The sequence below is a fragment of the Mixta sp. Marseille-Q2659 genome, from assembly GCF_940807255.1.
GTDB lineage: Bacteria > Pseudomonadota > Gammaproteobacteria > Enterobacterales > Enterobacteriaceae > Mixta.
Genome location: NZ_CALNWY010000010.1, coordinates 1 through 114152, shown reverse-complemented (window position 1 = coordinate 114152; position 114152 = coordinate 1). Strand labels below are relative to the sequence as shown.

At 53.8% G+C, this 114152-nt stretch carries 108 protein-coding genes, 5 tRNA genes and 8 pseudogenes (1 of these 121 running past the window's edge); 57 read left to right on the top strand and 64 right to left on the bottom strand.

All coding sequences use genetic code 11. The features are described 5' to 3' along the window. The 3 genes in view from plsX to yceD are tightly spaced (at most 26 nt apart) and all read right to left on the bottom strand, a layout consistent with a single transcriptional unit that may run on beyond the window. A protein-coding gene (gene plsX / locus P3C52_RS09845) for a phosphate acyltransferase PlsX (RefSeq protein ID WP_275554823.1) crosses the window boundary here: on the bottom strand, positions 1-42 show its 5' end (the start). The gene continues 993 nt to the left of window position 1, outside the view; only the first 42 of its 1035 coding nucleotides appear in the window; its start codon is at positions 40-42; the stop codon falls past the left edge of the window. 26 nt (positions 43-68) lie between these two features. Next, positions 69-239: a 50S ribosomal protein L32 gene (rpmF, locus tag P3C52_RS09840; RefSeq protein WP_038626789.1), complete on the bottom strand. Its 171-nt coding sequence runs from the start codon at positions 237-239 to the stop codon at positions 69-71. A gap of 14 nt (positions 240-253) precedes the next feature. Continuing rightward, on the bottom strand, positions 254-775 hold the full coding sequence (gene yceD / locus P3C52_RS09835; protein ID WP_275554822.1) for a 23S rRNA accumulation protein YceD: 522 nt from the start codon (positions 773-775) through the stop codon (positions 254-256). A 142-nt stretch (positions 776-917) separates the two neighbouring features. Here yceD and P3C52_RS09830 point away from each other — a divergent pair, with 142 nt between their 5' ends. Then, a complete protein-coding gene (locus P3C52_RS09830) occupies positions 918-1508 on the top strand; it encodes a nucleoside triphosphate pyrophosphatase (protein WP_275554821.1) in 591 nt (196 codons plus the stop codon). An 86-nt stretch (positions 1509-1594) separates the two neighbouring features. On the opposite strand, the gene rluC is transcribed toward P3C52_RS09830, so the two are convergent. Further along, entirely contained in the window at positions 1595-2563 is a 969-nt protein-coding gene (gene rluC / locus P3C52_RS09825) for a 23S rRNA pseudouridine(955/2504/2580) synthase RluC (protein ID WP_275554820.1), read from the bottom strand. Between the two features lie 572 nt (positions 2564-3135). Between rluC and rne the strand changes: the two genes are divergently transcribed. Further along, on the top strand, positions 3136-6129 hold the full coding sequence (gene rne / locus P3C52_RS09820; RefSeq protein ID WP_275554819.1) for a ribonuclease E: 2994 nt from the start codon (positions 3136-3138) through the stop codon (positions 6127-6129). Continuing rightward, positions 6102-6563 carry a hypothetical protein gene (locus P3C52_RS09815; RefSeq protein WP_343252012.1) on the top strand — a complete coding sequence of 154 codons (462 nt, stop codon included), beginning with the start codon at positions 6102-6104 and terminating at the stop codon, positions 6561-6563. Before rne ends, P3C52_RS09815 begins: the two co-directional genes overlap by 28 nt. A 498-nt stretch (positions 6564-7061) precedes the next feature. Here the strand turns inward: P3C52_RS09815 and flgL are convergent, their stop codons facing one another. From flgL to flgB, 11 genes are all read right to left on the bottom strand, one after another. Next, positions 7062-8027, bottom strand: coding sequence for a flagellar hook-associated protein FlgL (gene flgL / locus P3C52_RS09810; protein WP_275554818.1), 966 nt, complete (start codon positions 8025-8027; stop codon positions 7062-7064). A gap of 25 nt (positions 8028-8052) precedes the next feature. After that, entirely contained in the window at positions 8053-9693 is a 1641-nt protein-coding gene (gene flgK, locus P3C52_RS09805) for a flagellar hook-associated protein FlgK (protein WP_275554817.1), read from the bottom strand. 125 nt (positions 9694-9818) lie between these two features. Further along, entirely contained in the window at positions 9819-10787 is a 969-nt protein-coding gene (gene flgJ / locus P3C52_RS09800; protein ID WP_275554816.1) for a flagellar assembly peptidoglycan hydrolase FlgJ, read from the bottom strand. Further along, complete coding sequence (locus P3C52_RS09795) at positions 10787-11881, bottom strand: flagellar basal body P-ring protein FlgI (RefSeq protein WP_275554846.1); 1095 nt, start codon at positions 11879-11881, stop codon at positions 10787-10789. Before P3C52_RS09795 ends, flgJ begins: the two co-directional genes overlap by 1 nt. 24 nt (positions 11882-11905) lie before the next feature. Beyond that, positions 11906-12610, bottom strand: a complete 705-nt coding sequence (gene flgH, locus P3C52_RS09790) for a flagellar basal body L-ring protein FlgH (protein WP_275554815.1) — start codon at positions 12608-12610, stop codon at positions 11906-11908. 82 nt (positions 12611-12692) lie between these two features. Beyond that, positions 12693-13475, bottom strand: coding sequence for a flagellar basal-body rod protein FlgG (gene flgG, locus P3C52_RS09785; protein WP_275554814.1), 783 nt, complete (start codon positions 13473-13475; stop codon positions 12693-12695). A 17-nt stretch (positions 13476-13492) separates the two neighbouring features. Then, complete coding sequence (locus P3C52_RS09780; RefSeq protein ID WP_275554813.1) at positions 13493-14251, bottom strand: flagellar basal body rod protein FlgF; 759 nt, start codon at positions 14249-14251, stop codon at positions 13493-13495. Between the two features lie 21 nt (positions 14252-14272). Continuing rightward, on the bottom strand, positions 14273-15472 hold the full coding sequence (gene flgE / locus P3C52_RS09775) for a flagellar hook protein FlgE (RefSeq protein WP_275554812.1): 1200 nt from the start codon (positions 15470-15472) through the stop codon (positions 14273-14275). Positions 15473-15502: 30 nt separating this feature from the next. Next, complete coding sequence (gene flgD / locus P3C52_RS09770; protein ID WP_275554811.1) at positions 15503-16177, bottom strand: flagellar hook assembly protein FlgD; 675 nt, start codon at positions 16175-16177, stop codon at positions 15503-15505. A gap of 12 nt (positions 16178-16189) precedes the next feature. Beyond that, positions 16190-16594: a flagellar basal body rod protein FlgC gene (flgC, locus tag P3C52_RS09765; protein ID WP_275554810.1), complete on the bottom strand. Its 405-nt coding sequence runs from the start codon at positions 16592-16594 to the stop codon at positions 16190-16192. A gap of 3 nt (positions 16595-16597) precedes the next feature. Then, positions 16598-17011, bottom strand: coding sequence for a flagellar basal body rod protein FlgB (gene flgB / locus P3C52_RS09760; protein ID WP_275554809.1), 414 nt, complete (start codon positions 17009-17011; stop codon positions 16598-16600). A gap of 155 nt (positions 17012-17166) precedes the next feature. Here flgB and flgA point away from each other — a divergent pair, with 155 nt between their 5' ends. From flgA to flgN, 3 genes are all read left to right on the top strand, one after another. Next, a complete protein-coding gene (gene flgA, locus P3C52_RS09755; RefSeq protein WP_275554808.1) occupies positions 17167-17826 on the top strand; it encodes a flagellar basal body P-ring formation chaperone FlgA in 660 nt (219 codons plus the stop codon). Between the two features lie 103 nt (positions 17827-17929). After that, positions 17930-18229, top strand: a complete 300-nt coding sequence (flgM, locus tag P3C52_RS09750; protein WP_275554807.1) for a flagellar biosynthesis anti-sigma factor FlgM — start codon at positions 17930-17932, stop codon at positions 18227-18229. A 5-nt stretch (positions 18230-18234) separates the two neighbouring features. Continuing rightward, complete coding sequence (flgN, locus tag P3C52_RS09745; protein ID WP_275554806.1) at positions 18235-18666, top strand: flagellar export chaperone FlgN; 432 nt, start codon at positions 18235-18237, stop codon at positions 18664-18666. Positions 18667-19119: 453 nt separating this feature from the next. Here flgN and murJ read toward each other — a convergent pair. From murJ to rimJ, 3 genes and pseudogenes are all read right to left on the bottom strand, one after another. Next, positions 19120-20656, bottom strand: a pseudogene (murJ, locus tag P3C52_RS09740) (murein biosynthesis integral membrane protein MurJ). Positions 20657-20779: 123 nt separating this feature from the next. After that, complete coding sequence (locus P3C52_RS09735; RefSeq protein WP_275554805.1) at positions 20780-21700, bottom strand: Gfo/Idh/MocA family oxidoreductase; 921 nt, start codon at positions 21698-21700, stop codon at positions 20780-20782. A gap of 54 nt (positions 21701-21754) precedes the next feature. Further along, a complete protein-coding gene (rimJ, locus tag P3C52_RS09730) occupies positions 21755-22345 on the bottom strand; it encodes a ribosomal protein S5-alanine N-acetyltransferase (protein ID WP_275554804.1) in 591 nt (196 codons plus the stop codon). A gap of 292 nt (positions 22346-22637) precedes the next feature. On the opposite strand from rimJ, the gene mdtH reads away from it, so the two are divergent. The 8 genes from mdtH (at position 22638) to solA (ending at position 29037) form a co-directional block, all read left to right on the top strand. Further along, the gene (mdtH, locus tag P3C52_RS09725; protein WP_275554803.1) at positions 22638-23843 is read left to right on the top strand and encodes a multidrug efflux MFS transporter MdtH; all 1206 of its coding nucleotides are present in this window, start codon (positions 22638-22640) and stop codon (positions 23841-23843) included. Positions 23844-23954: 111 nt separating this feature from the next. Continuing rightward, positions 23955-24602 carry a glutaredoxin 2 gene (gene grxB / locus P3C52_RS09720; RefSeq protein ID WP_275554802.1) on the top strand — a complete coding sequence of 216 codons (648 nt, stop codon included), beginning with the start codon at positions 23955-23957 and terminating at the stop codon, positions 24600-24602. Positions 24603-24752: 150 nt separating this feature from the next. Continuing rightward, complete coding sequence (locus tag P3C52_RS09715; protein ID WP_275554801.1) at positions 24753-25316, top strand: lipoprotein; 564 nt, start codon at positions 24753-24755, stop codon at positions 25314-25316. A 189-nt stretch (positions 25317-25505) separates the two neighbouring features. Then, entirely contained in the window at positions 25506-26546 is a 1041-nt protein-coding gene (pyrC, locus tag P3C52_RS09710; protein ID WP_275554800.1) for a dihydroorotase, read from the top strand. 137 nt (positions 26547-26683) lie between these two features. Then, a complete protein-coding gene (gene dinI, locus P3C52_RS09705) occupies positions 26684-26929 on the top strand; it encodes a DNA damage-inducible protein I (RefSeq protein WP_275554799.1) in 246 nt (81 codons plus the stop codon). A 145-nt stretch (positions 26930-27074) separates the two neighbouring features. Next, the gene (locus P3C52_RS09700; RefSeq protein WP_275554798.1) at positions 27075-27350 is read left to right on the top strand and encodes a hypothetical protein; all 276 of its coding nucleotides are present in this window, start codon (positions 27075-27077) and stop codon (positions 27348-27350) included. A 217-nt stretch (positions 27351-27567) separates the two neighbouring features. Beyond that, positions 27568-27822 carry a biofilm formation regulator BssS gene (gene bssS, locus P3C52_RS09695; protein ID WP_084970930.1) on the top strand — a complete coding sequence of 85 codons (255 nt, stop codon included), beginning with the start codon at positions 27568-27570 and terminating at the stop codon, positions 27820-27822. Positions 27823-27921: 99 nt separating this feature from the next. Next, positions 27922-29037: an N-methyl-L-tryptophan oxidase gene (solA, locus tag P3C52_RS09690; RefSeq protein ID WP_275554797.1), complete on the top strand. Its 1116-nt coding sequence runs from the start codon at positions 27922-27924 to the stop codon at positions 29035-29037. 94 nt (positions 29038-29131) lie between these two features. Here solA and proP read toward each other — a convergent pair whose 3' ends face one another. Then, positions 29132-30595, bottom strand: a complete 1464-nt coding sequence (gene proP, locus P3C52_RS09685; RefSeq protein WP_275554796.1) for a glycine betaine/L-proline transporter ProP — start codon at positions 30593-30595, stop codon at positions 29132-29134. A 736-nt stretch (positions 30596-31331) separates the two neighbouring features. Between proP and P3C52_RS09680 the strand changes: the two genes are divergently transcribed. Beyond that, the gene (locus tag P3C52_RS09680; protein ID WP_275554795.1) at positions 31332-31907 is read left to right on the top strand and encodes a cytochrome b; all 576 of its coding nucleotides are present in this window, start codon (positions 31332-31334) and stop codon (positions 31905-31907) included. A gap of 4 nt (positions 31908-31911) precedes the next feature. After that, a complete protein-coding gene (locus tag P3C52_RS09675; protein ID WP_275554845.1) occupies positions 31912-32487 on the top strand; it encodes a YceI family protein in 576 nt (191 codons plus the stop codon). 203 nt (positions 32488-32690) lie between these two features. On the opposite strand, the gene P3C52_RS09670 is transcribed toward P3C52_RS09675, so the two are convergent. Beyond that, positions 32691-33749 carry a rhodanese-related sulfurtransferase gene (locus P3C52_RS09670; protein WP_275554794.1) on the bottom strand — a complete coding sequence of 353 codons (1059 nt, stop codon included), beginning with the start codon at positions 33747-33749 and terminating at the stop codon, positions 32691-32693. Positions 33750-33956: 207 nt separating this feature from the next. Here P3C52_RS09670 and P3C52_RS09665 point away from each other — a divergent pair, with 207 nt between their 5' ends. The 3 genes from P3C52_RS09665 to P3C52_RS09655 all read left to right on the top strand — a co-directional run bounded on the left by P3C52_RS09665 (position 33957) and on the right by P3C52_RS09655 (position 36666). Next, positions 33957-35051: an NADH:flavin oxidoreductase/NADH oxidase gene (locus tag P3C52_RS09665; protein WP_275554793.1), complete on the top strand. Its 1095-nt coding sequence runs from the start codon at positions 33957-33959 to the stop codon at positions 35049-35051. A gap of 145 nt (positions 35052-35196) precedes the next feature. Further along, positions 35197-36117, top strand: coding sequence for a Kdo(2)-lipid IV(A) acyltransferase (locus P3C52_RS09660; RefSeq protein WP_275554792.1), 921 nt, complete (start codon positions 35197-35199; stop codon positions 36115-36117). Between the two features lie 147 nt (positions 36118-36264). Further along, entirely contained in the window at positions 36265-36666 is a 402-nt protein-coding gene (locus P3C52_RS09655; protein WP_275554791.1) for a MysB family protein, read from the top strand. 8 nt (positions 36667-36674) lie between these two features. Here the strand turns inward: P3C52_RS09655 and P3C52_RS09650 are convergent, their stop codons facing one another. The 3 genes from P3C52_RS09650 to P3C52_RS09640 all read right to left on the bottom strand — a co-directional run bounded on the left by P3C52_RS09650 (position 36675) and on the right by P3C52_RS09640 (position 41133). Beyond that, entirely contained in the window at positions 36675-36914 is a 240-nt protein-coding gene (locus P3C52_RS09650; RefSeq protein ID WP_275554790.1) for a YceK/YidQ family lipoprotein, read from the bottom strand. A gap of 126 nt (positions 36915-37040) precedes the next feature. After that, positions 37041-39605, bottom strand: a complete 2565-nt coding sequence (gene mdoH, locus P3C52_RS09645; RefSeq protein ID WP_275554789.1) for a glucans biosynthesis glucosyltransferase MdoH — start codon at positions 39603-39605, stop codon at positions 37041-37043. Then, a complete protein-coding gene (locus P3C52_RS09640; protein WP_275554844.1) occupies positions 39598-41133 on the bottom strand; it encodes a glucan biosynthesis protein G in 1536 nt (511 codons plus the stop codon). Before P3C52_RS09640 ends, mdoH begins: the two co-directional genes overlap by 8 nt. A 269-nt stretch (positions 41134-41402) precedes the next feature. On the opposite strand from P3C52_RS09640, the gene mdoC reads away from it, so the two are divergent. Beyond that, complete coding sequence (gene mdoC / locus P3C52_RS09635; protein ID WP_275554788.1) at positions 41403-42527, top strand: glucans biosynthesis protein MdoC; 1125 nt, start codon at positions 41403-41405, stop codon at positions 42525-42527. A gap of 23 nt (positions 42528-42550) precedes the next feature. Here mdoC and P3C52_RS09630 read toward each other — a convergent pair whose 3' ends face one another. Then, a complete protein-coding gene (locus P3C52_RS09630) occupies positions 42551-44023 on the bottom strand; it encodes a phospholipase D family protein (protein WP_275554787.1) in 1473 nt (490 codons plus the stop codon). A 32-nt stretch (positions 44024-44055) separates the two neighbouring features. After that, on the bottom strand, positions 44056-44607 hold the full coding sequence (gene ymdB, locus P3C52_RS09625; protein WP_275554786.1) for an O-acetyl-ADP-ribose deacetylase: 552 nt from the start codon (positions 44605-44607) through the stop codon (positions 44056-44058). A gap of 107 nt (positions 44608-44714) precedes the next feature. On the opposite strand from ymdB, the gene P3C52_RS09620 reads away from it, so the two are divergent. Then, entirely contained in the window at positions 44715-45875 is a 1161-nt protein-coding gene (locus tag P3C52_RS09620; RefSeq protein WP_275554785.1) for a beta-glucosidase, read from the top strand. Here the strand turns inward: P3C52_RS09620 and P3C52_RS09615 are convergent. The 5 genes from P3C52_RS09615 to P3C52_RS09595 form a co-directional block, all read right to left on the bottom strand. Continuing rightward, on the bottom strand, positions 45872-46069 hold the full coding sequence (locus P3C52_RS09615; RefSeq protein ID WP_275554843.1) for a hypothetical protein: 198 nt from the start codon (positions 46067-46069) through the stop codon (positions 45872-45874). The genes P3C52_RS09620 and P3C52_RS09615 overlap by 4 nt on opposite strands. Positions 46070-46478: 409 nt before the next feature. Further along, positions 46479-47852: an efflux transporter outer membrane subunit gene (locus P3C52_RS09610; RefSeq protein WP_275554842.1), complete on the bottom strand. Its 1374-nt coding sequence runs from the start codon at positions 47850-47852 to the stop codon at positions 46479-46481. Then, positions 47852-48943, bottom strand: a complete 1092-nt coding sequence (locus P3C52_RS09605; protein ID WP_275554784.1) for an HlyD family secretion protein — start codon at positions 48941-48943, stop codon at positions 47852-47854. Before P3C52_RS09605 ends, P3C52_RS09610 begins: the two co-directional genes overlap by 1 nt. Beyond that, complete coding sequence (locus P3C52_RS09600; protein ID WP_275554783.1) at positions 48940-50625, bottom strand: MFS transporter; 1686 nt, start codon at positions 50623-50625, stop codon at positions 48940-48942. Before P3C52_RS09600 ends, P3C52_RS09605 begins: the two co-directional genes overlap by 4 nt. Position 50626: 1 nt before the next feature. Next, a complete protein-coding gene (locus tag P3C52_RS09595; protein WP_275554782.1) occupies positions 50627-51055 on the bottom strand; it encodes a MarR family transcriptional regulator in 429 nt (142 codons plus the stop codon). Between the two features lie 676 nt (positions 51056-51731). Here P3C52_RS09595 and P3C52_RS09590 point away from each other — a divergent pair. Both P3C52_RS09590 and P3C52_RS09585 read left to right on the top strand, forming a co-directional pair. Continuing rightward, on the top strand, positions 51732-51992 hold the full coding sequence (locus P3C52_RS09590) for a biofilm/acid-resistance regulator YmgB/AriR (RefSeq protein WP_275554781.1): 261 nt from the start codon (positions 51732-51734) through the stop codon (positions 51990-51992). Positions 51993-52190: 198 nt separating this feature from the next. Beyond that, positions 52191-53693 (top strand): SulP family inorganic anion transporter, encoded by a 1503-nt coding sequence (locus tag P3C52_RS09585; protein ID WP_275554780.1) that lies wholly within the window; start codon positions 52191-52193, stop codon positions 53691-53693. Between the two features lie 14 nt (positions 53694-53707). On the opposite strand, the gene P3C52_RS09580 is transcribed toward P3C52_RS09585, so the two are convergent. The 3 genes from P3C52_RS09580 to umuD all read right to left on the bottom strand — a co-directional run bounded on the left by P3C52_RS09580 (position 53708) and on the right by umuD (position 56329). Then, the gene (locus P3C52_RS09580) at positions 53708-54451 is read right to left on the bottom strand and encodes a YoaK family protein (RefSeq protein ID WP_275554779.1); all 744 of its coding nucleotides are present in this window, start codon (positions 54449-54451) and stop codon (positions 53708-53710) included. A 193-nt stretch (positions 54452-54644) separates the two neighbouring features. After that, positions 54645-55907: a translesion error-prone DNA polymerase V subunit UmuC gene (gene umuC, locus P3C52_RS09575; protein WP_275554778.1), complete on the bottom strand. Its 1263-nt coding sequence runs from the start codon at positions 55905-55907 to the stop codon at positions 54645-54647. Between the two features lie 2 nt (positions 55908-55909). Next, entirely contained in the window at positions 55910-56329 is a 420-nt protein-coding gene (gene umuD, locus P3C52_RS09570) for a translesion error-prone DNA polymerase V autoproteolytic subunit (protein ID WP_275554777.1), read from the bottom strand. A gap of 638 nt (positions 56330-56967) precedes the next feature. On the opposite strand from umuD, the pseudogene P3C52_RS09565 reads away from it, so the two are divergent. From P3C52_RS09565 to P3C52_RS09550, 4 genes and pseudogenes are all read left to right on the top strand, one after another. After that, positions 56968-57620: pseudogene (locus P3C52_RS09565) on the top strand (nucleoside recognition domain-containing protein). Then, a complete protein-coding gene (locus P3C52_RS09560; RefSeq protein ID WP_275554776.1) occupies positions 57617-58081 on the top strand; it encodes a YjiG family protein in 465 nt (154 codons plus the stop codon). The pseudogene P3C52_RS09565 and the gene P3C52_RS09560 overlap by 4 nt, the downstream one beginning before the upstream one ends. A gap of 9 nt (positions 58082-58090) precedes the next feature. Continuing rightward, positions 58091-59257, top strand: a complete 1167-nt coding sequence (gene iadA / locus P3C52_RS09555) for a beta-aspartyl-peptidase (protein ID WP_275554774.1) — start codon at positions 58091-58093, stop codon at positions 59255-59257. 288 nt (positions 59258-59545) lie between these two features. Then, positions 59546-59814, top strand: a pseudogene (locus P3C52_RS09550) (hypothetical protein); the annotation flags it as partial. Between the two features lie 6 nt (positions 59815-59820). Here the strand turns inward: P3C52_RS09550 and P3C52_RS09545 are convergent. From P3C52_RS09545 to uvrY, 6 genes are all read right to left on the bottom strand, one after another. Then, positions 59821-59907 (bottom strand) — tRNA-Leu (locus P3C52_RS09545). A gap of 11 nt (positions 59908-59918) precedes the next feature. Then, positions 59919-59992: transfer RNA gene (locus P3C52_RS09540), tRNA-Cys, on the bottom strand. 41 nt (positions 59993-60033) lie between these two features. Then, a tRNA-Gly gene (locus tag P3C52_RS09535) sits at positions 60034-60109 on the bottom strand. A gap of 149 nt (positions 60110-60258) precedes the next feature. Further along, positions 60259-60807 carry a CDP-diacylglycerol--glycerol-3-phosphate 3-phosphatidyltransferase gene (pgsA, locus tag P3C52_RS09530; protein ID WP_275554773.1) on the bottom strand — a complete coding sequence of 183 codons (549 nt, stop codon included), beginning with the start codon at positions 60805-60807 and terminating at the stop codon, positions 60259-60261. Positions 60808-60878: 71 nt separating this feature from the next. Beyond that, the gene (uvrC, locus tag P3C52_RS09525; RefSeq protein WP_275554772.1) at positions 60879-62711 is read right to left on the bottom strand and encodes an excinuclease ABC subunit UvrC; all 1833 of its coding nucleotides are present in this window, start codon (positions 62709-62711) and stop codon (positions 60879-60881) included. Further along, on the bottom strand, positions 62704-63363 hold the full coding sequence (gene uvrY / locus P3C52_RS09520; protein ID WP_275554771.1) for a UvrY/SirA/GacA family response regulator transcription factor: 660 nt from the start codon (positions 63361-63363) through the stop codon (positions 62704-62706). Before uvrY ends, uvrC begins: the two co-directional genes overlap by 8 nt. Before the next feature lie 481 nt (positions 63364-63844). Here uvrY and P3C52_RS09515 point away from each other — a divergent pair, with 481 nt between their 5' ends. Both P3C52_RS09515 and P3C52_RS09510 read left to right on the top strand, forming a co-directional pair. Beyond that, positions 63845-64069 carry a DUF2594 family protein gene (locus P3C52_RS09515; RefSeq protein ID WP_275554770.1) on the top strand — a complete coding sequence of 75 codons (225 nt, stop codon included), beginning with the start codon at positions 63845-63847 and terminating at the stop codon, positions 64067-64069. Positions 64070-64137: 68 nt separating this feature from the next. After that, positions 64138-64473: a GlpM family protein gene (locus P3C52_RS09510; RefSeq protein WP_275554769.1), complete on the top strand. Its 336-nt coding sequence runs from the start codon at positions 64138-64140 to the stop codon at positions 64471-64473. Here P3C52_RS09510 and P3C52_RS09505 read toward each other — a convergent pair. From P3C52_RS09505 to P3C52_RS09495, 3 genes are all read right to left on the bottom strand, one after another. Continuing rightward, positions 64470-65087, bottom strand: a complete 618-nt coding sequence (locus P3C52_RS09505; RefSeq protein ID WP_275554841.1) for an acyl-homoserine-lactone synthase — start codon at positions 65085-65087, stop codon at positions 64470-64472. The genes P3C52_RS09510 and P3C52_RS09505 overlap by 4 nt on opposite strands. Before the next feature lie 129 nt (positions 65088-65216). Beyond that, positions 65217-65939, bottom strand: a complete 723-nt coding sequence (gene sdiA / locus P3C52_RS09500; protein ID WP_275554768.1) for a transcriptional regulator SdiA — start codon at positions 65937-65939, stop codon at positions 65217-65219. A gap of 611 nt (positions 65940-66550) precedes the next feature. Next, positions 66551-67243 carry an extensin family protein gene (locus P3C52_RS09495; RefSeq protein ID WP_275554840.1) on the bottom strand — a complete coding sequence of 231 codons (693 nt, stop codon included), beginning with the start codon at positions 67241-67243 and terminating at the stop codon, positions 66551-66553. Positions 67244-67542: 299 nt separating this feature from the next. Between P3C52_RS09495 and cycA the strand changes: the two genes are divergently transcribed. Further along, positions 67543-68937: a D-serine/D-alanine/glycine transporter gene (gene cycA, locus P3C52_RS09490; RefSeq protein ID WP_275554767.1), complete on the top strand. Its 1395-nt coding sequence runs from the start codon at positions 67543-67545 to the stop codon at positions 68935-68937. Between the two features lie 135 nt (positions 68938-69072). Here cycA and rutR read toward each other — a convergent pair whose 3' ends face one another. Next, positions 69073-69699 carry an HTH-type transcriptional regulator RutR gene (gene rutR / locus P3C52_RS09485; RefSeq protein ID WP_275554766.1) on the bottom strand — a complete coding sequence of 209 codons (627 nt, stop codon included), beginning with the start codon at positions 69697-69699 and terminating at the stop codon, positions 69073-69075. Positions 69700-69868: 169 nt separating this feature from the next. Further along, positions 69869-70779 (bottom strand): annotated as a pseudogene (locus tag P3C52_RS09480) (DMT family transporter). A 287-nt stretch (positions 70780-71066) separates the two neighbouring features. On the opposite strand from P3C52_RS09480, the gene wrbA reads away from it, so the two are divergent. The 3 genes from wrbA to P3C52_RS09465 all read left to right on the top strand — a co-directional run bounded on the left by wrbA (position 71067) and on the right by P3C52_RS09465 (position 73367). Next, positions 71067-71666 carry an NAD(P)H:quinone oxidoreductase gene (wrbA, locus tag P3C52_RS09475; RefSeq protein ID WP_275554765.1) on the top strand — a complete coding sequence of 200 codons (600 nt, stop codon included), beginning with the start codon at positions 71067-71069 and terminating at the stop codon, positions 71664-71666. A gap of 24 nt (positions 71667-71690) precedes the next feature. Further along, complete coding sequence (locus P3C52_RS09470) at positions 71691-71921, top strand: YccJ family protein (RefSeq protein WP_275554764.1); 231 nt, start codon at positions 71691-71693, stop codon at positions 71919-71921. Between the two features lie 69 nt (positions 71922-71990). Next, entirely contained in the window at positions 71991-73367 is a 1377-nt protein-coding gene (locus P3C52_RS09465; RefSeq protein WP_275554763.1) for an NAD-dependent succinate-semialdehyde dehydrogenase, read from the top strand. 162 nt (positions 73368-73529) lie between these two features. On the opposite strand, the gene P3C52_RS09460 is transcribed toward P3C52_RS09465, so the two are convergent. Further along, positions 73530-73898, bottom strand: coding sequence for a hypothetical protein (locus P3C52_RS09460; RefSeq protein ID WP_275554762.1), 369 nt, complete (start codon positions 73896-73898; stop codon positions 73530-73532). Between the two features lie 306 nt (positions 73899-74204). On the opposite strand from P3C52_RS09460, the gene P3C52_RS09455 reads away from it, so the two are divergent. The 8 genes and pseudogenes from P3C52_RS09455 (at position 74205) to P3C52_RS09420 (ending at position 79735) form a co-directional block, all read left to right on the top strand. Continuing rightward, the gene (locus tag P3C52_RS09455) at positions 74205-74489 is read left to right on the top strand and encodes an SMR family transporter (protein ID WP_275554761.1); all 285 of its coding nucleotides are present in this window, start codon (positions 74205-74207) and stop codon (positions 74487-74489) included. A gap of 62 nt (positions 74490-74551) precedes the next feature. Beyond that, entirely contained in the window at positions 74552-74881 is a 330-nt protein-coding gene (locus P3C52_RS09450; RefSeq protein ID WP_275554759.1) for an SMR family transporter, read from the top strand. Between the two features lie 12 nt (positions 74882-74893). Further along, positions 74894-75571 (top strand): annotated as a pseudogene (locus tag P3C52_RS09445) (pyruvate formate lyase family protein); the annotation flags it as partial. Between the two features lie 74 nt (positions 75572-75645). Then, positions 75646-76008, top strand: coding sequence for a pyruvate formate lyase family protein (locus P3C52_RS09440; protein WP_275554758.1), 363 nt, complete (start codon positions 75646-75648; stop codon positions 76006-76008). A 2-nt stretch (positions 76009-76010) separates the two neighbouring features. Next, positions 76011-77270: a pyruvate formate lyase family protein gene (locus P3C52_RS09435; protein ID WP_343252013.1), complete on the top strand. Its 1260-nt coding sequence runs from the start codon at positions 76011-76013 to the stop codon at positions 77268-77270. After that, complete coding sequence (locus tag P3C52_RS09430; RefSeq protein WP_275554757.1) at positions 77233-78207, top strand: glycyl-radical enzyme activating protein; 975 nt, start codon at positions 77233-77235, stop codon at positions 78205-78207. Before P3C52_RS09435 ends, P3C52_RS09430 begins: the two co-directional genes overlap by 38 nt. Positions 78208-78488: 281 nt before the next feature. Further along, positions 78489-79259 (top strand): winged helix-turn-helix domain-containing protein, encoded by a 771-nt coding sequence (locus tag P3C52_RS09425; RefSeq protein ID WP_275554756.1) that lies wholly within the window; start codon positions 78489-78491, stop codon positions 79257-79259. Continuing rightward, positions 79256-79735 (top strand): hypothetical protein, encoded by a 480-nt coding sequence (locus tag P3C52_RS09420; RefSeq protein WP_275554755.1) that lies wholly within the window; start codon positions 79256-79258, stop codon positions 79733-79735. The genes P3C52_RS09425 and P3C52_RS09420 overlap by 4 nt, the downstream gene beginning before the upstream one ends. Positions 79736-79836: 101 nt before the next feature. Here the strand turns inward: P3C52_RS09420 and P3C52_RS09415 are convergent, their stop codons facing one another. The 6 genes from P3C52_RS09415 to P3C52_RS09390 form a co-directional block, all read right to left on the bottom strand. Then, on the bottom strand, positions 79837-80055 hold the full coding sequence (locus tag P3C52_RS09415; RefSeq protein ID WP_275554754.1) for a YgdI/YgdR family lipoprotein: 219 nt from the start codon (positions 80053-80055) through the stop codon (positions 79837-79839). 294 nt (positions 80056-80349) lie between these two features. Then, the gene (locus tag P3C52_RS09410; RefSeq protein WP_275554753.1) at positions 80350-81165 is read right to left on the bottom strand and encodes a PhzF family phenazine biosynthesis protein; all 816 of its coding nucleotides are present in this window, start codon (positions 81163-81165) and stop codon (positions 80350-80352) included. Then, positions 81155-81820 (bottom strand): PAS domain-containing protein, encoded by a 666-nt coding sequence (locus tag P3C52_RS09405; RefSeq protein ID WP_275554752.1) that lies wholly within the window; start codon positions 81818-81820, stop codon positions 81155-81157. The genes P3C52_RS09410 and P3C52_RS09405 overlap by 11 nt, the downstream gene beginning before the upstream one ends. Positions 81821-82114: 294 nt before the next feature. After that, positions 82115-83860, bottom strand: coding sequence for a bifunctional glucose-1-phosphatase/inositol phosphatase (gene agp, locus P3C52_RS09400; protein WP_275554751.1), 1746 nt, complete (start codon positions 83858-83860; stop codon positions 82115-82117). 326 nt (positions 83861-84186) lie between these two features. Then, positions 84187-84274 (bottom strand) — tRNA-Ser (locus P3C52_RS09395). Between the two features lie 203 nt (positions 84275-84477). Then, a tRNA-Ser gene (locus tag P3C52_RS09390) sits at positions 84478-84564 on the bottom strand. 219 nt (positions 84565-84783) lie between these two features. Between P3C52_RS09390 and yccA the strand changes: the two genes are divergently transcribed. Both yccA and tusE read left to right on the top strand, forming a co-directional pair. Then, complete coding sequence (gene yccA / locus P3C52_RS09385) at positions 84784-85443, top strand: FtsH protease modulator YccA (protein WP_275554750.1); 660 nt, start codon at positions 84784-84786, stop codon at positions 85441-85443. 110 nt (positions 85444-85553) lie between these two features. Next, a complete protein-coding gene (gene tusE / locus P3C52_RS09380) occupies positions 85554-85880 on the top strand; it encodes a sulfurtransferase TusE (protein ID WP_275554749.1) in 327 nt (108 codons plus the stop codon). A gap of 21 nt (positions 85881-85901) precedes the next feature. Here tusE and yccX read toward each other — a convergent pair whose 3' ends face one another. Next, positions 85902-86180, bottom strand: coding sequence for an acylphosphatase (gene yccX, locus P3C52_RS09375; RefSeq protein WP_275554748.1), 279 nt, complete (start codon positions 86178-86180; stop codon positions 85902-85904). Positions 86181-86267: 87 nt separating this feature from the next. On the opposite strand from yccX, the gene rlmI reads away from it, so the two are divergent. Continuing rightward, complete coding sequence (gene rlmI / locus P3C52_RS09370) at positions 86268-87458, top strand: 23S rRNA (cytosine(1962)-C(5))-methyltransferase RlmI (RefSeq protein ID WP_275554747.1); 1191 nt, start codon at positions 86268-86270, stop codon at positions 87456-87458. Between the two features lie 63 nt (positions 87459-87521). Beyond that, positions 87522-87839: a heat shock protein HspQ gene (hspQ, locus tag P3C52_RS09365; RefSeq protein WP_275554746.1), complete on the top strand. Its 318-nt coding sequence runs from the start codon at positions 87522-87524 to the stop codon at positions 87837-87839. A gap of 67 nt (positions 87840-87906) precedes the next feature. Here hspQ and P3C52_RS09360 read toward each other — a convergent pair whose 3' ends face one another. Next, positions 87907-88332, bottom strand: a complete 426-nt coding sequence (locus P3C52_RS09360) for a CoA-binding protein (protein ID WP_275554745.1) — start codon at positions 88330-88332, stop codon at positions 87907-87909. A gap of 188 nt (positions 88333-88520) precedes the next feature. On the opposite strand from P3C52_RS09360, the gene P3C52_RS09355 reads away from it, so the two are divergent. Further along, positions 88521-89171, top strand: coding sequence for a DUF2057 family protein (locus P3C52_RS09355; protein WP_275554744.1), 651 nt, complete (start codon positions 88521-88523; stop codon positions 89169-89171). 75 nt (positions 89172-89246) lie between these two features. Then, positions 89247-89705 (top strand): methylglyoxal synthase, encoded by a 459-nt coding sequence (locus P3C52_RS09350; protein WP_275554743.1) that lies wholly within the window; start codon positions 89247-89249, stop codon positions 89703-89705. A gap of 19 nt (positions 89706-89724) precedes the next feature. On the opposite strand, the gene helD is transcribed toward P3C52_RS09350, so the two are convergent. Beyond that, complete coding sequence (gene helD, locus P3C52_RS09345; protein ID WP_275554742.1) at positions 89725-91779, bottom strand: DNA helicase IV; 2055 nt, start codon at positions 91777-91779, stop codon at positions 89725-89727. A gap of 136 nt (positions 91780-91915) precedes the next feature. Here helD and P3C52_RS09340 point away from each other — a divergent pair, with 136 nt between their 5' ends. Together P3C52_RS09340 and yccS are read left to right on the top strand one after the other, a co-directional pair. Further along, positions 91916-92362 (top strand): YccF domain-containing protein, encoded by a 447-nt coding sequence (locus P3C52_RS09340; protein ID WP_275554741.1) that lies wholly within the window; start codon positions 91916-91918, stop codon positions 92360-92362. A gap of 12 nt (positions 92363-92374) precedes the next feature. Beyond that, positions 92375-94507, top strand: a complete 2133-nt coding sequence (gene yccS / locus P3C52_RS09335; RefSeq protein ID WP_275554740.1) for a YccS family putative transporter — start codon at positions 92375-92377, stop codon at positions 94505-94507. A gap of 98 nt (positions 94508-94605) precedes the next feature. Here yccS and P3C52_RS09330 read toward each other — a convergent pair. Beyond that, positions 94606-95136, bottom strand: a pseudogene (locus tag P3C52_RS09330) (TfoX/Sxy family protein); the annotation flags it as partial. Positions 95137-95345: 209 nt separating this feature from the next. Between P3C52_RS09330 and sulA the strand changes: the two are divergent. After that, positions 95346-95852 carry an SOS-induced cell division inhibitor SulA gene (gene sulA / locus P3C52_RS09325; RefSeq protein WP_275554739.1) on the top strand — a complete coding sequence of 169 codons (507 nt, stop codon included), beginning with the start codon at positions 95346-95348 and terminating at the stop codon, positions 95850-95852. A 349-nt stretch (positions 95853-96201) separates the two neighbouring features. Further along, positions 96202-97275, top strand: a complete 1074-nt coding sequence (gene ompA / locus P3C52_RS09320; RefSeq protein ID WP_275554738.1) for a porin OmpA — start codon at positions 96202-96204, stop codon at positions 97273-97275. Between the two features lie 78 nt (positions 97276-97353). On the opposite strand, the gene matP is transcribed toward ompA, so the two are convergent. After that, positions 97354-97815: a macrodomain Ter protein MatP gene (gene matP, locus P3C52_RS09315; RefSeq protein ID WP_275554737.1), complete on the bottom strand. Its 462-nt coding sequence runs from the start codon at positions 97813-97815 to the stop codon at positions 97354-97356. Positions 97816-97997: 182 nt separating this feature from the next. Here matP and P3C52_RS09310 point away from each other — a divergent pair, with 182 nt between their 5' ends. Then, entirely contained in the window at positions 97998-99746 is a 1749-nt protein-coding gene (locus tag P3C52_RS09310) for a Lon protease family protein (RefSeq protein ID WP_275554736.1), read from the top strand. A gap of 67 nt (positions 99747-99813) precedes the next feature. Continuing rightward, positions 99814-100332 carry a bifunctional 3-hydroxydecanoyl-ACP dehydratase/trans-2-decenoyl-ACP isomerase gene (fabA, locus tag P3C52_RS09305; RefSeq protein WP_275554735.1) on the top strand — a complete coding sequence of 173 codons (519 nt, stop codon included), beginning with the start codon at positions 99814-99816 and terminating at the stop codon, positions 100330-100332. 58 nt (positions 100333-100390) lie between these two features. Here fabA and rmf read toward each other — a convergent pair whose 3' ends face one another. The 6 genes and pseudogenes from rmf to rlmKL all read right to left on the bottom strand — a co-directional run bounded on the left by rmf (position 100391) and on the right by rlmKL (position 108357). Continuing rightward, positions 100391-100573, bottom strand: coding sequence for a ribosome modulation factor (rmf, locus tag P3C52_RS09300; protein ID WP_275554734.1), 183 nt, complete (start codon positions 100571-100573; stop codon positions 100391-100393). A gap of 195 nt (positions 100574-100768) precedes the next feature. Continuing rightward, positions 100769-101419 (bottom strand): membrane integrity-associated transporter subunit PqiC, encoded by a 651-nt coding sequence (gene pqiC / locus P3C52_RS09295; protein WP_275554733.1) that lies wholly within the window; start codon positions 101417-101419, stop codon positions 100769-100771. Beyond that, positions 101419-103059, bottom strand: a complete 1641-nt coding sequence (gene pqiB, locus P3C52_RS09290; protein WP_275554732.1) for an intermembrane transport protein PqiB — start codon at positions 103057-103059, stop codon at positions 101419-101421. The genes pqiC and pqiB overlap by 1 nt, the downstream gene beginning before the upstream one ends. Continuing rightward, on the bottom strand, positions 103046-104314 hold the full coding sequence (gene pqiA, locus P3C52_RS09285) for a membrane integrity-associated transporter subunit PqiA (RefSeq protein WP_275554731.1): 1269 nt from the start codon (positions 104312-104314) through the stop codon (positions 103046-103048). The genes pqiB and pqiA overlap by 14 nt, the downstream gene beginning before the upstream one ends. A 14-nt stretch (positions 104315-104328) precedes the next feature. Beyond that, positions 104329-106240, bottom strand: a pseudogene (locus P3C52_RS09280) (ABC transporter ATP-binding protein). Between the two features lie 5 nt (positions 106241-106245). Then, a complete protein-coding gene (rlmKL, locus tag P3C52_RS09275) occupies positions 106246-108357 on the bottom strand; it encodes a bifunctional 23S rRNA (guanine(2069)-N(7))-methyltransferase RlmK/23S rRNA (guanine(2445)-N(2))-methyltransferase RlmL (protein WP_275554730.1) in 2112 nt (703 codons plus the stop codon). 125 nt (positions 108358-108482) lie between these two features. Between rlmKL and P3C52_RS09270 the strand changes: the two genes are divergently transcribed. Further along, positions 108483-109592, top strand: coding sequence for an MOSC N-terminal beta barrel domain-containing protein (locus tag P3C52_RS09270; protein ID WP_275554729.1), 1110 nt, complete (start codon positions 108483-108485; stop codon positions 109590-109592). Positions 109593-109609: 17 nt separating this feature from the next. Here the strand turns inward: P3C52_RS09270 and P3C52_RS09265 are convergent, their stop codons facing one another. Both P3C52_RS09265 and pyrD read right to left on the bottom strand, forming a co-directional pair. Then, a complete protein-coding gene (locus tag P3C52_RS09265) occupies positions 109610-110155 on the bottom strand; it encodes a cell division protein ZapC (RefSeq protein ID WP_275554728.1) in 546 nt (181 codons plus the stop codon). Positions 110156-110354: 199 nt separating this feature from the next. After that, positions 110355-111365, bottom strand: coding sequence for a quinone-dependent dihydroorotate dehydrogenase (gene pyrD / locus P3C52_RS09260; RefSeq protein ID WP_275554727.1), 1011 nt, complete (start codon positions 111363-111365; stop codon positions 110355-110357). 244 nt (positions 111366-111609) lie between these two features. Here pyrD and ssuE point away from each other — a divergent pair, with 244 nt between their 5' ends. The 3 genes and pseudogenes from ssuE to ssuD form a co-directional block, all read left to right on the top strand. Continuing rightward, positions 111610-112161: an NADPH-dependent FMN reductase gene (ssuE, locus tag P3C52_RS09255; RefSeq protein ID WP_275554726.1), complete on the top strand. Its 552-nt coding sequence runs from the start codon at positions 111610-111612 to the stop codon at positions 112159-112161. A 10-nt stretch (positions 112162-112171) separates the two neighbouring features. Next, positions 112172-113143, top strand: a complete 972-nt coding sequence (locus P3C52_RS09250; protein ID WP_275554725.1) for a sulfonate ABC transporter substrate-binding protein — start codon at positions 112172-112174, stop codon at positions 113141-113143. Positions 113144-113158: 15 nt separating this feature from the next. Continuing rightward, positions 113159-114049 (top strand): annotated as a pseudogene (gene ssuD, locus P3C52_RS09245) (alkanesulfonate monooxygenase); the annotation flags it as partial. Between the last annotated feature and the right edge of the window lie 103 nt (positions 114050-114152).

Sequence of the window (114152 nt, the reverse complement as noted above, 5' to 3'; positions counted from 1 at the left end):
ATCCCCGCCCATAGCATCAATGGCCAGGGTCAAACGTGTCAAAGTATCGCCTTGCGTTGCCGCAAGAATTACTTAACGATGACCTTGCGACCGCGGTAGTAGCCATCCGCAGTGATGTGGTGACGCAGATGAGTTTCGCCAGAAACTTTATCTACGGACAGAGTGGAAGTGGTCAGCGCATCGTGAGAACGACGCATGCCACGTTTGGAACGGGTTGGTTTATTCTGTTGTACGGCCATGGACCTTACTCCTATTACTTACGCTTTAAACTGGCTAATACGGCGAATGGGTTTGGTTTCTCCGCCTCTTCAGGCAGTTTGCCAAAGACCATGTCCGCGTCGGACACTTCACAGTGTTCAGAATCATGCACCGGAACTACAGGCAGGGCGAGGATGATTTCATCTTCCACCACCGCCAGCAGATCGATTTCACCGAAATCGTTGACCTCGATCGGCTCGTAGGCTTCCGGTAACGCTTCTGCCTGGTCATCATCTTTGACCGGACTGAAGCAATACGTTACGTGAACCTGATGTGCAAACGGTTTGTTGCAGCGCTGGCAGCTCAACGTGACGCTAACGTCGGCGGTTCCTTTCAGAACGGCCAGGCGTTGGTTGTCAACGGCAAACGACATTACGCATTGCACATCACTGTCCACACTGACAACAGAATCAGCCACGCGCTCTACCTGCTCAGGTGCATACACACCTTCGTAATCAAGGCGTTTTTGAGCGGCACGAACCGGATCAAGTGTCAGGGGTAATTTTACCTTTTGCATAGGGCGCGCATATTAACTTTGTAACGACATAGAGTCAAAGAAAAAGGCTGTTTAACAGCATCTTTCACCTGGTATTCGCATCCAATGCGACGCACAGTTTAAAATGTCTGCATCCGATTCGCTATATTTTAACTGAAAATTTATGACACAACTGATTTTAGCCTCAACCTCTCCATTTCGTCAGGCGTTGTTAAATAAACTGGGCCTTCCTTTTATTACCGCTGCGCCTGAGACAGATGAAGCGCCGCTGCCAAATGAAACGGCGCCGCAGCTGGTAGAACGTCTGGCAAAGGCCAAAGCGCAGGCGCTGGCGGCTAATTATCCACACGGCTGGATAATCGGCTCCGATCAGGTTTGCGTGCTGGATGGAAAAATAACCGGCAAGCCTCACACTGAAGAAAATGCACGCGCACAATTACGCGCCGCCAGCGGTAAAGTCATTACTTTTTATACTGGCCTGGCGCTTTATTGCGCTGAACAAAAACGAATGTTTTCTCTTTATGAAACCTTTCGTGTTTATTTTCGCCCGCTGAGCGAAGCGGAAATAACGGCTTATGTGAATATCGAGCAGCCGTTGCAATGTGCAGGAAGTTTTAAAAGCGAAGGATTAGGCATTACGCTCTTTGAGCGCCTGGAAGGACGTGACCCTAATACATTAATAGGACTGCCGCTGATAGCGTTGTGCGATTTATTACGCGAGGCGGGCATTAACCCGTTAACGGCTCACAAATAAAGCGAAACGGGCAGAAGACGCTGTCGCCCTCTGCCCGCTTTTACTGATGTCGCGTATGCTCCCGCGCTGTCAGTGATGCATTTCTGTCAGCGGCCAGCCTGCGGCTGCTGTTTTCTTAATGCCGCCAGGCATTTTTTAAGCTCGTCATCCAGTGGCGCTTCAATACGCATTCTGTCGCCGCTGTGCGGATGGGTAAAGGTCAACGCCGCCGCATGCAGAAACAGCCGATGCAGGCCGGTCGCGCTGAGCTGTTTATCAAACTCCCGCTCGCCGTAGCGATCGTCAAACGCGATAGGATGACCGGCATGCAGCGTATGGACGCGAATCTGATGCGTACGTCCGGTTACCGGGCTGGCTTTGACCAGTGTGGCATGGGCATAGCGCTCTTTTACTTTAAAACGAGTTTCAGAGGGTTTACCTTCGCCGCTAACGCGTACAACGCGCTCACCGCTCTGCAAAATATTTTTCAACAGCGGCGCCTGCACCGTCTTCAGATGCGACGGCCACTGTCCGCGCACCAGCGCCAGATAATCCTTTTGCATTCCCTTTTCGCGCAGCTGTTCATGCAGCGATCGCAGCGCTGAGCGCTTTTTCGCCACCAGCAGTACGCCGGAAGTATCACGGTCGAGACGATGCACCAGTTCAAGGAAGCGCGCTTCCGGCCGCAACGCGCGCAGCCCTTCAATGACGCCGAAACTTAAGCCGCTGCCGCCATGTACCGCCGTCCCGGAAGGCTTATTCAGGATCAGGATGTAATCATCCTCATACAGGATGGCATCGGCGAGACTGGCAATGCGCTCAAGTTTAGGCGAAATAGCCGCTTCTTCGCGTTCCGCCACGCGCACCGGCGGAATGCGCACTTCATCACCAGCCTGCAATTTATATTCAGGCTTAATGCGTTTTTTATTCACCCGCACTTCACCTTTACGCAAAATGCGATAAATCATACTTTTCGGCACGCCTTTAAGCTGCGTGCGCAAAAAATTATCGATACGCTGCCCCGCTTCTTCAGCGGAGATGGCGACGATTTGTACTGATGGCGTATTCATATTCATGGGCGGCGATTCTAATGAGTGGCGGATAATAGCGCCACTTCTTTTTATGTGCTTAACTGACAACGCACCGCCAATTTTGCGGCCTGTTTCCTGATTTTCTGTAGTGGTGGTGAAAAAGCCTGCAAAATGAATGCGTAATGGTGCAAGAAAGTTTATCAGTAATGAAAAGTCACCTTGCTATAACAAGGTTAGCAATGGAATAATGACCCGGTCTCCTGAGCCCTTACCGTCAGGAAACCATAAATAGCGAATTAAGAAATTTTGCCGGATAGCACATACACGCAGCAATGGCGTAAGACGTATTGTGAAATCAGGCATTTAGCGGGCTGCGGGTTGCAGCCTGGACGATAAGACGGGATTGACTCTCTCTGGTAAATTCAGTGGCGGTTCCCTCATCCGAGCGCTGTTTTTCCTTATAAAAACAGGCTGCCGAGATTTTTGCGCCCCTTGAGCGACCGACAACCGTGAGGTTGACGATGTAGCGATAAGACACGGGGCCGTCGGTTATTCTTCGTCCAGTGTTACTTAGCCCGCAGCTTAGTCACTCACGTAAGAATAACGAGTACGTTACGATGAAAAGAATGTTAATAAACGCAACTCAACAGGAGGAGTTGCGTGTAGCCCTTGTGGATGGACAACGTCTGTACGACCTGGATATTGAAAGCCCCGGACACGAACAGAAAAAGGCTAACATCTATAAAGGAAAGATCACCCGCATTGAACCCAGCCTGGAAGCGGCATTTGTTGATTACGGCGCTGAACGACACGGTTTCCTTCCGCTTAAAGAAATTTCCCGCGAGTATTTCCCCGCCAGCTACAACGCTCATGGTCGTCCTAATATCAAAGATGTATTGCGCGAAGGCCAGGAAGTTATTGTTCAGATCGATAAAGAAGAACGTGGGAATAAAGGCGCAGCCCTGACCACCTTTATCAGCCTGGCTGGCAGCTATCTGGTTCTGATGCCGAATAACCCGCGCGCGGGCGGCATTTCTCGCCGTATTGAAGGCGACGATCGTACCGAGCTGAAAGAAGCGCTCTCTTCCCTTGAACTACCGGAAGGCATGGGTTTAATCGTCCGTACCGCAGGCGTCGGAAAATCCGCCGAAGCGCTGCAGTGGGATTTGAGCTTCCGTCTGAAGCATTGGGAAGCGATCAAGAAAGCGGCAGACAGCCGCCCGGCGCCTTTCCTGATTCATCAGGAAAGCAACGTCATCGTGCGCGCCTTCCGCGACTATCTGCGCCCTGATATTGGCGAGATCCTGATCGATAACCCGAAGGTTCTGGATCTGGCGCGCCAGCATATCGCCGCCCTCGGCCGTCCTGATTTCAGTAGCAAAATTAAACTGTACACCGGTGAAATCCCGCTGTTCAGCCATTACCAAATCGAATCGCAGATCGAATCTGCTTTTCAGCGCGAAGTGCGCCTGCCTTCCGGCGGCTCGATTGTTATCGACAGCACCGAAGCGCTGACTGCCATTGATATTAACTCAGCGCGCGCCACGCGCGGCGGTGATATCGAAGAGACAGCTTTTAACACCAACCTTGAAGCAGCCGATGAAATCGCGCGCCAGCTGCGTCTGCGCGACCTCGGCGGCCTGATTGTGATCGACTTTATCGATATGACGCCGGTGCGCCACCAGCGCGCGGTAGAAAACCGCCTGCGTGAAGCGGTACGTCAGGATCGCGCCCGCATTCAGATCAGCCATATCTCCCGCTTCGGCCTGCTGGAAATGTCACGCCAGCGCCTTAGCCCGTCGCTGGGCGAGTCAAGCCATCATGTTTGCCCGCGCTGTAGCGGAACCGGCACCATCCGCGATAACGAATCGCTGTCGCTCTCTATTCTGCGTCTGATTGAAGAAGAAGCGCTGAAAGAGAACACCAAAGAAGTTCACGCCATTGTTCCAGTGCCGATCGCCTCTTACCTGCTGAACGAAAAACGTGACGCCGTAAGCGCCATCGAAAAACGTCAGGGCGGCGTACGCGCGATTATCGTCCCGAACGACCAGATGCAGACGCCGCACTACTCCGTGCTGCGCGTGCGCAGCGGCGAAGAGACGCAAACCCTCAGCTATCATCTGCCGAAGCTGCATGAAGCGGAAATGGCGCTGCCGTCGGAAGATGAGCAGGCCGAACGCCGTCGTCCTGAGCAGCCTGCCCTCGCCGCCTTTGTGATGCCTGATGCGCCGCCTGCGCCGCAGGAAACCGCAGTTAGCGAGAAGAAAGCGACGGCTCAGCCAGTTGAAGCGAAAAAAGTCGCAGAGCCTGCTGCCCAGACCGGTTTTATCGGACGTCTGTTTGGCGGCCTGAAAAAACTGTTTGCCGGTGAAACGGCCGCCTCCGCAACGGTTGAACAACCGCAGCAGGAGAAGCCCGCCAGCGAGGAGTCCACGCAGCAACCGCGTGAACGCCGTCCGAATAACAATCGCCGCAGTAACAACAATCGCCGCGATCGTAACCGCGATCGCAACGGAGAAAACGCCCCGCAACAGGCGCGTGAGAACCGTGAAACGCGCGAAGAGCCGCGTCGTAACAACAAACGTCAGCAGGCTAATGCTGAGGTGCGTGAAGAGACGCAGAATGCGCTGACTGATGAAGCGCGCGCGCAGCGTGAAGAACAGCAGCAGCAGCGTCGCGAACAGCGTGCCGAACGTCAGCGTCGTCGCCAGGAAGAGCGCCGCCAGCAGCAGGAAGCTGCTAAAGCCGCCGCACAGCAAGAGCAGCAGGCCGCGCCAGTTGAAGAAAGCGAAGATAACGCTGAAGAGCGCGTTCAGGTCATGCCGCGCCGCAAACCGCGCCAGCTGGCCCAGAAAGTTCGCGTAGAAAGCGCGCAGACTGCGGAGACCAAACCGGTCACCGAAGAGGTAAAAGCCGCGCCGGTTAAGGAAGCGCTGCCAGCAGAATCGCAAGCACTGCCGGAAGAGCAGGAAGAACAGGAAAACCGTGACAACGGCAATATGCCGCGTCGTTCGCGTCGTTCTCCGCGTCACCTGCGCGTTAGTGGTCAGCGTCGTCGCCGTTACCGCGACGAGCGTTACCCGACGCAGTCGCCGATGCCTATCGCCTGTGCCGCCGCTTCGCCGGAAATGGCTTCAGGTAAAGTCTGGGTGCGCTACCCGGTCGTTCAGGTCAGCAATGAACATGAGCAGGATGTCGCTGCGCAACAGGCAACGCCGGATTACGATCGCACCGAAACCGCTGCTGCCGTAGCGTTACCTGACGTCGCCAGCGAAGCGAATGCGGAACAGCAATCAGCGCTGGTGACCGTGGCGGCTCAGAACGCAGTACAGGAAGTAGCACCGCAGCAGGTGGCCGATGCGCCCGCAACGCCGGTAGATACGCATGATACGTCGGCGATCGATGTGCCGGTCAATGAAGAGCCATCCGTAATCCCAGCCGCTGCCGAAGCGCGCGCCGCTCAGGTTGCCGCCCAGGCGGAGCCGGCGGATGAAGCCAGCAAAGCGGCTCAGGCTGCGACGCAGGCAGAATCAGCAGAAGAAGCCAGCAAAGCGACTCAGGTTGCGGCGCAGGCGGAACCGGCGTGGAAGCTCCCAAGGCAACTCCGGTAGAAACCGCGCCGGTCGTTGCTGAAGCAGCTCAGGAAACGCAGCAGACTGCGGCGGCATCTGACGCTACCGAACAGCAGGCCAGCGACGTTGCCGAAGCCAGCGCCAACGATGTCAGCGCTGAAATCGCCGCTCAGGTTGAGCAGGTGCTGAATGCGCCCGCCATTGAGCCGGAAGAGACGCTGCCGGTTAACGAACCGCATGCGCCGGTTCCGGCACGTGATACAGCGCCTGCATCGACGGTCAATCAGGCTTCGCTGATGGCTGGCAAGTATCATGCCAGCGCGCCGATGACGAAAGCGCCCGCTCCAGAATGGCAGCCGGAAGCGCCGCGTCATAGCGACTGGGTGCGCCCGCCTTTCCATTTTGAAGGCAAAGGCGCCGCCGGTGGCCACAGCGCGACCCATCAGGCAACGGCCCCGGCCACGAAACCCTGATAGCCATTAAGCTAATATCAACCCCGGCCCAGGCCGGGGTTTTTTATGGCAAGTTTTAGGAATCTGCCGCTTACCGCGACGCCTGATTTTTAGGATTCCAATTCGTCACCCACCGTTGCCCCTGTGAAATTCTTCTGAACGCTTGTTCATAGCACGCCGTTGCCCTGTAAAGAAGCCCAATATCTGAGCCTTGCTGGGCGCCTGCTCATAGGGCACCGTAACTCTGGACAGAGCCGATATTTAAGCCCTTTGTAGCGCGCCGTTACTCCTGCAAAACCGCCACTTTTTGTATAGCAGCCCGTAACAAACCGCCTTCCCTGTACGACTGGCGATATAACATCGTCTGGCGAATATTTTCAGGTGTATCCAGCGCGGACGCGTTGTTGCTCGCTGCCTTGCGCCGTTTTCAGGGCAAAAAAAACCCGTCAGCGACGATAAGCCATCGGTGACGGGGAAAAATGAACGCGCCCGGTTTAAGCACGCTCAAAAACTCATTTTTTAGCTGTTCATCTGGAACAGAGACATCTGCGACATATCGCTGAAAGTCTTATAAGAAGCCTGCAGCGCCTGCTGCTGCATGGTATAAATCGAGATCGCGCTGGTGTAATCCACATCCACCAGGTTGCTCATTTTTGTTGCCTGCAAGGTGCTGCGATCCTCGCCCAGACTATCCAGTTTCTCCAGCTCATCCAGCTGCGTACCCAGCTCGGAACGTACTGCCAGAATATTGTTCAGCGAGTTGCTCAGGCCGCGTGTTGCCTTATCCAGCGCATCTTTCGATGCGGCTTTCGTCGCATCATCACCATTCTGAATCGGCTGTTTCAGCGCGCTGATGGCCGCATCCAGCGTAGCGAAAATATTCTTTTCGCTGGTGCCGCCGTTTGGCTCGGCCACCGCGTTGCTGGTTACAGACATAAATACCTGTTCGCCGGTATGGCTGGTGGCCATCGTACGGCTGGCATCGACTTTCTGCTTAATCGCATCGGTACCGCCGTTATAAACTACGTTGCCGTTGGCATCTTCGGTAAAGGGTGCGCTGTCGCTTTTATAACCGGCAAAAATATAGCGTCCGTTGCCATCGGTACTGTTAGCCAGGTTGAGCAGCTGATCGCGCACACCTTCCAGCTGGGTCGCATAGGAGGCGCGGTCATCATCAGAAAGTGCGCCGTTGCCTGCGGAAATAACCAGCGTCTGCGCGCTCTGCACCGCCGAGGTCACGTTTTGCAGCGTGCTTTCTTCCAGCGAAACGCTCTGGGTGGCGAAGTTGCGCGCCAGCTGATACTGGCTGTTCTCTGCCTGTGCCTGCGAAAGCACCACGGCCTGCGCGGCGGCCAGCGGATCGTCCGATGGGTTAATCACGCGTTTGCCGGTAGAGAGCTGTTCGCCCGCTTTCAGCCAGCTCGACTGGGCGTTGGTCACGCCGCGCATCTGCTGGTCATACATCATGCTGGTACTGAGTCGCATGGTGGTTATTCCTTCATCAATTCAATTAGCCACGGATGCTGATCAAGGCATCAAAAATAGCCGACGCCGTCTGCAGGACCTGCGCATTCGCCATGTAATATTGCTGATAGCGCTGCAGGTTCACGTACTCTTCATCAAGGTTAACGCCCGATACCGACTGCTGGCGGTTGGTCAGCTGCGTCACCACGTTCGTCTGCGTTTCGCTGGTGGTTTTTAGCGTATTGGTTTTGTTACCGATGTCGCTCACCAGGCTGGCATAACCCTGCGCCAGCGTCGCGTTGCCGTTGACCAGATTCTTGCTCTGCAAATCAAGCAGGCTCTGGGCGTTACGGTTATCGCTTTCCCCGCCCGTTGCCGAACCGGCAGCCGCGATTTGCGCTTCATTGGTAATCGCCACGCCCATATTCACGATAGCGTTGCTGACCGGCTTAACGATAAAGCTGTCATTGGCGGCTGGCGTGCCGGAAGGCGTAAGCTGTAAGCCGTCGAAATTGAGCTTGCCATTCGCATCCAGGGTCGCGCTGACGCTGGTATTGTCTGACAGGCGTTTAACGTTCCAGTTGCTGCCGTCCCAGCTCACCTTATAATCGGTGGCCTGCGCCTTACTGGTATCGCTCCAGCTGGCGGTTAGCGCCGCGGTAGAGCCGTTTTTGCTGTTGCTGACCACGGTCGGGCCGCCGATGGTAAAGAAATCGGTACCGGCGTTGCCTTCGCTGTCGAAGCCCGCTTTATGCTGCGTGTTAAAGCTGTCGGCGAAATTCAACGCCAGCTGGTTAAGCTTATTGCGTGCGGGATCGAGATCTTCGGTACGAAACTTCAGCAGACCGCCCAGCGAGCCGGTGCTGACCAGGCTTTCAGGGATCTCAACGTTGCCCGCGGTTTTATCTACATAGCCGACCGTCGTGCGCGTCGGATCGTTGCTGGCAGTCATCGCCACCAGCTGACGCGTATCGGCACCGTTCACCAGCGCCAGGCCGTTTGACATCGAGACGATATAGCTGCCGTCCTGCTGGGAAACGCTGACGCCTACCAGGTCGTTCAGCTTGCTGACCAGTGCATCGCGCTGATCCAGCAGGCTGTTGGGATCGGCACCCGCGCCCGCCGCCTGCAGTTTGCCGATCTGAGTGTTCAGGTTAGCAATCTGGCTGGAGTAGCTATTAATCTGCTCAACGGACGAAGATATGCTGGTATTGATGCTGGCATCCATATTACGCAGATATTGATCGGTCACCTTAAACTGGTTAACCAGTCCATCCGCTTTGCCCAGCAGCGTCTGACGCGCCGAGGGATCGTTGGCGTTGCTCACCACGTTCTGCACGTTGGTAAAGAAGTCCGACAGCGTGGTTGACAGGCTGTTGGAAGACGAAGACATCAGATCGTCGATATTAGAAATCTGGTTGTACTGGGTGGTAATCCCGCTGTTTTGCGCCGAGGCGCTGCGCAGCTGCCCGGTAATAAACTCATCATACTCGCGGTGAACGCTGCTGATGGTCACGCCGTTACCGTAATAGTTGCCACCGTTCAGGGTGCTTGGCTGCGAGGACAGCACGGCCGTCTGACGTGAATACCCGGCCACATTGTAATTGCTGATGTTATTGCTGGTGGTATTCAGCGCAGCCTGCGCGGCGCTCAGCCCGCTCATTGCGGAGTTAATTAAGCTGGACATGTCGGTTCCTTTTTGCCCCGGTAACGCACCGGGCGGCATTCAACGAATCGGGTGCCGCAAGCGCTTCGCGCGCTTTCTGGCCTGTTTTGGTTATCGGCGTGCTTAAGTGAAACTTGAGTAAAAAATCAGAACAGATCGCCGATTTCGCTACCGTAAGCTTTGGCGACTTTTTCACCCAAACTTTTAAACTGCTGAATCATGCCTACCAGCTTTTTGGCGTATTTCGGATCGGTCGCATAGCCCGCTTCCTGCAGGGCATGCGCGCCCTCTTCCGCCGTTTTCGCCGTCGTTACTTTCTCGTAACGCGGGTTTTTGCTGAGCAGGTTGGCATAGTCAGCCAGCGCATCGATATAGGAGTCATAGACACGGAACGCTGCCTTCACTTTTTTCGCCACGCCGTTTTCATATTCGGTGGTGGTGATTTCAGTGGTTTTCCCCTGCCAGCTGCCGGTGGCCTTAATGCCGAACAGGTTGTAGCTCGGCTTGCCGTCCTGCGTCATGATCTGTCGCTGTCCCCAGCCTGATTCCAGCGCCGCCTGGGCGAGGATCAGTTGGTGAGGAATGCCGGTCTGCTGACTGGCGAGCTGCGCGGGCTGCGTCAGTTTGGCGATAAAATCGCTACTGTCGCCGCTCAGCGGTGCCGTGGCGGTGGGCTGCGGCAGTTTCGGTACCGCGCGCTGCACCATTTGCGCCATCTGCGTCTGCACCTGTTCCAGCTGTCGCGGCAGCAGCGTATTGATCACCACCGAACGGTCAAGCGGCATTGGTACGGTGCCCGCGCTTTCATCCGGTGCCTGGGCTGGCATCATCTGCTTGACGATGACATCCGCCAGCCCCAGACCTTTATTGCCCATCTCCTGCGCAATCTGCTGGTCATACATTGAAGTGAACATCCGCGTCTGTTCAGTGCTGAGCAGCCCTTCCTGCGGCAGCGCTTGACGCATGCTCTTCAGCATCATCTGTACGAACATGCCTTCCACCTGCTTCGCCACCTGCAGCGCTTTTCCCTGCGGATCGCTGCTGGCCTGACGTTTCAGATTGTTGAGCGCCTGGCTGTCATAGGCCGCGCTCATTACAGATTGCGTATCATTCATCAGATAATTTCCAGTTTGGCGCGCAGACAGCCCGCGCTCTGCATTGACTGAAGAATCGACATCAGATCCATTGGCGTTGCGCCAAGGGCGTTCAGCGCACGTACCACGCTGTTCAGGTTGGCGCTGGCGTTCACGCGCTGCAACGCGCCGCCTTCCTGACGCATATCGATCTGGGTTTGCGGCGTGACCACCGTCTGTCCACCGGCCAGCGGCGTGTCAGGCTGGCTGACGTTCTGCTGCTGGTTTACCGTGACCGACAGGTTGCCCTGCGCTACCGCACAAGAGCTGAGCGAGACTTCGCGGTTCATTACCACCGAGCCGGTACGCGAGTTGATGATCACTTTGGCATCCTGCACCGCGACCGCCACGTCGATATTCTGAATATCAGCCAGCAGGCGCACCTGTGAGCTGTTATTCATCGGCGCGCGAACCTGTACGGTACGGGCGTCCAGCGCCTGCGCCACGCCGTAGCCACGGCTGTTAATCGCGTCGCTGATGCGCTGCGCCATGCTGAAATCTTCTTCATTCAGCTGCAGATTGATGGTGCCCTGGCTGCCGAAGTTGCTCTGGATTTCACGTTCAATGGTCGCGCCGCCGGTAATGCGTCCGCCGTTCAGTTGGTTGACCTGGACGCTGGAGCCGCCTGCCGATGCGCCCGCGCCGCCGACCAGAATGTTGCCCTGCGCCAGCGCGTAAACCTGGTTATCGACGCCTTTCAGCGGCGTCATAATCAGCGTACCGCCGCGCAGGCTTTTGGCGTTGCCCAGGGAGGAAACCACCACGTCGATCTGCTGTCCCTGACGGCCAAAAGGCGGCAGATTGGCGGTCACCATTACCGCCGCCACGTTTTTCAGCTGCATATTGGTGCCGGTCGGTACGGTAATGCCCAGCTGTGACAGCATGTTATTGAGCGACTGGGTGGTAAACGGCGTTTGTGCCGTCTGGTCGCCGGTGCCGTCGAGGCCCACCACCAGACCGTAGCCGATCAGCTGGTTATCGCGAACGCCCTGAATGGTGGTGAGATCGCGGATACGATCGGCACTTGCTACAGCGCTAACACCGAGCAGCAGCAGGGAGAGCGCGAAACGAATAATGCGTGACTGTGACATAAAAGCCTCTTACATCGGTGAGATGTTCAGGAAGAAGCGCTGCAGCCAACCCATGTTCTGCGCTTCGTTGATATAGCCGTTACCGACATATTCGATGCGGGCGTCGGCCACCTGCGTTGACACCACGGTATTGTTGCCACTGATGGTGCGCGGGTTAACCACGCCAGAGAAGCGAATAAACTCGGTGCCCTGGTTGATCTCGATCTGTTTCTCACCGACGACATTCAGGTTGCCGTTCGGCAGTACCTGATTGACGGTAACGGTAATGGTGCCGGTAAAGGTGTTATTCGCGGAAGCGCCGCCCTTACCTGCGAAATCATTTTTGCCTTCGCCATCCAGCGAGGTCTTGTTGCCACCCAGCAGGCCTTCCAGCGCACGCGGTACGGCGGTCAGGCCAAGACTGGCGCTGCCGTCGCGGCTGGCATTAGCCGAGGAACTCTTGCTGGCGCTGACGTTTTCCTGCAGCACGATAGTGAGGGTGTCGCCGATATTGCGCGGACGACGATCTTCAAACAGAGGCTGATAGCCGTAGCTCATCGGCATCACCCCCTGGAAAATAGAACCGTTTACCACGGGCGGCGAAGCGGGCAGCGGCTGAGCCGTTGTCGGGCCGGTGACCAGCGGTGTACGGGGAACAAGGGCACAACCGTTAAGAGTCATCACCAAGGTGGCGATAACCAAATGTCCAGGCTTGAATGTGAATTGCTTCGCCACGACGTGTATACCTTTCATTATTTAACTTTGGGTTGGCGGGGCCTGCGCCCCGCCAGTCCGCGCCTGAGCGCGCTTATTGCCGTTATACCTGCGTCAGTTTCTGCAGCATCTGATCGGAGGTGGTAATAGCTTTACTGTTGATCTCATAGGCGCGCTGCGTCTGGATCATGCTGACCAGCTCTTCCGCTACGTTGACGTTCGAGGTTTCAACATAGCCCTGATAGAGCAGACCGGCGCCGTTCAGACCTGGCGTGCTATCGGTCGGCGCGCCGGAAGCCTGGGTTTCCTTGTAAAGGTTCTCGCCCATGCTTTCGAGGCCGGTATCGTTGATAAAGGTACTCAGCGTCAGCTGACCAACCTGTACCGGCTGCGTCTGGCCCTGCTGGGTGACGCTGACTACGCCGTCGCGCCCGATAGTAATGCTCAGGGCGTTAGATGGAATGGTAATACCAGGCTGCACCGGGAAACCGGCGTTGGTCACCAGCTGACCGTTCTGATCCACCTGGAACGAACCGTCGCGGGTATAGGCTGCAGTACCGTCCGGCAGCTGTACCTGGAAAAAGCCCTGGCCGTTAATCGCCACATCTTTCGAGTTGTCGGTTTTCGACAGGTTGCCCTGCGTATGCAGACGCTCGGTGGCAACCGGACGCACGCCGGTACCGATCTGCAAACCTGACGGCAGCGTGGTCTGCTCAGAAGACTGAGCGCCCGGCTGACGCATGGTCTGATACATTAGATCTTCAAAGACCGCGCGCGAACGCTTAAAGCCGTTGGTGCTGACGTTGGCCAGGTTGTTGGAGATGACGTCCATATTGGTTTGCTGGGCATCAAGTCCGGTTTTAGCGATCCATAAGGAGCTGATCATGCTGTTTTCCTCTTGCCTTAGCTGGTCATGTTGAGCAGCTGGTTGGCGCGTTGTTCGTTTTCATCGACGCTGGAGATGACTTTCATCTGCATCTCAAAGCGGCGGGCGTTGGCAATCATGTCAACCATGGTTGCTACGGGCTTGACGTTGCTGCCTTCCAGCACGCCGGGCATTACCTGCACCGTCGCATCGTTAGGCAGCACCGCGCCGCGCTGGGCCTGCGCCGCCGGACTCAGACGAAACATGCCGTCATCGCCGCGCACCACTTCCTGCCCCGTAGCCTTAACCAGCTTCAAACGTCCCAGCTGTACCGTCGCGTTAGGCTCATCGCCCGGATTCAGCGCGGTAATGGTGCCGTCGGCGGCGATGGTGATTTCCGCCGCCTGCGGCACCGCAATCGGACCACCGTCGCCCATCACCGGATGACCCTGAATGGTCAGCTGCCCGGTCGGGCTGATCTGCATATTGCCGTTGCGGGTATAGGCTTCCGTGCCATCTGCCGTTTGTACCGCCAGCCAGCCATCCTGCTGTACCGCAACGTCGAGCGGACGCTGCGTATAATCAAGGGCGCCCGGCGTCATATCGGCGCCCGGCGTTGACGCGGCGACCAGCGTGCGCGTCGGCAGCGATAAGCCTTCTACCGGCACCGCACGCAGCGCGCTGAGCTGCGCACGAAAACCCGGCGTTGAGGCGTTGGCCAGGTTGCTGGCCGTCACCGACTGCATATTGAGCGTCTGACTTGCCGCGCCCATGGCGGTATAAATAGCGTGATCCATAGCGCTCTCCCGTCAGCCGTATTAACGCAGGTTAACCAGCGTGTTGAGGATCTGGTCCTGAGTTTTGATGGTCTGCGCGTTCGACTGATAGTTACGCTGCGCGACGATCATGTTCACCAGTTCTTTACTCAGATCGACGTTGGAGGACTCCAGCGCGCCAGCGGTCAGGGTACCGAGGTTGCCGGTGCCTGCCAGGCCGATCAGCGGCTGGCCCGAAGAGGCGGTTGATGACCAGACGTTGTCGCCTTCAGACTTCAGACCTTCGGCGTTAGCGAAGTTCGCCAGTACGATCTGTCCCAGCACCTGGGTTTTCTCGTTGGAGTAGTTACCTACTACCGTGCCGTCGTTGTTGATCTGGTAGCTCACCAGGTCGCCCGGCTTGTAGCCATCCTGCGTCGGGTTGCCGAAGGTGTTGGAACCGGTGTTCTGCTGCATGCTGCCGGTGAAATCCAGCGTAAAAGTCTGCGCGTTGGAACCGTTCAGCGCGCCCATAGAGATGGTCTGGCTGGTCGCAGAGGTCATCACACCATTGGGGTTAAAGCTCATGGTAAACGGCGTGGTCGTGGTGCCGCTGCTGGAGTCAATCGGATGCACGTTCCAGCTGTTGTCCGCCGTTTTCACGAAGTAGAGGTCGATGGTGTGCGCGTTGCCCAGCGAGTCATAGGTGGTCATTGATGACTTGGCGTTGTAGCTGGTGGCATCGGTGCTGTCGAAATCAGCGTCAACCTTAGTGCCGTCAGACGAGTTCAGGTTAGCCACCAGATTACCGGTGGTGGTCGCGCTGGCAGTCATCTGGGTGGTCGGTACGCTGAGTCCAACCGGGTTAGCGCCGGTCTGTACGGTTGGCGGGGTGCCCGCGACCGGATAGCCGGTCAGCTGCATGCCCTGCATGTTAACGATGTTGCGGTTTTCATCCAGCGTGAACTGGCCGTTACGGCTGTAATAGACCGCACCGCTGTCATCGGTCATGCGGAAGAAGCCCTGCTGGCTAATTGCCACATCCAGGCCACGGCTGGTGGTGGTCGGCGTACCGTCGTTAAAGTCCTGGATAACGCCCGCAACTTTAACACCCATACCGACTTTTGAACCGGCGAACATGTCGGCAAAAGAGACGGTGCTGGATTTGAAACCCGCCGTTGCGGAGTTGGAAATGTTGTTGCCGATAACGTCGAGGTTACTGGAGGCCGCGTTTAAGCCGCTGACCGCTTGTGAAAAGCCCATGTGTCACTCCTGAGTAAATGTTGTGTCGTATCAGAGAATCTGACGAATTTTATCGAGCGTGGAAGTGCCCATCGTCCCGAGGTCGAGTATTGCCCCGCTGGAATCGGTGGTCACACCGTTCACTAAGGCGTAATTCAGTGGCTGCGCCACCAGTTGCTCCGTTCCGTCGCTGGCAGCGATGGAAACGTTATATTTGCCATCCGGCGCGGTGGTGCCGTCGGTTAAGGAGCCATCCCATGAGAAGGTATGGACGCCCGCCGTCAGGCCGCCGAGGTCGATCGTGCGTACCACTTTGCCGCTGCCGTCAGTAATAGTGGCGGTAGTCGCGGTAGAGGCGCGCGTCAGTTCAATGCCAAACGGCGTGGTCTCGCCTTTCCCTGTCAGGATCTGCGTGCCCGGCACCATGACGCCATGGCCGATCAGGGTTGATGCCTGTACCGACTGGTTGCTGTTGATCTGACCGGAGATCGAACCCAGCGTGGTGTTCAGCTTTTCAATCCCACTTACGGTGTTGATCTGCGCCAGCTGCGTGGTCAGTTCGTTGTTTTCCATCGGATTGGTGGGATCCTGGTTTTTCAACTGCGCGACCAGCAGCGTCAGGAAGTTACTTTGCAGGTCGGTTGCGCTGCTGCTGCTCGATGCGCCAGTAGTGCTGGTAAGGACACTGGGATCGATCTTTTCATTTACGCCAACGGCTAAGCCCATGGTTGTTCTCCGTTATTGACCGATGGTCAGGGTTTTCATCATCATTGACTTGACGGTGTTCAGCACTTCGACGTTCGCCTGATAGCTGCGTGACGCCGCCATGCTGTTAACCGTTTCGCTAACCACATCGACATTGGGCATCTTGACGTAGCCTTTGGCATCGGCCAGCGGATTGCCCGGATCAAAAACCAGTTTCGCCGGGCTTTGATCTTCCACGACCTGCGCAACGCGCACGCCGCCGGTAGCCTGGCCTGGCGCGGCATCCACCTGGAATACCACCTGTTTGGCGACGTAAGGCTGTCCGTCGGGGCCGGTCACGCTGTCGGCGTTAGCCAGGTTGCTGGCGGCCACGTTTAAACGCTGTGACTGTGCAGTCATCGCCGAACCGGCGATATCAAAAATATTAAGCAGTGCCATCGGTTATTGTCCCTGCAACACGCTCATCATGCCTTTAATCTGGCTGCTGATAAGCGTGAGGTCGGTTTGGTATTTGAGGCTGTTATCCGCGAACTGTGTACGCTCACGATCCATATCGACGGTGTTGCCATCCATCGCCGGCTGATCGGGAATGCGATACAGCAGGTCCAGTGACGGCGGCGTCGCGGTCTGGGCAGGAATATGGCGTGCCGACGTTACCGCCAGCGACAGGCCGGAACCCTGTGCCCGCCCTTTTTCCAGCGCGCGGTTAAGCTCGCTGGCAAAATCGATGTCGCGAGCCTGGTAGCCCGGCGTATCGGCGTTGGCGATATTGGATGCCAGGATTTCCTGACGCTGAGCCCGCAGGTTTAATGCTTCGGTGCCGAACTGCAAAGCTGCATCCAGTTTGTCAAGCATGCTTCCTCCGAAAGTGAAAATTTTGAGTTGTCAGCATAATCGGGCGTTGAGAAAGCTATCGCCGGAATAGCGCTAAAAAGCATCGCTATTTTTTGCCTTGAAAAATTGCGCGCGCGGGTAAAATCAGCGCCATGAGGTATGAAGGGGATAAAGAGATGCGAGTAATAAAGTGGTGGCTGATTGCGATGCTGACTTTGCTGGTGATGCCGGTATGGGCAGACGATCTTAGCGCGCAGCTTAACCAGTTTTTTAAAGCGCGCGATCCGCTGCATGCCGCCGGAATGAATGTGGTGGTGCGTACGCCAGAGCAGCAATGGCCGACATGCGCCGCGCCGCAGTTTAGTCTGCCGGGCAATAGCCGTCTGTGGGGGCCGATGAGTATCGCAGCGACCTGCGATCGGGAGCGGCGTTTTTTGCAGGTAGAGGTTCAGGTTACCGGCGAGTATGTGGTGGTTAATCGCCAGATTCTGCGCGGCACGACCTTAACGGCCAGTGATGTGCTGGTTAAGCAGGGGCGGCTTGATACGTTGCCGGCGCGCGCGGTGCTGGATCCTCAACAAATAGTAGAAGCGGTTAGCGTGCGCGATCTGATGCCGGATCAGCCGTTAACGCTGTCAATGGTTCGTCAACCCTGGCGCGTGAAGGCCGGTCAGCCGGTGATCGTGATTGCTCAGGGCGACGGTTTTAACGTCAGTAGCGAAGGGCGCGCGCTGAATAATGCCACGGCGGCGCAGCGGGTACGGGTGCGGATGGGTAACGGGCAAATCGTCAGCGGCAATGTGGGTGCGGATGGGAATATTCTTATATCGTTATAAAGCGCTAAAGATGACTGTCCATCTGCCGATAGTGTGATCAACATACATTGTATCCCTTTGCCTATCAGGCAGCGTTAATGCCTGAAATTACAGGAGCCAGACCATGAGCATCGACAAAACCAAAGCTTCGCAGCCAGTCAGCACCGTGCAACCGCGTGAAACTAACGACAACGGCAATGCAAAGGTACGTCAGTCCGGCAGCGTTAAAACAGCAGACAGCGCAGCGCAGGTAAGTCTGAGCGGCGCCCAGGCCCAGCTGATGACGTCGGGCAGTCAGGATATTAATACTGCTCGCGTTGAGCAATTAAAAACCGCCATTCGTAATGGCGAACTGAAGATGGATACCGGCAAAATTGCTGATGCCCTGATTCAGGAAGCGAAATCGTCTCTACAGGATAAATAACCGCTATGAACAGCCTGATTACCGCGCTGGATAAAATGCAGGAAGTTCTCAGTTCGCTGAGTAATGTAATGAAGGAAGAACACGAGCAGCTTTCTGCCGGCCTCATTAACAGCAGCCTGCTTCAGCGAATTACCGAGGATAAGAGTTCACTGTTAACGACGCTGAACTATCTTGACGGTATGCGACGGGAATCAGAGAAGCAGTTTCGGGTGCAGGCGCCCTATCGCGCGCAGCCGGAACTGGCGCGCCGCTGGCAGGTGATTGAGCAGCGGACGCGGGAGCTACGCGATAACAATACGCATAATGGGATGTTGTTGAATCAGCAGGTGGCCTATAACCATCAGGCGCTGGCACTGTTGAAGCCGCATCAGACGCAGGCGTTTTATGGCCCGGATGGTCAGGCAACGTCAGGCAGCTTCGGCTCACGCCGCGTTTGATGGCATAGCAGATGCCCACATAGCAGATAACCGCCGGATTAGGTTTCGGCGGTTTTTGCACGTCTGAAGGATGGCGTTTGTTGGCAGGCTGGGGATGTTCGTTTGCGGAGATTTGTCTGGGCGTACGGTGTCTGCGTGAGAGGTTCCGGCCTTCCGTAAAGACGCAATTGCCGTCATCCATGACACGCTCGACCCGCGCCTTCCCTGGCGCGGGACGCTTTACTCCTGGCCTGAACAACTCCCGCTTCAGGCTTAAGTGTCGTCTGTTGCATCCTTGCTTCAGGCTTAGGTGTCGTCTGTTTTCTTTCGTTTAAAAATTTCTTAGCGCGCTGAACCGCCGGAACATTCCAGCGGCGTTGGCACATCTGAAGATTTTATAAACGAAGGTGTTAGGCGAGTCAGGCTTCACAAATACCCGCCGGATGCGCTTCCGGCGGGGTCGTCTGTTTGCGATCAGGCGACTGAGCGGCGGGCGAAATCTTTGGGGCGGAATCCCAGCAGGCCCAACACGATAAAGTAAGCGCCACCGCCTACGGCGCAAACCACCGCCAGACGTACCAGACGATACGGCATGCTGCCGATATCCCGAGCGGGCATCACCATCATCATGGCAACCAGTACGCCCGCCATGACCAGCACCGCCAGAATCAGGCGCAGCAAAAACGCGCCCCAGCCCGGCTGCGGCTGAAAAATCTGCTTTTTCCGCAGCTGCCAGTAAAGCAGCGCGCCGTTCAGACAGGCAGCCAGCCCGATAGAAAGTGAGAGACCGGCATGTTTTAACGGCCCGATAAAAGCCAGGTTCATTAGCTGCGTCATAATCAGCGTCACGATGGCGATTTTCACCGGCGTTTTGATGTCCTGACGCGAGTAGAAACCCGGCGCCAGCACCTTAACCACAATCAGCCCCATCAGCCCGACCGAATAGGCGATCAGCGCGCGCTGCGTCATCGCGGCGTCAAAGGCGGTGAATTTGCCATACTGGAACAGCGCAACGGTGAGCGGGCCGGAGAGGATCCCCAACGCCACCGCGCTTGGCAGCGCCAGCAGGAAGCAGAGGCGTAAACCCCAGTCCATCAGGCGCGAATATTCATCATGATTGCCGCTGGCAAAGCTGCGCGACAGCGACGGCAGCAGGATGGTACCGAGCGCCACGCCCAGCACGCCGGAGGGAAACTCCATCAGGCGGTCAGCGTAGTACATCCACGACACCGAGCCGGAAACCAGGAAGGAGGCGAAAATAGTATTGATAATCAGCGAGATTTGACTGACGGAAACGCCAAGAATCGCCGGGCCCATCTGCCGCAGCACGCGCCAGACGCCCGCATCTTTAAAGTTCAGGCGCGGCAACACCAGCATGCCGATTTTTTCAGGTGCGGCAGCTGATAGCCTAGCTGCAGCACGCCGCCGACGACTACGGCCGGGCGAGCGCCAGCACCGGCGGATGGAAATGCGGCGCACCGAACAGTGCAAAGCCGATCATGCTGATATTGAGCAGCGTCGGGGCAAAGGCCGGTACAGAGAAGCGGTTCCAGGTATTCAGAATCGCGCCCACCAGCGAAGCGAGCGAAATCAGAAAAATATAGGGAAAGGTGATGCGCAGCAGGCTGCTGGTAAGGGCGAATTTATCGGCGGTGTCGGCAAAACCCGGCGCGGTGATCATAATCACCCAGGGCGCCGCGATCATGCCGAGAAAGGTAATCAGCGCCAGCGCCAGGGTTAACAGGCCAGAAATATAAGCGACGAAAACGCGCGTCGCCTCTTCGCCCTGCTTGCTTTTATACTCCGCCAGAATCGGGACAAACGCCTGGGAAAAGGCGCCTTCGGCAAAAATACGGCGCAGCAGATTGGGAAGCTTAAAGGCAACGAAAAAGGCATCGGTGGCCATCCCGGCGCCGAAGACTCTTGCCACAATGGCATCGCGGGCAAAGCCCAGCACGCGGGAAAACAGCGTCATCGAGCTGACCGCTGCCAGGGATTTCAACAAATTCATGGTTAACTGCGCATCCTGAAGATTCAATCCGGTTAACAGACAATGGCGGACCGGCGGCGGGCCGATCCGGCGGTTAGTCTACCGATACGCAGGGAAATAACCACAAAGGATTGTTACAGCAGATTATTCGCGCTCAAGGTCACGCCAGATTTTTTCCACCACGCGCTGGGCTTTTAGCGCCTGCTCGCCGCTGGTTTCCGGCATTGTCTGATTTTGTACGCAGGCGATAAAATGACGCGCCGCGCCGTCGAAGCCGCGCTGGGCGAGCGTGGTTTGCCAGGCAGGCACCGGCTCCACCAGCGTCTGGCCATCGCGCTCGTGCCGCCAGTCACGCATTTCATCCAGCTGCCAGACGCCGCCGTCGGCAATGGCCGTTACCGATTCGCGCTGCGTCCCGGCGCGGCGGTGCATGCTGGTGGTGACCTGCGTTTGGCCAACGCTGAAGTGATGTTCGCCATAGAGCATTTCGCCTGCGTCGGTGGTCTGAATATGGCCGTGACGCAGCGTGACGTTTCCTTCCGCCAGCCACAAAGCGGTATCCACTACGTGCAGATAATCATCCAGCAGGGTAAAACGCAGATCGTGCGGGCCGACGCTGTCGCTGCGGTGTTTCTCCATGCGAATGGAAGCGGGCTGCTGCAGGGCAGCTTTAAGCTGCTGATAGCGCGGCGCAAAGCGACGGTTAAAGGCCACCATCAGCTTTCGTCCACGCTTATGCGCCAGCGCCACCAGCTCTTCCGCTTCGCCAAGCGTTTCCGCCAACGGCTTATCCACGCAGACATCCACGCCCAGCTCCAGCAACGCGCGCACCACGCGATAGTGGCTGGCGGTGCTGCTGTGAACAAATACCGCATCGCAGTCGGCAGCCAGCGCGTCGAGCTGGGAATAGCAGCGCATCCGCCAGCTGTCGCACACCTGCTGCGCCTTCTGCTGGTTCGGCGAAAAGCCGCCCATCAGCGTCCATTCATCGGCGCGCGCCAGCACCGGCAGCCAGGCTTTTTGCGCAATACTGCCTAATCCCACAACTCCAATCTTTACTGTCATTGCAGACTCCCGCGCCGTTTGCTCTGACGGCGCACTGTTAAAATGTATAGCGTTTTAGCTACGCTTATCCGCTGCCCACTCGTGCCAGGTCAGCGCGGTCAATACATGATCCTGCCAGCGGCCGTCTATCAGCAGGTAATCTTTGGCGTAGCCCTCTTTTTCAAAGCCCAGCCGCGCCAGCAGATTACCGCTGCGCTGATTATGCGGCATATAGTTTGCCATAATGCGATGCATCCGCTGCTGCCGCTGCATATAACGGATGGCCGCCTGCAATGCCTCAAACATCATCCCCTGCCCCTGCCATTTTTCACCCAGCGAATAGCCGAGGTAGCAGGCGTGAAACGAACCGCGCAGCACATTGCTGAAGTTGGCCACGCCGCGCACTTCCTTCTCGTCGGGATCCATCACGATAAAATAGAAGGCGCTGCCCTGTTTATGCATATCGGTAATCAGCCCAAGGCGCGCCTGCCAGCCGGACGGATAGCAGTGGCTTTCGTCGCGTACCGGTTCCCAGGGCTTCAGAAAAGCGCGATTTTCCGCATAATAATCAGCCAGCCGCCAGGCATCACGCTCATGAACAAGACGTACCACCAGCCGATCGGTGGTCAGGCGCACTTTGGGCGCGGCAGAACGATAGCCAAACATCTCTTCTCCTGAAAACCATGGCTGATAAACAAAATTGATTGATGAGCAACGGGTTAACGGCCAGCGCCTCCAGGCAATCCGGCGTTTATTGCTCTCACCATCCAGACGAAAGCCTGTTATACGCTGTGCCCGCTATCGCACGGTAAACACCATTACTACACTGAAATTACAGCACATTTTGTCAAAGATCGATAAAAAAATATCATTCCCGGCTTGCTGTCAAATTAACCAGCCGACGCGCAAAATATCCCTTCTGAATAACAGATTTGTTTATTTTTGCTAAGGAATCAGCATGGCTGGAGTTGCGCGCGCCCGACAGCTTGGTCGGGTTTTTCTGCTGGTGGACAATATGCTGGTGGTGCTGGGATTTTTCGTGGTTTTCCCGCTGATCTCCATTCGCTTTGTCGACCAGCTCGGCTGGGCAGCGATAATGGTAGGCATTGCACTGGGACTACGCCAGCTGGTACAGCAGGGACTGGGCGTGTTTGGCGGTGCCATCGCCGATCGTTTTGGCGCCAAGCCGATGATCGTTAGCGGAATGCTGCTGCGCGCCGCCGGTTTCGCCACCATGGCCGTCGCGCATGAGCCGTGGATACTCTGGTTCTCCTGCCTGCTTTCCGGTATCGGCGGTACGCTGTTCGATCCGCCGCGTACCGCGCTGGTGGTGAAGCTGATCCGGCCCGAAGCGCGCGGGCGCTTTTTTTCACTGTTGATGATGCAGGACAGCGCCGGGGCGGTACTGGGCGCGCTGATCGGCAGCTGGCTGCTGGCCTGGGATTTCCGTCTGGTCTGCTGGACGGGCGCGCTGGTGTTTGTGCTGGCCGCGCTGTTTAACGCGCTGTTCCTGCCCGCCTGGCGCATTTCAACGGTGCCAACGCCGATGCGCGAAGGGCTGAGCCGCGTACTGAAGGATCGCCGTTTTTGTACCTATGTTCTGACCTTAACCGGCTATTACATGCTGGCAGTTCAGGTAATGCTGATGCTGCCGATTATGGTAAATCAGATTGCCGGCACCGCCAGCGCGGTAAAATGGATGTACGCCATCGAAGCCACGCTGTCGCTGTCGCTGCTTTACCCCATTGCGCGCTGGAGCGAAAAGCGCTTTCGCCTGGAGCATCGCCTGATGGCTGGCCTGCTGCTGATGACGCTCAGTCTGCTGCCGATTGGCCTGACCGATTCTTTACAGCAGCTGTTTGTACTGATCTGTCTGTTTTACATCGGCGCGATTATTGCCGAGCCGGCGCGTGAGACCCTGAGCGCGGAGCTGGCCAGCGCGCGGGCGCGCGGCAGTTATTTAGGCTTCAGCCGCCTGGGTCTGGCGCTGGGCGGCGCGCTGGGTTATACCGGCGGCGGCTGGATATTCGATACCGGACGCGAACTGGCGATGCCGGAACTGCCGTGGCTGATGCTGGGCTGTACGGGTGCGGTTACGCTGCTGGCGCTGTGGTGGCAGTTCCAACCGCGCAGCGCCGCGCCCGCGATGCTCAGCGGCGGCTAAGCCGCTGCGGTTTGCCCTCCCCCTGATTCTCTTCCATACTTTTTAAACATATTCAAATGATTGCTGACGGTAAACCGCCGTCAGCAATCGCTATCAGTAAGGAGAGAGACAGTGAAGCTTTATATTTACGATCATTGTCCATATTGCGTGAAAGCGCGCATGATTTTCGGTCTGAAAAACCTGCCGGTAGAACTGGTAGTGATGCTCAACGACGATGAGGAAACGCCAAAACGGCTGATCGGCCAGAAGATGGCGCCTATTTTGCAAAAAGAGGATGGCAGCGCGATGCCGGAGAGCCTGGATATTGTGCGCTATGTCGATAAATCTGACGGCGAGCCGCTGCTGACCGGCAAAACCAATCCTGCCATTAACGACTGGCTGCGCAATGTAAACGGCTACGTGAACAAACTGCTATTGCCGCGCGTTGCCGAAGCGGGTTTTGCCGAGTTCGCCACGCCGGAAGCGCGCGCTTATTTTAAGCATAAAAAAGAGGCCAATATGGGCAGCTTTAGCGAGCTGAAACTGCACGCTGACGGGCTGATTAAAAAGATCTCACAGGATCTGCGCGATCTCGACAAACTGATCGTCAAGCCGAACGCGGTTAATGGCGAACTGAGCCTTGATGATATCAACCTGTTTCCCCTGCTACGCTCGCTGACGCTGGTGTCAGGCATCAGCTGGCCCAGCCGCGTAACGGAATATCGCGATAATATGGCGAAACAAACACAGGTTAACTTGTTAAGTTCTGTTGCTGGCTAAGGGTTGAGGGCGGCTTTTCGCCGCCTGTATCGCGCTTTTTTAACCGTTTTGCTCTTTCTTTACCTATTCTCCTGGTGACTCCCGGCAGTGATTGCGGCAAGCTTAGCCTCCTTAAAGGAGACTTTCTCCGCATTACTTTCGAGGATTGTCATGAACAAGGCGTTTTTGGCGCTCTGCGCCCTGCTGGTAGCCGGTCTGTTGACCGCCTGTAATCAGCTTACCCAATACACCATTTCCGAGCAGGAAGTGAATCAGGCCCTGCAAAAGCATAATAATTACGAGAAAGATATTGGCGTTTCCGGCCTGGTTAATGCCCATATCGTGCTGAGCAACCTCAGCAGCCAGATTGGCCGCGAGGAGCCAGGCAAGGTCACGCTCTCCGGCGATGCGAAAGTGAATATAACTTCGCTGCTCGGCCCGCAACAGGCGAATATGCAACTGAAGATGAAAGCGCTGCCGTTCTTCGATAAAGAGAAAGGCGCGATCTTTTTGAAGGACCTGGAAATTGTCGATGCCAATGTGCAGCCGGAGAAAATGCAACCGATCCTGCAAACGCTGACGCCCTATCTGAATCAGTCGCTGAAGAGTTATTTCGATCGCGAACCGGCGTATGTGCTGAGCGAAGATCGCAGCAAAGCCGAAGCCATGGCGAAAAAACTGGCGAAAGGTATTGAGGTGAAACCGGGCGAACTGGTGATCCCTTTTACTGACTGATGAATGTTCCCGCCAGCCCGCAACGTTCCCGCGGGCTGGCGGAAATGCGCTAACTACCCTCTTTTCCTCCCCTGCACGCACTTTTTTAACCGCACCGGCATAAAGCAAGTGCAATCGGTTGCCTTTATCCTTATGCTTGTTCCCCGGCTAAAAACTGCCTTTCTTTTTCCTGGCACCGGAGCATAACCAATGACACAACCCCAGCAATTGATCATTCGCCGCCCTGACGACTGGCATATCCATCTGCGTGACGATGAGATGCTGCGTGCCGTATTGCCTTATACCAGCGCCGTTAATGGCCGTGCCATTGTTATGCCTAACCTGGTGCCGCCGATAACCAGCGTCGAGGCAGCGATCGCCTATCGTGAACGCATTCTGGCCGCGCTGCCGGAAGGCCACCGCTTCCAGCCGTTAATGACCTGCTATCTCACCGATTCGCTGGATGCTGATGAAGTGGAAAAAGGGTTCCAGAGCGGCGTATTTACCGCCGCCAAGCTTTATCCCGCTCATGCCACCACCAATTCCAGCCACGGCGTTACCCATATTGACGCCATTGCCCGCGTACTGGAGCGCATGCAAGATATTGGCATGCCACTGCTGATTCATGGTGAAGTGACCGATGCGCATATCGATATTTTCGATCGCGAAGCACGCTTTATCGAAACGGTGATGGAGCCGCTGCGTCAACGCTATCCGGCGTTGAAAGTGGTGTTTGAACACATCACGACCCGTGAAGCGGCGCAGTATGTGGAAGCGGGCAACGACCTGCTGGCAGCGACCATTACGCCGCAGCATCTGATGTTTAACCGCAACCATATGCTGGTGGGTGGTATCCGTCCTCACCTCTACTGTCTGCCGATTTTGAAGCGCAACGTTCATCAGGAAGCGCTGCGTAATGTTATCGCCAGCGGTAACCCGCGCTTTTTCCTCGGTACCGATACAGCTCCGCATCTGCGCCACCGTAAAGAGGCCAGCTGCGGCTGTGCTGGCGTCTTCAATGCGCCCACCTCACTGCCCGCCTACGCTACCGTTTTTGAAGAAATGGACGCGCTGCAACACTTTGAGGCGTTCTGCTCGGAAAATGGTCCGAAATTTTACGGCTTGCCGCTGAATGAAGGGACAATCCGTCTGGTGCGCGAGCCCTGGACCGTACCTGAAAGCGTTGCGGCGGCAGAGGATACGCTGACGCCTTTCCTTGCCGGTGAAACGCTGAACTGGCGTATCGCCTGACGCTTCTCTGCGGTCGATCTTCCCGGATCGGCCGCATCTGCGATCGCTCCCGCTTTTTCCGCTTCTCCCTACAGCTTTTCGTTGCTTTGCTTCCGTGTTAACTGTATAAATACACAGTATTCACAGCGGAGGCAGATATGCGTGTTGAAGTCACTATAGCGAAAACTACTCAGCTCCCTGCCGGCGCTATCGATGCGCTGACGCAGGAACTGTCAAAACGAATCGATAAAGAATTTCCCGAAATGGCGAACCATATTTCAGTGCGTTACGCCAGCGGAAATAACCTGACCGTAATGGGCAGTGGTAAAGAAACCAAAGATCGCGTAACCGAAATCCTGCAGGAAACCTGGGAAAGCGCGGACGACTGGTTTATCACTGACTAACCTTCTCTTTGTGCCGTTGTTTGCCGGATATGCCATCCGGCTTTTTTTTATCTTTGCCGCCTCGCCGCCGCCCCAACACGGTTATAGACTGTTGTAAGCCGATGACATATTCTGGCGTCCGTCATGCTTACAGGAGGTGTTACCCATGACCGCTGAAAAACCCGAAGAGGCGATGACCTTTGGTGAACTGCTGGCGCTGATTGGCGAACAGCAGCGTCGTCTTACCGTACTGGAAAACGCATTTTCTTATCTTGCTTTTTGTCTGGACGATAAATCTAATCAGCTATTGATTCATAGCCTGCGGCTGGAAGCGCAAAATCAAAATCATGACGAGGGAATGCAGCAGCATTTTGCCCGCCTTGCCGCCGAGCTGGAAAAACGCCACGCGCCGATAAAAATCCAGGCTGAGCCTGGGGTTTAATTTTATAAACTCCTGCCCTTAGCAGGAGTTTTCTCGTTGACCGGCATTATCAGAATTTTGCTTAAATATTATTCTCTCGCCGTTTAATTACGCTATCTGAACATTTTTCGTGCCGCTTAATTCTGTAACGCTGTTATAATCACTTTTGCTCTGTGAAAAAAAGCCGCATTGGAACCTCAAATAATCACTTCGTTCTACGAGTAATAAGGGGGTTATAATGGACAGTAATAAAGAGATCATTCAGACACATCCCCTCGTTGGATGGGATATTAGTACCGTGGACTCGTACGATGCGATGATGATTCGTCTGCATTCGCTTTCATCTAATGAGCAGCAGCCCGATGAAGCCGACGTAGGGCCGACTTACTGGCTGACTACGGACGTTGCAAGACAATTTATCTCAATTCTGGAAGCAGGCATCGCTAAAATAGAAGCCAGCGAAATCCTTGCCAGAGACTACAAAAAGCATTAACCAGATCGTTTGGTCTACAAGGCATCCTTCGGGGTGCCTTTTTATTATCTGCACGCTTTTGCTATGCTGCTAACCCTTTGCAGGGTCAGGAGAAGTTGAATGGTTTATGATCTTATCGTTGTGGGCAGTGGCTCGGTCGGCGCCGCTGCAGGCTGGTACGCTACGCGCGCCGGATTAAAGGTGCTGATGATTGACAGCGCGCACCCGCCGCATCAGGAAGGAAGCCATCATGGCGCGACGCGACTGATTCGTCATGCTTATGGCGAAGGCGCGCGCTACGTTCCGCTGGTTTTGCGCGCACAGCAGCTTTGGGATGAGCTGGAGCAGCAAAGCGGCGAGCAGATCATGCATCGCAGCGGCATTATCAATCTTTCCCCTTCTCGCTCCCCTTTTATTCAAAACGTCATCGAAAGCGCCCGTCAGTTTCAGCTTGAGGTTGAAGTGCTGTCGGCAGAGCAGGTGCGCGCGCGCTGGCCTGCGTTTAGCGTGCCCGACGGCTATACCGCCGTTTTTGAGCCGCGCTCCGGCTATCTGAAATCAGAAATGGCGATTCGAAGCTTTATCCGCCTGGCGCGCGAAGCGGGCTGCGCTCAACTGTTTAACTGCCCGGTTTCCGCTATTGAGCGCGAAGGCGAACTACAGCGCGTCACTACGCTTGACGGCGATTATTATGGCCGCAAGCTGCTGATTAGCGCTGGCACCGCCGTCGGGCAGTTTTGCCCGCAACTGCCGGTAACGCCGGTACGTAAAGTCTTCGCCTGGTATCAGGCCGATGGCCGCTACAGCGAGAACAATAAGTTCCCCGGCTTTGCCGTGGAGATGGAAGATGGCAGCCAATATTATGGTTTCCCGGCTGATAATAACGAACTAAAAATAGGCCGTCATGACGGCGGGCAGCGAATGACCGGCGCGCAAGATCGAAAACCTTTCGGCGCTTATGCCAGTGATGGCAGTGAAGTTTTTAATTTTCTGCGGGGTTTCTTACCGGGCGTTGGCGTTTGTTTACATGGTGCCGCCTGCGCTTACGATAATTCTCCCGATGAGGATTTTATTATCGATACGCTGCCGGAAAATAACGATCGAATGGTTATTACCGGATTAAGCGGCCACGGTTTTAAATTTGCCAGCGTATTAGGTGAAATAGCCTGCGCCTTTGCCAGCAATAAAAAGTTTCAATTTGACTTATCGCCATTTTCACTGGCACGTTTTAAATAAAATTAAAGGCACAATAAATTTGTGCCTTATTATTTTTACTGCAATTAATACCGTTATGATTGTTTAATTATTTAGCATCGGTAAATTGTCGTTATTATTGCGTCTGCATTGTTTCTTTCTGGCGACGCAGCTTCAGTTTTTTTACCAGCTTAATGGCTTCGGCCTCGGAAGCCACCGCAGGCGCGGAACCGTGCAGCGGTTTACGCGCCGTTTCGCGCATAAAGAACACCGTAATCAGACCAATCACCGCCGCGCCCATCAGATAATAAGCTGGCATCAGCAGGTTTTGCGATTTCTCTACCAGCCAGGCGGTCATCAGCGGCGTGGTACCACCGAACAGAGAAACGGAAATATTAAAACCGATAGCCAGCGCACTATAACGAATATCGGTGGCAAACAGCGCCGGTAACGCCGAAGGCATAGTGCCGCTAAAGCAGCTGTGCAGAACGCCGAGGATCATCAGGCCGATAAACACAAATACCAGGTTACCGGTCGCGACCAGCATCAGGCAGGGAACGGCCAGCACAATCAGCCCTACCGAGCCCAGCGCAATAACCGGACGGCGGCCCAGACGATCGTTCCAGTGGCCCCAGAACAGCGTCAGCGGCATCATGACAAACATCACCACCAGCACCAGCATCAGGCCACTCAGCTCGCTTAAGCCCAGAACGCCGGTCAGGTAGCTGGGCATATAGGAAGTAAGCATGTAGTTGGAGACGTTAAACAGAAGCACCAGACCGATACATTTCAGCATCTGCGCGCGATATTTCTTCAGCATCTGCCACAGGCTCAGCTGCGGTTTGCTGTGTTCCAGCGCGTCCTGTTTTTCCATATGTTTCTGAAAGGCCGGTGTTTCTTCCAGTTTCAGACGAATATAAAGACCAAACAGTCCCAGCGGTGCAGCAATAAAGAACGGAATGCGCCAGCCCCAGTCAAGCAGCTGATCGGCAGAGAGCATCGCTGTTAGCGCAGTTACCAGCCCGGCGCCAAGCAGATAGCCGCCCAGCGTACCGAACTCCAGCCAGCTGCCCATAAAGCCGCGGCGCTTGTCAGTCGAATATTCCGCGATAAAGGTGGCCGCGCCGCCATATTCCCCACCGGTGGAAAAACCCTGCACCAGACGCGCCAGCAGCAACAGCAGCGGCGCGGCAATGCCGATGGAGTTATAACCCGGAATCAAACCGATACAGAAGGTACCGATCGCCATCATGATCATAGTAATCGCCAGCACTTTTTGGCGTCCGATGCGGTCGCCCAGCGGACCGAAGAACAAGCCGCCGATGGGACGCACCAGGAAGGCGGCGGCGAATGCGCCGAACGTGGCGATAAGCTGCGCCGCCGGGCTGCCGCCGGGGAAGAAAACTTTACCAATGGTGACGGCCAGATAGCTGTAGACGCCGAAGTCAAACCACTCCATGGCATTGCCCAGCGCGGCCGCGCCGACGGCGCGTTTTAACAGTGCATTATCGACGATAGTAATATCATCGACGGTAAGTTCAGGTTGGCTTTTTTTCTGCCAGAAATGTTTTTTAGCGGATGAGCCTGTAGTGACGTGCATATCGTTTCCTCACGGTTACGCGATGACGGTAGGCAGCACCATAGCTTTCATAGCCAGCAGTGGCTGATGGTAAGGAAAGCTATAACGCAGCATGAATACGTTCAACAGAATGAGATCTATATCACGTTTGTTGACGCAGATTTACTTTATAGATTGCGCGAACAAAATGCAACTTTGCCGAAATAATAAGCTATCCTGTCATATTTCAATAGCGAAGAATGCCATCCTTAATCAGAAACACAGCACAAATAACCACAAGAGTACAATGGTTATTTCTTCCCTCTTCAGACATTTTCGTAGCACCCTTCAATTTCCTTAAATAATAAGCGAATAAAATTATTATAAAAATTAACGTCGAGCTGGCGGCTTTTTCGCAGGCAAAATATGCAATTGCAATTGACAAAAACTGACATAAAGCTCACAAAAAACCATAACAAGCTCAAATTTATTGAAAATATTTTTTGCGGTTCCGTCATCCTTTCCACACCTTTTTGCCGTTTTCCCTTCCCCCTGATATATGGCTACTTACTCAGACGCACGTTTTATTTTTGCACGCCAGGAAACGCTTCACTTAGCTATTCCTCTCCTGGTAAAGCGAGAAAACTGACAGTCAGCTATCAAAGACAATCAGTTTTATCGAACAAAATAAAAAACAGGCGCCAGCCTCGCTTTTTTTGTTGATTTTATGTTTCAGCTTGTTCAGTCTCATGACAAAACATTGATAAGAGATACGGCAATGAGATGGAAAAATGGCGGCGACGAATATGGTCATTTGTCGGTACTGCTTCACTGGCTGGTAGCGCTGGCCGTTTATGGCATGTTCGCGCTGGGGCTATGGATGGTTTCTCTCGGTTATTACGATACCTGGTATCATAAAGCGCCGGAGTTGCATAAAAGCATCGGCATGGTGCTGTTTGCCGTAATGATTTTACGGGCTATCTGGCGCTTTATCTCGCCGCCTCCTGCTCCCCTTGCCAGCTACTCGCCGCTGGTGCGTTATAGCGCCATCGCCGCGCACCTGCTGCTCTATTTACTGCTGTTCGCTATTTTTATCAGCGGCTATCTGATCTCTACCGCCGAAGGCAAACCTGTTGAGGTCTTTGGCGTACTGTCTGTTCCCGCCACGTTCAGCGGCTACGGCGCACAGGCCGATCTGGCTGGCGATATTCACTTATGGCTCGCCTGGGCTGTGGTGGTGCTGTCGCTGCTGCATGGGCTGGCAGCGTTGAAACATCATTTTATCGATCGCGATATAACGCTAAAACGTATGCTGGGTTATCGCCTCACTTCATCTATTAAAACGGAGAAATAGTATGTTGAAAAAAACACTTTGCGCGCTGACCGCGGCAACGCTTCTGCTTGGCACTCAGGCGGCCACCGCCGCAGACTATAAAATTGATAAAGAGGGACAACACGCCTTTGTTCAGTTCCGTATTAAGCATTTAGGCTACAGCTGGCTGTACGGCACCTTTAAAGATTTTGACGGCAGCTTTACCTTTGATGAAAAGAACCCGACGGCAGATAAGGTTAACGTCACCATTAATACCAACAGCGTGGATACTAACCATGCCGAGCGCGATAAACATCTGCGCAGCGCCGATTTCCTGAACGTAAGCAAATTCCCGCAGGCAACCTTCGTTTCAACTGGCGTGAAAAAAGATGGCGATGAGCTGGATATTACCGGCAACCTGACGCTGAACGGCGTGACCAAGCCCATTACGCTGGAAGCCAAACTGCTGGGTCAGGGCGACGATCCCTGGGGCGGCTACCGCGCTGGTTTTGAAGCGGAAGGCAAGCTGGCGCTGAAAGATTTCAATATTACCAAAGATCTCGGCCCCGCCTCGCAGGAAGTGGAGCTGATTATTTCGGTGGAAGGCGTTCGCCAGAAGTAGACCATACCGTTACGCCAAGGCTAACGCTAAGGTAGCCTGGCAGCAGAATAAAACGGCCCGCGCCAGAAATGGCGCGGGCCGAGCTGTCAGGGATGACGTTTTTTGCGTCTTTACGATCGGACGGGCCTCTCCGCGCAGGCACGTTTTAGAGCGTCACGCTCCTCCCCGATCGAACGTTGTTTACCATCGCCCCTGAGCGACTGTTATTCGTTATCGCCAAGCGCCGGGATCATCAGCGTGGCGTTCAACAGTCCGCGCGACTTATTAAAAACTTTGTTACTGGTTTCACGTCCGGCACGGCGCGCGCGCTGCTCTTCCGGCGGCAATGCCGCCTCTTCCATGCACATCGGGCTGCAGCAGTGCTGATACTTTTCCGCGCAGGATGGACACTGGATAAACAACAGGTGACAGCCATCATTGACGCAGTTAACGTGCGTATCGCACGGCGCGCCGCACTGATGGCAATGCGCGATCACATCATCAGAGATGCGCTCGCCCATACGCTCGTCAAACACAAAGTTTTTGCCTTTGAAACGCACCGGCAGGCCCTGCTCGCGCGCCCGACGTGCATATTCAATAATGCCGCCTTCCACGTGGTAAACCTGCTCAAAACCGTTATGCAGCATCCAGGCGCTGGCCTTTTCACAGCGAATACCGCCGGTGCAGTACATCACGATCTTTTTATCTTTTTTATCCTGCAGCATTTCAACCGCCATCGGCAGCTGATCGCGGAAGGTATCGGCAGGAATTTCCAGCGCTTTATCAAAGTGGCCCACTTCATATTCGTAGTGGTTGCGCATATCGACAAATACCGCGTCGGGATCGTCCAGCATGGCGTTAACTTCATCCGCCTTCAGATAGGCACCGACCTGGCTGGCGTCGAAACTTTCATCTTCAATGCCATCGGCAACAATACGATCGCGCACTTTCAGACGCAGCACCCAAAATGATTTGCCGTCATCGTCCAGCGCGATATTCATCCGCAGATTATTCAGCGCTGGATCGAAGCGATAGAGCGTTTCCTGCAGGCGCGGATAGAGGCTGGCCGGCACGCTCACCTGCGCGTTGATGCCTTCGTGAGCCACATAGATACGACCAAATACCTTCAGCTCGGTCAGCGCCAGGTAAAGCGCATCACGAAAGGCTTTAGGATCGTTAATGGTGAAATATTTATAGAAAGAGACTGTGGTGCGCGGCTCGGTTTCAGCCAGCATGCGCGCCTTCAGCTCTTTATTCGAAACAAGGTTATGTAACACTGGCATGGTGTTCTTTCCCGGTAGTGAGCTTTTTTTGCGGGCGCCATGATACCTGATTTAACAGTGAAGCAAAGCTTTGCAGCATTTTTTCTACATTTGACGAGGCAGGCTAACCGCACATACTGACAATTGACCGCGCTACCAATAGCGTTAAGCATAAGTACTTCATTAGCACCCTATCTGTTACCAGGGTGACAACCGACGGAGAATAAGATGAGTCAGCTATTTACGCCAATGCAGTTGGGTAAGCTCTCACTCAGCAACCGCATCATTATTGCCCCCATGTGCCAGTACTCGGCGGAACAGGGTAAAGCCACGCCCTGGCATCGTATTCATTTGGGACACTTATCCCTTTCTGGCGCCGGACTGCTGATCATCGAAGCGACTGCCGTGGAAGCGGCTGGCCGCATTACGCCGCAGGATCTTGGCCTGTGGGATGATGAAACCGAGCAGGCGCTGGCGGAAACCATCAATGATGTGAAACGCTACGCAACCATGCCGCTGGGGATCCAGCTGGGCCATGCCGGACGCAAAGCCTCCTGCGACGTGCCCTGGCGCGGCGGCGGCTTTTTAACGCCACAGCAGGGCGGCTGGCAAACCTCTGCCCCTTCGGCGCTGCCTTACAGCGAAAACGACGGCGCTCCGCTGGCGTTGACCAAAGCGCGTATCGCCGAGATTAAACAGGCCTTTATCGACAGCGCCATCCGCGCCGATCGGCTGGGCTTTGAGCTGGTGGAAATTCATGCCGCGCACGGCTACCTGCTGCATCAGTTCCTCTCCCCGCTGTCCAACCAGCGTGACGATGAATATGGCGGCTCGCTCGAAAACCGCATGCGCCTGGTGCTGGAAATTTACGATGAAGTGCGTCGTGTTTTCCCGCGTGATAAAGCGGTGGGCGTGCGTATTTCCGCCTCAGACTGGGTGGAAGGCGGCTGGGATGAAGCACAATCCATCGCGCTGAGCAAGGCGCTGGAAGCGGCGGGCTGCGACTATATTCACGTCTCCAGCGGCGGCCTGTCGCCGCAGCAGCAGATCAGCGTCGGTCCGAATTACCAGGTGCCCTTTGCCGCCGGCATTAAGGCGGCCATGACCACCATGCCGGTCATTGCTGTGGGTCTGATTACCGAGGCGCAGCAGGCGGAATCGATCCTGACCAGCGGCCAGGCCGATGCCATCGCGCTGGCGCGCGCCATGCTTTACGATCCGCGCTGGCCGTGGCACGCCGCCGCCGAGCTGGTGAAAGTGCAGGCGCCGCCGCAATACTGGCGCTGCGAACCGCACGAAGTAAAAGGGTTGTTTAATCTTTAATCCTTCCGGCAGCGCAATTGATGCGCTGCCGTTTTACATGGCTGACATCACTCTTTCAGCCAGAAGTAAAAAAGTGGCACAATACGCCCCTTAAACTGGACACTGCGGCCTTTTCTCTCTGCCGCAACGAACAAACTGGAAGAACATGACTCAGTTGCCCCAATTTTCTCGCGAACTGCTGCGTCCGCGTTACTGGTTACTCTGGCTTGGTATTGGCCTGCTTTATCTTATTGTTCTGCTGCCTTATCCGGTGCTGTATCGTCTCGGTTGCGGTTTAGGTCGTCTGTCGATGCGTTTTATGAAGCGACGCGCGGCCATTGCCCGTCGCAATATTGAACTCTGTTTTCCCGATATGCCGACCGCCGAGCGCGAGGCGCTGGTAAAGCGCAATTTTGAATCTGTCGGCATGGGTTTACTGGAAACCGGCATCGCCTGGTTCTGGCCAGACTGGCGGGTGCGCAAATGGTTTACCGGCTTTGGCAATGAACATATTCAACAGGCAAAGCGCGAGCAAAAAGGCGTATTGCTGATCGGAATGCACTTCCTGACGCTGGAGTTGGGCGCGCGCATGTTCGGCATGCTTAATCCGGGCATCGGCGTCTATCGTCCCAATGACAACCCGCTGATTGACTGGCTGCAAACCTGGGGCCGCATGCGATCCAATAAAAGCATGATCGATCGTAAGGACCTGAAAGGAATGATCCGCGCGCTGAAGACGGGCGAGATTATCTGGTATGCGCCCGATCATGATTACGGCCCGAAGAGCAGCGTGTTTGTGCCCTTTTTCGCCGTGCCAGATGCTGCCTCCACCAAAGGCAGCTATATGCTGATCCGCACCGGCAAACCGGCAGTCATCCCATTCGTGCCGCGTCGCCTGCCGCACGGCAAAGGTTATGAGCTGATTGTTCTGCCGAGCGTTGAGGATATACCCACGGACAGTGAAGAAGCGACCGCCGCCCGCATGAATAAGATCGTTGAAGATGCGATTCTGATGGCGCCAGAACAATATATGTGGCTCCATCGCCGTTTTAAAACCCGTCCGCCGGGTAAAGAGAAGCTCTACTAAGTGCCGTTTCCCCTTTCGCTTCGCCCCGGAGCGAAAGGGTCAGTTTTTCTCCGCTTAACGCAGTTTTTTCTTCCCTCACCCCATACCGTCGCAAATCTTCGTCTATTCTTTCCTGAAACCATCCCCGAGGAGATTAAGGAGAGACTGATGAGCATGTTTAGCACACTGGAAGAAGCTATCGATAACGCCCGCGAAGAGTTCATGGCGAATAACCCGGATCTGGATGATGATGAGATTTCCATCGGCCAATTCAACCTGCAAAAGTATGTGATGCAGGATGGTGAAATCATGTGGCAGGCGGAATTCCTGGCCGATGAAAGCGACGATGGCGAGCTTTCGCCGATCCGCACCGGCGAAGCGGCGCAGGCGATTTTTGATGGCGATTTCGATGAGGTTGAACTGCGCCAGGAATGGATGCCGGAAAACACGCTGCACGAATGGGATGAAGGCGAATTTCAGCTGGAGCCGCCGCTGGATACCGAAGAAGGCGAAGCGGTAGCGCAGGAGTGGGAAGACAGCGGCAGCAATAACGAATCTGACCGCTGGTAAGCCATCAGTTATTCATAGGGCCCGTGGTGCGCATCCACCGGAAGCAGCAGCGTATCCAGCAGGGCCGACAGCGGCACGTCGATAATGGTCAGAAAGCGCCACGGCGTGTCGCGCACATCCCACTGTACGCCGGGATAATATTGATTGCCGTTTCCCTGTCCGGGCACGGTGCGGCTGATAATACTGCCGCAGCCGGTTAACATCATTACCAGCGTCAGCGCCAACGCGCTGCGTAATCCTTTTTTCAACCTACACCTCTCAAACTAAACCTGCGACATTCTGGCTGCTTTGCGCGCACTGGTGCGGCGCATAAAGGTAAAAGTAGCGTAAAGCGGATACGACGGATAAAAAAAGCGGCCCGCAGGCCGCCTGATTTATTTTGCCGTGGCTAACGCCAGCGGATTGAGTTGCAACGTGCGGTAATAATCGAGCCACTCATGATATTTCTCCGCATCCTGCCACAGGCGATAGTGCAGGCGCGCCAGCGTAACCGGATCGCTAAGCAGCGCTAAACGCTCATCACGGCTCAGCTTCGCCGGTGCGTCGCTCAGCGCATGCTCGACACGACGATCGCGGGCATGATCCAGCAGATCGCTTTTCAGGTGACGTGACGTCGCCATCGCGGTCGCCAGGGCATTAAATGACGGATGGAACAGCGCATGCATAAAGCCATGTTTCAGCGCGCGCTCGCGGTTCAGCTGCAGATAGCTATCGGTATCCACCAGCTCTTTCGGCGGCGCATACTCTTCCGGGATCAGGAACAGCTTCGCGCGCCGGGTTGCCAGTCCGTTGCTTGCCCGGCTGGAGATCACCGATACAAACGGCGACAGGATCAGCGAGAAAACAATCGGCGCCAGCCACCAGAGGAAGTTGAGATCCAGCCAGCCCATGCCGACGGCCCAGACGATACCCAGCAGCATCTGTGAACCGTGGCGACGAAACGCTTCGCGCCACGGCGTCGCGTCGTCGTCACGCTGCGGCGAGTTCCACACCACTTCCCAGCCGAGGAAGGCGCTGACCACGAACACGGTATGGAACAGCATGCGCACCGGCGCCAGCAGCACCGAGAACAACATCTCCAGCAGCATCGACAGCAGCAGGCGCAGCGCGCCGCCGTAGCTTTTCGCGCCCTTGCACCAGATCAGCACCACGCTCAGCAGCTTCGGCAGGAACAGCAGCACCAGCGTGGTTGAGAACAGCGCAATCGCCAGTTCGGGTCGCCACTGCGGCCAGACCGGGAACAGCTGACGCGGCTGCAGGAAGTACTGCGGCTCCATCAGCGTATGCACTACCTGCAGCGCGGTGGAAAGCGCGAGGAACAGGAACCACAGCGGCGCGGACAGATAAGACATTACGCCGGTCAGGAACACCGCGCGGTGTACCGGGTGCATGCCTTTTACCAGGAACAGACGGAAATTCATCAGGTTGCCGTGACACCAGCGGCGGTCGCGCTTCAGCTCATCCAGCAGGTTCGGCGGCAGCTCTTCATACGAGCCGGGCAGATCGTAAGCAATCCACACGCCCCAGCCGGCGCGACGCATTAGCGCGGCCTCCACGAAGTCATGGGAAAGAATCGATCCGGCAAACGAACCTTCACCCGGCAGCGGCGCCAGCGCACAGTGTTCGATAAACGGCTTCACGCGGATAATGGCGTTGTGGCCCCAATAATGTGATTCGCCCAGCTGCCAGAAGTGTAATCCAGCGGTGAACAGCGGCCCGTAAACGCGCGTGGCAAACTGCTGACAGCGCGCATAGAGCGTATCCATGCCGGAGGCTTTCGGCGAAGACTGAATGATACCGGCGTTCGGATTCGCTTCCATCATGCGCACCAGACCGGTCAGACATTCGCCGCTCATCACGCTATCCGCATCCAGCACTACCATATAGCTGTACTGGCTGCCCCAGCGGCGGCAGAAGTCATCGATGTTACCGCTTTTACGCTTCACGCGGCGGCGGCGGCGGCGATAGAAGATCTTCCCTGCCCCGCCGACATCGCGCACCAGTTCCATCCAGGCTTTCTGCTCGGCCATGGCGATATCGGCGTCGTAGCTGTCGCTGAGGATATAGACATCGAAATGCTCGCTTTCGCCGCTGCGAACCACCGATTCCCAGGTGGCGCGCAACCCAGCGAAGACGCGCTCTACGTCCTCGTTACAGATAGGCATAATCAGCGCGGTACGATGGTTAGGATCGATCGGCTCATTGCCGGTGAGCGTATAAGAGATGCTGTACTTATCGCGCCCAATTAGCAGCTGTAAAAAGCCCATCAGCGCCGTCCAGAAGCCCGCGGAGACCCAGCAGAACAGAATGGCGAACAGGAACAGAATGCCGGTTTGCAGCACATAGGGCAGCAGCTGCAACAGCGATTGCTGCCAGTTCTGATTCAGCATATCCATCGGATCGATCAGCGCCCAGCCCTGGTAAGGCAGAATGGTCTTCATATACCAGGTGGCGATCACCGTCTGAACGATGGTCAGCAGTAACAGGATATAGCGACGGATCGAGCCGACGTGACGCCATTTATCTTCCTGGCGCTGCTCTTCGGCTGAGGCGTAGCGCGGCGTCGATTTGCGGCCGCGCAGCGAATCCCAGGCGCGCGCCAGCGGGTTGGTGCGCCAGGCTTCGGGGAACATCAGCGAACGCTTTACCGGCGGCATCGCCTTTAGCGTAGTGCGCCCCTGATAATCCTCGCCAAACTGTTTGCCGCCGTCCAGTGAGTCCGGCCAGCTCATTTCAATACGCGATTTTACCGAGGTCAGCGGCGCATCATCAGGACGCGCTTCCGCCGGGCCACCCTGGCCCAGCTGTTGATGCAATCTACTGTAAACATCGCCGCCCGCCTCCTGGGCGGGCAGGTCAGGCGCCAGCGCCGCTTTGCCTTCCGGCGTGAGCGGCAGCGCGTCGATATAGTCAGCTGGAGTTAAAATTGATTTATTCATTGGCAGGCAACTGATAGCTCCATGTTTCCGTCAGCGCTTTATCACCGTTAACCAGTGCGGCGCGCATTTCGGTCGGCTGCTTGGCATCTTTCACGCGAATACGCAGCGTTAAGCGCCAGCCTTTGGTCACCGGATTGTAACGCACGTTCTGTTCCACAATCTCGCCGTTATTGCCGATGCTGACCTGCGGCGTTACCGGCGTATTATCCGCCAGCTTGCTCATATCCTGGCCGACAAAATCCACCAAGAAGGCGAGTGTGCCGTCAGGCTGACGTACCAGGTTCGACTGTTTCACATCGCCGGTTGAACGCAGCGTGCTTTTCACCCACGCCGTTTCCGGCGAATGCAGCTGGTCCTCATTACGGGTAAAGTGCAGACGGTATTTAAAGTTCATTTCCTTACCCGGATCCGGCAGGTTCTCCGGGGTCCAGAAGGCGACGATATTATCGTTGGTTTCATCCGCCGTTGGAATTTCCACCAGCTCAACGCGACCTTTACCCCAGTCGCCCTGCGGCTCGATCCAGCCGCTTGGGCGCAGATCGTAACGGTCGTCGAGATCCTGATACTGGCTAAATTCGCGTCCGCGTTGCAGCAGGCCAAACCCTTTCGGGCTTTCCACGGTAAAGGTGCTGACCGCCAGATGACGCGGATTGTTCAGCGGACGCCAGATCCATTCGCCGTTGCCGGCATGGATCGACAGACCATTGGAATCATGCAGCGACGGGCGATAGTTGACTATCGGAGAAGGCTGATTCGGGCCATAGAGGAACATACTGGTGAGCGGCGCGACGCCCAGCTTGCCGACTTTGTCGCGCAGGTAGACTTTCGCCTGCACGTCCACATTGGTGTCCGCGCCCGGACGCAGCACAAAGCGGTAGGCACCGGTTGCGCGCGGGGAGTCAAGCAGCGCATAAATCACCAGTTGCTTATCCTGCGGCTTCGGACGTTCAATCCAGAATTCGCGGAAGCGCGGGAACTCTTCCCCGGAAGGCAGCGCGGTATCGATCGCCAGTCCGCGCGAGGAGAGACCATAAACCTGGCCGCCACCGATAACGCGGAAATAGCTGGCACCGAGGAAGCTGGTAATTTCGTCGTTTTTGCCTTTCGCGTTTAACGGGTAAAGCACTTTAAAACCGGCAAAACCGAGGTTTTTAATGGTTTCCGGATCGTGCTGCACATTGCCGAAATTAAAATATTCCGGGTTATATTTGATTTCCCGTACCGTATTGGCCGTGACTTCATTAAGTTTCACCGGCATATCGAAATACATGCCCTGATGATAGAACTCCAGCTTGAATGGCGTTTTCAGCTGATGCCACCAGGCTTTATCGTGATTAAACTGGATCTGCTGATAGTCAGCATATTTCATGTCACGAAATTGAGAGGGCAAATTGCTCTTCGGTGCTTCAAAACTTTTTCCTGCTAACGATTTTGCCTCTTTTGCGACATCATCAATGCTAAAAGCCCAACTGGTGTTGGCATACAAGGCAAACAGAACTGCCGCACTAACCCAGTGCAGTTTTTTCAGTCCCGATTTATTTTTGTTAGTAATCAGCACATCCCCCCCTTTCGTGTGCTTAAATCAATCCCATCCATATTAATGGATTATTCCGTTTTCCGACAGTATGCCAGTTGTTTTGTTCCCATTTTCCCTGCCCTCAGGACTTAACCCTGCGTTGTTCTTCTGTTACAGAATCGACTGATATTATATTGGTTCCCGTTCCGGTAAAGTAAAGCGCTTACTTTTGTCAGGTTCAGGGCGAGCCGGTATATAAAACGTACTAAAACTGGATGACTATGCGTACAAAATCCCAGCCGCGTGAATATTTTCTCGATTCCATTCGCGCTTATCTGATGCTACTTGGCGTTCCTTTTCATGTTTCTCTTATTTATTCCAGCCACCAGTGGTCCGTTAACAGCGCGGAGCCTACGCTTTGGCTAACCGTATTTAATGACTTTATTCACGCCTTTCGTATGCAGGTGTTTTTTGTCATATCCGGTTACTTTTCTTATATGCTCTATTTGCGCTATGCGCCAAAGGAGTGGTGGAAAGTACGTGTGGAGCGCGTCGGCATTCCAATGCTCAGCGCTATTCCGCTGATTACGCTGCCGCAGTTCTTTATGCTCAAAGCATGGACAGGAAAAATCCCAGGCTGGTCGAGTTTCTCTCTTTATGACAAATATAATACGTTAGTTTGGGAGTTAATTTCGCACCTGTGGTTTTTACTGGTGCTGGTTATTTTTACGACACTCGGACTGTGGCTGTTTCATCGTCTGCGCAGGCAGGAAAAAGGCGAGATCGCCGCGCCCGGCTGGCTGACATTAACGCTGGCGATACTGTTTTACAGCCTGTGCTGGTGCGTAGTGCGCCGTCTGATTTTTCTGTTTCAGCCCGCGCTGCTGACCGATGGCCTGTTTAACTTTGCCGTTATGCAGACGCTGTTTTACCTGCCCTTCTTCTGCCTGGGCGCCTTAGCCTGGCGCAATCCGGCGCTGAAGGCGCGCTTTGTGCGTTTTAATCCCTGGACGCTGGCGGGCGCCGTGCTGGCATTTTTCGCCTATATGGCTAACCAGCGTTACAGCAGCGGCGAAGGCTGGATGTACGAAATCGATGCGGTGGTTTCGATGCTGATGGGCCTGTGGATGGTTAACGTGGTGTTCGCCTTCGGTCACCGTTTTCTGAATGCGCATTCGCCGCGCATTACCTGGCTGGTGAATGCCTCGCTGTTTATCTATCTGGTACATCATCCGCTAACGCTGCTGTACGGCATTTTTATCACGCCGCATATTCATAACAATGCGCTGGGCTTCCTCGCCGGCCTGATGTTTGTCTTCGGCATCGCCTTTATTCTGTACGAAATCCATCTGCGCATCCGCTGCTGCGCTTTCTTCTCCGGGAAGAAGGCGCGCCCGCAGCCATAAGCCTCAGCGGGCACGGACGTCCGCTACAGCAGCCACTCTACCGGTAAATGCCAGACCAGGCGCACCAGCAGACGCTGATAGAAGCGCGTTTTCGGCTCATGTTTATGAACGATCTCGCCCGGCTCGCCTTCATATTCCACCCAGTTTACCCGGCCCCATTTGTCGAGCCGCAACGTCCAGGCACGTTCGCGCATCTCTTCCACAAAGCGCTGATGAATATTGCCCGCCAGCACTTCGCTTTCGATCAGCAATCCCATTTCAGTATTTAATACCGCCGAACGCGGATCGAAATTAAACGAGCCGATAAAGACTTTCTCATTATCGACGCTGAAGGTTTTGGCATGCAGGCTGGAACCAGAGTTACCGGTCAGGCCGCGATCGTGCGGCTTCTCTTCGCCGCTGGCCTGCGGTTTTAGCTCATAAAGTTTAACGCCATGCCGCAGCAGCTTTTTGCGCCATTTGGCATACCCGGCGTGAACCACCGAGACATCGTTAGCGGCCAGCGAATTGGTCAGAATGGCTATCTTTACGCCGCTGCGCACCAGTGTCAGCAGTTGCGCCACGCCCGCGCGCGTCGGCACGAAATAGGCGGAAATAATATCGAACTGCTGCTGCGGACGCCCAATGATCTCGATCATGCGCTGCGGCAGCAGCGTACTGCGCCGCGCCTTGCCGAGTCCCTTGCGCGGATCGTCGCTCAGTAAGCGCGCCGGCGCCCAGATCATCTCCAGCTCGCCGTTGTCCAGCTGTGACACATAGCCGCACGTTTGAAGACGCTGCATATAGCGCTGCACCTGTTCGCTGTCGCGCCACGCTTCCGGCAAGGTTACCGCAGCACGTGAATCATCGGGCGCATCATCCACCACGGCCGTAAAGGCTTTAACCGCCCCGCTGTGCCAGTAGCGCTCAAAATCCTCCGCAACCTCTTCCACCACCGGCCCTATTGCCATAACGTCAAGGTCAGAAAACAGCGGCTGTGTGCCCGCGCCGAAATATTCGTCGCCAATATTGCGGCCCCCAACGATAGTGACCATATCGTCAACGATAATGCTTTTGTTGTGCATACGCCGGTTCAGGCGGGCAAAATCGCTAAGGTAACCCAGCGCGCGTAGCGTGCGAAAAGAGAACGGATTAAACAGCCGAACCTCGATATTTGGATGGCGATTCAGTTCGCTCAGCGTTTTATCCAGTCCCATGGTGTTATTGTCATCCAGCAGCAGACGCACCTGTACGCCGCGATCGGCCGCTTCCAGCAGCGCAATAAACAGCAAGCGGCCGGACATATCGTTTTGCCAGATGTAATACTGAATATCGATCCGCTCTTCCGCCATCGACAACAGTTGATAGCGAGCGGCGAAAGCATCAAGCCCGTCGCTCAGAGGATGCAGGCCGCTGTGTTGAGGATGTTGAACGGTACGGGGTTTTACTGCCCTGGCAAGTCGAGTCCGGCTGTCTGCAGGGTTAACGTTATCCTGCGGGTAAAGCGCTTCAGCCATTATTTTTCCTTTCCTTATAAGCCTGATAATTATTATTGACGCTCTCGTCCACTGACGTCATCCGACTGTTCCGATAGCTGGCGGTAGAGACGATAACTTTCTTCGTCAAAGCAGACCAGCAGGACCTGCTGCGGATAATCGTGCTGCTGCAGAAACTGCCGAATGGTGCGCAAAGCAATCGCCGCCGCCGCTGCTTTAGGATAGCCGTAAATGCCGGTGCTGATGGCCGGAAAGGCGACAGTGGCGAAACGGTTATCCGCCGCCAGCTGCAGACTGTTGGCATAGGCGCTGGCAAGCAGCGCGGCTTCACCCTGTTGGCCGCCGTGCCAGACCGGGCCGACGGTGTGAATGACCGCGCGCGCCGGTAAGTTGCCCGCGCCGGTCAGCACCGCGTCGCCGGTCGCGCAACCGCCCCGGCTGGCCGCCAGTTGACGACATTCGGCCAGCAGCGCCGGGCCCGCGGCGCGATGAATCGCGCCATCCACACCACCGCCGCCCAGCAAACTGCTGTTGGCGGCATTAACAATCGCATCGACCCGCTGCCGCGTAATGTCACCCTGAATAATCTCGATTCTGTTCTGCATCTTTATCTCCCTGGCAATATTGTCGGTGAAAATCAGGTCGGGGTTGTCTTTTAGTCTAGACTTAGCGAAACGTTCCGCGCCTGCCTTTTTTATGGGAGACGAACCGCATGCCAATCACTTCCTCATCCGCATCGCCGCAGCGTTACCAGCCTTCCCTGTTTAACAGCTTTTTCCAGGGCAGCTTCGCCTGCTCCAGCGCCTGTCGCGGCGAGGGTAAGCGTCTCGATATGATTATCAGCAGCGGACACGACATGCTGATATATAAAGATTATGCCGCGCTGGTGGAGCATCGACTGCTGACTGCACGCGACGGCGCGCGCTGGTATTTGATCGAAAAAACGCCGGGCGAATATGACTGGTCCTCTTTTCTGCCGATGATTCACGCCGCCAACCAGCATGGCATTCAGGTTATCTGGGAAGTCGCGCACTTTGGCTACCCCACGCACATTGATATTTGGTCTGAGGATTTCATCACCGCCTTTGCTCGCTTCGCTGGCGCGATGGCGGAAGTGCTGCGCAACGAGGGGGTGGAGCAGCCCTTTTTTACTCCAATCAATCAAATCTCGTTCTGGTCATGGGCCGGCGCGGAGGTGGCCTGGCTGAACCCGCACGCCAGCGGACGCGGCCTGGCGCTAAAGAAGCAGCTGGTGCGCGCTACCCTGGCCGCCATTGCTGCCATACGGGAAGTTTATCCGCAGGCGCGCTTTGTGATGACCGATCCGCTGGTGCATGTTGCACCCGCGGACAACAGCGCGGCGGCGCGCGAAGAGGCACAGCGTCAACACCTGGCGCAGTTCGATGCCTGGGATATGCTCTGCGGTAATCAGTGCCCGGAACTGGGCGGCAGCCCGGAGGCGCTGGATATTATTGGGCTAAATTATTATCCCGATAATCAGTGGCTCAGTGACGGCTCGCCCTTAACCGTCACGCATCCCGCCTGGCGACCGCTGCATTTGCTGCTGGCAGAGGTCTGGCAGCGCTATCAGCGTCCCATGCTGCTGGCGGAGACCGGCGCCGAAGGTGAGGCGCGTACTAACTGGCTGAATATCGTGACTGAAGAGGTGCAGCTTGCGCTGGACAGCGGGGTAGCGATGGAAGGTATTTCGCTCTATCCGGTAGTGGAATACCCGGCATGGGCGGACGATCGCCGATCGCCGGGCCCGCTGTTCGGCCTGCCCGATCCTAACGGCAACCGTACGGTTTATGAGCCGCTGGCGCTGGCGTTACGTAGCCAGCAAATCAAATTACAGAATCGGGGGAAAAACTAAGGGCGCTTGTTGGCGCTCCCGGCGGGCGCAGAAGAGGCAGCGGGCGGCATATAGCAGGACTGGGCGTCCAGCGGCGGCTGCGACGGTCGACGAATATCGGTTATCCAGGTCATGGTAAAGAGAAAAACCACGCCAATCAGGCAGGCAGAGAGTAAACCGATTAATGCGATGAGTTTATCGTCCCGGGTTTCCATCACCGATCTCCTTATTTAATTACCGGACCTCTTGCTGAATGAATTATGACATCCATAACGTCACGATAAGAACGAAGAGTATCAGCGTTAAAGAGGTCACTAACAGGACCACAACGGCAAACTGCGCATCATCAAGATGCGGCAACTCTTCTCTTTCTGGGGGCTCAGGCGGCAAAGATTCATTCATTTTTTATCATCATCACAGCGGGCGTAAACAGTGCTTCCGCCCTGCTCCTGCAATGCGGTTTTTCAGTGTAGCACAGCCTGGTTAAACCGTAACCGCTGTGCAGCCTTTACACCGCTGATGATAACAAAAAACACGGATCGGCCCATGGTCGCAAATCACACTTCAACGAGTGAGCGAACGCAGCGCGCCGACGCGCCCAAAAGCGGCATCGGCGCAGAAATATTAAGGCTGCCAGCCGCCGCCAAGCGCACGATAAAGGTCGATCTGCGCCTGGATCAAGTTATTTTTCAGTTGCACCACATTCAGCTGCGCACTAAACAGCGTGCGCTGCGCATCCAGCTCATCAAGATAGGAGGCATAGCCGTTCTGATAGCGGTTACGGGCGATACGCAAGGTATCGGCGGCAATCTCCTGCTGCTTCTCAACTTCCTGTAACTGCGCCTGGGTCTGCTGTATAGCGTCCAGCGCATCGTTGACTTCGCTAAAGGCGTTGCGCACCACTTTTTCATAGCTGTAGAGCGCCTGATTGCGCGAGGCCATTGAAACGTCAACCTGCGCCGTCAGCGCCTCGCGGTTTAACAGCGGCGCCAGTACGCTGCCGCCGATGCTCCACAGCCGAAAAGGATTATCCACCAGCTGATGCAGCACCGATGATTGCAACGTGCCGGAAGCGGTCAGGTTCAGCGAAGGCAGCAGCTGCGCCTGCGAGGAAGCCAGTGAATTATCTGCCGCCAGCAGCAGGCGCTGAGCCTGAATGATATCCGGTCGCCGCTGCAACAGCTCCGACGGCAACAGCGATGGCAGCCGCTGCGGCATCACCTGGGCAAAGCGCGACTGACGGGCAATATGGCGCGGGTTCATCCCGACCAGGATACTGAGCGCATTCTCCTGCTGCGTAATCTGATGCGACAGCTGTGGGATCTGCGCTTTCGCCGCCTGATATTCCGAGGCGGCCTGCATCCACTCCAGACGCGAGGTGTAACCCGCCTCGAACTGGCGCTGCGCCAGCTTCAGTGAATTCTCGCGCGTTGCCAGCGTCGCCTGAGTGACGCGCAGCTGTTCATCCAGCGCCAGCAACGTCATATAGCCGGAGGCCACCGAGGTGGCGATAGTCAGCTCAGCCGCCGCTGCCGCAGCCTGTTGCGCCGCCAGCGACGCGCGCGCCGCATCGATGCTGCTGCTGCGCGATCCCCATAAATCCACATCATAATTGGCCTGCAGCAGCCCCTGATAGACATTGCCGTCGTGCGGCACGCCGGTCGCTGCCGATAGCGTACGGGCACGGGTTACACCAACGCCCGCGTCCAGCGTCGGGAAATTATCACCAGCGGCGGCGCGCAGCTGCGCGCGATATTGATCGACGCGCGAGCGGGCAGTAAGAATATCAGGGTTATTACGCAGCGCCTGTTCCACCAGCCGATTTAAATCCGCATCGGCAAAGGCGCGCCACCAGTTCGCTTCCGGCGCGGCGGACGGCCCAACCTGTTGACGCCACGCCTGTGGTATCGGTAACGCGGTCGGCGCCTTTTCTACCTCGGTAGCGCAGCCAGACAGCAGCGGGATCAGCAGCGCCAGCACCAGCGGTTTTGCGCGCATCATGACTGCGGCTCCGCAGGCTGGGCGGCGGTATCGATATTCACTTCCACCGACATGCCGGGACGCAGGCGCGCCTGAGCATCATCGGTAATTTTGATACGCACCGGAATACGCTGGGCGATCTTAACGAAGTTGCCGGTAGCGTTATCGGGTGAAATGGCGCTGAACTCCGAAGCAGCTGCCGGCGAGATATATTCAACCACGCCGTGGAAAATAGCGCCGTTCAGCGCATCCACGCTGAAGGTGACCGGCAGACCGGGACGCACATCCGCCATCTGCGTCTCTTTCATATTGGCGATCACCCATTTTTGTCCCGGTACCAGCGACGTCAGCCGCGTACCTGCCGAAACATAGCCGCCGCGCCGCACCGAAATCTGCCCCAGCTGTCCATCCTCCGGTGCGATAATGCGCGTGTTGTCTAAATCGATTTGCGCCAGCTTCAGGGCCGCCTCGGCATTGGTGACGTCCGCCTCCAGCGAGGCGCGGTTAACAATTACCGTCTGCAAATCCTGACGCGATACATCAAGCGTGGCTTTGGCCTGCTGTATCGCCGTCACCGCCTGGCTGTTAGCGGCGCGCGCCGCATCGCGTTCGCGGATCGATAACGAACCATCCGCCACCAGATTTTCCACGCGTTTTAAATCGAAGCCGCTTTTGGCCGCCTGCGCTTTGCTGTTCTCCAGCGCGGCCTGATTGCGCGCAATGACCGCCTCCGCGCTGCGCCGCTGCTGCTGGTTATTGGCTAACGCCGCCTGTTTCATCGCCAGCTGCGCTTTCGCCTGCTCAACGCGCTGACGGTAAATACGGTCGTCAATGGTCATCAACACGTCGCCCTTATGCACCGGCTGTAAATCCTGCACGTTGACCGCCGTGATATAGCCGCTGACCTGCGGACTGATAAAGGTGACCTGGCCGCGCACGTAGGCGTTTTCCGTACTTTGCACCGCGCTGGTGAACGGCCAGAGCTGCCAGGCGTAAAGGATCACCAACACGCCGACAATGACAATGCCGCTGCCGACGGCGACAGAGAGAATGCGTAATTTGTTATTGCGCTCGCGCTCGGCGGCTTTAACTTCTTCCTGCTGGCTCATTGTTTCTCCATGCTTGCTGATGTTGCCGGAATCGTTTGGGCAGCAGCAGCGTCACGCTGCTGCTGGCGTCGAAGAGTGATGCGCTGGCGCGTCAGACGATACAGCACCCATACCAGCGTGGAGAACGCCAGTCCGGCGGTAAGTAAATAGGTATCGTTCCACGCCAGTACGTTGGCCTGCAAAGTGGCAACGGTTTGCAGCTGTGTGGTCGCCTGGGCGCTCAGTAAGGTGCTGTCGCCCAGCTGACTGCTGAACAGCGCGCTGTACTGGCTAAGGCGTTCGGTTACGCTCGGATCGAGCAGTGAGAGCTGATCGCCCAACAGGCTGGAGTGATATTTTTCACGCCAGATCTGAAAGGTGCCAAGAATGGCCGAGCCGATAAGACCGCCTAAATTCTGGCTCATGCCAAACAGCACCACAAAGCTCACCAGGTTTTTTGGCTGCGTAACCACGCTGCCGATGCCCAGCAGCATGGCGGGCGCCAGAAAGAAGGCGCTGCTGAAGCCGAGCAGAAACTGGCTGAAATACATGTTGTGCGGGCGCGTTACCGGGCTGGCGTGCGCGTCCATCAGCGAGGCGACCATCATAATCAGCAGTGAGGTTACGATGGGCCAGCTAAGATGGGCGGGCTTCAGCGTCAGGGCGCTGGCGGTAATGCCCAGCAGCACGCCAGCAATAATCGCCAGCGCGAGGCCGCGCATCTGATCGTTAAGCAGGCCGACCTGCTGCAAAAAGCCGATGGCGCCGCTGTTCTGCTCCGCCAGCACGATGCGCATCATAATCATCACAATGCCCAGCCGGATAATCGCGCCACTGCCAAGCCAGCGCGTATTAATTAGCGGATTTTTGCGGTTATGCTCCACCACCACTGCGCTGACAATCAGCGCCAACGCCAGGGCCAGACAGATGCCAAGCCAGGGCGTTGTGAACCACCATTCAATTCGTCCCAGCGACAGTACGCCGCACAGCAGCGCCATGCCTGGCGCCATCAGCATAAAGGTGACGAAGTCCATTTTCTCGAAGACTTTGCTGCGATCGCTGGGCGGCAGCTTCAGCATAAATACGCAGCCCAGCGCCACCAGCGCCAGCCCCAGTTCAAACAGATAAAGCCCGCGCCACTCTTCCAGCTGCAACAACTCGGAAGAGAACAGGCGCGCCAGCGGGATCGCCAACTGGGAGGCGCTGATGCCGATCGCCAGCGCTTTCAGGCGATGTTTAGCGGGCCAGGCCTGTATCTGGTAGTAAATGCCCAGTGAGCTGAGCGCCGCCGCTACCATGCCATGCGCGGTACGGACAATAATTGCCGAGCTGAGATCGTTAACGAACAGATGGAAAAAGGCCACCAGCACATAGAGCAGTAAAAAGGCTTCGGTAAAGATACGCAGGCCAAACTGCTGGCGAAACTTCACCAGCAGCAGGTTAATAGAAATATTTCCCATCACGTAAACCGCCGGTAGCCAGGCGATCTCATTGGTATAGGCGCCAAAGGTGCCCTGTAAATTAGTCAGGTTAGCCGTTACCAGCGCATTGCTGAGCGCACCGGTCAACGTAATTAACAGACCGACCAGGCCAAAAGCGATACGCTTTTTGGTGGGATGAATCGGCGTGGAAGGCGAACCAGGCAGCATGGGTTTTTCATGCGGCTGCCACTGGCGCGGTGCATAAGGATTCGATTTCGCCACGTCAGAGCCTTTCCGTTTTATGCAGCAACTGTTGCAACACCCGATGCGCCACGGTCAGATCGCGCGGGTCAATATCGGCTAACAGTTCGCCGCGCAGCCGATCCGCCTCAATTTTCACTTTTTCAAAGACCGCCGAGCCCTGCCGGGTGACCAGCAGCAGACGCTTACGTCGATCCTCTTCCGGCTGCTGACGTTCAATAAGCTGCTGTGCTACCAGTCGATCAATTAGCGGCACCACGCTGGCTTCTTCCAGCCCCAGCACCTGCGCCAGCGCTTTTTGCGTCATAGGTTCACTTTCGCTTGCCAACGTGGCAATGGCCAGCCAGCTGTTCATGCTGAGCCCGCTATCCTTCAGGCGACGATCGATAGCCAGCCGCCAGGCGTGTGCAGTGAGATGCAGTAAACGAGAAAAACGCTGATGGGAATCCATAGAAACCTGATAATTAGACTTCAATGTAAATAGGCCGTTAAAGTATAGGCGTGCAAGAAAGCACTTGTGAAGCAAGCAGCCACTCCATTCTTGTGCAAAAAATGACATTATTCTTTAATAAACGGACAAGCCGACGATCGCATTATTTCGATTAACCGCAGGTTGTTTTCCCTTTCCGCTTTGCCATCGCTCATTCAACCTTCCTGGTTTATCCGTTGGGCGCAAGCTTAACCCTAATTATATTGGGATTATTCTCAATTGAGGCTAAAAATGCGCTGACAGAGGGCTATTTTTTCGCAAATGTTACAAGCCAAACGTTTTCACGGCAGGTTTGTATAGCTTTTTTATTATTACCCCCCCATACAACTAACTGATAATTAACATTTAGCACAAATTGTATAAGCATTGTTTGTACAGTTTTACTTTTTTTGTATAACTTTACCCCTGAGCTAAATAAAGCTCTGTAACGAATGATGCATTTGCGTCGCCTCTGAAGGTGTTTAACTCGGATTTCCACCTTCAGAGGTTTTTTTTCGTCTGAAGGGTGTATTGCATCCTGTCTGTCTCATCATTCCGTTACTGTAGCGAAAACCTAAATGTCGGCTATGCTGATTGCCGATTCACAATAAAGATTCAATTTCTCGACGCGCTGCCAGCCGCGTTAAAGAGGACTAACATGCAGACGATGACATCGCAAACGGATAAAGATATTGCTGAGTACTTTAAGGTGCAGGGGAAGGATGCTATCAGCGAAACCGAGGTTCTGGGCGCTGTGGTAGCGGAAATTTTACAGACGGCGCAGCCGGTGACCAATAAAGCAATTATTGGCCGCCTTATCCAGCGCCTGGAACTGGAAAGCGATGTGGTAATGCTGGACGTTTACCGTCATGTTCTGGAGCTGGTCGTCCACAAAACAGAAGACGATATTATCGGCTAAGGCCCTGCAGCACCTGTTCGGTTCTGCACGTAAAGGTTTCAGGTCGCGGTTTTCCGCCTGGTTGCCCGGCCTGAAACTGGTTTCTGTTAACAATAAACGGTAACATGCTTCCCCTGCCCTGACGGGCAATCCATACCTTTCAGATTCACGATGCACACTGCTGCATCAGATACTAAGACAATAAGAGCCTGCAATATTATGACCACCTCTTCTGAGGCGACAGCTGAAAAGCACGCCGACAGTCAGCTTACTGTTGCCCGCGTGTTGCGCTCGCCTAACCTGTTGATGCGCGAGTGTCTGGCTGGCGTGATTACAGCGCTGGCGCTGATTCCTGAAGTTATCTCTTTTTCCGTGATTGCCGGCGTCGATCCGAAAGTGAGCCTGATCGCCTCGGTGGTGCTGGCGTTAACGCTGTCGCTGCTGGGCGGCCGTCCCGCCATGGTCACCGCCGCTGCCGGATCGGTCGCGCTGGTTATTGGCCCGATGGTAAGAGCGCACGGCCTTGAATACATTATGCCTGCGGTACTGATGGGCGGCGTGATACAGATTCTGTTTGGCCTCGCCGGACTGGCGCGTATGATGCGCTACATCCCCCGTTCGGTGATGCTGGGCTTTGTGAATGCGCTGGGCATCCTGATCTTTTTTGCCCAGGTGCCGCATGTTTGGGGCCAGTCGCTGCCGGTATGGCTGCTGTTTGCGCTGACGCTGATTATCGTTTTACTGCTGCCCCGAATCCTGAAAAGCGTGCCTTCCCCACTGATCGCCATTGTAGTAGTAACGGCGATTGCGGTGTTTTGCGGGCTGCACGTCCCGAACGTTGGTGACGAAGGTCCGATGCAGGCAGGCCTGCCTGGCCTCAACGAACTGGCCGTACCGCTTAATCTGACTACCTTGCAAATTGTCTGGCCGACGGCGCTGAGCATTGCGCTGGTAGGGCTGATGGAGTCTCTGTTAACGGCGAAGCTGGTTGATGATTTGACCGATACGCCATCCAGTAAGCGCCGTGAATGCTGGGGCCTGGGCGTGGGGAATATTCTCGCCGCCTTTTACGGCGGGATTGCCGGTTGCGCGATGATCGGCCAGACCATCGTTAACGTCGAGTTGGGCAAAGCGCGCACGCGCGTTTCGACCGTCGCTGCCGCGCTGGTATTGTTGCTGCTGGTAACCGGCCTTAGCGCAGTGATGGCGCAGATCCCGATGGTGGTGCTGGCGGGCATTATGATGATTGTGGCGCTGAAAACGGTTAACTGGCACAGCCTGCAGCCTGCCACCCTGAAGCGTATTCCGCTGTCGGAAACGGTGACCATGGTGTTAACAGTGGCGGCTACCGTCTGGACCGGCAACTTGGCCATCGGCGTGGTGGGCGGCGTGATCTTTGCTATCCTGCTGTTCGCCCGTCGCGTGGCGCACGTGATTCATGCGGAACGGCATCTGAGCGAAGATGAGCAGTCGGTGCGTTACGTTGTGCGCGGCCCGCTCTTTTTCGGTAGCAGCAATGACCTGTTTGAGCATTTTAACTATGCGCAGGATCCGCAGGATGTGACGATCGATTTAACCCATGCGCAGATTTGGGATGCCTCCAGCGTGGCGGCGCTTGATGCGATTGAAAACCGCTATCAGCGCTATGACGCTCAGGTCAAGATTATTGGCCTGGATACGCGCAGCAGCGATTTTCATAATCGTCTGAGCGGGACGTTGTAATCTGTGGCTGCCTGTTATCGGGCGGCCAGCCTGCTGTTTTTTGCCGTTTGACGCTGGGCTTTATATAAGTAGCCCAGCGCCAGCACGCTTAAAAACCCACCGATAAAAAGCAAAAATCCATCCCCGGCCAGCTTATAAAGCCAGATCCCGCCTACCCCTCCCAATAAAAATGCCGCCACGGTAGCGCCGTGCAGCATCAGTCTTTGCAGATAAACGGAAGCATACTCAGGCGACTCTTTGCGACGCAGGATATCGAGCAGCATCGCCAGTTCAATGCCGATATCCGTTGAGGTGCCGGAAACGTGCGTGGTTCTTACGCGCGCATTAGAAAGCCGCGTGACCACAGCGTTTTGTAATCCCATTAAAAAGCTCAGGCTGAGGATCATTAACGTGCCGGGCGAGTTGAGCGGGATATAATTTACCACCCCGCCCAGCGCCAGTAGTAACAGCGCTTCCAGCAAAATGTTTATCGCATAAACGGAACGGATATTGTGTCGACGACCATGATTGATCAGCAGCGTTGAGAGCGCCGAACCAAAAATAAACAGGCAGACAATCTCGCAGAAAAAGAATGCAACCGGCAGCTGATTGCGCGCCAGACGCTCGGACAATGAAGAGACATTGCCCGTCATATTGGCGGAGAAAAAGCCTACGGCTTCAAAAGCTGCGGTATTTAGCGCGCCCGCAACCAGCGCAAGCGTGGCGGCCAGCCGACTATCGGTAATAAAGGTTCTGGCCTCATTCTGACAAATTAACATAGGGGCAAAGAGATTAGGTAAGAAACGGACGAGCCGCTATTATGCGCTTTTTTTAGCGAGCGGCTCTTGTGGTTTATCAAAAAGCCCCTGCCGCCGCCGGGTTTGTTTGCGGCGATGGGCAGGCAAACTGCGTGTATGGTCATTTTAGTATGTTGTAACTAATAAATGCCCGCTGGCTACATTAACCGTAGCGTTACTTCGCGACGGCGATATCATGAATTTTTGTGGTGTAAGCGGGCGATAACATCTCACGCTTCATCGCCCAGCTTTTCTGCACCCCCTGTCCAGCGAACCAGAGCTTTCCTTTGCCACTCTGGTTGATTCCGTCCACCACGTTCATCAGCGCTTCGCTGTTGGCGCGAGGCTGGCGCTCGTCGAACAGAGTAAACTGCGCCACGCCCTGGCTGAAAAAATCGCCGAGGATCACGCCCGCTTTCATATAGTGAGGTCCCTCCAGCCAGATACGATCCAGCATATCGGTGGCCATCTGAACAATGTCGCGCGTGTCATTCGACGGAATAAGTAACCGACCGGACGCCTGATTATCGTAACGGGGCGCATTGCGCGTATGCGGGCTGGTACGTACAAATACGCTAATCTGGCGACAATACTGCCTTTCCCTGCGTAGCTTTTCCGCCACGCGTTCCGCATAAAAACAGATCGCCTGGCGCATATCACTGTAGGCGGTAATGCGCTCGCCGAACGAACGGGAGCAGACAATCTGCTGCCTGACCGGCGCGAACTCCTCAAGTTCTAAACAGGGCTCGCCGCGCAGCTCTCTGACGGTGCGCTCCAGCACCACGCTGAAATGCTTGCGCATCACCCAGCCAGGCTGGTCGGCCAAATCTTTCGCGGTGATAATGCCCAGTGCGTTCAGCTTTTTGCTGAGGCGTCGGCCGACGCCCCACACCTCTTCGACCGGCACCAGCGACATCAGCTTTTTCTGGCGTTCAACATTCGACAGATCCACCACCCCGCCGGTTTTGCGCCATTTTTTAGCGGCATAGTTGGCCAGCTTCGCCAGCGTTTTGGTCTGCGCAATGCCTACGCCCACTGTCAGATGCGCTTCTTTTAAAACACGCGCCCTCACCTGCAGTCCAAACGTCTCAAGCGCCATGCAATGGCCAACGCCGGTCAGATCCATAAAGGCTTCATCGATTGAATAGATCTCCAGCGCCGGCGTCATCTCCTCAAGGATGCTCATTACCCTGCTGCTCATATCGGCATACAACGTATAGTTCGAGCTAAACACCTGTACCTGGTGGCGCAGCAGCGTCTCTCTCATCTGGAAATAGGGGGCGCCCATAATTATGCCGAGTTTTTTCGCCTCCCGGCTCAGGGCAATGACGCAGCCGTCGTTATTGGAAAGCACCACCAGCGGCACGCCTTTCAGATCGGGCCGGAATACGGTCTCGCATGAAGCGTAAAAATTATTCACGTCCACTAACGCCAACATGATTAATAAGTCGATTTAATCACATAGGTCACGATGCCGAATACCTCAAGCGCCTCCTCTGCGCCAATCGTAATCGGCTTATAGCGCCTGTTCATGGGAATAAGCTGGACTGTGGGATAAAGCTGCAGGCGCTTAACGGTAAATTCACCCTCTACGGCGGCGACCACGATGTCGCCATCCCTGGCCGTTAACGCGCTGTCAACCACCAGCATATCGCCGTCGTTGATGCCAGCTTCGATCATCGACTCGCCACTGACGCGGACAAAATAGGTCGCCGCCGGACGCGGTATCATTAACGCGTTCAGGTCGATACGCTGTTCAACATAATCCTGCGCCGGGCTGGGAAAGCCGCACGGTACGCGTTCGATATAGAGCGGCAGTCGCATAACGGTGGGGATCTCTGCAGGTTTGATGAACTCCATTGCTAAACGCCTCTTTCCTTTCACTGTATTTATATACAGTAATAAGATTTGTCTTGATCGGCAAGTCAGGGAAAATGATTTTTTTGTCAGCTATCGCGCGACCCGACAGTCATAAATTAAATATGCTTATTAATGAAGTCGACAGCACGGGCGCTTTTCTCCAGGCGACGGCGATGAGCAGTTAATTCAGGATATGTGGATTTATACAATAAATTCAAAGCATAAAGCCATAAACAGATAAAATAACAGGCTGCCCTGCGCCTTCTTATTAGCCTGAGACGGCGCGCTGTTTTATTTGCTGACAAAGCGAATAAATACAGTGCAAATCTTATTATTTAAAAAGCGTTATTTTATCTGTTGCGATAGAGAGATAGCGCAATAAATAGCCGGGATAATTATTGCGCCCAAATACTGAAGCAGCCCGCTGTGGGGACAGCAGCAAATTGTTGGTCTCGCCGACGGCTGTTCAGCCACCGATTTAGGTTATTTACGGGCAACGAAACGCATCCGATTTTTAATAATACAAAGACGTTAATCCATTAGCGCTTCCCCAATACCCACATGGATGGTAAGTTTTTTTGCCTGCGGCGCATCGGATTGGCCGCAACACACTTACCTTATAAAAAACGGAGTTTGTAATGACACAACAAAGGGAACAGGCGATGCCGCCTGCAACAGAGAGAGTCGGCATTAAAGGGTATCTGGCGTTCTTTCTGACCATCATTTTCTTCTCCGGCGTGTTTTTGATTTTACCGTGTTGAACGGTTCATTTGGTCATATTACTGACGCCGCTGAAAACGCCGTTACGTTTCGCGGCGCCGCCGGAGCGGGCGCAAAAGATGGCTTTCTTTTCGCTCTGGAGCTTGCTCCGTCGGTCATTCTCTCGCTGGGTATTATCTCTGTTACCGATGGACTCGGAGGTTTGCGCGCCGCACAGCAATTAATGACGCCAGTTTTAAAGCCGCTGCTGGGCATTCCCGGCATTTGCTCGCTGGCGCTGATCGCTAATCTGCAAAACACCGATGCTGCAGCGGGTATGACAAAAGAACTGGCGCAGGAGGGGCAAATCACTGAGCGTGACAAAATTATTTTTGCCGCCTACCAGACCAGCGGCAGCGCCATTATCACCAACTATTTTTCCTCAGGCGCTGCGGTGTTTGCGTTCCTCGGGACGTCGGTTATCGTCCCGCTGGCCGTGATCCTGGTCTTTAAGTTTGTCGGCGCGAACCTGTTGCGCATCTGGATCAACCTTGCAGAGCGCCGTAACCCAACGCAGGGAGCGCCAGCATGACCACTCAGGTACGAAAGAATGTCATGGATATGTTTATCCATGGCGCCCGCCGCGGTTTTACTATCGCCACAACCAACCTGTTACCGAACGTTGTCATGGCGTTTGTGATTATCCAGGCGCTGAAAATTACCGGCTTACTTGACGGGGTCGGACATATTTGCCAGCCGATCATGGCAATCTGGGGACTGCCCGGCGAAGCGGCAACCGTGCTGCTGGCCTCGCTGATGAGTATGGGCGGCGCAGTAGGCGTTTCCGCCAGCCTGCTCACCGCCGGCGCGTTGAATGGCCACGACGTCACCGTGCTGCTCCCGGCTATTTATCTGATGGGCAATCCGGTGCAGAACGTCGGGCGCTGCCTCGGTACTGCTGAAGTCAATGCCAGATACTATCCACATATCATTGCGGTTTGCGCAATCAATGCGCTGCTGTCGATCTGGGTTATGCAGTTTCTTGTCAAGTAAGGGAAGACCATGACTGATTTATCGATTGCGGAATTTACTTTACTACAGGGCGCCCATCTCTATGCGCCTGCGGATCGGGGAATTTGCGATGTGCTGCTCGCTAACGGCAAGATCATCGCAGTAGAACAGACGATCCCTGCCGACATTGTGCCGGACTGTACCATCATCAACCTGCGCGGCCATATTTTGTGCCCCGGTTTTATCGATCAGCACGTCCATTTGATCGGCGGCGGCGGCGAAGCCGGCCCGACGACGCGGACGCCCGAAGTGCAGCTGAGCCGGCTGACTGAAGCCGGGATCACTACGGTGATTGGGCTGCTGGGCACTGACTCCATCACCCGTCATCCGGAGTCTTTGCTGGCGAAAACCCGGGCGCTTAATGAAGAAGGGATTACGGCCTGGATGTTGACCGGCGCCTACCACCTCCCCTCACCGACGATTACCGGCTCCGTCGAGAAAGATGTGGCGCTTATCGATCGCGTTATCGGCGTGAAATGCGCGGTCTCCGACCACCGTTCAGCCGCGCCGGGCGAGCATCAGCTGGCGAACATGGCGGCGCAATCGCGCGTCGGCGGTCTGCTGGGCGGCAAGCCAGGCGTCAGCGTCTTTCATCTGGGCAGCAGTAAAAAAGGCCTGCAGCCTCTGTATGATGTGCTGCAAAACAGCGATGTGCCGATCAATAAGCTGCTGCCCACGCATGTCAACCGCAGTGAAGCGTTGTTTGAACAGGCGCTGCAGTTCGCCCGCAACGGCGGCACCATCGATATCACCAGCGGCATACCAGGCCCGGTCGATCCTGCCGAGGGCGTGGCCCGCGCGGTCATGGCCGGCATTCCCCTCGATCGGGTGACGTTAAGCTCGGATGGCAACGGCAGCATGCCATTATTTGACGCCGCCGGTAATCTTACCGGCATCGGCGTGGCCGGCTTCGACAGCCTGCTGCAAACGGTGCATCAGCTGGTTAAACAACACGGCTTTACGCTGACGGACGCGTTGCGCCCGCTGACCACCAGCGTGGCGGGATTCCTGAGTCTTAATGGTAAAGGCGAAATCCTTGCCGGCAACGATGCCGATCTGCTGGTGATGAGCGAGGACCTGCGCATTGAGCAGGTTTACGCGCGCGGCAAACGAATGGTGATGAACGGCAAGGCCTGTAAAAAAGGAACGTTCGATTAACCGCCCTCTTCCCTTCTCCATCTTCCGGGGCGGAGAAGGTCAACTATTTCGCTTATTTAAACAGGGCTATCTTCATTTGGTGCATGATTGATGAAGAAGGAAGAACAGGTGAGAGCCGCGCTGTCAGATCTCTTCCACTTCATACATCTTTATCTTTCGCCACAGTTATCATTGATATAAACAACCAGCCTGACAGAGAGCTGAACTTTTCGAGCATCACCGCTGAAAATTATTCTTTGCAGCTTTTCCCGCTCCCGTGGCCCATACGCGGCATCTGGTGTATATAACGCGAAAAAGATGTTCCCTGGGTCAGACTTTGATTTCATATTCCGCGATCTTAAAGCTAAGGGCCTCTCCGATCTGGATGGAAACATCTATAACAAGCAGGCAATTTCCGGGCATAAAAATGTCCAGCAGACGGCCCGCTATAACCGCAAATCGCAGTTGCCCCTGTTGTTGGCGGTCAAAAAAATATCAGGAAAAGAGAGACAAAAACAAAAAAACCGCCCTTGGGCGGTCACGACATTACTACTTATTGCTTTGATTTTATTCGGTAATTTCGATGGTGCCCGGGGCGGGACTTGAACCCGCACAGCCATACAGCCGAGGGATTTTAAATCCCTTGTGTCTACCGATTTCACCACCCGGGCAGGGTATAAAGTGGAGGCGCGTCCCGGAGTCGAACCGAGGTGGACGGATTTGCAATCCGCTGCATGGCCACTCTGCCAACGCGCCTTTATTCTTTGTGATTATCCGTAATATCGAATAATCTAATCTGGAGCGGGAAACGAGACTCGAACTCGCGACCCCGACCTTGGCAAGGTCGTGCTCTACCAACTGAGCTATTCCCGCAATGTCAGCAATTTAACAACTTGCTGATTTTATTTATCTTCTGGCGACTGTAGCGCCGTTCGATGCGTTGCATTCTACTGACCTGAACAAATGAGTCAATAAAATTATCCTCATTTCCCGTCCGTTTGCTGCTTTTTACATCGCATCGATCAGCGTTCAAACAGATCGCCACGCGCGGCGCTTAAATATTGAAACATCGACCAGAAAGTCAGCACCGCGGCGATATACAGGGCTACGACGCCGATGGCGGAAACCAGCTGATTGGGATGCCACAACAACGCCACCAGCGCCAGCATCTGCGCGGTCGTTTTTACTTTGCCGATCCAGGAGACCGCGACGCTGCTGCGCTTGCCGATTTCCGCCATCCATTCACGCAGCGCGGAGATGATAATTTCACGCGCGATCATGGTTGCCGCCGGTAAAGTAATCCACCAGGCATGGAACTGTTCGGCAACTAACACCAGCGCCATCGCTACCATCACTTTATCAGCAACCGGATCGAGGAAAGCGCCAAAACGCGTCGACTGTTTCCAGCGGCGTGCCAGGAAACCATCAAACCAGTCAGTGATTGCCGCCACGACAAAGATGATGGCGCAAACCATCGGGCCCCAGTGGAACGGCAAATAGAAAGCCAGAACAAAAAATGGTATCAGGACGACACGAAAAAGGGTGAGCCACGTCGGAATATTCAATTGCATAAGGTACGCTAACTGTCTGGCATGAGTAGGGTTTACCCGTATGTTGCTACATTGCCACCGGGGTTTCAATGCTAGTGTTTTAACGAGTAAAAGATTTTCTCCGCCAGGGCATGAGAAATGCCGGGTACTTTGGCAATTTCTTCAACCGAGGCGTTCATTAGCGGCTGCAGGCCGCCCATATATTTCAACAGCTGCTGGCGCCGTTTCGGGCCTACGCCCTCAATGCTTTCCAGCGCGCTGGTATTTTTAACTTTTGCCCGCTTATTGCGATGCCCCGTTATTGCATGATTGTGAGAGTCGTCACGAATATGCTGAATGACGTGCAGCGCTGGCGAATCAGGCGGCAGGGAAAATCCTTCCCCTTCCGGCTCCAGAAACAGCGTTTCCAGACCAGCTTTACGATCGCTGCCTTTCGCTACGCCCAGCAGCAACGGATGATCTTTATCCCAGCTCACATTAAGCTCGGAAAAAACCTGCTTTGCCTGTGCCAGCTGGCCTTTACCACCATCGATAAGGATAACATCCGGCACTTTCTCCGGCTCAAGCTCCTTGCCGTAGCGCCGCCGCAGTACCTGATTCATCGCCGCATAATCATCGCCGGGCGTAATACCGGTAATATTATAGCGGCGATACTCAGCACGTACCGGCCCGTTGCTGTCAAACACTACGCACGAGGCAACAGTTTGCTCGCCCATCGTATGGCTAATGTCAAAACACTCCATGCGCTTGACCTGCGGAAGGTCCAGCGCATCCGCCAGCGCCGACAGCCGCTGGTGAATCGTCGATTGCTGCGTAAGTTTGGTCACCAGCGCGGTGGCAGCGTTAGTACGTGCCAGTTTTAAATAACGAGCGCGATCGCCGCGCGGCTTGCTTTGAATATGAATGCGGCGACCCGCGATCTCACTTAGCGAATCTGCCAGCAGCTCACGCTCCGGCAAGGTAAAGTCCAGCAGGATTTCACCAGGTAAAGAGCGCGATTCGCTGCCCTGCAGGTAGAACTGCCCCACAAAGGTTTGCACCACTTCCGCCAGTTCGGTACCGCCCGGAATTTTAGGGAAATAGCTGCGGCTGCCCAATACTTTGCCCTGACGAATAAAAAGTACGTGCAGGCAGGCCAGACCGGCGTCATAGGCCACGCCAATGACATCCAGGTCATCGCCCTGATTCGACACAAACTGCTTTTCGGTAACCCGACGCACCGCCTGGATCTGATCGCGCAGGCGCGCCGCCTCTTCGAAACGCAACGCCTGACTGGCCTGTTCCATACGACTGACCAGCATATTAAGCACCTGATCATCTTTGCCAGCCAGAAACAGCCGCACATAATCGGTTTGCTGCGCATACTCTTCTTCGCTCACCAGGCCTGCGACGCAAGGACCCAGGCAGCGACCGATTTGATACTGTAAACAGGGACGCGTGCGGTTGCGGTAAACGTTGTTTTCGCACTGCCGAATAGGGAAGATTTTCTGTAACAGCGCCAGAGTTTCACGCACCGCATAACCATTGGGAAAGGGGCCGAAATACTCGCCTTTCGCATGTTTGGCTCCGCGATGGATAGCCAGTCGCGGGTGCGGATCGCCGCTTAAAAAGATATAGGGGTAAGATTTATCGTCACGCAGCAAAACGTTGTAGCGCGGCTGATAAAGCTTGATGTAGTTATGCTCAAGCAGCAGCGCTTCTGTTTCGGTATGCGTGACGGTGACGTCAATATGGTGAATATTGGCCACTAATGCTTCAGTTTTACGGCTGGCAAGGTTGCTGCGAAAGTAGCTGCTAAGGCGCTTTTTTAAATCTTTCGCTTTGCCAACGTAAATAACCGTACCGCCACTGTCATACATCCGGTAGACACCCGGCTGACTGGTAACAGTTTTCAGGAAGGATGTTGCGTCAAAAACGTCACTCACTACTAATCAACGACTCCGCATTAAACAGGCCATGACGGATGGCCAGATGCGTCAACTCTACGTCGCCACTAATATTCAGTTTACTAAACATACGGTAACGGTAGCTGTTGACGGTTTTAGGGCTAAGATTCAGCTGCTCAGAAATATCTGTCACTTTCTGCCCTTTCGTAATCATCAGCATAATCTGCAATTCCCGTTCCGACAAACAGCTAAGGGGAGATTCGCTCTTTTCCGGTTCTATCTGACTCAGCGCCATCTGCTGTGCGATATCTGAAGCAATATAACGCTGGCCTGAATGAACGGAACGGATAGCGCTGATGACTTCCTGCGGCGCGGCGCCTTTGCTGAGATAGCCTGCCGCCCCTGCCTGCATAACCTTAGCGGGCAGCGGATTTTCCGTATGAATAGTCAACATAATGATTTTGGCGTCTGGATTGAAACGAACAATTTTACGTGTTGCTTCCAGCCCGCCGATGCCCGGCATGTTCATATCCATCAAGATGACATCAACCTGATTGGTACGACACCATTTCACCGCATCCTCACCACAGCAGGCTTCGCCGGTTACCTGTATACCTTTGATATCTTCCAGTATGCGACGAATCCCTGCGCGTACCAGTTCGTGATCATCCACAAGAAGAATGCTAATCAAAAGAGGATTTCTCCGGAATGGTGATGTTTATGGTCGACACTTTAATTAATCGGCTTAATGTTACTCTCTTTCGTGAAAGGTTTGAACATAATTCACCGTTTTTTTAAGTGGGTATAATTGCGCGATCGCGCTGTTTTTATTCTTCTTGCTGCCGCGCTATTTATCGGGGCGCGGATAATAAAGCGTTAAAAGCGTTAAAAATAAGCAAAAAAGCATTCTTTAATTTAAAAACCATAATTTACAATCACTTAAGTTAATAACTACAGTGATTATTAATTTTTAAATAAATGCCTCAGGCGCGTCACTCTCGCCATTAAATAGCAGAAAAATTTTATTTAACATTCAGGTTTATTACGCCAGTTTATTCTCCACCGGCGGCGGTTAAGTGGAAAAAATGGCGCCTGATTTATGTTATACTTTCCTCGCATCGCTCATTTGAGTAATACCTCAAATGTTTACATTGCGTTATCAAGGAGAAACTATGGGTTATAACGATTTTACAACCTCAGAAGAAACAGCAAAACTGGCAAATGAAGTCGCCTGCCTGAAGGCAATGGTTACCATGATGTTAAAAGGCATGGGCCAGGCAGATGCAGGAAAAGTGATTATCAATATGGAACGCGTTATTGCCCAACTGGACGATCCGCAACAGGCGGAAACCTTCAGTCAGACCATCGGCCAGATCAAAGCTGCCTATCGCCGTTAAAACCCATTAAACCCATTGATTTCACGTCATTCTTCACGCATGTTATGCGTTTTGTCGCGGAATAAACAATGGGTTTACTGTTAAAAGCGTTGGTTGGCGCGCTGGTGGTGGTCGCGATTGGTCTACTGGCAAAAAGTAAAAATTATTATATCGCTGGCCTTCTGCCGCTGTTCCCTACGTTTGCGCTGATAGCGCATTATCTGGTCGCTACCGATAAGGGCATCGCGGCGCTGCGCACCACACTAATTTTCGGTATGTGGGCTATCCTGCCCTATTTTCTTTATTTACTCTCGCTATGGTTTTTTATTGGCATGATGCGGCTGCCTTTTGCTCTGGCCAGCGCCGTGCTGTGCTGGATACTGGCCGCATGGCTGCTTATTACATTATGGACGCGCTGGCATTAACGCCCACGCGACTGCCAGTTCATGGAAACGCCGAGCGAAGGCAGAACCTCTTCCGGGCTGAAACGACGCGCGCCGCGATACTTATCCGCCAGCTCACGCTGCCTGACCGGAATTTTTACGGCAAATAAATTATCTTCTGACTGAATCAACCCCGGCGTTAAAGGTTCAAATTCCACTTTATGTTGTTCGAACATCTGCTCCAGCATCGGCGTAGCGGCGCTGACTAAATAATCAATACCAGACATTTCCGCCAACTGTACCGCATGCCAAAGGATGGTAAGCGGCAGAGCGGCATCCACATCAAGCCTGGCGGAAAAGCGCGACATTTCCCACACGGCTTCTTTACGATCGAAAGGCACGCTAATCCCTTCAATATTGCCCGGTTCGCGCCACTGCATAAGACGCGCGCAGCCGCAAATCCCCATGCGCGCATGCCAGGCAAGAAGCCAGGTGACGTCAGAACGGTCGAAACGATCATACTCCTGACCTGGCGTACTGAGCCGGGAAGGTATTGACCACCCTTCACCCCGAGCAAAAACGCTATAACGATAGCTGCCCAATTCCGCCAATAACGAGGATGGCATATCCTTTAGCTGGGTTTGAATAATCTTCATCATATTCCCGTGTCGCACTCCCTCGTTTAAGCCGTTTTGATACGGCGTTAGCCCAGCTGATACCCCGGCCGAAGGGTAGACAACTGGTTAACCTTATGAAACTACTAATTTTAGTAGTTGCGCTGAAGGTCACAATAAACCAATGGCGGCCGCATAGCTGGCAACCTGCGTTTTATTCGGTGCGTTGAAGCGCCTCTGCAGATTTTTTTGATGGAAATTTACCGTATGGGGCGAGATAGCAAGAATCAGGGAAATTTCTACTGCTGTTTTCCCTTCCGCCGTCCATTTCAATATTTCCAGTTCACGCTGACTTAAGGTTATATCTAAAATACGCATCGACGCATCATCTAAACGAAGCAGCGTGAGCAGCGACAGATCCAGTAGATACTGGAGTCTCAATTGTTGCTCAGGCAGTAAATTCAACATATTTACTGGCTTTTTAGACGCGGCGGATAATATGCCGACCGCGCGATTAGGTGCCATCATTGAACAGGAAAAGCCGGAAGCCAACCCATACTCTTTTGCTGCCTGCCAGAATATTTCATTCCGTTCAGTAACAGCATCCTTCCACACTAAAAACTTTCCCGGCAACTGGCAAATGAGAAGAACAGGATCGACAGCATAATAATTTTCGTTATCGTATTGCTTTATCCAGTCGGCTGAATAGGTAGTAAAAAGAAACGTCTTAGGCCGGGTAAAAGGAACAGGATGTCGAATAAGCAAAGCGAATTGATCTAAGCCCAGCGTCTCTACCTGACGCTGTAACGCTTTCGTTAGCTCTTTTGTATTTTTCAGTAAAAGGAACTGAGCCTCGATCTCCTTGCGCCAGGCGAAGTAATCATCGAACGTCATTAAAGCCTCACCGGTACGCGAAAGCCGCTCGTGCCGTGGTTTAAGTCAAATTGCTACTGAGTAACAAAAAATTAAATGCTCACGAAAAGTTATTTTAATTATATTGCAGCCTGGCCCGAACTGCGCTAACGCGGCATCTGATATCCGTTAAGCAGAAGTAAACTAATTGCTTAAACCCTTGCTCACTTATCCCTGTAATTTAGTAAAGTTATATTAATCAGTCCTGATTTAACTCAATATTTGCTGAATGAAATTCAAGAATAAGATTTTTCCTAAAAATATTCAACCCCCTTGCAATTCATTACTTTCCCCCTTCAACAAACAGTAACGAAACTCACGCTTCACTCCTGATTAAATAGCGTAAATTCTATTCAACCTAACGTTTATTATAGCAAAACCTATTACCTGAGCTGATGGTTAATACTGATCTATAAGCAAAAAAGAAATGTCCAATAAGGTTTTTTTAGTGTGCTGCTAATAATTTTTTAAAGAATTATTCCAGGTTATAATAAAGGCTGCTTACCTTTAGTCGTTGTGCTTTATAGAATACGCTCAAAAGGCGCTTAAAATTATGTCACCTCTGTCCGCGATCGATGACAGAAAAGTCTGCATTATCGGCACAGGCCGTAACCGTGCATTCCTAGATGAAAATGCGTGGCATGGGCAGCGTTATAATCGGGGCCCAGCGAATTGCCAAACCAGGCGCAGCTGGCGTTAAACCATTGATGTAATAATGACGAAGCGTTGCCCGTTGGCTGCCAGTCTCGACTCACGCTGATACGCTTACCATTCTCCAGTCGAAACGCTGTAACGTCCCAGGCGTTGGCGCTGGCATGTTCGCTCAACCGTCCCTGGGCGCGATGATAAATATTGCGGCAGGCGTAGCTGCCTACATGCTCTATTCGCGCCAATGGCGAATGCAGCGGACTCTCTGTCGCCATTTTATTAGCCTGAATCACAAACATCGTACTGCTTACCGCCAGCGGACAGCTGGCCAAAAAGCTGCTGCTCAGAGCGACGTTCGCAAAACGCTGGACACGAATCGGCATCTCCAGTGGGCAGGCGCCTTTGATCGCCGGAGGTTGCGTAAAGCTCACCCACCCGGCGTCACGGGCGCGCTGCAACACTGCCAGGCAGGCCGCCGGATCGTCGCGCAGGCGTTGAAGTTTATAGCGGGTTATCGGACCAGGCGGCTCCGTAACGGACAGCGGCGTAAAAGGATTCCAGTGAGCAGGTAAATGGCGTTGAAGCCAGGGAAAACCAGCCAGTCCGATCAGAATGATAATCAGCGTTACTGCCAGCATTTTCACCTTTGCTTCCCCTGTCACCGCTACGGCTGTTCATTAATTGTAGCCGCTAACGCGCTCCCGGCTCCTTAATCACGCTGTTGTGACATTTTTTAAACCAGAGCTGAATAAAAGTTGTGCCTTTGCATCAATTGTAAATAAATGATGCCAACATCGGTCTTTTAATCCTGTAGGATTGGCAAAAATCATTAGCTGATAATCGGCTAATTACACTATCTTATGCCAACTTACCTGCCGGTAAGCCTGATAAATATCGGCCAGCAGAGCCGCACAACATCACAGACAGGAACCACCTCATGGTAGATCAATCAAAAGAGACGCTGCAGCACGCAGAAAGCCCGGATAAGCTCCGGCGCAGCCTTCATAATCGTCATATACAGCTGATCGCTATCGGCGGCGCTATCGGCACCGGCCTGTTTATGGGCTCCGGGAAAACCATCAGCCTGGCAGGCCCCTCGATCATTTTTGTGTATATGATCATCGGCTTTATGCTGTTTTTCGTCATGCGCGCGATGGGCGAGCTGCTGCTTTCCAACCTTGAATATAAATCCTTTAGTGATTTCGCCGCCGACCTGCTTGGCCCCTGGGCCGGCTATTTTACCGGCTGGACCTACTGGTTCTGTTGGGTAGTTACCGGCATTGCCGATGTGGTCGCGATCAGCTCCTATTTTCAGCTCTGGTTCCCGGACTTCTCCGTCTGGATGAGCGCCCTGCTCTGCGTTGTGGTGTTTTTGACGCTGAATATCGTCACGGTGAAACTCTTTGGCGAGATGGAATTCTGGTTTGCCATTATTAAAATCGTCGCCATTGTCGCGCTGATCGTTACCGGCATTGTGCTGGTGGCGATGCACTACCCGTCTCCCGGTGGCGGCACGGCGTCCCTGTCGAATATCTGGAATCAGGGCGGCATGTTCCCGAAAGGGTTAAGCGGCTTCTTTGCCGGTTTCCAAATCGCCGTTTTTGCTTTTGTCGGCATCGAGCTGGTTGGCACCGCCGCCGCAGAAACGCACGATCCGCATAAGGTTCTGCCGCGCGCCATTAATGCCATTCCGTTGCGCATTATTATGTTTTACGTGCTGGCGTTGATGGTAATTATGGCGGTGACGCCATGGAACCATGTGGTGGCCGAACGTAGTCCGTTTGTTGAGATGTTTATGCTGATCGGCCTGCCTGCGGCGGCCAGCATTGTTAACTTTGTCGTGCTGACCTCCGCCGCCTCCTCTGCCAACAGCGGAATTTTCTCCACCAGCCGTATGCTTTATGGCCTGGCGGAACAGGGCGTTGCGCATCGTATGTTTGGCCGTCTTTCTGCACGTGCGGTGCCGACGTCAGGCCTGTTCTTCTCCTGCTTCTGTTTGCTGATTGGCGTTGCGCTAATTTATTTGATCCCGAACGTGATGACGGTCTTTACGATGGTCACTACTGTTTCAGCAATTCTGTTTATGTTTGTCTGGAGTATTATCCTTTTCTCCTGGCTGGCCTACCGCAAAAAATATCCGCAGCGCCACGCGGAGTCGCGTTTTAAGATGCCGCTGGGCAGGCTGATGTGTTGGGTATGTCTGGCCTTCTTTGTCTTTGTTATCGTGCTGCTTACGTTGCAGGAGGATACGCGCCAGGCGTTAATGGTTACCCCGTTGTGGTTTATCCTGCTGGGTATTGGCTGGTGGTTACGCAGCCGCAAGGCCGCCTGATGAGTTAACGAAAAAGGGCGAACCGGTGTTCGCCCTTTTTGCTGGAAGTTTCAGAAGTCCGCTGCGCCATCAGAAAAGAAACGCCCGGCTGAACGTCCCCATTCCCGCGCCCTGATTCGATATCTGATGCGCCGCTTAACGCACGCGGATCCCTTCAATCACCATATGCTGTACGTTAGTCACCGTCTGGTTAAAAAACTGCTCATCATTTAATGTCTTTCCGGTTACGGCCTCGACCTGCGCCGCGAAGTCTGCGTAATGCTGCGTGGTTGCCCACAGCATAAACACCAGATGCTGCGGCTCAACCGCTGCCAGCCGCTTCTGGGCAATCCAGTTTTCAATTACGCGCGATTTTTCATCAATCAGCGCCTTCAGGCTGCCCTCCAGTTCGGCTTTTAATAACGGCGCGCCCTGCAGCATTTCAAGGCAGAACAGTCGCGAAGCCTGAGGATGATCGCGTGAAACTTCCAGCTTAAGCTGGATATAGTGCCGAATCGCCGCCAGCGGCTCCTGATCCTCACGCAGCGCCCGCAGCGGAGCCAGCCAGACATCAAGGATATTCTTCAGCACGGCAATATAGAGCGCTTCCTTGGAGGGAAAGTAGTAAAGCAGGTTGGTTTTCGATACGCCGGCCAGTTCAGCAACCTTCTCAAGGCTGGTGCCGTGCATGCCGAACTGTGAAAAATATTCCAGCGCCGCGTCAAGAATCGCTGAACATTTTGCCGCCGCCCGCGAACGGCGCGTTGGTGCTTTGTTAACCACTTTAACTCAGTTCCTTTTCCTGAACGATGCACGCGTTGCATCTTAGCAGCCGGACGGTTAAGCGCCGAAAAATTACGCCTTATGCCGCCCGGCGGCGTCCGTAAATAACCCACCAGCCAACCTGCACCTGCGCGGTATCTTCCCGCGCTCCATTCTGCGCTGAATAAAGCTACTTTTCACCGGTCGCAGGTTGCTCTGCTGTACGCCTTTTCAGTTTGAGTTCGCTGACCAATACACCCAGCACAATCAGAGCGCCGCCAAGAATTGCCGCGCCGGGCAGACGCTCGCCGGCAATACGTCCAACAACGCCCGCCCATACCGGCTCACCGGCATAGATCACCGTGGCACGCGTCGGCGAAACGCTGCGCTGCGCCCAGTTCATGGTAACCTGAATCAGCGCGCTGGCCAGCCCCAGCCCCAGCGCGCTACCCCACAGGTAGGCGACATCGGCGGCACACTTTCATCATTAGGCTGCATTAACAGAAATGAGAGCAGCGACGCTACCGCCAGTTGAATAATAGTAACGCGCCGAATATCGACTTTTCCCGCGCTGGCGCTGATCAAAATAATTTCTGCCGCAATAGCCAGCGTGCTGAGCAAGGTAGCGATTTCACCCTGATTAAACGCCAGCCCGCCGCTTTCCGGCCCCGCCACCAGCAATAAGCCGCCAAACGCCAACACTACGCCGCACCAGGACATCAGCCCCGGCATCTTGCCTAAAAACGCCCACTGTAACAGCGGCACCAGCGGCACATAGAGCGCGGTAATAAAAGCGGACTGGCTGCCGGAAATGGTCTGCATGCCCCAGGTTTGTAAACCGTAACCGCAGCCGATAGCGATACCTATCCATAAGCCTGCCACCAGTTCCTGACGCGTAAATCCACGCAGTGAACGCCATGAAAATAGCGTCAGCAGCAGAGCGGCGGTGGCAAAACGTACGCCGACAAAAAAGAACGGGCCGCTCATGGTCATGGCGTGATGCACCACCATAAAGGTGCCGCCCCAGATCATAGTAATAAAAATCAGGATCCCTTCCTGTAAGGTAAGGTTCCATTTGTAGCGTGATAAACGACCAGCCATATTCAGAAAGTCCCGAAAAACAGAGGGCAACAGTGTGCTTGCCCGCTTGCTGCGGGTCAATGCCGTTGTCGCTGCCAGGCAAGGTCGCGGACTTCTTCTATACTCTGTTACTGATGTTATCTTTCATTGCTACAGGAGAACGCTATGTCACAGAAACAATCCCAGCAGAGTAAAGACGATCCAAAACAGGCGCCGGAATCAGGCGATAAAAAACCTGCCACGCCGAAAAAGTAAACGGGCCCGGCTTATTGCCGTAGCGATCGACAACATTTAACAGGGAGCCGGAGATGGCGAAAATTCTGGTGCTTTATTATTCAATGTATGGACATGTTGAAACCATGGCGCAGGCGGTTGCCGAAGGCGCCCGCAATGTGAGCGGTGCTGAAGTGACGATAAAACGCGTTCCTGAAACCATGGATGCTGAGCGTTTTGCTCAGGTTGGCGGTAAGACAAATCAGGATGCGCCAGAGGCGACGCCAGAAGAACTGCCACAGTATGACGCCATTCTTATCGGCACCCCTACCCGTTTTGGCAATATGTCTGGCCAGATGCGCACCTTTTTCGATCGCACCGGCGGACTTTGGGCCTCCGGCGCGCTCTATGGCAAGCTGGCCAGCGTATTTAGCTCTACCGGCACCGGCGGCGGGCAAGAGCAGACGATTACCTCTACTTGGACAACGCTGGCGCATCACGGCATGGTCATCGTGCCCATCGGTTACGGTACGAAAGAACTCTTTGATATCAGCCAGGTACGTGGCGGCACGCCTTATGGCGCGACCACCTATGCCGGCGGTGACGGTTCCCGTCAGCCGAGTGAAGAGGAACTGGCTATCGCCCGTTTTCAGGGCGAACACGTCGCCCGACTGGCGGTTAAACTCAACGGATAGTCTCAATCAACACAGGAGAACATTATGGCAACGCAACAATCCAAAGCACATCATGTTGGCGAATGGGCAAGCCTGCGCCATACCTCACCTGAGATTGCTGAGGCAATTTTTGAAGTCGCAAATTATGACGAAAAGCTGGCAGAAGAGATTTGGCGCCAGCAGGGTAATGACGAAGTGCTGTTCCGCGCCTTCGATAAAACCGATGCTGATGTGCTGACGTGGGATGACGTCGTCGTCGAACGAAAAAACGTGTAACCCACTTCAAGTGCTTTACGGGCGGGATTTTCCCGCCCTGTTTTTTTAGCCAGCGAAAAGGAATCTTCTATGTCAACCTACCAGTCAGTTAATCCCGCCACGAATGAAGTCATTAAAACCTGGCCTGAACATGATGCCGGATATGTTGAATCCGCTCTGGAAACCGCCGCGCAACTTTATCAATCCGAATGGTCGAAAGGCGATATTCAGCCGCGCATTCAGGTGCTGCATAAGCTCGCCGATCTGATTGAAAGCCGGGCGGACGAACTGGCAAAAATCGCCAGCCTTGAAATGGGTAAACTGCTGAAACAGAGTCGCGGCGAAGTGCAAATCTGTGCGCAGATTGCACGTTATTATGCGGAGCATGCCGAAAAGTTCCTGCAGCCGGTGTCCTATCCCACCAGTCTGGGCGAAGCCTGGATTGAACATCATCCTATTGGCGTGCTGGTTGCGGTTGAGCCGTGGAACTTCCCCTATTATCAGCTGATGCGCGTACTGGCGCCTAATCTGGCCGCGGGTAATCCGGTGCTGGCTAAACATGCCGCCATCGTACCGCATTGCGCCAGCGTCTTTGAACAGCTGGTGCGTGATGCCGGTGCGCCGCAAGGCGCCTGGACGAACCTGTTTATCTCCAGCGATAAAGTGGCCGAGCTGATTGCCGACGATCGGGTTCAGGGCGCAGCCCTGACCGGTTCAGAGCGCGCCGGTAGCGCCGTTGCGCAGCAGGCGGGTAAATATCTGAAGAAAACAACCCTTGAGCTGGGCGGCAACGATGTTTTTGTCGTGCTTGATGATTGTGATTTAGACGAAGCGGTTAAACAGGGTGCGCAGGCGCGCCTCAGCAATACCGGTCAGGTTTGCACCGCGGCTAAACGCTTTATCGTTCAGCGCAGCGTGGCCGATCGCTTCCTGGAAAAATTTACCGAAGCCTTTAAAGCGGTAAAAATCGGCGATCCGCTGGATGAAAGCACCACGCTTGGCCCGCTTTCCTCCGCCAGCGCGCGCGATACTCTGGTAAAACAGGTTGAAGAGGCGCTGGCTCACGGTGCCCATCTGCACTACGGCGGTGAAATCGTTCCCGGTCCCGGCTGTTTTTATCAGCCCACCATTCTGACCCGGATTACCCGTGACAATCCTGCCTGGTTTACCGAATTCTTCGGCCCGGTCGCGCAGGTTTACGTGGTTGAGAATGATGATGACGTAGTGAAGTTAGCCAATGATTCCCACTACGGCCTGGGCGGTGCGGTCTTTACCGGCGACATTGCCCGCGGTAAACGGCTGGCATCGCGGATTGAAACCGGTATGGTCTTTATCAACTCCGCCAGCGATACAGCGGCTGAACTGCCTTTTGGTGGGATCAAACGTTCAGGTTATGGACGCGAGCTGTCCGATTTAGGAATTAAAGAGTTCGTTAACCAAAAGCTGGTAGTGGTCGCGAGCCAGTAATCTTTCGGCGCAACAGTAATAGCGGTCGGGCGGTAACCAACTGCCGCTCAGGCCGCCCTGTTTCTTGCTGCAGAGTCATTAACGTTTATAGCCAAAACCGCCGCTCATATCGTTAAGGTGATAGTAGCGGCGATCTTGATAATAACAGTCTCTCTTGCTCCGTTATGCATCACAGCGTTTAGCAACCCGTTTGCCCACGTTAAACACTTCTTTATTTGCCGCATCCAGAGAAGCAAGTATCCCCACATTAAGGGGATACCTTGGATCAATAGTAAAGCGCGCCACTTCTTCATTATGATGATAAATAAAAAACGCATTTATTTCATCGCTATGCGGCCACCCTGTTTCCATCTCATAATTCTCTTGTTTTAATTCGCGCGTAAAACAGATGTAGATCGCATAAGGGTTAGATTTAATATAGAAAGGTTGATACAGGCCATTATCTCCATAAGGATGAGGTCCATATCGATGGTTTATTTCCGCACAGCCCGTAATCAGCAACAAACTTAAAAGCAAAACAATATATTTCATAGCGCCCTCTGTTACGTAACTTCTTTAAACGACGGCATAACATATGCGTAAAGGCGTCGTTAAAAAACATCACGGGAAGTTTATTTATCACGCTAATAATAATGCAAGAAATGGTTTATTCACGCAAGATCGAGGCAATACAAATTCATAAATATATAAACCTATAATAAAAATAAAATTCAGAACAAAAAACTAAAAATTTAAATATTCACAATTTAAATTGCCGTCATTCATTTTTTTTGTTTCATTAATCCTGCACAGAGCATCTCAGAGAGGTGCTGAGCTTCGTTAATAAAGGGAATGACCATGATGTTAAACAACACCTGGCTAAAGCTGGCGCTGGCGGTAATTGTTGAAATTTTTGCCACCACCATGCTGGTTACTTCAGATGGGTTTACTTATTTATTACCAGGCCTGCTCGCAATTGCAGGTTATGGCGTGTGCTATTACCTGCTGACTTATGTTACCCGCAGTCTGCATCTTGGCGTGGCTTATGCCATTTGGTCTGGTGCCGGAATTGTAGCAGTTAATATGATTGGTATGTGGTTTTTTGATACGCCGGTTAATAGTATCAGATCGGCTGGCATGTGAATGATTATTGCCGGCATCGCCATTATTAGCTGCGCGGAAAAATATAAAAAGATGGAAGCATTATGATTCATATTATACTCATCAGTACCATGTGGATTTTTATCGCCATTCTTACTGAAGTATTCGGAACGGCTCTGTTACCTAAAACCCAACATTTTCGCCGATTAATACCCACCGTTATTTGCGCCCTGAGCTATATCATTTGCTTTTATGCGCTTTCTCAGACGATGACATTAGTTACGCCGGGCATCGCCTATGCCATCTGGTGTGGCCTGGGTACGGTATTAATTACCGTCGTCAGTACGCTTTATTATGGTATTCACACCACTATTTTCGAAAAAACAGGCATTGCATTTATCCTCAGCGGCACGATTTTAATGGGTCTTTCATAAAGGAGAGATAACGTGGGCAAAGTATTTAACGATCGTATTACCTTTCTCAGAGAGCAATATTTCAAAGCGAAACCCTTTATCTCCGTTTCAAGGGCGCAGACAGTCACTGAAGTCTATAAAAATAACCCTGGTCTGGATCTTATTACGTTACGGGCGTTGGCTTTTCGACGCGCCTGCGAGCGGGCTCCCTTATGGATAGGCGAACGGGAACTTATTATCAGCCATCCTGCTGGCGGTCCACGCGGGGGAGAAATTTCTCCCGAAATCAGCTGGCGCTGGGTTGCAGAAGAACTGGACACCATGAGCCAGCGCAAACAAGATCCCTATCACATCAGTGATAAAGCTAAACGCATCCTTAAAGAAGAGGTGTTTCCATACTGGCGCGGGCGTTCGCTGGATGAAATAGCTGAAACGCGATTAAAACATGCTGGCCTGTGGGAATGGTGCCACGATCACGAGATATGCGATGTAACAATAAAAACGCAGAATGGCGGCGGAGATGCCTGCCCCGGCTACGATACATTTTTGCTGACAGAAGGTATGGGAGGCTTACGTAACAAGGCGATCCATGCGTTAGAAGGACTCAATATGACCTGTGCGGAAGATATTGAGCGCCATCACTTTTATTTAGCAATGAAGCATACCTGCGACGCCGTCATCAATTATGCGCATCGCTACAGTGATTACGCCATTCAGCTTGCCGCAAATGAAGCCGATCCGCAGCGTAAAAAAGAGCTGATCAAGCTGCAGCTATTTGCCGCTACGTGCCGGAGCATGCGCCGCGCACCTTTCATGAGGCGCTGCAATCCGTATGGTTTGTGCAATCACTATTTTGTCTGGAGGAAAACCAGACCGGTATTTCTCTCGGGCGGGTCGATCAATATCTTTGGCCGTTCCTGGAACGCGATTTGGCCAACGGCGAACTTACTAATGAACAAGCGGAAGAACTGCTCTGCTGCTGGATGATAAAAATGGCGGAAAGCCTGTGGATCTGCAGCGAGTCAACAGCCAGGTATTTTGCGGGGTATCAGCCGTTTATTAATATGGTTGTTGGCGGGCAAAAACGCGAAGGCGGCGATGCCACTAATCCGCTGACCATGATGGTGATGGCTGTTCGCGTAAGTTAAAGATTTATCAGCCCAGCCTTGCCGTACGTATTCATAATCAGTCTCCGTGGTCCTACTTGCGTGAAATTGTTGAAGTAATCCGTAACGGAACGGGATTCCCCGCCTGCCATTTCGATGATGCCCACATCAAAATGATGCTACGTAAAGGATTTGATTATGACGATGCGCGCGACTACTGCCTGATGGGCTGTGTTGAACCGCAAAAGTCCGGGAAAATTTATCAGTGGACCTCGGTAGGTTACACCACTTTTACGCGCGCGCTGGAACTGGTTTTTAGCAATGGTTTAAGTGCCGGCGGTGAACGTCTGGGCCCACAGACCGGCGATCTGGCCGACCTGACAAGCTACGCGGCTTTTGAATCCGCAGTAAAACAGCAGCTGTCGGCAATGACGGCAAAAGCTGCGCAAATCACCCTGATTGTGCAAAAGCTGCATCGCCAGTATTTGCCTAAGCCACTTATATCATGCCTGATTGAAGGCTGCATGGAGCAAGGCCGCGATGTCACTGCCGGCGGCGCACGTTTTAACAACGGCCCCGGACTGATCTGGACCGGCCTGGCAGATTTGGCCAATGCGTTAATGGCGGTCAAAACGGTGGTGTACGAACAGCGACGGGCGAACCTGCGTGAAATGGCCGATGCGCTGAAAGCTAATTTCAACGGTTATGAAGCGCTCCGCCGCGCCTGCCAGCAGGCGTCTAAATATGGCAACGACATTAACGAAGTGGATGACCTGGCCCGCTCCATTATTCACTTTACGGAGCAGGAACATCGCCGTTATCGCATGCTTTACGGCCCTTTTACTCATGGGACGCTTTCTATTTCCAACAATACGCCGTTTGGTATGGCAACCGGGGCGCTACCAAGCGGCAGGCTGGCTGGCAAACCGCTTGCGGATGGTATCAGTCCATCACAGCAAACGGATATTAACGGACCAACGGCGATCATTAATTCCGTCAGCAAGCTTAATGTCGAAGAGATGGAAATCGGCATGGTACACAATCTCAAGCTGATGTATGGGCTGCTGGAAACCGAGCAAGGTATCAATCAGCTGATTAACCTGCTTCGTACCGCCAGTATGCTTGGCAACGCACAAATGCAGTTCAGCTACGTTGATAACGAAGAGCTGAAGCGCGCCCAGGCACGACCGGAAGAGTATCCAAATTTGATGATTCGCGTAGCGGGTTATAGTGCTTTCTTTGTTGAATTAAGCCGTGAGGTGCAGGATGAAATTATCAGCCGAACCGTGCAGCACACTTACTAAGCCGCTAACGGGTTCTATTTTTAACATTCAGCGTTTTTCGCTGCATGACGGCCCCGGCATTCGTACCGTGGTATTTTTTAAAGGCTGTCTGATGCGCTGCGGCTGGTGCGCTAATCCAGAAGGATTGCGTCAGGAAATTGATATTTTCTGGCGTGCCGACAACTGCCTGCATTGCGGCAGCTGCATTGATAGCTGTCCAAATAATATTCATCAACGTCACGGCGAACGCCATGTCATCAACCGCATGGCGACTTGTAACGGCTGCCTTCTTTGTGAAGAAACATGTCCGGTACAGGCGCTGAAAGTAGTTGGAAAATGGATGACGCTGGATGCGGTGCATCATGAGGTGTTGAAGGATCTGCCCTACTACCTTACCTCAGGCGGTGGCGTCACACTCAGCGGCGGAGAGGTTATGCTTCAGCCCGCCTTTGCCAGGGCGTTATTGCAAAGGCTACGCCTCGAAGGGATCCATACCACCGTTGAAACGGCGGGTTTCGCATCCTGGGCGTCGGTAAAGCAGGTCTGTATGGCGACCGATTTGATCCTTTACGATCTGAAGCTGGCGGATGAGGGCTTGCACCGGCGTTATACCGGCGTCAGTAATGTGCGCATTCTGCGTAACCTTGAAAAATTGTTAACGCTCAATATTCCATTACGCCTGCGTATTCCGGTGATCCCCGGCGTTAACGATACGGGGGAAGAGATGACAAACATTCTGAACCTCATTGCCAGCATGACAGCGGGAAAACCTGGGTTTCAGGGAATAGATTTGCTGCCCTGGCATGCGTTCGGTGTGCAAAAATATTCACTGTTGGGGCTTGAACATCCTGCAAAAGAATACCTGTCAGGGCAAAGTAAAAAAAGCAGTGAAATTTTTCTACAAGCAGCAAGCTCAAAGGGACTACCCGTTATCCTTTCGGATAGCTTAATTGGATAAACCAAATAAGAAGCAAAACCATGGTAATAAGAACGTACGGATTAACAACGTTAATAATGATTATAGCGAGCATTATCATTTTCCTGGCTTTGATTGGATAATGTTTACAACGCTTTTCATTTAAATAACAAAATCACCTTCAATAATTTAACTATTACTTGCAAGTTTGCAAAATAATCAGCCTATAATAAAATATTATGAATCGTAATAATTTATCTCGAAAAAAAGGATAGCCATGATATAATTTTTCGCCAGACGTTTTCATATTCGGCGCTTCCTCTATGAATTTTTTAATTTCGGAGAAGATACTTTTCAATCCAGAGGATGGATCACTGACTCACTGCGAAACGAATGACACGGTGCAATTAACCCTGACGGCTAGCCGGATATTTACCGCCTTATTAATGGCAAAAAATGGGTTATTAGAACGTGAGCAGTTGCTAAAAGAAGTTTGGGACGATTATGGGCTGCAGAGTTCTAACAGCAGCCTGAATCAATATATCAGTATCTTACGCCGTGCTTTATCCCGATTCGGCTGCGCGGAACTTATCATCACCGTACCGAAAATGGGCTTCAGATTAAATCCAGAAGTAAATATTTGCCCGCAGGAAATATTCACGCTTCCTGTTTCAGATATATCTGCGCCGCAACATGCGTCAAAAAAGACCCGTTTATCAGGTCAGCGCTTGAATTCGATAACCCTGTTGCTGGCTCTGATATGCGGCGTTTCGTTAATGCTTTTTTATTTCATTTTACCCGCGCAAGCCAATCATTATGCACTCTATGGCGATCGTTTAAATGCTGGCTGCAACCTTGTTTTTATGAAAGATTTTAATAAAAACGCCCGAAAAGTTGCGAAAACGCATATTAGCGCTATTCTGCAAGATAATCAGGCCGCCTGCGGACCCGAAAAGAAAATCATATTTGACAGTAATGACTCATTTACATCGCAAAGCGCCGGCCGAACGCTGTTAGCGTTATGTACTGTCGGTGAGAATGAACAGATCATTTCCTGTGATAATTTTCATTATAATAACTGGGGTGAACCATGAAAACAGCCAGCATTAGCTTAATACTTATAGCTGTAATCATGATTTGCTTTGCCGCTGTATATAACCATATGCATAGCGTCAATACCTTCAAGTGTACAAGCCAATCCCGCTATCACATTGCAAAAAACGACGCAGACTATAATTTCTATCTTACCCAAACGCTTCAACTCTATAAGGACAATACGGGATTTATCTCATTTAATGGTAAAGCAATACATGACGGCGCTGTAGAAAATGTTAATCGAAAAGTTTTGCTAAGCGATGGTTTTCAGATAGATAACTATACGCTGAAATATCATAATGCCGGCATGCGAAAACTTGCGACAGATAGTATAAGCAACGACACGTTTCAAATTTTATTTACTGAATTCAGCAACGATGAGTCGACATTAATCTTAGAACGTAAGCATATCGATCATAACGCCTGGCTTATTGGCAACCCGGACGTATGGGTGCTTACCTGCGTTGAATACTAACGTTTCGCTACTGTCCTGCTGAACAGGCGCAGCCAACGATTATCATAAGCCGTTCAATAAAAAAGCTGGTTATCATAACCAGCTTTTTTATTGAACGGCTTTTATTTTTCAATCATCTGTACAATTTCATTACGATTGATCGCATACTCGTTTCCGGCAGTATCCTCATACGAAACGAGGCCGGTATCGTCATCAATTTCAGGTTTGCCATTGGTAATAATCATATCACCATTTTTCTTTTGGATAACATAATCACTTGAGCAACCCGTCACGCTGACACTTAATAAAGCCAGCGCGAAAACTGCAATAATTTTTTTCATAAAACCATCTGTCAGGAAATTTACTTATCTATATCAGTCAGGATTGTTAACGAAAAACCCCAAACTGTGCCAGCAATAAAACCGCATAAATCAACAGAATTAAAAAAATCGTTCCGCCTACAATCTCCTCTCAAATAGCGTTGCCTTTTCATGTGTCTTACTGATATTTTCACAGAGCATTACGTCTCCTTAATTTTAAAAATTGTGATGACCACTCCCACCCAAAGTTTAATCGGACGCTATAAAAATATAATTTTTTTACGCAGAAATTTTGTTGTTATTATAAAAACATCGTTAAATAAAAATCGCACCTTTAATAATTAAGCGCGCTTCACCGCAAAGCTCAATACGCTCGTTGTCTTTTATCCGGCAAATGATTTCACCTTTTCGCTTACCGCCCTGCTGGGCATATAATTCTTTTTTGCCTAATTTTTCTGACCATAAACAGGCAAGAAAAGTATGCGCTGAACCGGTTACCGGATCTTCATTAACGCCAACCTGCGGCCCAAACCAGCGAGAACGAAAATCAAAATTTGTCGATGGACAGGAAACCACTATGCCACGAGTAGCAAAACGTTCAAGTAAAGCGAAGTTGGGAGAAAGAGAATCCAAGAGTTTTTCATCGTCAATAAGCACAACGATATCCGCAGCCTGCCATATTTCCGCTGGCACACTTTCAATACCAAGGGCAGCCTTCAGGCCCTGAGGTTGGTCAATTTTTACGGGCTTAACTAAAGGGAAGTCCAGTTCATAACTTTCACCTTTGCGTTTAACCGTCAGTACACCGCTTCGGGTATGAAAACGAATAACTTTATCGGTCAAATGATATTGCGTGAAGAGTACAAAGGCCGCTGCGAGTGTCGCATGACCGCACAAATCAACTTCAACACAGGGTGTAAACCAGCGCAGCATAAAGTCTTCGCCAACTTTAACAATAAACGCCGTTTCAGAAAGGTTATTTTCCTGCGCAATATTTTGCAGCGTCGTATCATCTAACCATTTTTCCAGCACGCAGACCGCCGCAGGATTTCCAGAAAAAGGTTGGCCAGTAAAAGCATCGACCTGAAAAAAAGGAATACCGGTTTGTTGAGATGCGCTTTTATTCCTCACCCATCGCCTCCAGATCGTTATAAATTGTGTAACGCGTGACGCCCAGCGCATCAGCAACCTGCTGAACTCCCCCTTTCATTTTGAAAATTCCTCTGCTGCGAATCTCCTCAATAATCTTTAACCGCTGTGCTTTCTGAATTTTCTTCCCTGATATAATGTGACGGCCAATAACGTCCTGAATGGTATCGCTAATAATAGTGTTCAGGCTCAGCTCTTTTTTATCATTCGCCGCGGGTACGGTATGGGTTAATAATTCAAGCCCTTTGCGAATATGTTCATAAGCAGAGTTATCTGTATTGATGCAGAACGCCATGAGCGGCTCGCCCTCTTCGCTAAAATAGATCGTTGATGCACTGTCGAGCAGTCGGCCTGCGGCGGTAACCGTTTTATAGTTTTTTATCACCACCGGTTGAGCATCATTTTTCCCTTTAACCAGAAGCCCGGCAAAACCATCATCCTTATCGGGACCGGCCAGTAAGCTGTCGCCTTTTTTTCTGCCGCTAATATGACCATTAATAATTTTTTGTACCGAAGCTGCTGGTGTAGTCAAATTATGCAGAACGATTTCATGATTGTTGGCTACCGTAGCAGCCATAGCATCCATTGCTGATTCAAGGATTTGCGAAAGCGCAGCTAAGGTTTCTTTCTTCTTCATGTTGTTATGATCCTCATTCTTTTTCGCCCCACTGCGTGCAGCTTATTTAGCTGCCCCAAAGGTAACATCCGCGAAAATACCCCTCCTTTGTTGAAAAATCAACTTTTTGTTGAATTTATCACAAACAGACAGAACCCAGGGCGTATAACGGCTGACTGGTTAGTTGAGTAGTTGGTTGATTGGCTGGCTGGCTGGCTGGCTGGCTGGCTGGCTGGCTGGCTGGTCAGGATCGTAAGGAATGTTGTCGCAATAAAAAAGGGAGCATCGCGCTCCCTTTTTACTCGCCCCGTAACATTAACTGGCGGCTTCAGCTTTCTGAACTGGCGCCTGCTGCGCTTTTTCTTCTGTCGCTTTTGGCTGCGCGTCAGGTTTAGCTTGCGGTTGGGTTGCAGAACCCGCTTTCTCCGCTGCCGCTTTTTCTTTTGCAGCCTGATCAGCTTCCGCCTTTGCTTTAGCGGCGGCCGCTTTCGCTTTATCCGCTTCGGCCTGCGCTTTTTCCGCTGCGGCTTTAGCATCCGCTTCCTGCGCGGCAGCCTGTTTTTCTGCGGCTTTCGTTTGCTGCGCTTTATCTACGGCAGCTTTGTCCGATGCTGCCTTGTCTGCGGCGGCGTTATCAGCAGCGCCTTTGCCATCTGCTGGTTTTTCTACAGCGGCGGCTGGTTTGTCGGCTGCGGCTTTATCAGCGTTTGCTTTATCGGCTGCGGCTTTATCAGCGTTTGCTTTATCGGCTGCGGCTTTTTCAGCGGCGGCTTTATCAGCTGCAGCTTTGTCAACAGCCGGCTGCAAAGCAGTGCCCTGAAGGGATGCGTTTAAAATGCCGCTAAACTGCTCCCACGAGCAGAAACCGTTAGCATCTGTCTGGCAGCCGTTTAGCTGTAAAGTTACCCGCTTCGGAGGATTTTTCAGGCTGAGCGCTTCCGTGTCGCGAAGCTGTTCGGCCGTCTGGTAAACATATTCAATTTTCACCAGATCTTTATCGGCTTTCGGATCGTGCCAGCGTTCAAAAACCACCTGGCCGCCAATAGGCGTCTTTTCGTACTGGCCCGGCAAGGTATAAGGTTTCACATCCAGCGCCGCCAGCAGCGAGGCGATATTGGAATCATGGCCGACCATCAGCGTCACTTTCGGCGCGGTGGCTTTATCCTGATCCACCAGCTGGCTGCGAATATAGTCAATCAGCGGTGCAGCGACCTCATGGGCGATTTCCGGCGCGGTAAACAGCGCATCCTGATAGCCGTTTTTAACCGCTGCCAACTCCTGCCACTGTTCTGGCGTTTTAATCTGTCCCCAGGCGACCTGCTCCAACGGGAATCCCTGGTAATATTGCAGCGTAAACGCATCAACCAGCGAGTTACCTATTTTCAGCGGTCCGGCAACGTTAGGCTCTTTGCCATTTTCCGCACTGAATTTATTCTGGTTATCACTGCTCAGCGCGCACTGCTTTTTGCCATCACAGGCCGATGAGTTTTTATAATCGATGATTTTTTCCAGCCGCTGGAAAGCGGGCTTCAGGCTCAGCTTTTCACCCTGCGCATTCAGCGCGGCCAACGCTTTTTTATTGAATTCTTCACTGCCGTTAGTAATCACCGGACTAAAGACAGGATCCATGGTGCCCATTTCATCCTGATGCGTAACGCTGACGTCACAGCCAGGGAAAGCACCTGCAACAAAGTATTGTGCGGTCGCTACGGTACGCTGGAGGCTGTTTGCGTAGGCAAAAACGTCATTCGGTGCCGGGCAGGCCGCTTTATCAATCAGCCCCTGCTGCGCCAGCCATTCGCGCGTATAGCGCCCCATATAGACTTCCAGTACGCCGCCTTTTGTCGTCAGCTCACCGCCAGCCACCTCCCATTGCGGCCAGCTTTTTTTGGTGACCTGCGTTAACAGACTGCCATTATCAGCCAGCGGAGCCCGCAGATTGTGTCGGCTAAGCATCAGTACCTGCTGGAGTTGCAGATCGCCATCAGCGGCCTGGGCAGAAAATCCTAAAGGTAACGCCGCAATAACCGACAATGCGCAAAGACTAAGTTTTTTGATCATTGTTACTGTTCCATTCGATCTGATGATGACTGGCTGACGCCTGACCGTAGCGCATCAGGGCCAATACTGGAGATACCCTGCCGCCCTGCGCTTCAGTCTGCGGCAGCGGATGCGGCTTCATATCGTATCAGGACTATAGCAGACACGCGACATCGCGGTTTAGTCTCATTAGCCGACTGAAAAGCAAAAGAATGTTTTCCAGCACGACGGCTTCGATAATAAAAACGCGGCAGGAGCCAAACCAGAAGAAATGCGGGAGGTAACGGCTGGTGGCGCGATGAAGCGCACATAAAAAAAGCCAGCACGCTGTGCTGGCTCTTAAAATTTGGCGGAGGAGGAGAGATTCGAACTCTCGGATGGTTTCCCATCGGCGGTTTTCAAGACCGCTGCCTTAAGCCACTCGGCCACCCCTCCGCAAGACAATCCGCAACCTGAATTGCTGACGTGTCATATTGTGCGACGAAGTCTAACGGCTTGATTCTGCTTGCGCAAGCCCCTTTAATGCAAAAAATTACTGAATGATTATTTTCGCAGCGTAACGGCGAAAACAGCGGCAAATCGCCATTTTACCCAAACGAAAACGGGCCAGCATTGCTGCTGGCCCGTTAGAAATTTAGTGGCGGAGGAGGAGAGATTCGAACTCTCGGATGGTTTCCCATCGGCGGTTTTCAAGACCGCTGCCTTAAGCCGCTCGGCCACCCTCCGCAATGAGGCGAACTATAAACACCCCTTACGGCAATGTAAATAGTTAATGCTTCCGTTCGCCTGAAAAACAGTCAACAACGCTTTGTTTGCTGGCAGAATCGCCACTCAGCTCGCAAAAACAACAGTTTCCACGCGTAAAGAAGGGTAAAACGCCTTTTCCCTTGCTGCGACGCTTCGTATGCTCTGCGCTAAGATTGTGTCCCCTGTAGAGGTGCATTATGGATCGCATTGTTTCCCGTTCTGGTACCGGTACTTCGTTACTGAGTACCCATAAAGTTTTACGTAACACCTATTTTCTGCTGGGCCTGACGCTGGCGTTCTCCGCTGCCACCGCCACCGCCAGTACCTTATTAAATCTGCCTGCGCCGGGCCTGATTCTGATGCTGGTCGGTTTCTATGGCCTGATGTTTTTAACCTATCGTCTGGCAAATAGCCCGGCTGGTATTCTGGCGGCGTTCGCTTTTACCGGTTTCCTCGGTTATAGCCTGGGGCCGATCCTGAACTCCTTCCTGTCGGCTGGCATGGGCGATGCCATCGCGCTGGCGCTGGGCGGTACGGCGCTGGTGTTCTTCTGCTGTTCGGCCTATGTGCTGACGACGCGCAAAGATATGTCGTTCCTGGGCGGGATGATGATGGCGGGCTTTGTGGTGTTGCTGGTTGCCGTTGTCGCTAACCTGTTCCTGCAGCTGCCGGCGCTGCAGTTAGCTATCAGCGCGCTATTTATTCTGTTTTCTACCGGCGCCATCCTGTGGGAAACCAGCAATATTATTCACGGCGGCGAAACGAACTATATTCGCGCCACCATTAGCCTTTATGTCTCGCTGTACAATATCTTTATCAGCCTGCTGAGCATTCTGGGCTTCTCACGTAATAACTAATTCAACCGGCACGACCGTTGATAATGAAGGCTCCGCCAGTGCGGGGCCTTATTTTTTGCCGTCATTAAGTTTGCTACTATAAGCGCCGTTTAGATAAGTGAGGCCACACCGTGCTGTTTGAAGGTAAAGAAATCGCGCGCGACGCTCAGGGCTATTTGCTGAATTCTGCCGACTGGAGCGAGGCGCTGGCGCTGCATATCGCAGCGGAAGAATCCATTGTAATGAGCGAAGCCCATTGGGAAGTCGTACATTTTGTACGTGACTTTTATCTGGAATTTAATACGTCGCCAGCGGTAAGAATGCTGGTGAAAGCGATGGCGCAGAAGCTGGGTGAAGAGAAAGGCAACAGCCGCTATCTGTTTCGCCTGTTCCCCGATGGCCCGGCTAAGCAGGCAACAAAAATAGCCGGCTTGCCTAAACCGGTGAAGTGTCTGTAACCGCAGCGGCGCTTTACTGCCTTAGCCGGTCGTAAAGCGTGCCGGAATATCCGCAGAATGATGCGGCTCGGTCAGTACCCGATCGACATGCGCGCTACGCGGTCCGCCCGCCTTTAACCACGCCAGCAGCTGATCCAACTGCTCGCTGGCGCCGCAGGCCAGTACCTCAACGCTGCCATCATCCAGATTACGCGCATAACCGGTCAGCCCAAGCTGCTGCGCCTGCATTTGCGTACTGTAACGAAACCCCACGCCCTGTACCCGACCATGAACCCAGGCTTTTATACAGCGTTGCGTCATAGCGCCTCCCTAATCCAGGCTGATTGCATTTTGCCGGTAACCACCGGACAATGTCGGCTCATTTTCCGTTGGTAAGCATAGCAAAATATGACTGTTCGATTGATTCTCGCTAAGGGACGTGAAAAATCCCTGCTCCGTCGTCACCCCTGGATTTTTTCCGGCGCCGTCGCGCGTATGGAAGGTAAGGCCCAGCGTGGTGAAACTATTGACGTTTGTGACAGCCAGGGTAAATGGCTGGCCCGCGCCGCATATTCTCCCGACTCGCAGATTCGCGCGCGCGTCTGGAGCTGGCAGCCGGACGAATCGGTCGATATCGCCTTTTTTGTACGTCGCCTGCAGGCGGCTCAGCAACTCCGCGACTGGCTGGCCGTTCGTGACGGGCTGGACAGCTATCGTTTAATCGCCGGTGAATCCGATGGCATGCCTGGCGTAACCATCGACCGTTTTGGCGCATTTCTGGTTATTCAGCTGCTTTCCGCCGGCGCGGAATATCAACGTCCGGCGATTATTTCAGCGTTGCAGCAGTGCTATCCCGACAGTGCTATCTATGATCGTTCTGATGTCACGGTGCGTAAAAAAGAGGGACTTGAGCTGACGCAGGGGCCAGTGAGCGGTGAGCTGCCGCCTGATTTATTGCCGATTAGCGAACATGGCATGAAGCTGCTGGTCGATATTCGTACCGGCCACAAAACCGGCTACTATCTGGATCAGCGCGACAGCCGCTTTGCGACCCGTCGCTATGCGCAGGATAAGCGCGTCCTTAACTGCTTCTCCTATACCGGCGGCTTTGCCGTTTCCGCCCTGCTCGGCGGCTGTCGTGAAGTGATCAGCGTCGATACCTCGCAGGCAGCGCTCGACGTCGCGCGGCAAAACGTTGAGCTGAATGGACTGGATGTCAGTAAAGCGCAGTTTGTGCGCGATGACGTTTTTAAGCTGCTGCGCAACTATCGCGACAGCGGTGAAAAGTTTGATGTTATCGTGATGGACCCGCCTAAATTCGTCGAGAATAAAAACCAGCTGGCAGGCGCCTGCCGGGGCTATAAAGACATCAATATGCTGGCGATGCAGCTGCTTAATCCCGGCGGGATGCTGCTGACCTTCTCCTGCTCAGGCCTGATGGCAACTGATTTATTTCAGAAAATCATTGCCGACGCCGCCGTAGATGCTCAGCGTGATGTACAATTTATAGAGCAGTTCCGACAGGCTGCCGATCATCCGGTTATCGCCAGCTATCCTGAAGGCCTGTATCTGAAGGGGTTTGCCTGCCGCGTGCTGTAACTTGAAAACGATGCCTTTGCCACCATATTGGTGTTCAGGGGCAATGTTTGTCAGGAGGTATTGATGATTGCCAGTAAATTTGGAATTGGTCAGCAGGTACGTCATAAAATGCTGGGTTTTCTGGGCGTGGTGGTTGATGTCGATCCTGAGTATTCGTTAGACGATCCTGATATTGAAGATGTTGGCGCGAATGAAACGTTACGAACCGCGCCCTGGTATCATGTCGTCACCGAAGACGATGACGGTGAGCCGATTCATACTTATCTTGCCGAAGCCCAGCTGTCAGGCGAGGCGCAGACGTTTCATCCCGAACAGCCTTCTTTAGATGAGCTGGCCGAGTCGATTCGTCAGCAGCTGTTGGCTCCGCGCTTACGTCATTAATAGCATGCCTGGCACGCCAGGCATCTTACCTTCCCTTTCATCGACAAGCCTGATACCACATTACCGGTCAGGCCTGTTCATTTTTGAGTAGTCCCAGCCGGGGAATTTCAATTTTTGGACAGCGATCCATTACCACGTTTAAGCCCGCTTCGCCCGCCAGTACCGCCGCCTGCTCGTTGATCACACCCTGCTGAAGCCATAAGGTTTTCGCGCCAATGGCGATCGCTTCCTGCGCCACGCCCCACGCAGCTTCTGAATTGCGAAAAACATCAACCATATCGACCGGCTCTGGAATTTCCGCCAGAGAGGCGTAGACTTTTTGTCCCAGCAAAGTCTGACCTGCCAGCTTTGGGCTGACGGGAATAACGTGGTATCCCTGTTGCAGCAGCCAGGCCATAACGCCGTAGCTGGCGCGCGTGGGCTTATCGCTGGCACCGACTAACGCAATGGTGCGGGTCGATCTCAGAACATCGGCAATCATCTGGTCGTTCATAGTTACTCCTGATGGCATTAATCCACCCATTTTAGGTGATTTATGGTTTCGGAATGAACAGGCAAGCATCATTGGCGCATTTAGCGATTCAGGGCACAAAATTATATGTTAAAATGTTAACACGCTGCCATAATGTAAGAATTTGATACATTCACTGCCGGGATTCCCGTGCGCCTTCTGGAGAAATAATGAAGCTGCGTTTGATCTGCTCAGGCATGCTTGCACTGCTGTTTGCAACATCCTGCTATGCGACTACGCTCAGGCTCGATCCTAATATCGATCTGCTGGTACTGGACGGACGCAAAATTTCAGGCTCGCTGTTAAAAGGCGCCGATGGACTGGAGTTAGATAATGGCGAACACCAGCTCTTGTTTCGCGTTGAAAAAACGCTCGCTTCTTCTCATAACAATGATAAACGCAGCTATATCTCCGCACCGTTAATCGTATCATTTGTCGCTAACGTCAAATCCATTTCCATTCGTTTGCCAGATCTGGAAAGCCAGCATGCTCGCCGCCAGTTTGATAAAACCTACGAATTTATGATGGCAGATGAAAAAGGCCAGCCGGTTAAAATCCGTCGCGATCGGCTGCCGTTGCTGAATGGACAGCAAACCGATCTGGAAAAGGCGCTGATGGTTTATAACCGCAACGGCCAGCCCGCCTCCGTGCCGCGTTTTGCGCAGCAGCCACCTTTAAGCGTACGCCAGGAAAAATTTCCGGTTGATGTTGTCGGCAACAATATGCCAGCGGAACGTCTGTTACAGCTCTGGTTTCACCAGGTTGACAGCGCCACGCGCCAGCGCCTGCTGAGTTTGATGAAAGCGCTACGGCCAAGTTGATGTTTACCGCCCGGCAGCGGTAAACTCGCGATCTGTTTTCCCTGTTTTTCACTATTTTCTCAACAGGATATATTAATGCAGCAGACCAGCCGTACCCTTGCCGAAGCAAAAACCATTGCCCTGGTGGCGCACGATCACTGCAAAACCGCGCTGCTTGAATGGGTTAGCCAACACAAAGCGCTGCTGAATGCGCACACGTTGTACGCTACCGGTACGACCGGTAATTTGATTCAGCGCGCAACCGGCCTTGAAGTTAACGCCATGTTGAGCGGCCCAATGGGCGGCGATCAACAGGTCGGCGCGCTGATCGCGGAAGGAAAAATCGATCTGCTGATTTTTTTCTGGGATCCGTTAAACGCCGTACCGCACGACCCGGATGTTAAGGCGCTGCTGCGACTGGCGACCGTCTGGAATATTCCGACCGCGACGAACCGTTCAACCGCCGATTTTATTATTCAGTCTCCGCTGTTTAACCAGCCGGTTACCATTCAAATTCCCGATTATCAAAATTATCTGCAAACGCGCCTGAAGTAAGCGCGTCCGCCAAATAACGCTAAGGCTTACGCAGCAGCGGCACGCCAAGGCGTTTAAAATCTTCCACGAATACTGACGGCTGCTGCCGGTTATAGAGCAGCCAGACCTGCTGCTTCGCCCGTGTGATAGCCACATAAGCCAGCCGTCGCTCTTCCGCATCGGGGAAATCCTCCGGCTGCGGCAGTAAGCCTTCTTCTATTACCGTCTCGCGCGCTGCCGCCGGGAAGCCGTCGTGGCCCTGCTGAAGCCCCAGCACAATCACATAATCCGCCTGCTGTCCTTTGCTGGCGTGGATAGTCATAAAATCGAGCCTGAGCTTCGGCCAGCGCGTTTTCGCTTTTGCCAGCAGCGTCGGCTGAAGATGGTGATAGCGCGCTAACAGCAATACCCGCTCTTCCAGCCGGGCGTAGCCGCTGATTTTATTCAGCAGATCTTCCAGCCGTTCGTCAGGCAGCAGCGAAATCGCCTTTTTATTGCCTTTTGTCAGGCTGTTAAGCGGCTTAGCAAGCTGATGCGGGTTTTCCTGAATGAAGCGATTCGCCACTTCGCCAATACGCTCGTTGAAGCGATACGTGGTATCCAGTACGCAGCTGTCGCCGCAGCCAAAATAGTGGTGGAAAGCGGTGGTCAGCGACATTTCCGCACCGCTAAAACGATAGATAGCCTGCCAGTCATCACCGACGGCGAACAGGCTGGTTTGCCGGTTCTGTTTACGTAAGGCGGTCAGCAATGCGGCCCGCTGCGGCGATATATCCTGAAACTCGTCGACCAAAATATGTTTCCAGGGGCTGATAAAGCGCCCTTTCTCCAGCAGGTTTACTGCCTGATGAATCAGGCCGGAAAAGTCGATAGCGCCCTCCTCTTTCAGCGCGCTTTTCCAGGCTTTAAGCAGTGGCGCCATCAGCTTCACACGTTTAGTAAAACGATCGCGAATCGCCTCCGGCGCGTCGGCGATCATGGCTGCCTGCGCGCCGCCATGCATTCGCATCAGACCCAGCCAGCGCTCAAGACGGCCAGCCAGCCGCTGCGCCAGCGCTTCGTTCTGCCAGAAATCACCTTCCGGCACGTCCCACGCCAATTCTTCTGTCAGCCATTGCCGCCAGCCGCTGGCATGGGCTTTCTTTTCGGCGCACTGCTGCTGCCAGGTCTCAGTTAACAGCTGCCGACGCGCCGTGTTATCGGTCTCCAGGCGAGAAATAAGCGGACTTTTATTGCTGCCCTGGCGGATGATATGCAGCGCCAGCGCATGAAAAGTACGGGCTTCAATTTCATCGTTTTTCAGCCGCGACTGGATACGCTCGTTCATCTCCTCTGCCGCCTGACGTCCAAACGCAAGCAGCAAAATTTGCTGTGGCTGCGCCTGGCGTTGCCGTAGCAGCCAGCCCGCGCGCGCCACCAACACCGAGGTTTTACCGCTGCCGGCGCCTGCCAGTACCAGAAGCGAATCTTCACCATTGACGACTGCACGCGCCTGCGCCGGATTAAGCGGCGATGTTTCCACCGTCGCGAAAAAATCCGCATGCTGTTGCAGCATACGCGCCGTCCAGGCATCGTTACGTTTTTTAAGCTGCTCCTCGCCGTTCTCCAGCCACGGCAAACATTGCTGATAAAGCGCACGACAATGATCAAATTCGGTCAGTCGTAATGTCGGTAGCGGTAGTGCAGAAAAGGTGTCCTTAATATGCTGCTGCAACTCCGCCAGCTCGCTCTGTTTTAGCCAGCGATCCTGTTCATCTTTTTGTCGCAGGGTGGCGACCAGGGTTTCCAACACCTGAGCGCTGATATCGCTCATCTCCTCGCTCCAGCTTTGCCACGCCTGTGCGAGATAATGGTAAAACCGCTGCGTCTCCTGCCACTCCGTGCCGTGCAGACGCACGACTTTCTCATCCGGCAGGGTAAATTCCAGTTCACCCCAGATCAGTCCGCGTTTGCATTTAATCTCCAGCAGCTGATTAAACGGGATCAGATACTCATGTTTTTCACCACTGACCTCTACGCCGGCGCTTAACAGACGCACCCGATTATAGGGATGCTGTGCCAGATGTTTACCGAGCGACGTTGCTTTTAGTTCCATGCGCTATAACCAAAGATGTAGGAGTGCCATTTGCCGTCTAGTCTACTGGGCCGTAGTTTACCGCTCCAGGGTTAAAACAGGTTACAATCAAACGCTGCGATATTTGATAAAAACTGTTTTCTGAAGGAAGCCTGTAATGCGTACCGTTTTGAATATTCTTAATTTTGTGCTGGGTGGCTTCTTTACCACGCTAAGCTGGCTGTTCGCTACGTTGATCAGCATTGTTTTAATTTTTACCTTACCTCTGACGCGATCCTGCTGGGAAATCACCAAGTTTTCGCTTCTGCCCTACGGCAACGAGGCGATACATGTGAATGAACTGCGTCCCGACCAAAGCAACGCGTTAATGAACACCGGCGGCACCCTGCTGAATATTTTGTGGTTTATCTTTTTCGGCTGGTGGCTCTGTATTTCCCATATCACGGTTGGCATTGCGCAGTGCATTAGCATTATCGGTATCCCGGTTGGGATAGCGAACTTTAAGCTGGCGGCGATTGCGCTGTGGCCGGTAGGCCGTCGGGTTGTCTCTACCGAAGAAGCGCGAGCGGCACGCGAAGCCAATGCGCGCCGTCGTTTTCAGTAAGGTGACCGGGCCATGATAGCGCTGACTGCGCGATTGCGTCGTTACACAGCTAACAGCACCGGGCTTTATCTGACCCGTATTTTTCTGGCGCTGGCTGGCGCCGCCGCTTTCCCCTGGTGGATCCAGCAGATTATCTGGACATTGCCGCTGACGCTCGGCGTCGTGGCGGCCGCGCTGGCCGATCTGGATGACCGTTTTACCGGGCGACTGCGCAATTTGCTGATTACGCTGCTCTGCTTTTGTATCGCTTCCGTCTCGGTAGAGCTGCTTTTTCCCTGGCCCTGGCTGTTTATTATTGGTCTGGCCATTTCCGCCTGGGGTTTTATCCTGCTGGGCGCGCTGGGTCAACGCTACGCCACTATCGCCTTCGGCGCCCTGCTGATCGCCATTTACACTATGCTCGGCGCCGGGCTTTTTTCTGAATGGTATCTTCAGCCGATCCTGCTGCTGTTAGGCGCGGTCTGGTATAACCTGCTAACGCTGATTGGACACCTGCTGTTCCCGATTCGACCGCTGCAGGAAAATATGGCGCGCAGCTACAGCCTGTTAGCGCACTATCTGGAGGCCAAAGCTGCGCTGTTTGATCCTGACGTTGAAGAAAATGACGATCGCGGCCTGATTGAGGTCGCTATGGCAAACAGTAAACTGGTTGCGATGCTTAATGAGGCAAAAACCTCGATACAAAGCCGCCTGCGCGGCGATCGCGGCCAGCGCGGAACGCGGCGTACGCTGCACTATTATTTTGTTGCGCAGGATATCCACGAACGCGCCAGCTCCTCGCATATTCAATATCACGCGCTGCGTCAGGAATGGCGTTACAGCGAAATTATGTTTCGTTTTCAGCGCTTGTTAACCATGCAGGCCCGCGCCTGCCGTCAGCTCTCTGAAGCAATCTTACTGCGGCAAAGCTATCAGCACGATACGCGTTTTGAGCGGGCATTTAACCATCTGCAGGCAGCGCTGGATCGCTTACCTGACTCACCTGAGGATAAAGCGCGGCAAAAAGCGCTGCGCTATCTGCTGAGCAATCTTAAGGCGATCGATGCGCAGCTGGCGACAATTGAATCAGAGCAGGCGCTTGAGCAGGCCCATCGTGGCGGCAGCGATACCCATCTTTCCAGCGAGGGACTAACAGGCTGGAGCGATATTCGCCTGCGGATCAGTCGCCATTTAACGCCGGAATCTCCGCTTTTTCGTCATGCGGTGCGGATGTCACTGGTGTTGTGCATCGGCTATGCCTTTATTCAGCTCACCGGTTTGGAACGCGGCTACTGGATTTTGTTAACCAGTCTGTTTGTCTGCCAGCCGGGCTATAACGCGACGCGCCGACGCCTGGCGCTGCGTATTATCGGCACGCTGACCGGTATTGCTATCGGCTTGCCGGTTCTGTGGCTGGTGCCCTCGGTAGATGGCCAGCTGCTGCTGATTGTCCTGTCCGGCGTGCTGTTTTTTGCTTTTCGTCAGGTACAGTATGCGCACGCGACCATGTTTATTACGCTGTTGGTACTGCTTTGCTTTAACCTGCTTGGCGAAGGTTTTGACGTGGCGGTGCCGCGTATTGTCGATACGCTGTTGGGCTGCGGTATTGCCTGGCTGGCGGTAAGTTTTATCTGGCCAGACTGGCGTTTTCGTCGTCTGCCCGCCGTTGCGGAAAAAACCTTAACGGCCAACTGCCGCTATCTGGACGCGATCCTTGAACAATATCACCAGGGGAAAGATAACCGCCTGGCATATCGGATCGCACGGCGCGATGCGCATAATGGCGATGCGGAACTGGCTTCGGTAGTTTCTAATCTTTCAACCGAGATGCGCCCGGATCCGCTGTTGCGCGAAGCGGCCTTTCGTTTGCTTTGCCTGAATCACTCTTTTTTGAGCTATATCTCAGCGCTGGGTGCGCATCGTGTAAAGATAACGCAGCCTGAACTGCTGGCGCTGTTAGATGATGCCGTCTGCTATGTTGATGATGTTTTACAGGTGAATGTAGTAAGCGAGCAGCAAGCGCAGCAGATGATGAGTGAACTTGCTGCGCGTATTGCACACTTTGACAGCGAGGCGGACTCTCAGGCTCAGCTGGTGCTTCAGCAAATTGGCCTGCTGATTGCGCTGCTACCTGAAATCGCCCGCCTGAAAAAACAACTTGCGTGACCACCTGCCCGTTAATCCTGACGGGCTTTCTCCCAGTTAATGGTGGAGTTAAACCAGGCGCACAGTTCTTCTTTAACCTCTGCGGGCAGCGCCGCCTAGTGATGCCCGGTAATGGCGCCCTGCAGAGCCAGCAAACAACTTAATCCCAGATGTTTGTTCAGCGCTCTTAAACGTAGCCAACAGTTTTTTGCTCCCGCCTTGCGCAAAGCGCCTACGCTATCAATGCCAATTTCGCGCAGCAGCATTTCCATGCGGATGCCCAGATTAGGAAGATCTTTTAAGCGTATATTGTTTTGGCGAGCATTTTTTTGCCGACGCGCAAGCGTAAGCGCAGATCTGGAAAACTTCATTAATAGCCGTTTATCGTTCCACAACGCTTCATTGATACGGTAATAATGCAGCGTTACCGGCATGCCGCGCTTATCAATAACCAGCGGCGACAGGCGTTGTTTCCGCATATAGCTGGTTAATGTTTCACTGGTTCGCAGATAAAGTTCGCCATCGGTAATGAGAGCGAAAACGACCTTTTCCACAGCCAGGCTATAGCCGCCAAATTGTGAGCGAACCGTGATATTCCCTAACGCTGACAGCTGCTGTTTTGACTGAACAATCCTTTGATATGAATCCATATGCTGCTCCTTCGCCTTAATAAACTCAAACTAAGCTACTGTTTTCCATTGGCTAAAACATAGGCAATTCTTATTAATGGTTCAATTACAAAATGAGCTTGCGGCCATTTGCATATAAAAAGTGCGAGACGTTTTCAAAAAATGAGGTTGATCTTAATCTCTCAGCGCATTACTGTATATCCATACAGTAACCACGTGAGCTGATAATCATGCGTACTCATTTACTGAAGTCCTCTTTTGCGCGTTCCGCTTTACCAGGCCACTCTCGCGTTGCCGTACCGCCCGTATTGAATACCGGCTGGATTAGCGAGTTGAGCTATAGTGAAGCTGAACCAGGCCTGACTCAGCTACTGCTGCTACCGTTATTACAGCAGCTTGGTACACAGTCACGCTGGCAGCTTTGGCTCACGCCGCCACAAAAGATCAGTCGACACTGGCTAAAGGCTTCAGGTCTGCCGTTGAATAAAATGATGCAGTTTCCCGCTCATCAGGAAATTAATACGGTTGAGGCAATGGTGAAAGCGTTACAGACCGGTAACTACAGTGTGGTGTTAGGCTGGTTTTCAGAAGATATTAGTGAAAACGATCGTCGTCAGCTCGAAGAAGCGGCTTCCGCAGGTCAGGCACTTGGACTGATTATGCGTCCTCAAGCTAGCGCTGTTTGTTCAGGCGGACAAAAAAACCGGCTGAAAATTCACTCAACTTTGTATCATTAAGTAAATATGAGATAAATCTCAGTTAAAAAACTTCCCTTTGTCCTGATAACCCGCTGATTCTACTCTCACGCGGCGGAGCATGGGTTTCGCCGCGCATGTAGACAATTTTTTTGCCATAAAAATCCGTGCTGGATGTTAAATTTTGTGTACGAAAAGCCCTTTTTTTGCGGACCGTCCTCACATCTTACTTGTAAGTTTCTCGCCACGTTGTAGACTTTATCTCGCCAGGGTGCTCAATAACCTCCGTTTTCCGGTAGAGTAATAATCGAGCAAAAGGACCCGGCGAAGGATTACAACCAAGAGCTTATTTTAAGCTCCTTGCCTATTTGGATGATAACGAGGCGCAAAAATGAAAAAGACAGCTATCGCAATTGCAGTGGCACTGGCTGGCTTCGCTACCGTAGCGCAGGCCGCACCGAAAGATAACACCTGGTACACCGGTGCTAAACTGGGCTGGTCTCAGTATCACGATACTGGTTACTACGGTAACGGCTATACCAACAACGACGGCCCGACCCACGAAAGCCAGCTGGGCGCTGGTGCATTTGTTGGCTATCAGGCTAACCCGTATCTGGGCTTCGAGCTGGGCTATGACTGGCTTGGCCGTATGCCGAACAAAGGCAACGAAGTAAACGGCGCTTTCAAAGCACAGGGCATCCAGCTGGCAGCTAAACTGAGCTACCCGGTGATGGATGATCTGGACGTTTATACCCGCCTGGGTGGTATGGTATGGCGTGCTGATTCTACTCAGCAGAACGTTGCTACTGGCACTCGCATCAGCGACCACGACACCGGCGTTTCTCCGCTGGCTGCCGTAGGTGTTGAATATGCGCTGACCAAAAACTGGGCAACGCGTCTGGACTACCAGTGGGTTAACAACATTGGTGATGCAGGTACCGTTGGTACCCGTCCTGACAACGCCATGCTGAGCCTGGGTGTTTCTTACCGTTTCGGTCAGGATGATGCTGCAGCGCCAGTCGTAGCTCCGGCTCCGGCTCCGGCTCCGGTTGTTGAAACCAAGCACTTCACTCTGAAATCAGACGTGCTGTTCAACTTCAACAAAGCAACCCTGAAAGGCGAAGGCCAGCAGGCGCTGGATCAGCTGTACTCTCAGCTGAGTTCAATGGATCCGAAAGACGGCTCTGTTGTTGTTCTGGGCTACACCGACCGTATCGGTTCAGAGCAGTACAACCAGAAACTGTCTGAAAAACGCGCTCAGTCCGTGGTTGACTACCTGGTATCTAAAGGTATCCCGGCTGACAAGATCTCTGCACGTGGCATGGGTGAATCTAACCCGGTTACCGGCAACACCTGTGACAGCGTGAAAGGCCGTAACGCCCTGATCGACTGCCTGGGTCCGGACCGTCGCGTAGAAATCGAAGTTAAAGGTCTGAAAGACGTTGTTACTCAGCCGCAGGCTTAAGTAATACGTAAAAAAAAACCCCGCTTCGGCGGGGTTTTTTATTGGGTAATCGTAAAAATATATCAGCCCTAATCAGAGTTAACTGATATCGTCCTTCCCCAGAATTGCCTGCAGATCCTGTCGTAAAGTTGACATTTGGCTGGCATATTTCTCTTTACGTTCAGCATCTTCAATAAGCTGTACAATCGTATCCGACAGCGTGCTGTTACGCCGCTGCGCCAGTCCTGCCAGCCTTTGCCAAACCAGATATTCTAAATCGATAGATTTTTTACGCGTATGCTGATGCTCAGCATTAAAGTGACGTTTGCGCCGTGCGCGAATCGTCTGCTTCATACGATTTTCCAGTGCAGGATTAATATGTTGCTCAATCCACTTCAGCACATCTATCGGATGATTTTCCATGGCCAGTAACGCCTTTATGGCCTCCTGGGCGGCGCTGATTTCAACGTGTCGGGTAATGGGTTCGCCTTCCCGGTGTTTCTTCACCAGATATTTCCATTTCCATCCGCTTTCAAGATTTTCCAGCTGCTGATATTTCATCGGAATCTCATCATGAGCAGGTAACAAACTAAGAATAACAGCTTTTTTACGACTTGCGGCAGAGAACGGCGCAGCGGGAATGCATGAACGCCCACGCTGAATCGGTAAGATCTCTGCCGTGCGTAACAGGCTGAAAAGCTGTATAATCGCGCTTTTCATTAATTCAGACAAATGCGATTACTTTGACCAGCAACCGACTTGCATGGCAGGCGCTACAGCCTGATGCCGAAAGCTTCCAGTCTCTTTTTTCCCGCGTGTTTAGCGATAATGTCAGCGATATTTTACCTGACATTCAGCCTCGCCTGTTTGATGCAGCAAATTTACTGCAAAACAGCAACGCACCTTTCCCGCTAATGCTAATCCGTTGCGCGGAAAGCAGTGAGAATATCTCCTTGCTGGCGCAAACATTACAGCATAACAGCGATCGGAAGGAAGACCTTTACGGCGGTAACTATCTGATTAATGACGAGCAGATAACCTGGCAACCAGCCACATCGGCGGATGAGGCCTTTGCCAGCCGCGGCGACGTACAGTTTGCCGACTGGATCGAGCCTGAGCAACTGTTTGGCTGTCTGCGTATTTTTTCTCAGCGAATCAGCTTGCAGCCGGGTTTAATCCACCGTGCTAATGGCGGCATCCTGTTGCTCTCATTGCGCACGCTGCTGGCTCAGCCGCTGATGTGGCTGCGACTGAAGCAAACCATAGTGCAACAGCGTTTTGACTGGCTGTCGCCGGATGAATCCCGTCCTCTGCCGGTCAGCATTCCCTCCATGCCGCTCCAGTTAAAGCTGGTGCTTTGTGGCGATCGCGACGCCATGGCTGATTTCCAGGAAATGGAGCCGGAACTCGCGGAGCTGGCAGTTTATAGCGAGTATGAAGATAACCTGCGGGTTGAAGATGAAGAAGAGATGGCGCTGTGGTGCCGCTGGATAACAGCGCTGGCACGTCAGGCTAACCTTCCTGCTATCGAAGCGGATTTTTGGCCCGTTCTGCTTAAGGAAGCGGTACGTTACAGCGGTGACCGCGAAACGCTTCCACTCAGCCCTGCCTGGCTTAGCCGTCAGCTGCGTGACGCCGCATTGTATGGCGATAAGCTCGATGCGGCGGCATTGCAGGCTGCTCTGGATGCGCGTAGCTGGCGCGAAAGCTATCTGCCCGACCAGATGCGCGATGAAATTCTGCTCGATCAAATTCTGATTGAAACGGAAGGCGACGTAATTGGACAGATCAACGGCCTGTCCGTTATAGAGTTTCCCGGCCATCCCCGTGCATTTGGCGAACCCTCGCGTATCAGCTGTGTCGTACATGTTGGCGATGGCGAATTTACTGATGTTGAGCGCAAAGCGGAGCTGGGCGGAAATATTCATGCGAAAGGCATGATGATCATGCAGGCATTTTTGATTGCGGAACTGGAACTCGATCAGCAACTGCCCTTCTCAGCGTCGCTGGTTTTTGAGCAGTCCTATTCCGAAGTCGATGGCGATAGCGCCTCGCTTGCTGAACTTTGCGCGCTGATCAGCGCGCTGGCCGAGCAGCCAATTAATCAGCAAATCGCAGTTACCGGTTCGGTCGATCAGTTCGGACATGTACAGCCGGTCGGTGGTCTGAACGAGAAGATCGAAGGTTTCTTCGATGTCTGCCAACAGCGCGGTCTGACCGGCCAGCAGGGCGTAATCATTCCCGCCGCTAACGTACGTCATCTCTGTCTGCAACAGGAAATTATTGATGCCGTGCGTGACGAACAGTTTCATATCTGGGCCGTCAGCGGAGTCGATGAAGCTCTGCCGATACTCACCGGCGTTGCATGGAAAAAAGAGGATGCGCCCAGCCTGTTGCAAACTATTCAGGCGCGTATCACAGAATTTAATCAGCAGGAGGCGCGTCAGCGTCCCTGGCCTCTGCGTTGGCTAAACTGGTTTAACCACAGCTGATCGGAGTTGTTCAGCTTACAGCTGTTAGCTAACCTTCGTGATTCACTAGAAAAAGGCTTATTGAAACATGGTAGAAAAACGCGAATCCTATACAAAAGAAGATCTGATTGCCTCTGGTCGCGGCGAACTGTTTGGCGCTGAAGGCCCGCCGCTGCCGGCTGGCAATATGCTGATGATGGACCGCGTGGTCAAAATGAGCGAAGAAGGCGGTAACTATGGCAAAGGTTATGTAGAAGCAGAACTGGATATTAATCCTGACCTGTGGTTCTTCGCCTGCCATTTTATCGGCGATCCGGTTATGCCCGGCTGTCTGGGTCTGGATGCGATGTGGCAGCTGGTTGGCTTCTATCTGGGCTGGCTGGGCGCTGAAGGTAAAGGCCGCGCGCTGGGCGTAGGCGAAGTGAAATTTACCGGCCAGGTGCTGCCGACCGCGAAAAAAGTGACCTACCGTATTCACTTTAAGCGCGTCATTAACCGTAAACTGGTAATGGGCGTTGCTGATGGCGAAGTGCTGGTTGACGGTAATGTCATCTATACCGCCAGCGATCTGAAAGTCGGTCTGTTTAAAGATACGACTTCTTTCTGATTACTCAGATATAAAAACCTCCGCAAATGCGGAGGTTATCCTTTTTCGGAACAGGCGGTCAGGCCATTGTGGCACTAACGCTAACTGCCCTGTCCTCCATGGCTTTTCGCCAACCTCCCAACCAGTGAGACCGAGCCTCGATCATTTGATAAGGACACATCTCTTTTGAGCGCCCGGTGATGCCTGCCTGATAACCTCGTGAATGTGCCCGTTCCAGGCGGTCTCGTTTCTGTCTCTTCATGCCTCATTTCCCTCATTCAGGTATGGTGGAACTGGTGGAAAGAAAACAATGGTCACAAAATGTGCAACCACGTTTCTTTTCTACCTCCATCCCTGAAAAAGATCAATGCGCAAATTTCACGCCATTGTCATACAAAGACGCTATTTTAAGAGTTTTTGTCAGCGCGCAAGCCTGCGATTGCAGCAAAATAATGATTCATAAATAAAAAAATTCCGGCTGATAAGCGGTTTGCTGCTTATCATGCCGGAATGCAAAGTTAAGAAAACTAATTATTTTAATCTGAAGAAAAGTCTGAGCCATGCGCTCTGCTTCCTGCTGCCAGCCCTGCGCCGTGGTTCTGACCATCGCATCATAGCCATCTTCCTGCTGCGGCAGCGTCAGATTAAAGTTCTGACGCGTAATCTGGCCGTTATGCTCCAGCGTCCAGTTGCCGGTGATAACCACCTGGCCATCATAGCGTCCATGGAAGCCGGTCACGTTTACGTTCAGCGTATCGTGCTGTTCACCCAGCGGCGCGGCGGAAATCAGCCGTCCAGGCAGCGCATTACTGAGATTTGTCACCAGGGTTTGCTGGAGCTGTTGATCGAGCGGACTGGCCCACAGATTGTTGGCAGCAATGACATATTTCACATCGCTGGTCTGATAAACCACCCCATTGCCCGCCAGGAAATCGGGCACCGATACGCGCTCAACCCATAGCGGCAAACGGTTGTTCGCCAGTAGCGCGCTCTGGCTGACCGGCGCGGCTGCCGACGTTCCTGTCGGCAGCTGATACATGGTGGTTTGCGTCGTGCTGCTACAGGCGGTTAACGTCAGCGCCATTGCCAGCGGCATCCATTTCATCATTACTTCGCCCTCTTCGGCTGTGGGTCTTCGCCCGGTTTGGCCTCAAATACCAGTGCATTGCTCTTTTGATTGAGCGTTTTCAGTACCGGCTGCAGCTCACGCAGCACCTGATCGAGCCGCTGCATATCGCCGACCAGCTTGTTGTAGGCTGGCGAGCCAGGCTGAAGCCCTTTCATACTGCGATTCAGTTCGCGCAGCGTCTGTTGCATATCCTGCGGCAGCTGCTGCATTGACGGACTGGCGGTGATCTTATTCACGTTATCCAGCGTTTTTTGCAGTTCACGCAGGGTGCGTTGGCTCTCTTTCAGCGTGCCGGTAGCCTGGTTGATCATCGGATTCAGCGGCAGATTATTAATCTTATCCAGCGCATCCATCAGCTTCTGCTGGATCTGGCTGAGGCCGCCGCTAACGGTAGGAATGATTTCCAGCCCGGCGACTTTATCCGGCCCTTTGTACTGCGGCGTATTGTCATAAAAATCGAGATCGACATAGAGCGAGCCGGAGAGCAGGTTGCCGGTTTTCAGCGAGGCGCGCAGGCCACGTTTTCTGCCATCGCGCAGATGCTCTCTGATGTCAAAATCATCACCCAGACGTTTAATGAAGCGATCGGGTTCAATACGCACCAGCACCGGAATGCGATAGTCATTATTCAGTGACTGGTTCCAACCCGGCACGGTATAAGGCGCCTTCGCTACCGTACCCAGGCGAATGCCCCGGAACTCAACTGGCGCACCCGGTTGCAGGCCGCGAATCGAATCGCTAAAGAACATCAGGAAATCGAGGTGGTTGGTATAAAGCGAATCCTGGATGCTGCGCTGATCGTCATACAGGTGATATTCCGCTTTGTTTTCTGCCGGCACACCCAACTCCCAGCCGTCCGGCACGTCAAAGCTGACGCCGCCGCTAAACAAGGTGGTCAGCGATCCCATTTCCACACGCATGCCGGAGGCGGACATCTCAACGGCAATGCCGCTATCTTTCCAGAAACGCACGTTCGAGGTGACCAGCCGATCGTAAGGCGCGGCGACAAACAGCTGATATTGCATTGCGCGCTTGTCAGCATCGAAGCTGCTGGTCTCCACCGAGCCGACGCGGTAGCCGCGGAACAGTACCGGATCGCCCGGATTAAGCTGGCCCGCTTTGGTGCTGTCAAGAACGATACGGATCCCTTTCGCATCCGGCGGCGCGAGCGGCGGCGCGTCCAGCAACTGATAGTGATTAGGCTTTTCACCTTTACTGCCGGGCTGCAGTTCAATATAGGCGCCGGACAACAAAGTGCCGAGACCGGTGATCCCTTCGCGCCCTACCTGCGGCTTCACCACCCAGAAAACGCTGTCTTCATGCAGCAGCTTTTCCATCCCGGCATTCAGCCGCGCTTTAATCTCTACATGATGCAGATCGTCGGTTAATACCGCGCTTTCTACTACGCCCACATCGACGCTGCGGCTTTTGATGGCGGTCTTGCCCCCTTCAATACCTTCCGCATTGGTGGTAATCAGCGTCACTTCCGGGCCCTGATGGCTGAAGTGATAAAAAAGTATCCATGCGCCAATAAGTACGGTGACAATGGGGATGATCCAAACCGGCGACCAGCGCTTGATCTGATCGACCTTCGCGACGCCCTGTTTATTTTCCGTCAAGGCTTGGCTCCTTTAGATTATTTTCTGGTTCACGATCCCACGTCAGGCGTGGGTCGAAAGTCATGGCAGCAAACATGGTCAGAATGACCACGGCGGCAAACAATAGCGCACCAGGCGCAGGATAGATGTTCATTAGTTGCCCAATCCGCACCAGCGCGGAGAGTACGGCAATGACAAAAACGTCAATCATCGACCAGCGGCCGACAAATTCCACCACCTCATAAATTTTATTCATCTTTTCGCTGTCACGTCTGCCGTGCCCCTGCGCATCCCAACACAGCCAGCCGATAGCCAACATTTTCAGCGAAGGCACCATAATACTGGCGATAAAAATCACCAGCGCCACCGGATAAGAACCATCACTCCAGAGCAGGATCACCCCGGCCATAATGTTGGAACTCATCTTATCGCCGAGCGCTTCAGTGACCATAATCGGCAGGATGTTCGCAGGAATATAGATAATGAGAGAGGTAAACAGCAGTGCCAGCGTCCATTGCAAACTGTGCCGACGTCGCGCATAACCGGTGGTGCCGCAGCGCGTGCAGACATAACGATCGGCCGGCAGCACCGCTGTACAGCACGGGCAGGATCGCAGTCCCTGTTTCAGGCCGCTGATACCCGCACGCGGCGTAAAAGGCAGCGCCGGTTCGGCAGCAATCTGACGCCACAGCCAGCGGCGATCGACGCACTGAAAGGCGCGTAGCTGTAGCAGGCAGAACAAACACCAGGGCAGAAAGCTGGTGCCGAGGCCAATATCGCCATAGGCCATCAGCTTAACGAAGCTGACCAGCACCCCGGCGAGAAAGATTTCCGCCATCCCCCAGCTTTTTAGCTGGAACAGAATGCGCGCCATACCAATCCGCAAAGGCTGCGGCAAAGGCAGCGGATTCACCAACAGCAGAATCGCCACCATACAAAAGGCTGGCACTGCCTGAACAAACAGCATAAACAGCGTCGCCAGGCTGGCGTAATCCTCGGAAACCATCACGCTGGGAATTTCCATCAGCGTGATTTCGCTGCTCAGGCCGGAGACCTGCATATTGACGAAAGGAAACAGGTTAGCGAGCAACAGCATAAACAGCGCGGCCAGCCCGTAGCCGGAGGGCCGCTTGCGCGGCTCGCTCCAGTTAGCGGTTAGCGTGGTGTGACAGCGTGGGCAGCTGGCCTTCTGCCCGGCAGCGATCGATGGCAGCTGCGTCATCAGATCGCACTGGGGACAAAGCATCCAGCGTTGCGGGTGTTCAGATGAACACATAGCTACTCCCGATTTCAGCCGCCGTTTTTCAGCGATTCAAGGTATTCCCAGCGTTCAAAAGCGCTTTCCAGCTGCTGCTCCGCCTCAGCTAGCGCATTGATTACCGGCTGTGTCTTTTCATGCGGCTGACTAAAAAAACTGGCGTCCGCCATCTGCGCCTGCAGCTGCGCGATCTGCGTTTCCAGCGTTTCCAGCTGCTGCGGCAGTAAATCCAGCTCGCGCTGTAATTTATAGCTCAGTTTGGCGCTGGACGGTTTTGCTTCTTTCACCGGCTCGCTTTTCGCTGCTTTTTCTGGCTGCGCTTTCACCGGCGCGGTGCGGTTTGGCCGTGAGGCGGCACGCTGCTGCTGCGCATCGTGATAGCCGCCGACAAAGGCGCCAATTTCACCGTTGCCTTCGAAAATCCAGCATTCGGTTACAGTATTATCGACGAACTGACGATCGTGGCTGACCAGCAGCACGGTTCCCTGATAGCCGTCGATCAGCTCTTCCAGCAGTTCCAGGGTTTCCACATCCGGTCATTGGTCGGCTCATCAAGAATCAGCAGGTTGCTGGGCTTCAGGAACAGACGCGCCAGCAGCAGACGGTTGCGCTCGCCACCGGAAAGCGCCCGTACCGGCGTCATTGCCCGTTTGGGATGGAACAGGAACTCCTGCAAATAACCAAGAACGTGGCGCGGCTTGCCGTTGACCATCACTTCCTGCTTACCTTCGGCAAGGTTATCCATGACCGTGCGATCGGGATCGAGAATGGCGCGATGCTGATCGAAATAGGCAACTTCCAGCTTGCTGCCGCTGTGTACGCGGCCGCTGTCCGCTTTCAGCTGACCCAGCATCAGTTTCAGCAGCGTAGTTTTACCGCAGCCGTTCGGGCCGATCAGCGCGATCTTATCGCCGCGCTGCACCTGCGCACTGAAATCTCGCACCAGCGTGCGATCGCCGATACTGTAGTTAACATTCTCCAGCTCAAAGACGATTTTGCCGGAGCGCGTTGCCTCTTCCACCTGCATCTGTGCTTTGCCCATCACTTCACGGCGTTCGGAGCGCTCACGACGCAGCGCTTTCAGCGCACGCACGCGGCCTTCGTTACGGGTGCGGCGCGCTTTGATACCCTGACGGATCCAAACCTCTTCCTGCGCCAGCTTACGGTCGAATTCAGCGTTCTGCATCTCTTCTACGCGCAGCGCTTCTTCTTTGCCTTCCAGATATTTATCATAATCGCCCGGCCAGGAAACCAGCTTGCCGCGATCGAGGTCGACAATGCGCGTCGCCATATTGCGAATAAAGGATCGGTCGTGGGAAATAAACACGATGCTGCCCTGGAAGGTTTTCAGAAAGGTTTCCAGCCAGTCGATGGTTTCAATATCCAGGTGGTTGGTCGGCTCATCCAGCATCAAAACGCGCGGATTGCTGACCAATGCGCGCCCCAGCGCCGCTTTACGCAGCCAGCCGCCGGAAAGCGACGACAGCTCGACTTCCGGTTCCAGACCGATTTGCTGTAGCACGTCATTGATGCGCGACTCCAGCTGCCACAGATTATGGTGATCCAGCAGCGATTGCAGACGCGCCATCTCATTGAGATTTTTTCGCTGGGATCGTTCATCACCACGTGAGAAATAGCGTGGTAGGCTTTCAGATGCTCCGCCTGTTCCGCTACGCCTTCGGCAACGAAATCATAAACCGTACCGGCGATATTGCGCGGCGGATCCTGTTGCAAACGCGCGACCACTAAATCCTGCTCATAGATAATACGGCCATCATCAAGCGGCTGTTCGCCGTTGATAATTTTCATCAGCGTGGATTTACCGGCGCCGTTGCGCCCTACCAGACAAACGCGCTCGTTCTCCTCTATATGCAATTCAGCATGATCCAGCAGCGGCGCATCGCTGAACGAAAGGTAGGCGTTGTGAATACTAATCAGTGACATACAGCTTATTCCTTACCGGCGTGCGTAATCAGCCAGCAGTTATGAATATGACGGTTGCGGGCAAAATCCTGCGACTGCGTTTTGGCGGTGATCTCCTGAGCTAGCAGGCCAAGCGTGGCCAGCCCTTCGTGATCCATTTTGAAACCGCGCTTGTTATTCGAGAACATAATGGTGCCGCCGGCGCGCAGCAAGCGCTTCAGATCGCGCATCAGCTGCAGGTGATCGCGCTGGACATCAAAGCTCTCTTCCATACGTTTTGAGTTAGAGAAGGTCGGCGGATCGATAAAAATCAGATCGAACTGCTCATGGCTTTCACGCAGCCAGCTCAGGCAATCCGCCTGCATCAGCCGGTGCTGACGGCCGCTCAGGCCGTTCAGACGCATATTGCGCTCCGCCCACTCCAGATAGGTGCGCGACATATCCACGGTAGTGGTGGAACGCGCGCCGCCCAGTCCGGCATGCACGCTGGCGCTGCCGGTATAGGCGAACAGATTCAGGAAATCCTTGCCCTTGCTCATCTGGCCCAGCATACGGCGCGCCAGCCGATGATCGATAAACAGACCGGTATCCAGATAGTCGGTGAGATTGACCCAAAAACGGGCGTTAAACTCGCGAACTTCAAAATATTCGCCCTTCTCGCCCAGCTTCTGGTACTGGCTTTTGCCTTTCTGTTTTTCACGCGTTTTCAGTACCAGGCGGTTTGCCGGCAGTTCCAGCACCGTCAGCGTCGCGCTGATCACATCAAACAGACGCTGGCGCGCCTTCATCGCATCGATGGTTTTCGGCGGCGCGTACTCCTGAATCACTACCCAGTCAGCATAGCGATCGACGGCAACGTTATATTCCGGCAGATCGGCATCGTACAGGCGGTAGCATTCAATGCCTTCCTGGCGCGCCCACTTATCCAGCTTCTTCACATTCTTTTTAAGGCGGTTGGCATAATCTTCCGCTATCTGCGCCGGTACGCCGTCGCCGCTGGTCGCTGCCAGCTGATAGTTTTTCTGTACGCAATCCAGCGGGCCGTTTTTCGCCTTAAACTGACGATCGGCGCGCAGCTGCAAACAGCTCAGCAGATCGGGCGAGGCGCTAAACAGCGACAGATTCCAGCCGCCGAACTGACTCTTCATTACGCGTCCCAGCAGGCTGTGCAGCGCAATCAGCGCCGGTTCGCTTTCCAGACGCTCACCGTAAGGCGGATTGCTGATGACGGTGCCGGTCGGCCCCTGCGGCAGCGGATTGCGCAGCTGGGCCACATCCTGCACGGCGAAAGTAAACAGATCGGCGACACCAGCGCGACGGGCGTTACCGCGCGCGCGCTCCAGCACGCGCTCGTCATTATCGTAACCAAAGAAGCGCGAGGTGGTTTGCGTAACGCCTGCGCGCGCGCGGGTTTGCGCTTCATCAATCAGTTCACGCCATAACTCAGGCTGATGCGCCTTCCAGCCGGTAAAACCCCAGTTGCGACGGTTCAGGCCCGGTGCGCGATCGCTGGCGATCAGCGCTGCTTCAATCAGCAGCGTACCGGAACCGCACATCGGGTCGAGCAGCGGCGAGCCAGGCTGCCAGCCGGAACGCAGTACCGTGGCCGCAGCCAGGTTCTCTTTCATCGGTGCCAGGCCGGTTTGCTGACGATAACCGCGCTGGTGCATCCCTTCTCCGCTGAGATCGAGCGCGATGCTGGCGGTATCTTTATTCAGCCAGACGTTAATGCGTACGTCCGGCTGCTCACGATCAACATCCGGGCGCGGCAGATTTTTGCGGGTGAAGCTATCGACGATCGCATCCTTAACCTTTAACGCGCCGAACTGGCTGTTGCGAATCGCCTCGTTGGTGCCGCTAAAATGCACGGCAAAAGTGCCGTCAATCAGGTTGGTCCAGTCGATTGCCTGGGCGCCCAGATAGAGGTCAAGATCGCTATAGACAGAGCATTCACTCAGCGGCAGCAGAATGCGCGAGGCCAGACGGCTCCACAGCAGGCTGCGATACATTAAACGATCGTCTCCCTGAAAATGTACGCCGCCCTGGACAACCTGTAGGTCCTGCGCCCCCAGCGCTTCCAGTTCACTCTTTAACAGCTCTTCGAGCCCACGCGCCGTACTGGCAAACAGAGAATTCATATCGTCACTTACAGTATTGGGAAAATTGTTGCGCATTATAGCTAATCACTGTCGCATGTCATAAAGTTAGCTTCCTTTAAACCACAGATTCCTGTGGTCGTTGTCACTTCAGCACGGAGAACCTTATGATCGTCCTGTCACGCCTGTTTATTCACCCGGTTAAATCAATGCGCGGGCTGCAGCTTTCGCATGCCCAGGTACAGGAGAGCGGACTGGCCTTCGATCGCCTGTTTATGCTGACGACCCAGGACGGCACCTTTATTACCGCGCGCCAGTATCCGCAGCTGGTGCAGTTTATTCCCGCGCCGATCCCGGACGGCATCTGGATCCAGGCGCCGGATAACAGTAGCGCCGCCCTGCGCTTTGCCGATTTCCAGCCGCAGGACGCGGAAACAGAGGTATGGGGTAATCACTTTACGGCGCGTATCGCACCACAGCCGATTAACGACTGGCTGAGCGGTTTCTTCCCGGTTCCGGTACAGCTACGCTGGACCGGCCCGGAAATGTCGCGCCGGGTGAAGCGTCGTCCTGACGTGCCGCTTGGCTTTGCTGACGGCTATCCTTTTTTGTTGGTTAACGAAGCTTCCCTTACCGATCTGCAACAGCGCTGTCCGGCCAGCATTCGTCTGGAGCAGTTTCGCCCTAATATTGCCGTTACCGGCGCGCGCGCCTGGGAAGAGGATAGCTGGTCGCGCGTACGCATCGGCGAAGTCGAGTTCGAGGTCGCTAAACCTTGCAGCCGCTGCATCTTTACCACTATCAGCCCGGAGCGCGGCAGAAAACATCCTGACGGCGAGCCACTGAAAACGATGCAAGGGTTTCGCAGTGCGCTGGATGGCAGCGGCGACATCGATTTTGGGTTGAATTTAGTGGCGTGCAACAGTGGCGTGATACGGGTCGGCGATGCGCTGGAGGTGATGGCAACGCAACCGCCGCGCCAGTATGGTGCTGGTCAGGTCGTTGAGACGCTGCAGGTAAAGAACGAGGCGGAAAAAGCGGTCACTATTCGCTATCGCGGCAATGCCTTCAACGGCAATAATCAGCAGGTACTGCTGGAGCAGCTGGAGTTACATGGCCAGCGCATCCCCTACTCCTGCCGTGCCGGCCTGTGCGGCAGCTGTAAAATACAGCTGGTTTCCGGCAAGGTGAAAGCGCTGAAACAGGATGCCATCCGCGGCGACGGCACCATTCTTAGCTGTAGCTGCGTTCCCGACGGCGATATTGAACTGGCATAAAAGGCCGGGCCGGCGCGTTAGCCGGCCTGGGCGTAACGCTGCTCCTGCTCGGCATGCCAAGGCTGCAGGCGGTCATGCATGATTTTAATCGCATCGCCCAGCATCATCGTTTTACCGGCCAGCTGCAGCTGCGGCTGGGCCAGCACGCAAAGTGCGGCATTTTCTCCCGCCTCGATAACCAGCATTCTTGCTTCTTCGCCGCTCTCTTCCAGCGTCACCGTGACCAGATCGCTGGCACCCGGCTGCCAGTAATAACGCTGGCAAACGCGAAAATGCCAGCTTTTCGGCATCAGCGGTTTCAGGAAACGCCAGGCCACCAGCGCATTTAACAGCAGTTCAGCACAGTGGTGGTCGCTGAGTCCCGCTTCACGGCAGCTCTCCTGCCAGGTAAAAAATTGCGCCGCGTCGTCAACGCTAAAAACGGCTGCGTTAAAGGCATCCGGGTTCAACATTTTACGGGGGAAACGGGAGCGAAACAGCATACCATCCGCTAAGTCGAGCATCATACGATCCTGCTCTGCATCGAAAAACCAACGCCACTGGTCGTCAGGTTTTATCTTCATGGTTTGCCTTACTACAGTTGAGGGTTGCAAAATCCAGGCTGATTTATTGTTAGCTGGCAAATCAACCGGCATCAGACACGGCATAAAAAGTAATTAACCTGCCGCGAATAATATTTTTCCTGAAATGAACAAGGAATGCACAAAATATAAACCAGCCGGAAACAGATTAAAAGCCCCCGGCCGGATTCTTCGGGAAAGGTCAGAGATAAGTCACAATCTCTTTTACTAAATCGGGGCCTTTATAAATAAAGCCAGAATAAATTTGCACCAGCGTGGCGCCAGCCGCTATTTTTTCCCGCGCCGCGACCAGCGAATCAATCCCGCCTACGCCAATAATCGGTAATTGTCCCTGCAGCTCCTGCGCCAGACGGCGAATCACTTCGGTACTGCGCAGCTGTACCGGTCGTCCACTCAGACCGCCTGTTTCTTCACTATATTTCAGGCCGCTGACCAGCGAACGATCGAGCGTAGTATTGGTCGCGATAACGCCGTCAATTTGATGACGGACCAGGCTATCGGCAATTTGCACCAATTCATCTTCAGAAAGGTCTGGTGCAATTTTTACCGCAACAGGAACATATTTCAGGTGGCGCTTTTCCAGTAATTTCTGCTGCGCTTTTATTGCCATCAGCAAATCATCCAGCGCCTCACCATATTGCAGCGTTCTTAATCCCGGCGTATTCGGCGAAGAAATATTGACGGCAATATAACCGGCGTGAGGATAAACCTTTTCCATACAGGTCAAATAATCATCTTTGCCCTGCTCGACCGGCGTATCTTTATTTTTACCAATATTGATCCCCAGCACGCCGTTAAAGCTGGCTCGCTTTACGTTCTCAACTAATTGATCTACGCCGAGATTATTAAATCCCATCCGATTAATAATCCCTTCCGCTTCAATCAGACGAAATAAGCGGGGCTTATCATTTCCCGCCTGCGGGCGCGGCGTTACCGTGCCGACTTCAACAAAGCCGAAGCCCATCGCGCCGAAAGCATCAATACATTCGCCGTTTTTATCCAGTCCGGCCGCCAGGCCAAGGGCATTTTTAAAGGTCAATCCCATACATTTGACCGGACGCGCAGGCAGACGTTGACGAATTAAGCCTTCCAGCGGCGTGCCGCCAATGCGGCGCAACTGTTGCAGCGTCAGTTCATGAGCATGTTCGGCGTCGAGGCGGAATAAGGCTTTACGTGCGAGGGGGTAAAACATGGACTCTCCTGAATTCCCGGTGGCAAACGGGGCGGTATTATCCGGCATAACCGCCATAAAAAGCCAGAAATGTTAAACCGGCACCTTAGTAAACCTCTTTTTTGCCCGCGACGTTCTGCCTTAGCGCAAAAACAGCTTTTGATTGTTGGATAAATCATTTAAGCGATAGCGTCTGCTCTGTCAGGATGAAGCTATAAGTTCTCAATTAAGATTAATCGATAACTATTAATTATAAGGAGCTGCTATGCGCGTTATTACTCTGGCAGGAAGTCCACGTTTTCCTTCACGATCTACAGCTTTATTAACCGTCAGTCAGCATCGTCTTGAGCAGCGCGGCGTGGAGGTAATTCCCTGGAACCTGCATAACTTCCGCCCGGAAGATCTGCTTTATGCGCGCTTTGATTCTCCGGCGCTGCTGGCGTTAAAAGAGGATTTGGCCGGTGCGGACGGCGTCATTGTCGCCACGCCAATTTATAAAGCCTCGTTTTCCGGGGCGCTGAAAACCCTGCTTGATTTGCTGCCGGAACGCGCGCTGGAACATAAGGTGGTATTGCCGCTGGCAACGGGCGGCACCGTGGCTCATATGCTGGCGGTGGATTACGCGCTGAAACCGGTGCTGAGCGCGCTGAAGGCCCAGGAAATATTGCATGGCGTCTTCGCCGACGACAGTCAGATTGCCCATTACGATCGTCAGCCGGAACTCAGCGATCTGCTGAATACGCGCCTGAATGATGCGCTGGCGACCTTTTATTATGCTTTGCAGCAGCGCGAAGTGCGCCTGGCGCAAGCGGTATAGGGAGAAAGGAATGAAAACGCTTTCCCGTCGCCTCGCCAGCGCCCTGGCCAGCGCCCTGCTGCTAACGCTGTTAAGCATAAGTACTGCATTGCAGGCCGCCAGCCAGGATCCGACCGCAATTCGAATTGGTTACCAAAAAGGCTCTGTCAGCATGGTGCTGGCTAAGGCACATCACCTGCTGGAGCAGCGCTATCCCCACACGCAGATCCGCTGGGTAGAATTCCCTGCCGGCCCGCAGATGCTCGAAGCACTTAATGTTGGCAGCATCGATCTTGGCAGCACCGGCGATATTCCGCCGCTGTTTGCTCAAGCGGCAGGCGCCGATCTGCTCTACGTCGGCGCCGAGCCACCCAAGCCGAAGGCGGAAGTCATTCTGGTTCCGGCCAACAGCGCGATTAAAACCGTAGCCGATCTGAAAGGCCACAAAGTCGCACTGCAGAAAGGCTCCAGCTCACATAATCTGCTGCTGCGGGCGCTGCAAAAAGCGGGCCTGAGTTTTCAGGATATTCAACCGGTATGGCTGACGCCCGCCGATGCGCGCGCCGCCTTCCAGCAAGGCAATGTTGATGCCTGGGCGATCTGGGATCCCTATTACTCAGCCGCGCTCCAGCATGGCGACGTCCGCGTTCTTACCGATGGCAGTCAGCTCAACCTGACCGGATCCTTTTATCTGGCAACCCGCAGCTATGCGCAGGCGCACGGCGACTTTATTCAGTCGGTGCTGGATATTTTCAGCCAGGCGGATGCGCTCACGCAGAGCCAGCGCGCGCAAAGCACCCAACTGCTGGCACAAAGTATGGGATTGCCTGTAAGCGTCATCAGCAGCTATCTCGATCACCGTCCGCCAACCCGCATCTCGCCGGTGGGAGAGGCGACCGTTCAGGCGCAGCAGCACACCGCCGACCTTTTTTATCAAAATCATCTGCTTCCCGTGAAGCTCGACGTTGCCAGCCATATCTGGCGCGGCGCAACCGTTCAGTGAGTAAGGAGAAATAGCATGGCGTTATCCGTATTCTGGTTTTTACCCACCCATGGCGACGGTCACTATCTCGGTACAGCGGAAGGTGCACGCCCGGTTGACCATAGCTATTTACAACAGATCGCCCAGGCGGCGGATCGTTTAGGTTTCGGCGGCGTGCTGATCCCGACCGGCCGCTCCTGTGAAGATGCGTGGCTGGTGGCCGCTTCGCTGATTCCGGTAACGCAGCGGCTACGCTTTCTGGTAGCGCTACGTCCTGGCGTCATTTCGCCCACCCAGGCGGCGCGCCAGGCAGCGACCTTAGACCGGCTTTCCAACGGCCGCGCGCTGTTTAATCTGGTGACCGGCGGCGATCCAGAAGAGCTGGCGGGTGATGGCGTTTTTCTCGATCACACCGAGCGATATGCGGAATCGGCTGAATTTACCCGCATCTGGCGCCGCGTGCTGGAAGGCGAAACCGTAGATTATCAGGGTGACTATGTGCAGGTTCGCGGCGCCCGGCTGATGTTCAAACCGGTGCAGCAGCCACGTCCGCCGTTGTGGTTCGGCGGCTCTTCGCCGGTGGCGCAGGATTTAGCAGCGGAACAGGTGGATGTCTATCTGACTTGGGGCGAACCGCCAGCGCTGGTCAAAGAGAAAATTGAACAGGTGCGGGCAAAGGCGGCGGCGCAAGGGCGTCAGGTACGTTTTGGTATTCGCCTGCACGTTATTGTGCGTGAAACCAACAGCGAAGCCTGGCAGGCGGCGGAGCGATTAATTTCACATCTGGACGACGCCACTATCGCCAAAGCGCAGGCGGCGCTGGCGCGCACCGACTCGGTCGGTCAGCAACGCATGTCGGCGCTGCATCAGGGCCGACGCGATCGGCTGGAAATCAGCCCTAACCACCGAGCGATATGCGGAATCGGCTGAATTTACCCGCATCTGGCGCCGCGTGCTGGAAGGCGAAACCGTAGATTATCAGGGTGACTATGTGCAGGTTCGCGGCGCCCGGCTGATGTTCAAACCGGTG

Coding starts and splice junctions, on each gene's coding strand:
- P3C52_RS09510 (WP_275554769.1), top strand. CDS start 64,138: ATGGGTTTACTGTTAAAAGCGTTGGTTGGCGCGCTGGTGGTGGTCGCG.
- pyrC (WP_275554800.1), top strand. CDS start 25,506: ATGACACAACCCCAGCAATTGATCATTCGCCGCCCTGACGACTGGCAT.
- P3C52_RS09665 (WP_275554793.1), top strand. CDS start 33,957: ATGAGTCAGCTATTTACGCCAATGCAGTTGGGTAAGCTCTCACTCAGC.
- ompA (WP_275554738.1), top strand. CDS start 96,202: ATGAAAAAGACAGCTATCGCAATTGCAGTGGCACTGGCTGGCTTCGCT.
- flgB (WP_275554809.1), bottom strand. CDS start 17,011: ATGCTTGACAAACTGGATGCAGCTTTGCAGTTCGGCACCGAAGCATTA.
- yccS (WP_275554740.1), top strand. CDS start 92,375: ATGATAGCGCTGACTGCGCGATTGCGTCGTTACACAGCTAACAGCACC.
- proP (WP_275554796.1), bottom strand. CDS start 30,595: ATGCACGTCACTACAGGCTCATCCGCTAAAAAACATTTCTGGCAGAAA.
- P3C52_RS09455 (WP_275554761.1), top strand. CDS start 74,205: ATGATGTTAAACAACACCTGGCTAAAGCTGGCGCTGGCGGTAATTGTT.
- mdtH (WP_275554803.1), top strand. CDS start 22,638: ATGGCTGGAGTTGCGCGCGCCCGACAGCTTGGTCGGGTTTTTCTGCTG.
- P3C52_RS09425 (WP_275554756.1), top strand. CDS start 78,489: ATGAATTTTTTAATTTCGGAGAAGATACTTTTCAATCCAGAGGATGGA.
- agp (WP_275554751.1), bottom strand. CDS start 83,860: ATGATCAAAAAACTTAGTCTTTGCGCATTGTCGGTTATTGCGGCGTTA.
- P3C52_RS09715 (WP_275554801.1), top strand. CDS start 24,753: ATGAACAAGGCGTTTTTGGCGCTCTGCGCCCTGCTGGTAGCCGGTCTG.
- P3C52_RS09735 (WP_275554805.1), bottom strand. CDS start 21,700: ATGACAGTAAAGATTGGAGTTGTGGGATTAGGCAGTATTGCGCAAAAA.
- rluC (WP_275554820.1), bottom strand. CDS start 2,563: ATGAATATGAATACGCCATCAGTACAAATCGTCGCCATCTCCGCTGAA.
- yccA (WP_275554750.1), top strand. CDS start 84,784: ATGGATCGCATTGTTTCCCGTTCTGGTACCGGTACTTCGTTACTGAGT.
- pqiC (WP_275554733.1), bottom strand. CDS start 101,419: ATGATGAAATGGATGCCGCTGGCAATGGCGCTGACGTTAACCGCCTGT.
- P3C52_RS09660 (WP_275554792.1), top strand. CDS start 35,197: ATGACTCAGTTGCCCCAATTTTCTCGCGAACTGCTGCGTCCGCGTTAC.
- rimJ (WP_275554804.1), bottom strand. CDS start 22,345: ATGTTTGGCTATCGTTCTGCCGCGCCCAAAGTGCGCCTGACCACCGAT.
- umuD (WP_275554777.1), bottom strand. CDS start 56,329: ATGGAGTTCATCAAACCTGCAGAGATCCCCACCGTTATGCGACTGCCG.
- P3C52_RS09620 (WP_275554785.1), top strand. CDS start 44,715: ATGCCAATCACTTCCTCATCCGCATCGCCGCAGCGTTACCAGCCTTCC.
- rlmI (WP_275554747.1), top strand. CDS start 86,268: ATGACTGTTCGATTGATTCTCGCTAAGGGACGTGAAAAATCCCTGCTC.
- P3C52_RS09405 (WP_275554752.1), bottom strand. CDS start 81,820: ATGAAGAAGAAAGAAACCTTAGCTGCGCTTTCGCAAATCCTTGAATCA.
- ssuE (WP_275554726.1), top strand. CDS start 111,610: ATGCGCGTTATTACTCTGGCAGGAAGTCCACGTTTTCCTTCACGATCT.
- solA (WP_275554797.1), top strand. CDS start 27,922: ATGGTTTATGATCTTATCGTTGTGGGCAGTGGCTCGGTCGGCGCCGCT.
- ymdB (WP_275554786.1), bottom strand. CDS start 44,607: ATGCAGAACAGAATCGAGATTATTCAGGGTGACATTACGCGGCAGCGG.
- helD (WP_275554742.1), bottom strand. CDS start 91,779: ATGGAACTAAAAGCAACGTCGCTCGGTAAACATCTGGCACAGCATCCC.
- rmf (WP_275554734.1), bottom strand. CDS start 100,573: ATGAAGAGACAGAAACGAGACCGCCTGGAACGGGCACATTCACGAGGT.
- flgJ (WP_275554816.1), bottom strand. CDS start 10,787: ATGAATGATACGCAATCTGTAATGAGCGCGGCCTATGACAGCCAGGCG.
- wrbA (WP_275554765.1), top strand. CDS start 71,067: ATGGCGAAAATTCTGGTGCTTTATTATTCAATGTATGGACATGTTGAA.
- flgN (WP_275554806.1), top strand. CDS start 18,235: ATGAACAGCCTGATTACCGCGCTGGATAAAATGCAGGAAGTTCTCAGT.
- P3C52_RS09415 (WP_275554754.1), bottom strand. CDS start 80,055: ATGAAAAAAATTATTGCAGTTTTCGCGCTGGCTTTATTAAGTGTCAGC.
- bssS (WP_084970930.1), top strand. CDS start 27,568: ATGGACAGTAATAAAGAGATCATTCAGACACATCCCCTCGTTGGATGG.
- P3C52_RS09830 (WP_275554821.1), top strand. CDS start 918: ATGACACAACTGATTTTAGCCTCAACCTCTCCATTTCGTCAGGCGTTG.
- P3C52_RS09250 (WP_275554725.1), top strand. CDS start 112,172: ATGAAAACGCTTTCCCGTCGCCTCGCCAGCGCCCTGGCCAGCGCCCTG.
- P3C52_RS09270 (WP_275554729.1), top strand. CDS start 108,483: ATGATCGTCCTGTCACGCCTGTTTATTCACCCGGTTAAATCAATGCGC.
- yccX (WP_275554748.1), bottom strand. CDS start 86,180: ATGACGCAACGCTGTATAAAAGCCTGGGTTCATGGTCGGGTACAGGGC.
- P3C52_RS09460 (WP_275554762.1), bottom strand. CDS start 73,898: ATGAAATATATTGTTTTGCTTTTAAGTTTGTTGCTGATTACGGGCTGT.
- flgG (WP_275554814.1), bottom strand. CDS start 13,475: ATGATCAGCTCCTTATGGATCGCTAAAACCGGACTTGATGCCCAGCAA.
- P3C52_RS09495 (WP_275554840.1), bottom strand. CDS start 67,243: ATGCTGGCAGTAACGCTGATTATCATTCTGATCGGACTGGCTGGTTTT.
- P3C52_RS09590 (WP_275554781.1), top strand. CDS start 51,732: ATGCAGACGATGACATCGCAAACGGATAAAGATATTGCTGAGTACTTT.
- pyrD (WP_275554727.1), bottom strand. CDS start 111,365: ATGTTTTACCCCCTCGCACGTAAAGCCTTATTCCGCCTCGACGCCGAA.
- P3C52_RS09450 (WP_275554759.1), top strand. CDS start 74,552: ATGATTCATATTATACTCATCAGTACCATGTGGATTTTTATCGCCATT.
- matP (WP_275554737.1), bottom strand. CDS start 97,815: ATGAAATATCAGCAGCTGGAAAATCTTGAAAGCGGATGGAAATGGAAA.
- sulA (WP_275554739.1), top strand. CDS start 95,346: ATGCGTACTCATTTACTGAAGTCCTCTTTTGCGCGTTCCGCTTTACCA.
- P3C52_RS09580 (WP_275554779.1), bottom strand. CDS start 54,451: ATGTTAATTTGTCAGAATGAGGCCAGAACCTTTATTACCGATAGTCGG.
- P3C52_RS09465 (WP_275554763.1), top strand. CDS start 71,991: ATGTCAACCTACCAGTCAGTTAATCCCGCCACGAATGAAGTCATTAAA.
- P3C52_RS09505 (WP_275554841.1), bottom strand. CDS start 65,087: ATGAAGATTATTCAAACCCAGCTAAAGGATATGCCATCCTCGTTATTG.
- P3C52_RS09680 (WP_275554795.1), top strand. CDS start 31,332: ATGAGATGGAAAAATGGCGGCGACGAATATGGTCATTTGTCGGTACTG.
- P3C52_RS09340 (WP_275554741.1), top strand. CDS start 91,916: ATGCGTACCGTTTTGAATATTCTTAATTTTGTGCTGGGTGGCTTCTTT.
- P3C52_RS09470 (WP_275554764.1), top strand. CDS start 71,691: ATGGCAACGCAACAATCCAAAGCACATCATGTTGGCGAATGGGCAAGC.
- P3C52_RS09430 (WP_275554757.1), top strand. CDS start 77,233: ATGAAATTATCAGCCGAACCGTGCAGCACACTTACTAAGCCGCTAACG.
- cycA (WP_275554767.1), top strand. CDS start 67,543: ATGGTAGATCAATCAAAAGAGACGCTGCAGCACGCAGAAAGCCCGGAT.
- flgM (WP_275554807.1), top strand. CDS start 17,930: ATGAGCATCGACAAAACCAAAGCTTCGCAGCCAGTCAGCACCGTGCAA.
- P3C52_RS09515 (WP_275554770.1), top strand. CDS start 63,845: ATGGGTTATAACGATTTTACAACCTCAGAAGAAACAGCAAAACTGGCA.
- umuC (WP_275554778.1), bottom strand. CDS start 55,907: ATGTTGGCGTTAGTGGACGTGAATAATTTTTACGCTTCATGCGAGACC.
- rlmKL (WP_275554730.1), bottom strand. CDS start 108,357: ATGAATTCTCTGTTTGCCAGTACGGCGCGTGGGCTCGAAGAGCTGTTA.
- rne (WP_275554819.1), top strand. CDS start 3,136: ATGAAAAGAATGTTAATAAACGCAACTCAACAGGAGGAGTTGCGTGTA.
- flgL (WP_275554818.1), bottom strand. CDS start 8,027: ATGCGACTCAGTACCAGCATGATGTATGACCAGCAGATGCGCGGCGTG.
- P3C52_RS09420 (WP_275554755.1), top strand. CDS start 79,256: ATGAAAACAGCCAGCATTAGCTTAATACTTATAGCTGTAATCATGATT.
- P3C52_RS09350 (WP_275554743.1), top strand. CDS start 89,247: ATGCAGCAGACCAGCCGTACCCTTGCCGAAGCAAAAACCATTGCCCTG.
- rpmF (WP_038626789.1), bottom strand. CDS start 239: ATGGCCGTACAACAGAATAAACCAACCCGTTCCAAACGTGGCATGCGT.
- flgD (WP_275554811.1), bottom strand. CDS start 16,177: ATGGGCTTAGCCGTTGGCGTAAATGAAAAGATCGATCCCAGTGTCCTT.
- P3C52_RS09595 (WP_275554782.1), bottom strand. CDS start 51,055: ATGGATTCCCATCAGCGTTTTTCTCGTTTACTGCATCTCACTGCACAC.
- flgA (WP_275554808.1), top strand. CDS start 17,167: ATGCGAGTAATAAAGTGGTGGCTGATTGCGATGCTGACTTTGCTGGTG.
- mdoC (WP_275554788.1), top strand. CDS start 41,403: ATGCGTACAAAATCCCAGCCGCGTGAATATTTTCTCGATTCCATTCGC.
- P3C52_RS09605 (WP_275554784.1), bottom strand. CDS start 48,943: ATGAGCCAGCAGGAAGAAGTTAAAGCCGCCGAGCGCGAGCGCAATAAC.
- P3C52_RS09610 (WP_275554842.1), bottom strand. CDS start 47,852: ATGCGCGCAAAACCGCTGGTGCTGGCGCTGCTGATCCCGCTGCTGTCT.
- fabA (WP_275554735.1), top strand. CDS start 99,814: ATGGTAGAAAAACGCGAATCCTATACAAAAGAAGATCTGATTGCCTCT.
- P3C52_RS09265 (WP_275554728.1), bottom strand. CDS start 110,155: ATGAAGATAAAACCTGACGACCAGTGGCGTTGGTTTTTCGATGCAGAG.
- P3C52_RS09655 (WP_275554791.1), top strand. CDS start 36,265: ATGAGCATGTTTAGCACACTGGAAGAAGCTATCGATAACGCCCGCGAA.
- flgE (WP_275554812.1), bottom strand. CDS start 15,472: ATGGGCTTTTCACAAGCGGTCAGCGGCTTAAACGCGGCCTCCAGTAAC.
- iadA (WP_275554774.1), top strand. CDS start 58,091: ATGACTGATTTATCGATTGCGGAATTTACTTTACTACAGGGCGCCCAT.
- dinI (WP_275554799.1), top strand. CDS start 26,684: ATGCGTGTTGAAGTCACTATAGCGAAAACTACTCAGCTCCCTGCCGGC.
- P3C52_RS09615 (WP_275554843.1), bottom strand. CDS start 46,069: ATGGAAACCCGGGACGATAAACTCATCGCATTAATCGGTTTACTCTCT.
- P3C52_RS09560 (WP_275554776.1), top strand. CDS start 57,617: ATGACCACTCAGGTACGAAAGAATGTCATGGATATGTTTATCCATGGC.
- mdoH (WP_275554789.1), bottom strand. CDS start 39,605: ATGAATAAATCAATTTTAACTCCAGCTGACTATATCGACGCGCTGCCG.
- yceD (WP_275554822.1), bottom strand. CDS start 775: ATGCAAAAGGTAAAATTACCCCTGACACTTGATCCGGTTCGTGCCGCT.
- P3C52_RS09630 (WP_275554787.1), bottom strand. CDS start 44,023: ATGGCTGAAGCGCTTTACCCGCAGGATAACGTTAACCCTGCAGACAGC.
- flgC (WP_275554810.1), bottom strand. CDS start 16,594: ATGGCACTGCTTAATATTTTTGATATCGCCGGTTCGGCGATGACTGCA.
- P3C52_RS09360 (WP_275554745.1), bottom strand. CDS start 88,332: ATGAACGACCAGATGATTGCCGATGTTCTGAGATCGACCCGCACCATT.
- P3C52_RS09670 (WP_275554794.1), bottom strand. CDS start 33,749: ATGCCAGTGTTACATAACCTTGTTTCGAATAAAGAGCTGAAGGCGCGC.
- P3C52_RS09355 (WP_275554744.1), top strand. CDS start 88,521: ATGAAGCTGCGTTTGATCTGCTCAGGCATGCTTGCACTGCTGTTTGCA.
- P3C52_RS09585 (WP_275554780.1), top strand. CDS start 52,191: ATGACCACCTCTTCTGAGGCGACAGCTGAAAAGCACGCCGACAGTCAG.
- P3C52_RS09780 (WP_275554813.1), bottom strand. CDS start 14,251: ATGGATCACGCTATTTATACCGCCATGGGCGCGGCAAGTCAGACGCTC.
- flgK (WP_275554817.1), bottom strand. CDS start 9,693: ATGTCCAGCTTAATTAACTCCGCAATGAGCGGGCTGAGCGCCGCGCAG.
- sdiA (WP_275554768.1), bottom strand. CDS start 65,939: ATGACGTTCGATGATTACTTCGCCTGGCGCAAGGAGATCGAGGCTCAG.
- pgsA (WP_275554773.1), bottom strand. CDS start 60,807: ATGCAATTGAATATTCCGACGTGGCTCACCCTTTTTCGTGTCGTCCTG.
- pqiA (WP_275554731.1), bottom strand. CDS start 104,314: ATGTGTTCATCTGAACACCCGCAACGCTGGATGCTTTGTCCCCAGTGC.
- hspQ (WP_275554746.1), top strand. CDS start 87,522: ATGATTGCCAGTAAATTTGGAATTGGTCAGCAGGTACGTCATAAAATG.
- P3C52_RS09700 (WP_275554798.1), top strand. CDS start 27,075: ATGACCGCTGAAAAACCCGAAGAGGCGATGACCTTTGGTGAACTGCTG.